This window comes from Blautia sp. 2227st1_G12_2227SCRN_220401 (assembly GCF_039062885.1).
Taxonomy (GTDB): Bacteria; Bacillota; Clostridia; order Lachnospirales; family Lachnospiraceae; genus Blautia_A; species Blautia_A fusiformis.
In genome coordinates this window covers 1-89,687 of the sequence record NZ_JBCLNI010000014.1, presented here as the reverse complement: position 1 = coordinate 89,687, position 89,687 = coordinate 1, and the positions used below count along the sequence as shown (strand labels likewise).

General features: G+C 42.6%; 74 protein-coding genes, 2 tRNA genes, 7 pseudogenes and 1 riboswitch. Of the genes and pseudogenes, 63 read left to right on the top strand and 20 right to left on the bottom strand.

Annotated elements, in window-relative coordinates:
• The 3 genes and pseudogenes from ABCM67_RS09105 to ABCM67_RS09095 all read left to right on the top strand — a co-directional run.
• Nucleotides 1-122: pseudogene (locus ABCM67_RS09105) on the top strand (N-acetylmuramoyl-L-alanine amidase); the annotation flags it as partial.
• A 97-nt stretch (nucleotides 123-219) separates the two neighbouring features.
• Nucleotides 220-301: riboswitch (ZMP/ZTP riboswitch) on the top strand.
• Nucleotides 302-387: 86 nt separating this feature from the next.
• A complete protein-coding gene (locus ABCM67_RS09100) occupies nucleotides 388-1,101 on the top strand; it encodes an IMP cyclohydrolase (protein WP_118609036.1) in 714 nt (237 codons plus the stop codon).
• A gap of 38 nt (nucleotides 1,102-1,139) precedes the next feature.
• On the top strand, nucleotides 1,140-2,324 hold the full coding sequence (locus tag ABCM67_RS09095; protein ID WP_147603474.1) for a phosphoribosylaminoimidazolecarboxamide formyltransferase: 1,185 nt from the start codon (nucleotides 1,140-1,142) through the stop codon (nucleotides 2,322-2,324).
• A gap of 165 nt (nucleotides 2,325-2,489) precedes the next feature.
• Here ABCM67_RS09095 and ABCM67_RS09090 read toward each other — a convergent pair.
• Both ABCM67_RS09090 and ABCM67_RS09085 read right to left on the bottom strand, forming a co-directional pair.
• Nucleotides 2,490-2,562, bottom strand: a tRNA-Gly gene (locus tag ABCM67_RS09090).
• A gap of 166 nt (nucleotides 2,563-2,728) precedes the next feature.
• Complete coding sequence (locus ABCM67_RS09085) at nucleotides 2,729-3,418, bottom strand: lysozyme family protein (RefSeq protein ID WP_147603473.1); 690 nt, start codon at nucleotides 3,416-3,418, stop codon at nucleotides 2,729-2,731.
• A gap of 161 nt (nucleotides 3,419-3,579) precedes the next feature.
• On the opposite strand from ABCM67_RS09085, the gene ABCM67_RS09080 reads away from it, so the two are divergent.
• Entirely contained in the window at nucleotides 3,580-4,659 is a 1,080-nt protein-coding gene (locus ABCM67_RS09080) for a 3D domain-containing protein (RefSeq protein ID WP_044961645.1), read from the top strand.
• A gap of 104 nt (nucleotides 4,660-4,763) precedes the next feature.
• On the opposite strand, the gene ABCM67_RS09075 is transcribed toward ABCM67_RS09080, so the two are convergent.
• Nucleotides 4,764-4,836, bottom strand: a tRNA-Phe gene (locus ABCM67_RS09075).
• Nucleotides 4,837-4,966: 130 nt separating this feature from the next.
• The gene (locus ABCM67_RS09070; protein ID WP_118752498.1) at nucleotides 4,967-6,151 is read right to left on the bottom strand and encodes an iron-containing alcohol dehydrogenase; all 1,185 of its coding nucleotides are present in this window, start codon (nucleotides 6,149-6,151) and stop codon (nucleotides 4,967-4,969) included.
• 311 nt (nucleotides 6,152-6,462) lie between these two features.
• Here ABCM67_RS09070 and ABCM67_RS09065 point away from each other — a divergent pair, with 311 nt between their 5' ends.
• The 3 genes from ABCM67_RS09065 (at nucleotide 6,463) to ABCM67_RS09055 (ending at nucleotide 9,640) form a co-directional block, all read left to right on the top strand.
• Nucleotides 6,463-7,365: an FAD-dependent oxidoreductase gene (locus ABCM67_RS09065; RefSeq protein ID WP_021651805.1), complete on the top strand. Its 903-nt coding sequence runs from the start codon at nucleotides 6,463-6,465 to the stop codon at nucleotides 7,363-7,365.
• A gap of 49 nt (nucleotides 7,366-7,414) precedes the next feature.
• Nucleotides 7,415-7,714 (top strand): thioredoxin, encoded by a 300-nt coding sequence (gene trxA / locus ABCM67_RS09060; RefSeq protein WP_021651804.1) that lies wholly within the window; start codon nucleotides 7,415-7,417, stop codon nucleotides 7,712-7,714.
• A gap of 102 nt (nucleotides 7,715-7,816) precedes the next feature.
• Entirely contained in the window at nucleotides 7,817-9,640 is a 1,824-nt protein-coding gene (locus ABCM67_RS09055) for a DUF6020 family protein (protein ID WP_118752499.1), read from the top strand.
• On the opposite strand, the gene ABCM67_RS09050 is transcribed toward ABCM67_RS09055, so the two are convergent.
• A complete protein-coding gene (locus tag ABCM67_RS09050) occupies nucleotides 9,637-10,317 on the bottom strand; it encodes a Crp/Fnr family transcriptional regulator (RefSeq protein WP_147603471.1) in 681 nt (226 codons plus the stop codon). The genes ABCM67_RS09055 and ABCM67_RS09050 overlap by 4 nt on opposite strands.
• 223 nt (nucleotides 10,318-10,540) lie before the next feature.
• Between ABCM67_RS09050 and ABCM67_RS09045 the strand changes: the two genes are divergently transcribed.
• From ABCM67_RS09045 to trmL, 3 genes are all read left to right on the top strand, one after another.
• A complete protein-coding gene (locus ABCM67_RS09045; RefSeq protein WP_147603470.1) occupies nucleotides 10,541-12,226 on the top strand; it encodes a B12-binding domain-containing radical SAM protein in 1,686 nt (561 codons plus the stop codon).
• Between the two features lie 104 nt (nucleotides 12,227-12,330).
• Entirely contained in the window at nucleotides 12,331-12,942 is a 612-nt protein-coding gene (locus ABCM67_RS09040; RefSeq protein WP_279031545.1) for an AIR synthase-related protein, read from the top strand.
• A gap of 72 nt (nucleotides 12,943-13,014) precedes the next feature.
• A complete protein-coding gene (gene trmL / locus ABCM67_RS09035; RefSeq protein ID WP_015524365.1) occupies nucleotides 13,015-13,515 on the top strand; it encodes a tRNA (uridine(34)/cytosine(34)/5-carboxymethylaminomethyluridine(34)-2'-O)-methyltransferase TrmL in 501 nt (166 codons plus the stop codon).
• Nucleotides 13,516-13,616: 101 nt separating this feature from the next.
• Here the strand turns inward: trmL and ABCM67_RS09030 are convergent, their stop codons facing one another.
• The 3 genes from ABCM67_RS09030 to ABCM67_RS09020 are packed head-to-tail and all read right to left on the bottom strand — an operon-like array spanning nucleotide 13,617 to nucleotide 18,121.
• Entirely contained in the window at nucleotides 13,617-15,026 is a 1,410-nt protein-coding gene (locus ABCM67_RS09030; RefSeq protein WP_173734035.1) for a HAMP domain-containing sensor histidine kinase, read from the bottom strand.
• Nucleotides 15,023-15,724 (bottom strand): response regulator transcription factor, encoded by a 702-nt coding sequence (locus ABCM67_RS09025; protein ID WP_114001719.1) that lies wholly within the window; start codon nucleotides 15,722-15,724, stop codon nucleotides 15,023-15,025. Before ABCM67_RS09025 ends, ABCM67_RS09030 begins: the two co-directional genes overlap by 4 nt.
• A 15-nt stretch (nucleotides 15,725-15,739) precedes the next feature.
• Nucleotides 15,740-18,121 (bottom strand): endonuclease MutS2, encoded by a 2,382-nt coding sequence (locus tag ABCM67_RS09020; protein WP_147603468.1) that lies wholly within the window; start codon nucleotides 18,119-18,121, stop codon nucleotides 15,740-15,742.
• Nucleotides 18,122-18,428: 307 nt separating this feature from the next.
• On the opposite strand from ABCM67_RS09020, the gene ABCM67_RS09015 reads away from it, so the two are divergent.
• The 3 genes from ABCM67_RS09015 (at nucleotide 18,429) to ABCM67_RS09005 (ending at nucleotide 22,647) form a co-directional block, all read left to right on the top strand.
• Nucleotides 18,429-19,376 (top strand): HD domain-containing protein, encoded by a 948-nt coding sequence (locus ABCM67_RS09015; protein ID WP_015524370.1) that lies wholly within the window; start codon nucleotides 18,429-18,431, stop codon nucleotides 19,374-19,376.
• Between the two features lie 3 nt (nucleotides 19,377-19,379).
• Nucleotides 19,380-20,741 carry a 23S rRNA (uracil(1939)-C(5))-methyltransferase RlmD gene (gene rlmD, locus ABCM67_RS09010; protein WP_118752502.1) on the top strand — a complete coding sequence of 454 codons (1,362 nt, stop codon included), beginning with the start codon at nucleotides 19,380-19,382 and terminating at the stop codon, nucleotides 20,739-20,741.
• Nucleotides 20,742-21,021: 280 nt separating this feature from the next.
• Nucleotides 21,022-22,647, top strand: a complete 1,626-nt coding sequence (locus ABCM67_RS09005; RefSeq protein ID WP_110103442.1) for a hypothetical protein — start codon at nucleotides 21,022-21,024, stop codon at nucleotides 22,645-22,647.
• Between the two features lie 64 nt (nucleotides 22,648-22,711).
• Here the strand turns inward: ABCM67_RS09005 and ABCM67_RS09000 are convergent, their stop codons facing one another.
• The 10 genes and pseudogenes from ABCM67_RS09000 to ABCM67_RS08955 all read right to left on the bottom strand — a co-directional run bounded on the left by ABCM67_RS09000 (nucleotide 22,712) and on the right by ABCM67_RS08955 (nucleotide 27,702).
• Entirely contained in the window at nucleotides 22,712-23,809 is a 1,098-nt protein-coding gene (locus tag ABCM67_RS09000) for a recombinase family protein (RefSeq protein WP_110103441.1), read from the bottom strand.
• Nucleotides 23,752-24,009, bottom strand: a pseudogene (locus tag ABCM67_RS08995) (ATP-dependent helicase); the annotation flags it as partial. The pseudogene ABCM67_RS08995 and the gene ABCM67_RS09000, both read right to left, overlap by 58 nt.
• A gap of 1 nt (nucleotide 24,010) precedes the next feature.
• Nucleotides 24,011-24,364: pseudogene (locus ABCM67_RS08990) on the bottom strand (hypothetical protein); the annotation flags it as partial.
• Nucleotides 24,365-24,418: 54 nt separating this feature from the next.
• Complete coding sequence (locus ABCM67_RS08985) at nucleotides 24,419-24,604, bottom strand: hypothetical protein (RefSeq protein WP_110103440.1); 186 nt, start codon at nucleotides 24,602-24,604, stop codon at nucleotides 24,419-24,421.
• 66 nt (nucleotides 24,605-24,670) lie between these two features.
• Nucleotides 24,671-24,859 carry a hypothetical protein gene (locus ABCM67_RS08980; RefSeq protein ID WP_015524375.1) on the bottom strand — a complete coding sequence of 63 codons (189 nt, stop codon included), beginning with the start codon at nucleotides 24,857-24,859 and terminating at the stop codon, nucleotides 24,671-24,673.
• Between the two features lie 15 nt (nucleotides 24,860-24,874).
• Nucleotides 24,875-25,447 carry a DUF2815 family protein gene (locus ABCM67_RS08975; protein WP_173740051.1) on the bottom strand — a complete coding sequence of 191 codons (573 nt, stop codon included), beginning with the start codon at nucleotides 25,445-25,447 and terminating at the stop codon, nucleotides 24,875-24,877.
• An 18-nt stretch (nucleotides 25,448-25,465) separates the two neighbouring features.
• A pseudogene (locus ABCM67_RS08970) lies at nucleotides 25,466-26,578 on the bottom strand (DUF2800 domain-containing protein); the annotation flags it as partial.
• A gap of 1 nt (nucleotide 26,579) precedes the next feature.
• Nucleotides 26,580-26,894, bottom strand: coding sequence for a DNA ligase (locus ABCM67_RS08965; RefSeq protein WP_110103439.1), 315 nt, complete (start codon nucleotides 26,892-26,894; stop codon nucleotides 26,580-26,582).
• Nucleotides 26,830-27,039, bottom strand: a complete 210-nt coding sequence (locus ABCM67_RS08960; RefSeq protein WP_146207156.1) for a hypothetical protein — start codon at nucleotides 27,037-27,039, stop codon at nucleotides 26,830-26,832. The genes ABCM67_RS08965 and ABCM67_RS08960 overlap by 65 nt, the downstream gene beginning before the upstream one ends.
• Before the next feature lie 144 nt (nucleotides 27,040-27,183).
• Nucleotides 27,184-27,702 (bottom strand): hypothetical protein, encoded by a 519-nt coding sequence (locus ABCM67_RS08955; protein WP_110103438.1) that lies wholly within the window; start codon nucleotides 27,700-27,702, stop codon nucleotides 27,184-27,186.
• A gap of 311 nt (nucleotides 27,703-28,013) precedes the next feature.
• Here ABCM67_RS08955 and ABCM67_RS08950 point away from each other — a divergent pair, with 311 nt between their 5' ends.
• From ABCM67_RS08950 to ABCM67_RS08875, 16 genes and pseudogenes are all read left to right on the top strand, one after another.
• Nucleotides 28,014-28,916: a hypothetical protein gene (locus ABCM67_RS08950; protein ID WP_110103437.1), complete on the top strand. Its 903-nt coding sequence runs from the start codon at nucleotides 28,014-28,016 to the stop codon at nucleotides 28,914-28,916.
• Nucleotides 28,906-29,553 carry a hypothetical protein gene (locus ABCM67_RS08945; RefSeq protein WP_118752505.1) on the top strand — a complete coding sequence of 216 codons (648 nt, stop codon included), beginning with the start codon at nucleotides 28,906-28,908 and terminating at the stop codon, nucleotides 29,551-29,553. The genes ABCM67_RS08950 and ABCM67_RS08945 overlap by 11 nt, the downstream gene beginning before the upstream one ends.
• A 41-nt stretch (nucleotides 29,554-29,594) precedes the next feature.
• Nucleotides 29,595-29,795: a helix-turn-helix domain-containing protein gene (locus ABCM67_RS08940; RefSeq protein WP_008976224.1), complete on the top strand. Its 201-nt coding sequence runs from the start codon at nucleotides 29,595-29,597 to the stop codon at nucleotides 29,793-29,795.
• A gap of 21 nt (nucleotides 29,796-29,816) precedes the next feature.
• Nucleotides 29,817-32,093, top strand: a complete 2,277-nt coding sequence (locus tag ABCM67_RS08935; protein ID WP_110103435.1) for an AAA family ATPase — start codon at nucleotides 29,817-29,819, stop codon at nucleotides 32,091-32,093.
• An 83-nt stretch (nucleotides 32,094-32,176) separates the two neighbouring features.
• On the top strand, nucleotides 32,177-34,279 hold the full coding sequence (locus tag ABCM67_RS08930; protein WP_110103434.1) for a class I SAM-dependent DNA methyltransferase: 2,103 nt from the start codon (nucleotides 32,177-32,179) through the stop codon (nucleotides 34,277-34,279).
• A 12-nt stretch (nucleotides 34,280-34,291) separates the two neighbouring features.
• Nucleotides 34,292-35,578, top strand: a complete 1,287-nt coding sequence (locus tag ABCM67_RS08925; RefSeq protein ID WP_110103433.1) for a restriction endonuclease subunit S — start codon at nucleotides 34,292-34,294, stop codon at nucleotides 35,576-35,578.
• A complete protein-coding gene (locus ABCM67_RS08920; RefSeq protein WP_110103432.1) occupies nucleotides 35,578-36,336 on the top strand; it encodes a toll/interleukin-1 receptor domain-containing protein in 759 nt (252 codons plus the stop codon). Before ABCM67_RS08925 ends, ABCM67_RS08920 begins: the two co-directional genes overlap by 1 nt.
• A 13-nt stretch (nucleotides 36,337-36,349) precedes the next feature.
• Nucleotides 36,350-39,421 (top strand): DEAD/DEAH box helicase family protein, encoded by a 3,072-nt coding sequence (locus ABCM67_RS08915; RefSeq protein ID WP_180215018.1) that lies wholly within the window; start codon nucleotides 36,350-36,352, stop codon nucleotides 39,419-39,421.
• A 15-nt stretch (nucleotides 39,422-39,436) separates the two neighbouring features.
• A complete protein-coding gene (locus ABCM67_RS08910; RefSeq protein ID WP_110103431.1) occupies nucleotides 39,437-41,833 on the top strand; it encodes an AAA family ATPase in 2,397 nt (798 codons plus the stop codon).
• The gene (gene mcrC, locus ABCM67_RS08905) at nucleotides 41,830-42,900 is read left to right on the top strand and encodes a 5-methylcytosine-specific restriction endonuclease system specificity protein McrC (RefSeq protein WP_118752506.1); all 1,071 of its coding nucleotides are present in this window, start codon (nucleotides 41,830-41,832) and stop codon (nucleotides 42,898-42,900) included. Before ABCM67_RS08910 ends, mcrC begins: the two co-directional genes overlap by 4 nt.
• A 65-nt stretch (nucleotides 42,901-42,965) precedes the next feature.
• Complete coding sequence (locus ABCM67_RS08900) at nucleotides 42,966-44,003, top strand: virulence RhuM family protein (RefSeq protein WP_110103429.1); 1,038 nt, start codon at nucleotides 42,966-42,968, stop codon at nucleotides 44,001-44,003.
• Between the two features lie 425 nt (nucleotides 44,004-44,428).
• Nucleotides 44,429-44,599: pseudogene (locus ABCM67_RS08895) on the top strand (tRNA (uracil-5-)-methyltransferase); the annotation flags it as partial.
• Between the two features lie 19 nt (nucleotides 44,600-44,618).
• Nucleotides 44,619-45,304: pseudogene (locus tag ABCM67_RS08890) on the top strand (response regulator transcription factor).
• Nucleotides 45,280-46,545: a HAMP domain-containing sensor histidine kinase gene (locus ABCM67_RS08885; RefSeq protein WP_173746131.1), complete on the top strand. Its 1,266-nt coding sequence runs from the start codon at nucleotides 45,280-45,282 to the stop codon at nucleotides 46,543-46,545. Before ABCM67_RS08890 ends, ABCM67_RS08885 begins: the two are co-directional and overlap by 25 nt.
• Nucleotides 46,546-46,722: 177 nt before the next feature.
• Nucleotides 46,723-47,397 carry an ABC transporter ATP-binding protein gene (locus ABCM67_RS08880; RefSeq protein WP_006426335.1) on the top strand — a complete coding sequence of 225 codons (675 nt, stop codon included), beginning with the start codon at nucleotides 46,723-46,725 and terminating at the stop codon, nucleotides 47,395-47,397.
• A complete protein-coding gene (locus ABCM67_RS08875; RefSeq protein WP_342992753.1) occupies nucleotides 47,394-49,838 on the top strand; it encodes an ABC transporter permease in 2,445 nt (814 codons plus the stop codon). The genes ABCM67_RS08880 and ABCM67_RS08875 overlap by 4 nt, the downstream gene beginning before the upstream one ends.
• Here ABCM67_RS08875 and ABCM67_RS08870 read toward each other — a convergent pair.
• The gene (locus ABCM67_RS08870; protein ID WP_243269365.1) at nucleotides 49,782-50,261 is read right to left on the bottom strand and encodes a transposase; all 480 of its coding nucleotides are present in this window, start codon (nucleotides 50,259-50,261) and stop codon (nucleotides 49,782-49,784) included. The two genes, ABCM67_RS08875 and ABCM67_RS08870, sit on opposite strands and share 57 nt — an antisense overlap.
• A 153-nt stretch (nucleotides 50,262-50,414) precedes the next feature.
• On the opposite strand from ABCM67_RS08870, the gene ABCM67_RS08865 reads away from it, so the two are divergent.
• The 21 genes and pseudogenes from ABCM67_RS08865 to ABCM67_RS08765 all read left to right on the top strand — a co-directional run bounded on the left by ABCM67_RS08865 (nucleotide 50,415) and on the right by ABCM67_RS08765 (nucleotide 71,979).
• The gene (locus ABCM67_RS08865; protein WP_256163680.1) at nucleotides 50,415-52,097 is read left to right on the top strand and encodes a recombinase family protein; all 1,683 of its coding nucleotides are present in this window, start codon (nucleotides 50,415-50,417) and stop codon (nucleotides 52,095-52,097) included.
• Between the two features lie 281 nt (nucleotides 52,098-52,378).
• Nucleotides 52,379-53,092, top strand: coding sequence for a pentapeptide repeat-containing protein (locus ABCM67_RS08860; RefSeq protein ID WP_243269331.1), 714 nt, complete (start codon nucleotides 52,379-52,381; stop codon nucleotides 53,090-53,092).
• A gap of 328 nt (nucleotides 53,093-53,420) precedes the next feature.
• Entirely contained in the window at nucleotides 53,421-54,266 is an 846-nt protein-coding gene (locus ABCM67_RS08855) for a MerR family transcriptional regulator (RefSeq protein WP_173740228.1), read from the top strand.
• A 17-nt stretch (nucleotides 54,267-54,283) separates the two neighbouring features.
• A complete protein-coding gene (locus tag ABCM67_RS08850) occupies nucleotides 54,284-54,493 on the top strand; it encodes a hypothetical protein (RefSeq protein ID WP_118752513.1) in 210 nt (69 codons plus the stop codon).
• 221 nt (nucleotides 54,494-54,714) lie between these two features.
• A complete protein-coding gene (locus ABCM67_RS08845) occupies nucleotides 54,715-54,849 on the top strand; it encodes a hypothetical protein (protein ID WP_256163681.1) in 135 nt (44 codons plus the stop codon).
• A gap of 20 nt (nucleotides 54,850-54,869) precedes the next feature.
• The gene (locus ABCM67_RS08840; protein ID WP_173740227.1) at nucleotides 54,870-55,046 is read left to right on the top strand and encodes a hypothetical protein; all 177 of its coding nucleotides are present in this window, start codon (nucleotides 54,870-54,872) and stop codon (nucleotides 55,044-55,046) included.
• Nucleotides 55,047-55,048: 2 nt separating this feature from the next.
• Nucleotides 55,049-55,339: pseudogene (rhuM, locus tag ABCM67_RS08835) on the top strand (RhuM family protein); the annotation flags it as partial.
• A gap of 360 nt (nucleotides 55,340-55,699) precedes the next feature.
• Nucleotides 55,700-56,800, top strand: a complete 1,101-nt coding sequence (locus ABCM67_RS08830; protein ID WP_044961632.1) for a glycerol dehydrogenase — start codon at nucleotides 55,700-55,702, stop codon at nucleotides 56,798-56,800.
• Between the two features lie 157 nt (nucleotides 56,801-56,957).
• Nucleotides 56,958-57,893: a helix-turn-helix domain-containing protein gene (locus ABCM67_RS08825; RefSeq protein ID WP_270483508.1), complete on the top strand. Its 936-nt coding sequence runs from the start codon at nucleotides 56,958-56,960 to the stop codon at nucleotides 57,891-57,893.
• Between the two features lie 87 nt (nucleotides 57,894-57,980).
• On the top strand, nucleotides 57,981-58,493 hold the full coding sequence (locus tag ABCM67_RS08820) for a hypothetical protein (protein ID WP_118608894.1): 513 nt from the start codon (nucleotides 57,981-57,983) through the stop codon (nucleotides 58,491-58,493).
• 319 nt (nucleotides 58,494-58,812) lie between these two features.
• The gene (locus ABCM67_RS08815; protein WP_118608895.1) at nucleotides 58,813-60,102 is read left to right on the top strand and encodes an extracellular solute-binding protein; all 1,290 of its coding nucleotides are present in this window, start codon (nucleotides 58,813-58,815) and stop codon (nucleotides 60,100-60,102) included.
• Nucleotides 60,103-60,192: 90 nt separating this feature from the next.
• A complete protein-coding gene (locus ABCM67_RS08810; RefSeq protein ID WP_022426329.1) occupies nucleotides 60,193-61,092 on the top strand; it encodes a sugar ABC transporter permease in 900 nt (299 codons plus the stop codon).
• Complete coding sequence (locus ABCM67_RS08805) at nucleotides 61,085-61,915, top strand: carbohydrate ABC transporter permease (RefSeq protein ID WP_173723223.1); 831 nt, start codon at nucleotides 61,085-61,087, stop codon at nucleotides 61,913-61,915. Before ABCM67_RS08810 ends, ABCM67_RS08805 begins: the two co-directional genes overlap by 8 nt.
• Before the next feature lie 172 nt (nucleotides 61,916-62,087).
• The gene (locus ABCM67_RS08800) at nucleotides 62,088-64,112 is read left to right on the top strand and encodes a beta-galactosidase (RefSeq protein ID WP_147603466.1); all 2,025 of its coding nucleotides are present in this window, start codon (nucleotides 62,088-62,090) and stop codon (nucleotides 64,110-64,112) included.
• Between the two features lie 90 nt (nucleotides 64,113-64,202).
• Nucleotides 64,203-65,318, top strand: a complete 1,116-nt coding sequence (locus tag ABCM67_RS08795; RefSeq protein ID WP_147603465.1) for an aminoglycoside phosphotransferase family protein — start codon at nucleotides 64,203-64,205, stop codon at nucleotides 65,316-65,318.
• A gap of 33 nt (nucleotides 65,319-65,351) precedes the next feature.
• Entirely contained in the window at nucleotides 65,352-67,514 is a 2,163-nt protein-coding gene (gene gnpA / locus ABCM67_RS08790) for a 1,3-beta-galactosyl-N-acetylhexosamine phosphorylase (protein ID WP_147603464.1), read from the top strand.
• A 193-nt stretch (nucleotides 67,515-67,707) separates the two neighbouring features.
• The gene (locus tag ABCM67_RS08785) at nucleotides 67,708-68,196 is read left to right on the top strand and encodes a YitT family protein (RefSeq protein WP_342992752.1); all 489 of its coding nucleotides are present in this window, start codon (nucleotides 67,708-67,710) and stop codon (nucleotides 68,194-68,196) included.
• Nucleotides 68,183-68,545: a YitT family protein gene (locus ABCM67_RS08780; protein WP_270389026.1), complete on the top strand. Its 363-nt coding sequence runs from the start codon at nucleotides 68,183-68,185 to the stop codon at nucleotides 68,543-68,545. Before ABCM67_RS08785 ends, ABCM67_RS08780 begins: the two co-directional genes overlap by 14 nt.
• Nucleotides 68,546-68,702: 157 nt before the next feature.
• Nucleotides 68,703-69,563 (top strand): alpha/beta hydrolase, encoded by an 861-nt coding sequence (locus ABCM67_RS08775; protein ID WP_147603463.1) that lies wholly within the window; start codon nucleotides 68,703-68,705, stop codon nucleotides 69,561-69,563.
• Nucleotides 69,564-69,646: 83 nt separating this feature from the next.
• Complete coding sequence (locus ABCM67_RS08770; RefSeq protein WP_059085460.1) at nucleotides 69,647-70,636, top strand: guanosine polyphosphate pyrophosphohydrolase; 990 nt, start codon at nucleotides 69,647-69,649, stop codon at nucleotides 70,634-70,636.
• Between the two features lie 11 nt (nucleotides 70,637-70,647).
• Nucleotides 70,648-71,979: an MATE family efflux transporter gene (locus tag ABCM67_RS08765; RefSeq protein WP_147603462.1), complete on the top strand. Its 1,332-nt coding sequence runs from the start codon at nucleotides 70,648-70,650 to the stop codon at nucleotides 71,977-71,979.
• A 125-nt stretch (nucleotides 71,980-72,104) separates the two neighbouring features.
• On the opposite strand, the gene ABCM67_RS08760 is transcribed toward ABCM67_RS08765, so the two are convergent.
• The gene (locus ABCM67_RS08760) at nucleotides 72,105-72,596 is read right to left on the bottom strand and encodes a DUF2798 domain-containing protein (RefSeq protein ID WP_147603461.1); all 492 of its coding nucleotides are present in this window, start codon (nucleotides 72,594-72,596) and stop codon (nucleotides 72,105-72,107) included.
• Between the two features lie 487 nt (nucleotides 72,597-73,083).
• Here ABCM67_RS08760 and eno point away from each other — a divergent pair, with 487 nt between their 5' ends.
• From eno to ABCM67_RS08695, 13 genes are all read left to right on the top strand, one after another.
• Nucleotides 73,084-74,379, top strand: coding sequence for a phosphopyruvate hydratase (gene eno, locus ABCM67_RS08755; RefSeq protein ID WP_044961624.1), 1,296 nt, complete (start codon nucleotides 73,084-73,086; stop codon nucleotides 74,377-74,379).
• Nucleotides 74,380-74,518: 139 nt separating this feature from the next.
• The gene (locus ABCM67_RS08750) at nucleotides 74,519-75,295 is read left to right on the top strand and encodes an ABC transporter permease (RefSeq protein ID WP_147603460.1); all 777 of its coding nucleotides are present in this window, start codon (nucleotides 74,519-74,521) and stop codon (nucleotides 75,293-75,295) included.
• A 12-nt stretch (nucleotides 75,296-75,307) separates the two neighbouring features.
• A complete protein-coding gene (locus ABCM67_RS08745; RefSeq protein WP_021651749.1) occupies nucleotides 75,308-76,045 on the top strand; it encodes an ABC transporter ATP-binding protein in 738 nt (245 codons plus the stop codon).
• Between the two features lie 149 nt (nucleotides 76,046-76,194).
• On the top strand, nucleotides 76,195-76,938 hold the full coding sequence (larB, locus tag ABCM67_RS08740) for a nickel pincer cofactor biosynthesis protein LarB (protein WP_022426321.1): 744 nt from the start codon (nucleotides 76,195-76,197) through the stop codon (nucleotides 76,936-76,938).
• Nucleotides 76,939-78,330: a nickel pincer cofactor biosynthesis protein LarC gene (gene larC / locus ABCM67_RS08735; RefSeq protein WP_147603459.1), complete on the top strand. Its 1,392-nt coding sequence runs from the start codon at nucleotides 76,939-76,941 to the stop codon at nucleotides 78,328-78,330.
• Nucleotides 78,331-78,468: 138 nt separating this feature from the next.
• Nucleotides 78,469-79,497, top strand: a complete 1,029-nt coding sequence (locus ABCM67_RS08730; protein WP_022426319.1) for a LacI family DNA-binding transcriptional regulator — start codon at nucleotides 78,469-78,471, stop codon at nucleotides 79,495-79,497.
• Between the two features lie 397 nt (nucleotides 79,498-79,894).
• On the top strand, nucleotides 79,895-80,929 hold the full coding sequence (iolC, locus tag ABCM67_RS08725) for a 5-dehydro-2-deoxygluconokinase (RefSeq protein WP_015524405.1): 1,035 nt from the start codon (nucleotides 79,895-79,897) through the stop codon (nucleotides 80,927-80,929).
• Nucleotides 80,930-80,947: 18 nt separating this feature from the next.
• The gene (gene iolD / locus ABCM67_RS08720) at nucleotides 80,948-82,879 is read left to right on the top strand and encodes a 3D-(3,5/4)-trihydroxycyclohexane-1,2-dione acylhydrolase (decyclizing) (RefSeq protein ID WP_118608902.1); all 1,932 of its coding nucleotides are present in this window, start codon (nucleotides 80,948-80,950) and stop codon (nucleotides 82,877-82,879) included.
• Nucleotides 82,880-82,895: 16 nt separating this feature from the next.
• Nucleotides 82,896-83,681, top strand: coding sequence for a 5-deoxy-glucuronate isomerase (locus ABCM67_RS08715; RefSeq protein WP_173733939.1), 786 nt, complete (start codon nucleotides 82,896-82,898; stop codon nucleotides 83,679-83,681).
• Between the two features lie 138 nt (nucleotides 83,682-83,819).
• Complete coding sequence (locus tag ABCM67_RS08710) at nucleotides 83,820-84,971, top strand: iron-containing alcohol dehydrogenase (protein WP_173733938.1); 1,152 nt, start codon at nucleotides 83,820-83,822, stop codon at nucleotides 84,969-84,971.
• Nucleotides 84,972-85,090: 119 nt separating this feature from the next.
• On the top strand, nucleotides 85,091-86,038 hold the full coding sequence (locus ABCM67_RS08705; RefSeq protein WP_342992750.1) for a substrate-binding domain-containing protein: 948 nt from the start codon (nucleotides 85,091-85,093) through the stop codon (nucleotides 86,036-86,038).
• Nucleotides 86,039-86,321: 283 nt separating this feature from the next.
• Nucleotides 86,322-87,710 carry a glycoside-pentoside-hexuronide (GPH):cation symporter gene (locus ABCM67_RS08700; protein ID WP_021651742.1) on the top strand — a complete coding sequence of 463 codons (1,389 nt, stop codon included), beginning with the start codon at nucleotides 86,322-86,324 and terminating at the stop codon, nucleotides 87,708-87,710.
• Nucleotides 87,711-87,844: 134 nt separating this feature from the next.
• Complete coding sequence (locus tag ABCM67_RS08695; RefSeq protein WP_342992749.1) at nucleotides 87,845-89,584, top strand: sensor histidine kinase; 1,740 nt, start codon at nucleotides 87,845-87,847, stop codon at nucleotides 89,582-89,584.
• Nucleotides 89,585-89,687: the final 103 nt, after the last annotated feature.

Sequence of the window (89,687 nt, the reverse complement as noted above, 5' to 3'; positions counted from 1 at the left end):
ATTATGATGTCACAGGTAAAGACTGTCCGAAGTATTACGTGGAAAATCCCGATGCATGGATCCAGATGAAATCAGACATTGCAGCACAGATCCAGACAGATTATGCATTACAGGGGAAATAAAGTGTTATTGTTTATTTTGTGAGCAACAAGAAGTCGGGAAAAATAATTTCTGAAAATAGGGGCTTGAAAATTAAGAAGAAGTATTGTAGTATAACAGCAGAAGCTGCATGACTGGCGGAAAGTAGGATTACCTACAGGGAGTGCAGTGAAGTGAGAAGCCGACCGCCTGGGCAGCCTGATAAGGGGTGTCCAGGCGGTTTTTTGTTACCGTTCATATCCTGGGATAAGCCCCGGGCCTTACATTAGACAAGGAGGACTGTGAAAAATGACGACATTTTCACTTGAAAAAGAACTGAAAGAAAATTCCTATCCGGGAAGAGGAATTGTGATCGGACGTTCCGCTGACGGGAAACATGCAGTTACTGCATATTTTATTATGGGAAGAAGCGAGAACAGCAGAAACCGTATTTTTGTTGAGGATGGGGAAGGAATCCGTACACAGGCTTTTGATCCATCCAAGCTTACAGACCCGAGCCTGATCATTTATGCACCGGTACGTGTCCTTGGAAATAAGACCATCGTAACAAACGGTGATCAGACAGATACGATCTATGAGGGAATGGACAGACAGCTCACCTTTGAACAGTCTCTCCGCAGCAGAGAGTTTGAGCCGGATGCGCCGAACTATACACCTCGTATTTCAGGTGTTCTTCATGTTGAAAACGGAAAATTCAATTATGCGATGTCTATTTTAAAGAGCAATAACGGAAATCCGGATTCCTGTCTTCGTTATACATTCGCCTATGAGAATGCGGCGGCAGGACAGGGACGTTTTATCCATACTTATAAATGCGATGGAAATCCACTTCCAAGTTTTGAGGGAGAGCCGAAGCTGGTAGAGATCCCAAACGATATTGATGAGTTTGCGGATCTCCTCTGGAAGAGCCTGAACCAGGATAATAAAGTTTCTCTCTTTGTTCGTTTTATTGACATTGAGACAGGAAATTATGAATCCAGGATCGTAAACAAGAATAAATAAGAAAATAGGGATATCACAGAGAACGGAGGAGCTTTTTCATGAAAGAATTACAGTTAAAATACGGATGTAACCCAAATCAGAAACCATCAAAGATCTATATGGCAGATGGAAGTGAGCTTCCGATCCAGGTACTCTCCGGAAGACCAGGATACATCAACTTCCTGGATGCCTTTAATGGCTGGCAGCTGGTACGTGATCTTAAGAAAGCAACCGGACTTCCGGCAGCAACTTCATTTAAGCATGTATCTCCGGCAGGTGCTTCCATCGGACTTCCGCTGAATGAGACACTGGCAAAGATCTACTGGGTAGATGATATGGACTGGAAGAATTTTTCCCCGCTTGCATGTGCGTATGCAAGAGCAAGAGGTGCAGATCGTATGTCATCATTTGGTGATTTTATTTCTCTTTCTGATGTCTGCGACAAAGATACCGCAATGCTGATCAAGAGAGAGGTTTCTGATGGTGTGATCGCACCTGGATATACAGAGGAGGCTCTTGAAATTCTGAAGCAGAAGAAAAAAGGCAATTACAATGTGATCCAGATCGATGAAAACTATGTACCGGAACCTTTGGAGCACAAACAGGTATTTGGAGTCACCTTTGAGCAGGGCCGCCAGGAGCTGGCAATTGATGATGCGCTGATCTCCAATATTGTAACAGAGAATAAAGAGCTTACGGAAGAAGCCAAGAGAGATATGAAGGTTTCTCTGATCATCCTGAAATATACACAGTCCAATTCTGTATGCTTTGTTAAGGATGGACAGGCTATCGGCGTTGGTGCAGGACAGCAGTCCCGTGTACATTGTACACGCCTTGCAGGCCAGAAAGCAGATAACTGGTACCTCCGTCAGTGCCCGAAGGTACTGGAGCTTCCGTTTAAAGACACGATCACACGTGCGGAGAGAGATAATGCCATTGATGTTTACATTGGTGAGGAATATATGGATGTCCTTGCAGATGGTGCATGGGAAAAGACATTCACAGAGAAGCCGGAAGTGTTCACAAAAGAAGAGAAGAGAGCATGGCTGAATGGTCTTACCGGCGTGACACTGGGATCCGATGCATTCTTCCCGTTCAGTGATAATATCGAGCGCGCATATAAGAGCGGTGTAAAATATATTGCAGAGCCGGGTGGATCTGTACGTGATGACGCAGTTATCGATACATGTAATAAGTATGGAATGGTGATGGCATTTACAGGAATCCGACTTTTCCACCACTAAAGGATGCATGTCTTGGCCATGATATGCAGCTGAAATAAAAGATAAAAAATATAAAGTCCCGAATCTGAATTTCTGGAAAAAAGAGATCAGACTCGGGACTTTTTGATCGAAAAAGGATATTTTTAAAAATAAAAAAAGAACTCTGAAAAACTCAGAGTTCTGAAGAGCGATAGACGGGGCTCGAACCCGCGGTCTCGACCTTGGCAAGGTCGCGCGTTACCAACTACGCCACTATCGCATATGCCTTATCGCTTCAAGAATTTCCCTCAGCGACAAGACATATATTAGCATAGATTTTATATTCTGTCAAATGTTTTTTGGAATTTTTTTGAAATTATACACAACATATAAAGTTTATTCCAGACGTCTGAAATAGAACTTGTATATGACAATATTTCGGTGGTTTATGAGTTATTGTCTAAGTGGTAATAGCGCAAAACATGATCCGGATAGTATTGGTCACCATAGTCCCATGGACCGGCAGGATCATGAAGGGGATCATCTTCATCACGTTGTGTGTTGCCGCTTGCCATCTGAGCAAAGGCCTGAGCACTTTGGGCCGTCCACACAGTCTGACCGTTTTCTTCCAGATAAGCAAAATAGGAATCGGCTCCGAAATTGTATGCCTGCAGAGCCAGACGGATTTTGGAAAGATCAGTCGGACCGGTACAGACGGCCTTTTCCAGAGCATATTTCAGTTCCTGGATGCCACAGGAAATAGAGTAAGAAGGATCTGTGATACCATTGGGCTGCTGAGGATATCTGGTGTTGTAGGCTCCTTCTGAGGACTGCATGGGATCGGTACCCTGTCCGGAGCTTTCCTGCATCATCACAGCCAGGATCAGGTCTACATAGTCGGACATATCATATTGTGCTGCTTCGCTGGAAACCTCATCGCGATAAGCTTCACAGGCTGCATTGATCTGATGGGTTTCCTTCTGCCTGCCGGAAAATTTGGAAAAACGCAGAAGGATACAGCCCACGATCAGCAGAAAAAGACATGTCAGAAAGATCTTCTGCCTTCGCACCTGCTGTACACGGAGTTTGTGGCGCTGTTTTTTAGTAAGGGTTGGTTTCTTGTGTTTTGTATTCATATAAGTATTGTATCCGTTACGGATAGATTTGACCAGTTAAAAATATGATCTTTTTGTTAAAAATTTCTGAAGACTGTCCTGTGAAATTGCAAAATATGATCTGATATGCTATGATAGTCGGGACAAACCGTAGAATGCCGGAAGAAAGGAGGCAAGATTTCATGCGAAAAAAGCTTCTGGCAATTATTTTATGTGCTTCTATGCTTTTCCCTGCATCCGTATCAGCAGAGGTACTGGGATATGAAGCAACACTGGATACATATACAAAGGAGAAAAAAACACCTCAGCAGTTTCAGATCGATGATGGGGCGGGAAATACAGTAAATGTTTTGGCGAAGAGTGATACGCTTTATGTTACAGCGAAAAATACGGAAATCCGGTCCAATCCGGGAGACAGTGGTACAGAGCTGCGTTCTGTGATCCTGGGAACGAAACTTGAAAGAATTGCAGTCTGTGACAATGGCTGGAGCAAGGTGACCTTCCAAAAGAAAGGTGAGGACAAGATCATCGGTTATGTTTCGGACAGCGTGCTCAGTGATACGGAGATCGTAAATAAATTTACAGATACAGTTACAGCGGCACAGGACAGTGATATCCTGGATTATCCCGGCAAGAAGGACGGAGAGGTTGTAGGAGAGGTCCTTCAGGATGATGAGCTGAAAAGAACAGGTACGGTAGATGCTATCTGGAGCAGGATCGTTTACACAGATGACAGTGGTTCAGATCACGTCGGCTATATTCCGACCAGCTGCCTGGAAGGTTATCAGGCTACGGAAGTGGCCAAGGCAGAGCAGGAAAAGAATACAAAAGCAGGATCCCTTACTAAGAGTTCCGGGGAGGGCGTTTTTGCGGATGCGGTAGATGGTGTAACTTCCACAGGTGGTTCCGGAAGTACCGCATCTGGCGTACAGATCGGAACGCCGGTATCAGTATCTTCTGACGCGACACTGAAACCACTGGGAACATTCCGGATCACGCATTATTGTCCGTGCAGCATCTGTTGCGGACCATGGGCGAATGGAATTACTTCCACAGGAGTAACGGCCACTACCAACCGTACGATCGCAGTGGATCCGAGTCAGATCCCATACGGTTCCAAAGTAGTGATCAATGGACAGGTTTATGTTGCAGAGGACTGCGGAGGAGCGATCCGGACCAATTGCATTGATGTATATGTGGCAACACACTCCGAAGCAGAGCAGAAGGGCGTGTTTTATACAGAAGTTTATTTGCTTCAGTGATCAGAAAAAGACTGCTGTAGATTCCACAAGGGATTTGCAGCAGTTTTTTGTATAAAAAAACTCTGACCAGCAGAGGCTATTCTGCGATCAGAGTAAAAAAATAATGCCCAGAGCCGGAATCGAACCAGCGACACGAGGATTTTCAGTCCTCTGCTCTACCAACTGAGCTATCTGGGCATGTCTCTTTCGAGTACTTTGTTACTTTAACACATTTATGTAGAGAATGCAAGGAAAAAATAAAAAAAGCAGATGTTTTTCTGAAAAATCTGATTTTCAAAAAAACATCTGCAATATTATGGCTACAGATTTATCTGGCAGCAAGATAGATTTTTTCCATATCTTTCATGTTCAGCTGTTTGAACACACCGATGGTACGGGTGTCTTCAAAGCTGCATTTAAACGCCAGATCATGAATCTCCTTTTCTGTAAGATCAAGACCAAGCTCATGAAGGCTGGTAGGCATCTGGATGGAACGGAAATAGTCTTCCATGGCTTCTATGCCGGCAAGAGCAGTTTTGTTGAAGTCGGTACTGCAGGGAATGTCAAAGATATTGACTGCAAACTGGGCAAAGCGTTCCGGATTTGCATCATAAACGTAACGTGCCCAGCTTCCCCACAAAGCGGCAAGACCGGCTCCGTGAGCCACATCGTAGGTGCCGCCCAGTTCATGCTCCAGCTGGTGACAGGCCCAGTCACCACCGCCGGTTCCGCAGCCGGTAAGTCCATTGTGGGAAAGACTGCCGGCCCACATGATCTCTGCCCGTGCAGTATAATTATCCGTCTCCTTCATCAGGATCCGGGAGTTATAGATCACGGTCTGCATCAGAGATTCGCTGATACTGTCGGTGATCTCCATGGTTTCGATATTTACAAAGTACCGTTCCATAGTATGCATCAGGATATCCACACAGCCGCTTTCGGTCTGATATTGCGGCAGGGTATAGGTGAGGCGGGGATTTAAAATAGCAAAACGTGGGCGGCACAGATCGTTGCGGGCACTACTTCGTTTCAGCCAGCCCTCTTCATTGGTGATCACACAGGATCCGCTCATTTCACTTCCGGAAGCTGCGATCGTCAGGATAACGCCTACAGGAAGACAGGCTTTTGGGGTTTCGGTGCGGAGAAAAAAGTTCCATACATCTGTATCCGGATTGGCAAGTCCATAGCCGATGGCCTTGCAGGAATCAATAACGCTGCCACCGCCAACAGCCAAAAGAAAATCAACCTGTTCTTTGCGGCAAAGCTCAATACCCTCACGTACCTTGGAGAGACGGGGATTGGGAACCACACCGCCAAGAGTGACATAGGAAATTCCAGCTTCATCCAGAGAAGATCGGATCTCATCGATCAGACCGGAGCTTACTGCACTGTGGCTGCCATAATGGATCAGTACTTTGTTGCAGTTCTGCTCTTTTAGAACAGTGCCGATCTTAAGGTGTGTATCTTTTCCGAAAATAACCCGGGTAGGGGTAAAATATTCAAAATTTCTCATAGAGATTAGGCTCCTTTTTATGATTCATGATCTATTGATAAATATAAGGAATCTGTTTCCTTACAGGTCAAGCAGATATTTATGATCCCGCAGGGGTATCATCTTGATTCATTTAATTGGTTTAAAGTCGTTATAATAATAGCATAGAAGAGAAACAGACGCAAATAAAAGCTATTGAAAAAAGGTGTAATTTTGGGGGAATGTGATATAATGACTTCTGTGAAGGAAAAGTGACCTGATCACAGAAACAGACCAATGCGAAGCGTATATTATAGAACAGATCCAAACGAAGAAGAAAGCAGGTGTCTGAAATGGAGAATATCATTATCATAGGAGCAGGTCCGGCCGGGATCTCGGCAGCACTTTATGCGGCAAGAGGAAATATGGATCCGCTGATCATAAATACAGGGATCGGTTCACTGGAAAAAGCGGAGAAGATCGAGAACTATTACGGACTGGAGCAGCCGCTGTCCGGCAGAGAGCTTTTCGAAAGAGGTCTTGCCCAGGCAAGAGCACTTGGAGTACGGATCCTGGATGCCCAGGTTGTGGGAATGGGTGGTTTTGATACTTTTGAGGTGAAAACTACCGCAGGAGATTTTGAGGCACGCAGCGTGATTCTGGCAACCGGAAGCAGGAGAGCTTCTGCCAGGATTCCGGGAGTAAAGGAATTTGAGGGAAAAGGTGTCAGCTACTGCGCAGTATGTGACGCATTTTTTTACAGAGGAAAAGAAGTGGCAGTGCTTGGAAACAGTGATTTTGCTCTTCATGAAGCAGAAGAACTTTCTCATACCGCTTCCCGTGTGACGATCTTTACAGATGGAAAGAAACCGGAATTTTCAAGAGAAAATCCGCTTCCGGTTAACACCATGAAGATCCAGGCGATCGAAGGAGATGAGCGTGTTTCCGGCATCCGCCTGAAAAGTGATGTGTCCATGCAGGAAGCAGGTACCGGAGCAGATTCTTTTGTGCCGGCAGAGGGAGTCTTTGTAGCACTTGGTACAGCCGGAAGCTCGGAGATGGCCCGCCAGATCGGAGCAGAACTGAATGAAAAGGGAAATATCCGGGTCAATGAAGAGATGGAGACTACAGTTCCGGGACTGTATGCAGCAGGTGATTGCACCGGTGGACTTCTCCAGGTGGCAAAAGCTGTTCATGACGGTGCCCAGGCAGGACTTTCCGCCTGTCAGTATGTGCGGAAGCTTCTGAAGGCGTAAGCATAAGCTGATACTAAAAATAAATACAGGATCAAGGAGGAATTTTATCATGGCAAAAGTTTTTACAACAGACAATTTTGAAACTGAGGTATTAAAGGCAGAAAAGCCGGTACTGGTAGATTTTTGGGCAACCTGGTGCGGACCATGCAGACGTCAGGCTCCGGTCGTGGAAGAGCTTGCAGAAGCCGGATATGAGGTTGGCAAGGTTGACGTAGACAAAGAGCCATCATTGGCACAGCAGTACAAGATCATGAGTATCCCCACACTGCTGGTATTCAAAGAAGGAAAAGAGACCGCACGTTTTGTGGGACTGACATCAAAGACAGAGCTTGAGGCAGCGCTTCAGTAACCAAAACAGAAAACAGAAAAAACAGATACAGCTCTGGGAACCGAAATGGTTTCCGGAGCATTGTTGGTTTACTGAAAATTTTAGACAAGGGTTAATAAAAATATGGATGAGAAAATAATAAAAAAGAATGCAGTGCCTGTGATCGCGGCAATGATCACAGCGCTGGCCTTTTCTTTTACGGGCCTTCCAATGGATGGAAATACTTCTGTAGAAAAAATGAGCGATGTTTATAATGGATTGGGATGCATGAGCTTGCTTGCATGGATCCTGCTTCTTATTTTATACGTGAAAGGATGGGAGGGCTACCGGAAATACAGAAACTGGCAGGCACATGTTTTGGCAGTGATCTTTTCGGCGGGAATGCTTCTTGGAACTTCTTATTTTACAAATGGAAGCTGGGATTTTCTGTTTGGCGCAAAGAAACAGATCCTGATCTCAGCCGGATGCTTTATAGGATTTTATATTATCTGTGATATGGGAATCACTTATTTCTGGAGGATTCCTGAGATGGAGTTTTTCCGAAAGGCCTGCGGGCGTATCCCGGCCAGAGAGGAAGAAGTAATGTGGTTCCGCCTGGCAAAGATATCTATGATCATTGGATGGACACCGTTTATCCTGGCATTTCTCCCAGGTTCGATCCCGGCAGATGGATTTCGGCAGCTGGATGTATTTTTGGGAGCTATGCCGCTGGACAATCATCATCCATGGGTCCTGTCGATGATCATGGGTGGACTGCTGACACTTGGAAAAACTATCTGGTGTTATAATTTTGGAGTATTTTTGATCGTCATTGTGTTTACTTCTGTGGAAATCTGGTGTTACAGTGCGGTAGTCCGCTATCTGTACAGATGGAAGGCTCCAAAATGGATACTTTTTGGTACTGTTCTGCTGTTTGCATTTGTTCCCATATTTGGAAGCTATGCCCAGGCAGTGATCAAAGACGGATTGTATACGGCAGTCATTACTTTGTATTTTGCAGTGTATATAGATATTTGTCATTCCTTTTCCAAGAGAAAGGCAGTATATTTATTTCTTCTGGGAATCAGTGTTTGTCTTACCCGAAATAATGGCATTCATCTGGTCCTGCCTTCTTTGATCCTTTTGTTTTTCTTCCTGGTAAAGGGTGCGAGGAAATATGCATTTATTGTGGCTGTCTGTGTTTTTGCCTGCTATCTGGGCGTAGAAAAGGGGGCAGCACCTGCCCTTGGCGTGGCACCTGGATCCCGATGTGAAATGCTTTCGGTACCGTTTCAGCAGACTGCCCGATATCTGAGAGAATATCCGGATGATGTAACCGCAAGTGAGAAGAAAGCGATCAACAGGATCCTGGATTATGATGTTCTTGCCGAGAAGTATAATCCGGAACTGTCGGATCCTGTGAAAATTACATTCAGGTTCAGAGATGATGATAATGATCCTAAATTGGATGGATACATGAAAGATTATTTTAAAGCCTGGTTTGCCATGTTCCGTCGTCATCCGGGAGTATATATCCAGGCGACATTGAATAATATCTACAGTTATAATGATCCGTTCCATATGGGAAGAGGACAGCAGGGCGTGTACCGGTTTTACATAGATAAACTGTATCAGAAAAAATCCGGGATCGATGTCAGCTATGTGGGCCCAAAAAAGATCCAGTATCTATTCAGGCTTTATGATGAATTATGGATGCGTGCACCTGGCCTGGGACTTATCTTAAGTGCAGGAACGTATACCTGGCTTACTCTGTTGCTGATGGGATATCTTCTGGTGAAGAAGCAATGGAAAAAACTCCTGATCTTTGCCATACCGGTGCTGAATATACTGATATGTCTTGTGTCTCCTGTAAATGGGATGATCCGTTATATGTGGCCGGTAATGACTATTATGCCGATGCTGTTCTGGTGGATCCTGCAGCCGGCACCTAAAACATCTTCAAATTAAAAAGTATTCATCATTTCATAAAGACGTCTTTTATCCAGAATGCGGATCGATCCCCGTGAGATCTGGATAGAGCCGTCTTTATTCATTTTTTTAAGGCTGCGGCTGACAGCTTCTCTGGCACTTCCGATGGAGCGGGCGATGGCTTCCTGTGTGAGAGCGAGCTCATCGGAACCGGTATCTGCAGCTTCATCCAGAAGAAAGGCTGCGATCCGCTGAGTCAGGGTCATAAAAAATGTCCGTTCGATTCCTGCGATCACATCTGAGAAATGTTCAGTTGTCCGTTTGTAGATGAAATTTTCCAGATAGATATTGTTTTTCATCAGCCGGGAAAAAGGAACTGCCGGAAGCAGAAGCAGATCACAGTCTGTTTCTGCATCGATCTGTACATCAAATGTAATGGCAGAAAGCATGCAGGAGGCGGAAAGAGTGCAGATGTCACTGTCCCTTAAACGGTAAAGGGTTGCTTCTTTTCCCTGAGCGGACAGTAGATAAACACGGAGAACTCCCTTCAGAAGAAAAAGAGTTCCCAGGCACTGGCGCTCTTCAGACTGTATGGCAGCACCTGCCGAGTAATGAAGCTCGCGAATGTTATCAAGAAGAAAATTCTGATCTTCTTCCGTCATATGTTCCCAGAAGGGAAACGCCTGAAAATAATTCAGACAGCTGTTTCGATCCATAAAAAGATTACTCCTTTATAAAAATATATAGTACTCATTTTAACGCTGTTTGGATGGAAATACAACAAAAACGGCATTTTTGCGGCAGGAGGGAAATCCCTGTTTTTCTATTTACATCCGGTGGCGGGAACGTTATAATCATAAAGCGAAAAGGCTCAACAGAGAAATAATGAAAACTGCCGGGGAAAGAAATTATCCGACAGAAGTTAGGAGAATATAAAATTTGAAAATCTTACTTGCAGCATGCAATGCAAAATATATCCATTCCAATCTGGCGGTATATAACCTGAAATCCTGTTCCGGAGAATACAGCTCCAGGGTTGTGGTCAAAGAGTATACGATCAATCAGATCAGGGATGACATTTTAAAAGATATTTATCTGGAGCAGCCGGATGTGGTCTGCTTTTCCTGCTATATCTGGAATATTTCCTTTGTCAGGGAGCTGGTGCCGGATCTTAAGAAAATCCTTCCACAGGTGGAGTTTTGGGCAGGAGGCCCGGAGGTATCCTACGATGCGGTGGAATTTCTGAAAAAGAATCCTGCGTTTTTTGGAGTGATGGTGGGAGAAGGAGAGGAAACCTTCCATGAACTGGCAGGTTATTATATAGAAAGAAAACCGGAAACTTTGAGCGGGATCCGTGGAGTGGCTTTTCGTGATGAAAACAAAGGCAGGGATATTGTACACACGGGCTGGCGGGAATTGATGGATTTAAGTAAAGTTCCGTTTGCATACAGCAATCTTACAGAGTTTAAAAACCGCATTATTTATTATGAGAGCAGCAGGGGATGCCCTTTTTCCTGCAGCTACTGCCTTTCTTCCATAGATAAAAAGCTTCGGTTCCGTGATATTGAGCTTGTAAAAAAGGAATTGCAGTTTTTTATTGATAATAAAGTTCCTCAGGTCAAATTTGTGGATCGTACCTTCAACTGCAAGCATGACCATGCCATGGAGATCTGGAGGTATATTACGGAGAATGATAACGGGATCACCAATTTTCATTTTGAGATTTCAGCAGATCTTCTCCGTGCGGAGGAGCTGGCGCTGATGAAAACCATGCGTCCGGGACTGATCCAGCTGGAGATTGGTGTACAGTCCACCAATCCTCAGACCATCAAAGCCATTCGGAGAACCATGGATTTTGAAAAGCTGAAAGGGATTGTAGAGCAGATCCACAGCTTTGGAAATATCCACCAGCATCTGGATCTGATCGCAGGACTTCCCTATGAGGGATACGACAGCTTCCACAAGTCCTTCTGCGATGTTTACGCACTGCGTCCGGAACAGTTTCAGCTTGGTTTTCTGAAGGTGCTGAAGGGCTCACACATGATGGAAATGACAGGGGAATATCAGATTCTTTACAAGGATCGGGAACCCTATGAGGTACTTTCCACAGCCTGGCTGACCTACGGGGAGATTTTAAGGCTGAAAATGGTGGAAAGTATGGTGGAAGTGTATTATAATAGTGGGCAGTTCAAAAATACCCTTGTATTTCTGGAGAAGTATTTTGACGATCCTTTCCGGATGTATGAGGCACTTGGCAGATTTTATGAGAAAAAAGGATACTCGGAGATCTCTCATTCCAGGATGAGGCGCTATGAGATCCTTATGGAGTTTGCCGGAGAACAGAAAGAGATCCCGTCGGAAGCACTTTCCGATGTAATGCTCCTGGATCTTTATCTTCGAGAGAATTTAAAGAGCAGGCCATCCTTTGCTTCAGACCAGAAGCCGTATGAGCGGCTGATCTGGGATTACCGGAAAGCGAAAAAAATCCCGAAAACCGCCCATATCGAGGTGTTCCGGGACGGAAAGAAGCTTCTTTTTGATTATACAGACAGGGATCCTTTGACCAACAATGCGCAATTAACGGATATTACAGATGAGGTGAATAATAATTATGGGAATGTTTGATCCGAAAAAAAGAAAAGTGATCACAGCGATCATCGCAGTTATTCTGGTACTGGCAATGGTAGTTCCGACTGTGCTTTCGCTTATCATTTATTAAGGCGGCAGTTATGAAACTTGGAAAAAAAGCACTGGAGGCGCTTCAGGCAGAGATAGACGGACGGCTTATGCCGGGAGACGAGCTGATCGTGGCAGGCCCTGTGGCAGCAGAAGGAACTGCATGGATCACAAAGAATTATCATGACAGGCTGCGGGAGTTTTTTGCAGAACGGTTTCTCGAGGATGCTGTAAAGCTTCCTGAGGTTTACGGAACAGGAACAGAGAATGATAAAATTTGGAAAATGGCGGAAGAATCCGGAGCCAGTGCCCGATATCGGATGGGAGAAGGCGGCTTTCTTGCTGCCATCTGGAAAATGGCGGAGGCATCCGGAGTAGGTCTTAGTGCAGATCTTCGAAGTGTGCCCATCCGACAGGAAACCATAGAGATCTGTGAGATCCTTGATGTGAATCCGTACAAGCTGCTTTCCGGCGGAAGTATTCTTATGGGAATCCATGGCGGTGATGCGTTTGTGCAGCAGTTGCGACGAGAGGGGATCATGGCAGCAGTGATCGGGCAGACCGATTCCGGAAATAACAGGCTTCTTTACAGCGGCGGAAATGCCAGATATCTGGAACGCCCGGCAGAAGATGAGATCAAAAAGCTTGGCTTTTTGATCTCATGAGCAAGCAGCGAAGCGGATTGCGAATGCATATTTTGTATATTTAATGCTATGTAGAAAAGAGGAAAAAAATAAATGGGAGTTTTGAATATTGTGCTCCATGAGCCGGAAATTCCGGCAAATACAGGAAATATCGGAAGAACCTGTGTGGCAACAGGAACCAGGCTGCATCTGATCGAACCGCTTGGTTTTCGCCTGAATGAAAAGGCCATCAAGCGTGCAGGTATGGATTATTGGGAACATCTGGATGTGACCAGATATTTGGACTATGAGGATTTTCTCAAAAAGAATCCGGGAGCAAAGATTTATTACGCAACCACCAAGGCACCTCAGACTTATACAGATGTGCAGTATGAGGATGACTGTTTCATTATGTTTGGCAAGGAGAGTGCGGGAATCCCGGAGGATATCCTGGTAAACAATCAGGAAACCTGCGTGCGGATCCCGATGATCGGAGATATCCGTTCCCTGAATTTAAGCAATTCAGTTGCCATTGTGCTTTATGAGGCGCTGCGACAGCATAATTTTACGCATATGAATCTGGAAGGCCATCTGAGAAATTACGACTGGAAATAAGCCTGCAAAGAGTAAATAAAAACCTCTGATCTGGAAATACTGTAGGAGATATTGAGAGATATTTCTTTTACAGCCTTCCGGATCAGAGTTTTTTTGATGTTTTATTTTGCTTTTTCCAGTGTAAAGATAAATTCTGTTCCAACACCTACGGTGCTGATCACATTGATATTCTGCTTATGAGCGTTGATGATCTCTTTTACAATGGCAAGGCCAAGCCCGGTACCCTTGCGGTCTTTTCCACGGGAGACATCGATCTTATAGAAACGATCCCAGATCCTGGAAAGACTTTCCTTTGGAATTCCGCTTCCATGGTCTTTGACTGAGACAAAAACCTTTCCATGATTGACTGTGGTTTCCAGTGTGATAGAAGAATTGTCGCTGCTGAATTTTACTGCATTGTCCAATAAATTGTATAGTACCTGCTGGATCTGTTCCATATCTGCACGGACAAAAAGCTCTTTTCCCGCAAGGAGGAGCTCCAGACGGATGTTTCGTTCCGAACAGGTTCCCTCAAAGGTGGCGGCTGTGGTACGGATCGTTTCATTGATATCAAAACGCCGCATATGCATCATACGCTTTTTGACATCCAGTTCGTTTAAGGTAAGGAGACTTCGGGTAAGCTTCTCCAGACGGGTGGATTCAAAAGCAATGACTTTCAGATAACGTTCCTGCATTTCCGGTGGGATGGTACCGTCCAGCATGGCTTCCACATAGCCTTTGATGGAGGTCAGAGGCGAGCGGAAATCATGGGACACATTGGAAATGAATTGTCGTTGATACTCTCCGTTTTTGTTCAGCTTGTCTGCCATGTAATTCAGGGAGTGGGAAAGATATCCCATCTCATCTTCAGAATCTACGGGGATCGTGTAGGTAAGATTTCCGTTGGCAAATTCCAGGGCACCCTTCAAGATTTCTTTCAGAGGTTTGTGGACTCTGTAAAAATAGATCAGAAGAAAACTGAAAAACAGTGCATAGATCACAATAAAGATCAGGATCATAACCTCTACGATATTGCTGCGGCTTTCGTAGAGGTTTTTCATAGGGTAGTGGATCACCAGATAACCAGTCACCAGATCCGTATCTTTTATGGGAACGACTGTGCTTAGCTGTGTGGTTTTTAATGTCCCGTAAAACGTACCGGAGGAATAGCAGGTATCTTCGTAATCTTCCGGTCGGAAGTTCCTGACGGTGATATCACCGGAATCAGAGGGCTGCTGGTTTGTGTTTATCAGAACGTTCCCATCTGTATCCATAACCCAGAAATCTGCATTTTGAAAGGCTGCTGCAGAGGAAAGAGCCAGGGTGAGGGATTCGTTTTTGGGGCTTTTTACAGCCTGACGAAGTTCATTTTTGGAAACCAGCTGGCTGGCAGTGCGGTAAAGGGACTCTCCGGTAGAGCGCTCCAGCCTTTTTTCTACCAGGTAGGAGCCACCGGAGGAAAGCAGCAGAAAGCAGATTCCGCCCAGCATAAAGTACAGAATCAGCAGTTTAGTATAAAGATGCTGTTTCATGAATCCTTTACCTCAAATTTGTAGCCGATCCCCCAAACTGTGGAAAGAGCCCAGTTTGGATTATCCTTGATCTTTTCACGGAGACGTTTGATGTGAACGTCTACGGTTCTGGTATCGCCAATGTATTCATAGCCCCAGATGTGATCCAGAAGCTGTTCTCTTGTGAAAACCTGATTGGGAGAAGCTGCCAGGAAATAGAGAAGCTCCAGCTCCTTTGGCGGCATATCGATCTGGTGTCCCATATAAGTTACAGAATAGTTGGTCAGATTGATCACCAGATCCGGATAGGAAACACATTTTTCCTTTGGCGCGGTAGACGGAGATTTTACATGAAATCTGCGCAGTACCGCACGGACACGTGCCACCAGCTCTTTGGAGTCAAAAGGCTTGATGATGTAATCATCCGCTCCAAGTTCCAGTCCCAGGACTTTGTCAAAGGTTTCTCCCTTGGCGGAAAGCATAATGATCGGTATATCGGAGGTGTGACGGATCTCACGGCATACCTGGTATCCGTCAATGCCCGGAAGCATGAGATCCAGAAGGATCAGATCCGGGTGAAAAATATGGAACTGCTTCAGGGCTTCCTCGCCGTCATTTACGATCTTAGTCTCAAAGCATTCTTTTGTGAGATAGAGAGCAACCAGCTCTGCAATGTTGTTGTCATCGTCAACAATGAGGATTTTCTGTTTTGTAGCCATGGCTTCAGCTCCTTTTTATTTCTTGAATTCTACAATGGTCACGCCGGCATCGCCTTCTCCGAATTCGCCGAGACGGAAAGAAGCTACGTGCTTTTGGCGCTTCAGGTAATTGTGGACACCTTTGCGGAGGGCACCGGTACCTTTTCCGTGAACGATACGGACGGATTTCATGTGTGCGATATAGGCGTCATCCAGATATTTATCCAGCTCTGCAACTGCCTCATCTACGGTTTTTCCCAGAAGATTGATCTCTGTGGAAATGCTGGCTGCCTTGGACATACGGATCTTTCCGGCGCCGGTACGCTGCATGGACGGAGTGGTGATCACCGGCTCGTCCACAAGCTCCAGATCGGAGATATGAACCTTGGAACGGATGATACCCATCTGCACAAAGAGATATCCTCTGGAATCCGGATGACTGGAAACTGTTCCTTTCAGATTCAGGCTGAGCACCTTTACGGTATCGCCAAGAGAAAGATCGGATGGCTTCAGCTGTTTCTTTGGCTTTTGCTTCTGCTGCCTGGAAGACATTCCATTTTCGGCTTTTGACATACGTTTTTTCAGGTTCTGGCGTTCTTTTTCCACGGAAGCGGTATCTACGTGATCCTTCTGGAATTTATGGAAAAGCTTCATGGTCTGATCTGCGTATTCCTTGGTATCGCGGAGGATCGCATGTGCCTGTTCATTGGCTTCTCGGAGAATCCGCTCTTTACGTTCATCCAGCTTTTCTTCTTTTTCCTGAAGAGATTTTTTCAGATCTTCTACCTGCTCTTTGTAACGGGCAATTTCAGCACGTTCGTTTTCGATGGTGACACGGCTCTGCTCCAGGGATGTCAGAACATCTTCAAAAGATTCATCCTGCTCGCTGATCTGTTCCTTTGCTTTATCGATGATGAAATCCGGAAGCCCCAGCTTGGAAGAAATGGCAAATGCGTTACTTTTTCCCGGAACACCGATCAGAAGGCGGTAGGTCGGACGTAAGGTTTCCACATCGAATTCACAGCAGGCATTTTCCACACCTGGAGTGGAGAGGGCATAGATCTTCAGTTCGCTGTAATGGGTGGTTGCCATGGTACGGATACCCTGCTCGTGAAGATGTGACAGGATCGCAATGGCAAGAGCGGCACCCTCGGTAGGGTCCGTACCTGCACCAAGCTCATCGAAGAGGACCAGGGAATCCTGATCTGCGGATTTCAGGAAGGAAACCACGTTTGTCATATGAGAGGAGAAGGTACTTAAGGACTGTTCAATGCTCTGCTCATCTCCGATATCAGCATAAACCTCGCGGAAAAGTGCAAGTTCGGAACGATCCAGCGCCGGGATATGGAGACCCGACTGTCCCATCATGGTAAGAAGACCTACGGTTTTCAGAGAAACAGTTTTACCACCGGTGTTTGGTCCGGTGACAACCAGGAGGTCAAAATCATCCCCGAGACGGATGTCAATAGGAACGGCTTTTTTCTTATCGATCAGTGGATGACGGGCCTGGCGAAGCCGGATCCGGCCTTCTGTGTTGAAAACAGGTTCACTGGCGTTCATGTCCATGGCAAGTGCGGCACGGGCAAAAATAAAGTCCAGCTGTACCATGATGGAAAGATCTGCGTGAATAGCCTCCAGCTCAGCAGCTACCTGCTGGCTTAAGGATGCAAGGATCACTTCGATCTCTTTCTGCTCTTTCAGCTCCAGCTCGCGGATGTCGTTGTTCAGCTTGACAACAGCCATAGGCTCAATGAAAAGAGTGGAACCTGTGGCAGACTGGTCGTGGATCATACCGGGAACCTGGCCTTTATATTCAGCTTTTACCGGGATACAGTAGCGGCCGTCGCGCATGGTGATAACGGAATCCTGAAGATAATTCCTGGCACTTCCTGCAACCAGAGAAGAAAGCTGGGTGTGTATCCGGTCATTGGTGGCCTTGATGCTGCGGCGGATCTGGCGGAGCGTGCTGCTGGCATCGTCACTGATCTCATCCTCGGAAAGGATACAGCGGCGGATCTCTGTGCTGAGTGGTGTCAGAGGTTCCAGTGCCGCAAACATTCCGTCAAGGGAATCGGTCATTCCGTCATCACGGTCACTTCTGGAATAGGCCTTTACACGACCGGTATTCTCAAGAAGACTGCAGACAGAAAGCAGCTCCGGTGCATTCAGGGCGCTGCCAACAGTAAGACGTTTTAATGTGCCGCGGATGTCCTTGACGCTGCCGAAGGAAATGCCGCCTTTTTTGAACAGGCGTGCAAGGGCATCGTGTGTCTGCAGCTGCATGGCCCGGATCTCTTCAATGTCTGTGGAAGGGGTAAGCTTCCGACAGAGATCCTTTCCCATGGGGGAGGATGCCTTGTCTGTGAGCAGATCTATGATTTTATAGTATTCAAGTGCTTTGTATGCTTTTTTGTTCATTGTTGCTATAGTTACTCCTTTTTGTTACTTCTGTTACTTCTGTGCTTTTCTGCGTAACACAGGATATGCAAAAAAACACTTCGTTTCCTATTTTACATGATTTCCATAGCAAAGGAAAGTAAAATGTGTTATGATACTGAATAAAGCCCGGAAGTAAGTGGAAACTGTGCAAAAATGCCAGAAAGCCCGGACCGGGATGCGGCCAAAGATCATAAAGAAAGTCTGGCTATGAATGCAAAGTGTGAAGCGGATGTGTTCGTGAGTATGTCTGCTTTGAAAGTAAAAAGAACAGAAAGGCAAGAATTTTATGCGTTTTTTAAATGAATTACATGAGGGAGACAGAGTAAACGGGATCTATCTCTGCAAACAGAAACAGGCAGCTACAACGAAGAATGGCAAGCCCTATGAGAATCTGATCCTTCAGGATAAAACAGGTGTGATCGATGGTAAGATCTGGGATCCCAATTCTCTGGGAATTGATGAGTTTGATACTCTTGATTACATTGAGATCATGGGAGATGTGACAAGCTTTGCAGGCGCCATGCAGCTGAATATCAAGAGAGCACGCAAGGCAGGAGAAGGGGAGTATGATCCGGCAGATTATCTTCCTACCAGTGAGAACAGTGTGGATGATATGCAGAGCCAGCTACGAGAGCTTATCAACAGTGTGAAGAATCCCTATCTTTCCCAGCTTCTGAAGAAGCTCTTTGTGGAAGATCAGGAATTTATGAAGATATTTGAGGGACATTCTGCAGCGAAGACCGTACATCATGGCTTTATCGGCGGGCTGATGGAGCACACTCTTGGAGTGACCCGTCTCTGCGATTATATGGCGAATGCATATCCACTATTGAACCGAGATCTTCTGATCACAACCGCACTTCTTCATGATGTGGGCAAAACGAAGGAGCTTTCTGCTTTTCCGATGAATGATTATACAGATGAGGGACAGCTTCTTGGACATATTGTGATCGGGGCACAGATGGTGCATGATCTTGCAAAAGAGATCCCGGATTTTCCGGAGAAGCTTGAAAATCAGGTGATCCACTGTATTCTTGCACATCATGGTGAGCTTGAGTACGGTTCTCCCAAGAAACCGGCACTTGCAGAGGCAGTTGCCCTGAATCTGGCAGACAATACAGATGCAAGGATGGAGACACTGACAGAAATTTTTCACGCAGACAAAGGCAAAAAAGAATGGCTTGGTTTCAACCGGCTTTTTGAGTCCAATTTAAGAAGAACAGGAGATATTTAATACATGGAATTCCGTAAAAACGATATACTCACTTTAGATATAGAGGATTGCGGAGTTGACGGTGAAGGTATCGGGAAAGCCGATGGCTTCACCGTTTTTGTGAAAGACGCCGTGATCGGAGACCGGATCAAAGCCAAGATCATCAAGGCAAAAAAGAACTATGGCTATGGCCGCCTGATGGAGGTGATCACACCGTCTCCATACCGTGTGAAACCTGTCTGCTCTATTGCCCGCCAGTGCGGAGGATGCCAGCTTCAGGCATTATCCTACGAGCAGCAGCTGAAATTTAAAGAGAAAAAGGTTCGTGGACATCTGGAAAGAATCGGAGGTTTTCAGAATCTTGATATGGAACCGATCATGGGGATGGAAGACCCCTATCATTATCGAAACAAGGCACAGTTTCCGGTAGGAAAAAATAAAGACGGAAAGATCATCACAGGCTTTTATGCAGGAAGAACCCACTCCATCATTGATAACCGAGAATGTATTCTGGGAGTGAAACAGAATAAAGAGGTTTTGGACCGTGTGATCGGACACATGGAAAAATATCATGTACAGCCCTACGATGAGGCCACGGGAAAAGGTCTTGTACGTCATATTATGATTCGTTATGGCTTCCATACAGATGAGATGATGGTCTGTCTGATCTTAAACGGAGATAAGATCCCTGCAGAAAAGGCTCTTGTGGAATCACTCTGTGAAATTCCGGAAATGACCAGCATTACCATCAATGTTAATAAAAAACGGAACAATGTGATCCTGGGTGATCAGCTTCGCCTCCTTTGGGGACAGTCCTATATAACGGACAGCATCGGAGATATTTCCTATCAGATCTCTCCCCTGTCCTTTTTCCAGGTCAATCCCATCCAGACTGAAAAACTGTATGGAAAGGCTCTGGAGTACGCCGGCCTTACGGGAAATGAAACTGTCTGGGATCTGTACTGCGGAATCGGAACTATCTCCCTGTTCCTGGCCCAGAAAGCAAAATTCGTCCGCGGCGTGGAGATCGTACCACAGGCCATTGACAATGCAAGAGAGAATGCGAAGCTCAATGGCATTGAGAATGTAGAGTTTTTTGTCGGAAAAGCAGAGGAAGTGCTGCCGAGAGAGTATGAGAAGAATGGCGTTTATGCAGACGTTATCGTGGTAGACCCGCCACGGAAGGGCTGTGATGAGGTACTTCTGAATACGATCCTTAAAATGAAGCCGGAGAGGGTTGTGTATGTGAGCTGTGACAGTGCGACACTGGCGAGGGATCTGAAGGTGCTGTGTGCGGAGGATTATGAACTGGTGCGGGTTTCTACTACTGATATGTTTCCGCAGGGAGTCCATGTTGAGACTGTGTGTTTGCTGTCAAGAAAATAAAATCAAGTGCTGAAAAGCGGCGTATTTCCGGGCTTTTTGTAAGGTTGGTATCATCAGAGAAGCCTTGCGGAAAGCTCGGTTTTATTATATGGAAACATATCTACTTTTCGGTCTGATTGGAGAGAAATTGAGTACCGGAGAATAGCGGTAGGGTTTAGGCTGTGGATTAGATGTCAGAGGTTGTGTCACTAGGATTGTTGTCAGAGCCGACCGCAGTTTAAGCCACTCGATACTAAGGGGCAGACTTGGCAGTGGAATAGATAACAGGAGGATTTGAAAGATGATGGATAAAGATTATTTGTATCAGATTGATATTCGAGAATGGATAGAGAGAGGATTAGATGCTGACATAATGGTTCCTGTATCAGGAAATAAAATTGATAAAAAGTATGATATATACCTTCAGAGTTTTCTTCTTCCTTTGAATGAAGTTGAAAATGATATGGAAAATGATACATATAATGCACATACATTGATGCCTGGAATTACAGTTTACGGTTCTTGGGAGGATGATGAAAAGGTTTATCATCGTTGGGGAAATGACAATGGTTATGAACCACTTGTTATAAAAAGAGAATATAATGGCGTAGCTACAGATTCAATAGAAATTGTTGAAGAGTTTCGATTATTATTCAATCTGTATTTCAATTCACAAAAAAATGAATATATTGATGTTTCTAACGGTGAAGGAATTACCGTAGTGAAAATGAATGATAATGGGTATGTAACTATACATAAAAGATACTTAAAAACGTATCTAGCAGTAAAAGAAAAAGTATTGATGATACATATTGATAGCAGGTGCGTTTCTATCGATAATTCGGAAAAAATCAAGGAAGATGGATTGGTTTATAGAAATAGCGAAAACACAATTTTTTATGCACTTAATATCGGAAATACATCAACTGGACTAAAAAGGAAAAATTATTCCATCATTTATGCAAAAAATGTTGTCTCAGGTTGCAGTTTATGTGATAGTAATATTTGGCCGTATAATGAAGAAAAGACTTATGTTGATTTTATTATTGGTATAGATGAGAACGGAAAAGAAATACGCCATACTTGTAATCCGAAAGAATTAAACAACTACTTCGGGGCAAATCCAACAGCGCCGCACTATTTAACACCTGTATATTTTGACAGTGCAGTACTGAATAAGTATTATTCGAAACCTGAAATTTATAAAGTCGAAGATGGAATTATTCGATGTGGTGTATTGTGGTCATTGTATATTGATAATAGTAATTCAGATTATGTATCAGCTTATTTAGGTGATTTAGGAAGAGATTTACCAAGTGAAGCCGAGCAGCATTATTGGAGGGGATTTAACAAGTCGATTGGAGGAAAATTGAGCAAAACAAAAATAAAGAGAGATTTTATGTGTATTGCATCAGACTCAGAGTCTCCAGATTTTGTTTTTAAGAAAGCTTATACACGATTAAATAGAGTTTTCACTGAAAAGTATGGATGGCCTTTATTTTTATCATTAACAGAGCAGGATGCTTATAATTTTGAAATATTACGAGTTCCAGTAAATAATTCAATTACTGAGATGGATATGCTGGTTCTTTCTTTAGTCAAAATACTGATTGATTCTTTAAATGAAAAGAGCATTTCAAAACGGTTAACTGGTAATTACGAAAAACTTGTAGGTAGCATTTCAAAAATAGAAGCTTGGCTATGTGAAAGTAATATCGAAAACTATAATGAGCATATTAAGTTCTTGAGAAATCTACAGGAGTTACGTTCAAGTGGAACGGGACATCGTAAAGGAAAGGGATATCAAAAAATTACGAAAAAGCTTGATGTGAAAAAAGAAAACTATGCAGAAACCTTTTCCTGTTTGTTAAAAGATGCTACTAACTTTTTAACGTTCATGGAATTAAATATTGAAAATTTGAAATAAAATGAAAAGGCTCCCCATCACCGGGAATTATCCAGTGGTGGGGAGCCATTGTATATCTATAGAGTTATGCATCCACATCAATGCTGACGCCAGATTTCAATTCAACTATTATGCGGTCATCCCAGATGGTGATCTGCTTAATCCAGCGTCGCACCAGTGATTCATCGAATTCAGTAAGGAGGGCGGTCTGCTGTGAGATGTAATCCTGCAAGTCGTTAATTCTCTTTATCTGTTCATCCCTTGCGGCGGTATCGACAGTGGTTTTCTGACGAAGTTCTCGGAATCTGAAGATCTCATCCGCTATTTCGTCGTAGTCCTCTTTACTGTTGGCTTTTTGAATCAGCTCCTGTTGCAGGGCCATTAGCTTCTTGTCAATGCTGTCTATGGCTGTTACCTGTGAAGCTCGGATGACTGCGGCAATGTTAAGCTGGAGCTGTGCCTGATAGTTATTTTTGTCGCCGAGTAATTGATTGATGGCATTGACAACGGCATCCTGAAGAACCAGCTCATTGATGGTTCGAGCGTGGCATTCAAGTCCGGTGGATTCCAGCCTGCTGATGCAGCGCCAGACAATTGATTTGACGCCTCGATTGTTCCAGTGGAGTCTTCGGAACATTTCACCGCATTCGCCGAAAATGACGATTTGGGAGAAGCAGTGATTGCAACTGTAGCTTCGTTTTTTGCCATTGTCACTGGTTTTTACCACTCGTCTGCGGACAAGTTCTTCCTGTATCTGCTGGTAAATGTTCTTCGGAATAATGGCTTCGTGATCGCCTTCTACATAGTATTGTGGAACAAGACCGTTATTTTTAACTCTGGTCTTGTTTAGAAAGTCTGTAGTGTAGGTCTTTTGAAGCAGGGCATCACCGATGTATTTCTCGTTTCGGAGAATTTTGTTGATGGTGCTTGTGTGCCACTTTTCCCCTCCGGCACCGGTAAGGATACCGTCACGCTCCAGGCCTGCAGCAATCTTGTCCATACTGAGACCTTCTAAATATTCTCGATAAATGCGCTTTACGATTTCTGCCTGTTCTGGATCGATGATGAGGTTGCCGTCCGCGTCTTTCGTGTATCCAAGAAAACGATTGTGGTTGATTTGTATTTTCCTTTTGTGATGATATGCTCTATCACCACGGTTCCGGCGGCTTGGCCCTGTCTCCAAAGTCGGGCGTTGGTCTGCTGATATAATTCCAGTGACCATGTCAGACCAAACCAGATAAGGGTGGAACCGCCAGCCTGTAGATTGAGTCCATGACCAGCAGATGCAGGATGAATGACTGCGACTGGTATCTTTCCAGCATTCCAGTCGGTGATGTCCTTGCTGGACTTTATTTCTCTCACATCAAAGCGCTTTTTGATTCGTGACACCTTCCAAGGAGAGTGGAAGCCCCATCGTGGCGGACCATATCATAGAGCAACGCCAGCTTTCCGGTTTCAGATATTCTCCGGTCGGATAACCTAAGAAACGAGAAAGACAGATGCGTTCAAAGGTAGCGTTGAAGGCCCACTTGATGACACATTCATCCTCTAGAGCAAGAAGGATTTCTTTTGGAATCTGTTCTCCGCAGGCAAGATCAATGACCTGAACGGGCTGGTTATCTACACTGTAGGCAAAGAGTAAGATTTCAAAATCAGGTGACTCTACATAGCGATATACTCCGGTTTTCTGAAGTGGCACATCGCTGTAGGTTTCAATATCGATACTAAGTGTTTTCATGAGATTGTCCTTTCTACAAAACAGGCAGCAGAGAAATCCCTGCCGCCTGCCTTGTTACTGTTTATCTTTATTGGATTTATATTTATTGATGTCACGACGAATGTGGTATACCGCATAACTAACAAGGTAAAAAATGATTTTTCCTACGTTGTAGATGATGAAGCCATATACCGCCGCAAAAAAGGTATAGGAGATGACATTAGCAATAAATAGATTTAAGATTTCTGCAAATTCATTCATAGGTTGTCTCCTTTTGTCAGAAAATGTGCTGGCGGCAGTGAGTTCCACCGCCAGCAGGTTGATAGATTACTTAAAGTCTTTCATGCGCTTTTCGTGGTATTCGAGGTCGCGCTTGTCTTTTTCCTGCTCACGCTTTTCACGTTTATGGTCGTTGATGATACTCTGAATCATAGAGATTGCAGTAGTGAGACCGACGCAAGCGAAGCAGCCGATACAGATGTTTACAAGAATTGTGCTAATCACGATTGTCTCCATAGTTTGCTACCTCCATTAGTCAAGAAAATCATCGTCGTTATCAGTTGCAAAGTCAGATTCAGCAGATGCCTTACCGCCAAGAGGCTCGCCATCATGAATCTTCTGCAAATTGTTAAGGCCACAGGCGATGCCTTTATTGCCAGAGCTGTTGAAAGCGTAAAAACTGATGCTGGCACGACCGTAGATTCCAGAGTAAACCTCAGAACGAGTGAGGATAGGATTGCGGTCTGCATCTACGATACCAGGTGCAGAGGTTGCATTTGCATTCACAAAGAAGCTGCCAGCGTATGCAGGATCGTCCGGTCTTTCAAGATCTCCGTCACGAAGAGGCGTCTTAAGTACAGAAAGAGCAGGTACGGATTTACCATTGCCCTTGAGCTTTGCTTCACCTTCACGGTATGCAGCCTCGATAGCAGCTTCAATCTTTGCAACAGTCTTTGTGTCGGATTTTGGGATAATCAGGCTGACACTATATTTCGGAGTGCCACCGTTGATGGATTTAGGTTCCCAGACGTTGGCATAGCTCCAACGTGTGTTAGGACCAGTGATAACCTTCATGGGATTTGTCATTTTTACATTTTTACTCATTGTCATATTCCTCCATAAATCATTTTTTGCTGTGTTCATTGCCGGGCGTTTATCGCTTTCCGGCACAAGAGTAGGTTTGCCTTGTGGCTTTTCAATATAGGCTGCAAGGAGTTCCTCGAAGCGAGATTTGCCGAGTAGCTTTTGCATAGCAGTGATACCAAGTAGCTTCTTTTCATAAGGGTCAAAACCAGCAGATTCGACAGCCTTTGATACAGCGGCTTCGTTGGTATATCTGCGATTAGAGCGACCTTCGACCAGCTTCCAACCGGTCCATTCTTTACCGCTGATTGCCTGCTGGAGTGCATACTCCTTGATGTCGTTGGCCCAGGAGACCAGCTCGTCGACACGGGAAAGAATGACTTCAATTTCTGAATCCGTAAGCAGTGGTGGCAGTTTGAAATCGTGCTGTGCGAGTAGAAGATTGGCTTCTGCTCTGGCCCGGCATTCATGCTTTGCCTTACAGAATCCGCACCATTCACCGCACAGGAAGTTTCCATCACTGGCAAAGGCGAGGTCTGCGGTAGGCTTCAGAACTTCATCGGCCCACTGATACAGGTCATCCTTACTGACTTCATAGGTAGAAACGTTCTGACGTCTGGGCTGGTAGATGGTCATGCTGACCGTATCGATGTCATAAATATCATCGAAAAGCTCCAGAGCGCCAAGAGCGTAGCATTTCATCTGTGGATTGTCTTCAGCGCAAACAAGTATTCCAAGACCGTGTTTGTAGTCAATCACATGCATAGTTCCATCGCTGATGAGAATAGCATCTGAGGTTCCGAAGCCTTGTTCCACCCAACGGGAAAAGTCCACTCGTTGTTCAATCAGAACAACTGGATCGGAGCAGGTCTGCTTGGCATCTTCCAAAAGCTCCATAATAAAGCTGGCGTACCCGGTGGCACAATCTTCCATTTCGGCGTTGTACCAGTCGAGACTTTTGGTTGGATCAGTAGCTTCCATGCCGAGAGCTTTAAGGAGCTTGTATTCACAAAGAGCGTGTGCGTCGGTACCTTCTGCAGCATAATCACTACCTTTATCCTCATAGGTTTCGCAGAGTCTTGCTGACGGTGGGCAGTGGAGCCAGCGGTCAGAAGATGATGCGGAGAGGATTGAATGTCCTTTAGGTGGCATATTAGAGCACCTCCACTTCCCTAAGCAGGGCTTCATAATGTTTCGGGTCTACGAGTGACAACTTGCTTGCACCGTACTTTTTAAGAAGCTCTCGAATTTCAGCTGTATGCCCGGCACGAGATTTATCAGCCAGAACAGCTCGAACTTCCTCAAGGGTCAATGCAGTTTTCGCAGGAGCAGCAGGGGCTTCTGCTTTTTCAGTAGCTTCGGATGCTCCTCCAAACTGCTGTGCGAGCCAGTTTGCTACATCGTTAATAGCAGCGGCGGCATTTCTCAGCTCTTCGATGGTCATAGCCATATCGCTCATTTTTGACATTTTCTGTTCCTCCTTCCTCGGATTGTCTGTGTGCGGCGATGATTCTGAGATTCTTCGCCATTCTTGCGGATACCTGACTGATTGCAGTGAGAGTAGCAATCACTTCTGCGTCAGTGCCGCTTCGGTTGTGAAAAGTCTGTTTCACGATGTTCACCTCGCTTTCTGTAGGTCGCTTTGTTTCGCCTTACACTACTCAATGGAGGTGAGATTGCCGTTTGGCCGAAAAAATATAAAAAAGTTTTTGAAAAGAAAAATCGTCCCCTAAAAAATCAGAGGACGACCATTCATATTAGATGTAGTCCTTAAGCTCGGAGCGGAGCTTCTGGAACAGCTTGTCCCTGCGATACACGAATGTATTACGAGAGAGGCCCATTTCCTTGCCGCAGTCACGTTCCGATTTTCCTTCCATAATAAGCTGGCAGATAAGACGGCCTTCCGGGTCCAGCTCGTTCAGCTTTGCGTAGAGGGCACGAAGAAGTTCTGCGTCCTCCATTAATTCAGCGATAGCTGCGGATTCATCCGGCATGTCATCAAGCCAGCTCTTTTCATTTCCTTCACCGTCGCTTACGGTGTTATCGAGAGAAAGCTGATCGCCAGCCTTGACATACGGACAGGTCATACAGTCCATGTCGCATAAATAGCGTTTGCTTGCAGGGCAGACACAACGGCCATGTTCCTGCTGGCGTTTACGGTAGGCGTTGATGTCACGGTAGTAGTTCGTGTAGAACTCCTTGTTTACGTCTACCCAGCTTTTGGATTCCTTGATGTAGATACGATACTGTTTGCTCTGATTGTCTTTGTTTGCCATAACATTTACCTCCTGTGATTGGCATAGATTTGTGACCAGTCACAGGTGGAAACAGAGATTTCAGGCATATTTCGCTGTAGAGTTTATTGTTCGTTCATACTCGCTACATTGAAAATAATGTCGAAAAGTGTTATGATGATTTAGTAGGGTTTGTTGGGGGTTGCTCTGGTTTATATTCATCAGATTCGACGGCCGACAAACATCAAAAAATCCCTGTGGCTTTTCACAGGGCTAGAAAATAGTAAGTTGAGTAGGCCTGCCATTCACAGTTGAGTAAGTTGAGTAGGTAAATTTGGTTAGAGGGACAATCAATGACAAAAAATGAAAATTTAAGACTGTGTGGCGGTACGTTTTTCACCTTGCTTTTAGAGGCTAGAAAGCAACTGCTGGGTGCAAATGAACACTACGCAGGAAAAAAAGATGGATTAACTGAATATGAAACTTTGATTGGTTTGGCCAGAGTGATACGTTCTGATTTAGCGACACCAATGCCGACTGAAATTAAAACAATTCAGGGTAACGCTTCAGAATATAAGAAATGTAAGAATGCAGGCGGAGGCTACTTCCCGTTCGGTGATAAAACGGCATTGAGAGTTTTTGACGAAAGAGTGAAGAACGAGTATGTGGATACATTGAGAAAAATGTGCCGCTTTGTGGATGACTTCATTGATGCTGGAGGAGATATAAAAAAAGACGAGCTACTCGTGAAAGCACTCGTCGAATTAATATCGTTGGATAATTGCATTGATGATAGCCAATCTTTCTATATCAAAGAAGATGGAACAACAGCGCAGAAAAAAGAACTCATAAATATGAAAGAAATTCCTTTGCAGTCATTTCTATTAGGTATATTTCATTATTCGGTATGTAGTGTTGATAATGTAGTTGGAGCTGAAACATTCGATTTCTGGTGTCCGTCTGCCGGTGGAGCAAAAAGGACTTACAAAGGAGATATTGGTGCCGATTGGCCAGTAGATATCAAACTCAGATACATTCAGCTTGAAGATTGTGACATAGCTGAGAATGATGCTAATGGCTCACCAGAAGATGTCATAGTTGAAGCGGACTGTGAAGATCCTCATCAGAACAAAGAAAAATCTAAACAGCAAATGGTTTTTAATTTCAACGTAACTGGAAATAACAATAGCTTCATTCAGCATGTCGATAGCATTACGAACAATTATTATGGAGGGCAGAAAAAAGATGGAGAATAAATTACAGCCATCACAACCGGGAGCTTTGCAAGCGCAAACACCGAATACGACATTTAATTTGCCCGGTAACAATAATACATTGGTAGCTCATACAGACGCTGTGAACAATACCTATAGCGTAATGATGGTGGGTGGGGCACCACCCATGCCGGGAAGCCCTAACGCAGTGCACACCATTACATTAAATACAGATTTCTATCACCTTCTGGTTGTTGGAGATGATGAATTAAATCCTCAGTACTGTCATTGCCTTGTTCGAAAGGACAGAGCAATAACGGAAAGTACCTCAAAAGAACTGAAAGCAGCTTATGCGGCTTTGCCAGAAGATGCAATATCGGTGCTGAAAACCTATCCGGCAATTATTGCGACTGAGAACCACACTTATGGGAAAACAGATGAAGACCACTATGCTGCGTATGGGTTGATTGTTGATGTAAAGATTCAGGACAATGGCATTAAAGTATATTATCAAATACTTAACTGGATACCACAGCAGAAAATAAATGAACTTCGGTTTGAACTCGGAATCGAAGGCTGCAGCGGAACGAATGAATTGAATCGTATGCACTGGGCAATAAAAAAGATAAATGCAGTAGAGGTATTAAGGGAAGCTGGGATACAAGTCTTTTCTTTATAAATACGCAACCACTCATCTGGAATCGAACATGGAGGAATAATATGAGTGCAGAATATGAAAACATGCAAGTTGAAAAATGGGTAAACCTTGAAGATGTAGCAGAACACCTAAGTTTGAGTCAGGATACAGTCCGTACTTGGATAAAAGAAGGAAAATTACCTGTATATAAAGCTGGAAAACGATATAAATTCAAAATCTCTGAAGTTGACGAATGGGTCAGAGAAGGAAAAATTAAAGAATAGAAGCAGGAGGTAGATTTGCATATGAACCCTAAAATGAAATCAGCAATAGAAAAAATAACGTTAAACGATGCCACATTTTCCAATGAGGTTATAGAACCGACGTATGTAAATTTCTTCTATGGGAAGAATGGTGCAGGCAAATCTACCATTGCACGAACGTTTAAGGCAAACGATGAGCGTTTACAGTGGCAAGCTGGGAAGGCATCAACTGACTATGATGTTCTTGTGTATGATACAGATTTTATAAATGCTAACTTGCGTAACTATGGAAATCTTGCTGGTGTATTCACCGTAAATGAAACTAATATTGCTATTCAAGAGCAGGTTGATACACTCAATGCAGAACGCAAGAAAATGGGTGAGGAATATAACGGACATAAGGCCGCTATAGACCAGAAAACAGCGGATAAGAATACCGCTTTATCGACATTTCAATCAGACTGCTGGAGCAAGAGTGCGGAAGCCAGAACACTATTCGATGAAGCTATTAAGGGTAAGAAAAAAGCTGCATTATTCGCTCAAGAAATTTTAGCAATTACGCCGGTTGCTCATGATGTTGAAGATTTAAAAACTCTATATGGGACCGTTTTTTCTGGCGATGCACAGCAGTACAACATGCTGTCTAAGGCAGGTAAAGTTACCTATGCATCCCTGCCGGGATATGAATTGATGGGAAAACCAATCTCCAGCAGCAGTGATACGGACTTTGCAAAATTTATTAAAGCCCTAAAAGCTACTGATTGGGTGCGAAGTGGTCATACTCATTTTGCTGGCCAGACAGACGGAAAATGCCCATATTGCCAGCAAAAACTCCCGTCTAACTTTGATAAAGAAATAGCTGCATGCTTTGATGCACAGTATCAAGATGACATCTCTGCGATTAATGCTTTTCAAAGAACATATGAATCAGAGATGGATTCCGTTGTAGCAACGCTGGAGGGCAATGTATCTGCTGCTATGCCGGAATTAGACTTGTCAGAATATGAAGTAAAAGTTCAGCTTCTTGTGGATGCGATAACCATTAATAAACAGAGAATTGCAGCAAAGATTAAAGAGCCGACATCCATTGCTTCCTTAGAAGATACTGATAGTTTGCTCATTGAGATTGGCACTCTGATTGATGGCTTTAATAAGAAAATCAAAGAAAATAACGAGATAGTCAGAGACCTCAAAACAAAGAAGGTTCTATGCAAAAAGCAGGTGTGGGAGTATCTTGCAGAGCTTTTGAAAGCTGATGTAGCTGCGTACAACAAAGCACTGTCTGATTTGGACACTGAAATAAAAGCATTGAAAGATAAAATGGAACAGTTAAAAAAGGATGCTACTGCCAAGAAGAAAGAGGCCAATGAACTAAACAAACAGATTGTGAATACTGAGGCCACTATCGATAGCATCAATGTTCTGCTTGATAATTCTGGTTTTGAAGGTTTCCATCTTCGTGCAAAGGACGGAGTAGCAAATACATATGAGGTTATTCGGCCGGATGGAACTGTTGCAGAAAAACTGAGCGAAGGTGAAAGAAACTTTATTGCATTCTTGTATTACTATCACCTTGTGAAAGGAAGCCTTAATAGTGAAGCTGTAAAAGATAAAATTGTTGTTATTGATGACCCGGTATCCAGTATGGATAGTGGAGCATTGTTCATCGTCAGTGCTCTGGTCAGAGAGATGATTGAGGTTTGTTACAACAATACGGACTATCGAAGCCATAAAGTCGACGGCGACTATATTAAGCAGATTTTCATTCTGACTCACAATGTTTATTTCCATAAGGAAATTACGCATCACCAAGCAAAGAGATATCACAGCGTTTCGTTCTATATGATTCGTAAGATAGAAAACATTTCTTCAGTTAAACTTTGTGTGCGTCAGAGTCAGAGAGTACCTACCGAGCAAGAGAACTATAATCCAATTCAAAACTCGTATGCTGCTCTGTGGGATGAATATAAGGAACTGAAAACAGCAAATACGGTGAAGAATGTAATCCGACATATTCTTGAATACTACTTTATTCAGATATGTGGCTACGAAGGAAACGACCTTCACAAGATTGTTCTGGAACAGAATAAGCTGTTGTTTGTGGATGAAGTGGAAGGACAGAAGCCTAATTATGACCGATACAACCTTGCTTCAAGCATGCTCACATATATGAACGACGGCCCAGCTGTTATAAGTGATGGCTTCAACTATATTGATGATGGCAGTGATGTGGAACAGTGCAAAAAAGTGTTTGAGTTGATTTTCACTGCCATGCATCAGGAACAGCACTATAAGATGATGATGGGAATCGAGGACTAAGTCCCGATTTTTGGACACTTAAACATATAAAATTAACAATGACTAGGGTTAGGAAGCTCTTAGTCTGATTGGAGGAAAATATAATGGCACAAAAGCAGACTATCGATGCAATGTGGGACGATAGCCCTATCGATGTATCAACAGAGGTGAATTTTATCTGGTCTATTGCAAATAAGCTGCGTGGTACATACCAGAGTGATAAATATAAAGATGTAATCATTCCGATGGTTATCATCAGACGTTTTGAGTGTGCGCTGGAACCTACCAAAGACAAGGTGGTTGCACAGTTTAAAGCAAACCCAAATTACCCGGCAAAAGCTATGTATCGTATTTCGGGGTTTCAGTTCTACAATACTAGTGAATTTACACTTGCAGAATTGATTAATGATGCCGACAATTTAGCAGCCAACTTTAAAGCGTATCTTCAGAGTTTTTCTCCTAATGTGCAGGAGATTATTGTGTCTGCTGAGAAAGGTTTGGACTTTTATAAGCAAATTGACAAGATGGATAAAAACGATCGCCTGTTAAGTGTCGTCAAAGCATTTTCAGAATTGGATTTGAATCCTCGCACGATTGATAACGTAAAGATGGGATACATTTTCGAGGATTTAATTCGTAGATTCTCTGAAAACGCTGAGGCTGGTGATCATTACACTGGACGAGATATCATTAAATTGATGGTAAATATTTTGTTAGCTGAAGGCTGTGACGATATCTTTGACGACGGAAAAGTAATTACAGTTTTGGATCAAGCATGTGGTACAGGTGGTATGCTCTCCACAAGCTATAACTTCATTAAGAGATATAATCCTACTGCAGATGTTCGTCTTTTTGGGCAGGAAATCAATCCGGAATCTTATGCTATCTGTCTTGCAGAAATGCTCATCAAAGGTCAGAATGCAGAGAATATCTGCTATCAGGACACTATGAAGAAAGATCGATTTGCTGAAACCAAGATGCGCTTTGTTATTGAAAATCCGCCATTTGGTACTCCGTGGGGAGGTAAAGATGCAGCTGAAGGTGTAGAAAAAGCAGTTAATGATGAATATGCAAAGGGATTTGAAGGCCGTTGGGGTGCTGGGCTCCCTGGTTCCGGCGATATGCAGATGCTGTTTTTGCAATCTGCTATTGACAAAATGGATGATAACTTTGGTCGTGCTGCTATTATTGAAAATGGCAGTCCATTATTTTCAGGTGGTACAGCTTCTGGCGAAAGCCAAATTCGTCGTTGGATGTTAGAAAACGATTTAATCGAAGCAATTATTGCATTGCCAACAGATCTGTTTTACAACACGGGCATAGCTACATATATCTGGGTGCTTTCAAAAAATAAACGTGCTGAGCGCAAGGGCAAGATTCAGTTGATAGATGCTTCGTCCTTCTTCCACAAACTGCGCAAGGCTCTGGGTGATAAGAAAAATGAAATATCTCCGGAAGACCGCAGCACCGTAACGAAGCTCTATGCAGAATTTGCAGAAAACGAGTACTGCAAGATTTACGACAACGAGGAGTTCATTTACCGTGAGTACACGGTTATGCAGCCTCTTCAGCGTAGCTATGCCATTACAGAGGAGCGTATCGAAGCTATGCTGTCTAAGGGTGCGCTTTCTTCTCTCTATGATCAGGCTAAGGTTAATGAATTGGAGAATGCTGAAGAACTAACTGGCAAAGAACAGAAAAAATTGGAATCATTCCAAAACAATCAGGCCTTATACGATGAGATTATTACTACATTGAAAGCTGTCACTTCAGAACAAGTATATAATTCACCGACTGAGTTTATGCCTGTACTGACTAAGGCACTTGCTTCGGCAACATCTGATAAAAAATTGCTCGACAAGATTGCTAATGGCCTCTCTATTATGGATAAGAATGCAGAAATTCAACGTGACCGCAAGGGAAGGATTATTTACGACAAAGAAACCAAGGACACCGAACTGGTGAAATGGGAGGAAAGCATCGAAGATTATATGGCACGTGAGGTTTTGCCTCATATCCCGGATGCCGCCGCTTTCTTTGAGGAAGATCTTGGAAAGAAAAAACCTGTCATCAAGACCGGTGCTGAAATCCCATTCACGCGGTATTTCTACAAATATCAGGCATCAACGCCAAGTGAAGAGCTGGAAACAAAGTTTATGGAACTGGAATTTTCGGTTTCAAAGCGTGTGGCAAAGCTGTTTGAGTAAGGTGGTGCTGATATGAGAGAAATGAAAGCGAGTGGAATCTCTTGGTTGGGAGAGCTTCCCTCCAATTGGGAACTAAGAAAAATAAAATACTGTTTGCAAGAACGAGTTGAGAAAAATAATCCTGTTAGGACAACAGAAATTCTTTCGTTGACTGCTAAACAAGGCGTCATTCCATACGATCAAAAAGAAGGTGGAGGAAACAAACCTAAAGAGGATGTGAGTGCATACAGACTGGCTTATCCTGGGGATATCGTAATGAATAGCATGAATATATTGTCTGGCTCTGTGGGGCTGTCGCAATATTTTGGTTGTGTTAGTCCTGTTTATTATATGCTTCGCCCTTGGAATGCAAAGGAAGATGTACGCTACTATAACTATATCTTTCAGACAACGATGTTTCAACGCAGTTTGTTTGGACTTGGAAATGGCATTCTTATTAAAGAATCTGGAAATGGAAAATTGAATACAATTCGAATGCGCATTCCGATGGATAAGTTTGGCGGCCTTTTTATACCGGTTGCTCCAACAGGTGAGCAGCACCGCATTGCCGATTTTCTCGATGCTAAATGCGCTGAAATTGATGTGCTGACCACCGACATTCAAACTCAGATCGACACGCTGGAGCAGTACAAGCGGTCTGTTATCACCGAAACTGTCACCAAAGGACTGAATCCCGATGCCGAGATGAAGGACAGCGGGATTCAATGGATTGGCAATATGCCTTCACATTGGGAGGTTATTCGTGGCAAGTACATTCTACGATATATGCAGAAGCCGGTGCGTGATGATGATGGTGTAATAACCTGTTTCCGCGATGGTGAGGTAACCCTGAGAAGCAATCGACGTGAAGATGGTTTTACGATGTCTGATAAAGAAATCGGTTATCAAGGCATTGATATCGGTGATCTGGTTGTACATGGTATGGACGGCTTTGCAGGCGCTATTGGCATTTCTGATTCAAGAGGCAAGGCGTCACCTGTGCTTAATGTTTTAGATACCAACCAAAACAAGCGATACATTATGTACTATCTTCGTAGCATGGCGTACAGTGATGTATTCCTTGCACTGGCAACCGGAATTCGAGTTCGTTCTTGTGATTTGCGTTGGAACAAGTTAGCGGATCTTTCATATCCTGTTCCACCGCTGGATGAACAAAAAGCGATTGTTGAACATGTCGATGCAGTGCTTGCAAAGGCGGATGATGTTATCTCTGATAAGAAAGAGCAGCTTGCAACACTTGACGAATATAAGAAATCACTCATCTTTGAGTATGTAACTGGGAAGAAGGAGGTTGTCTAATGGCTACTTTTGAAGAACAACTTAATAATCTGCTAGAAAGGACTCATTCTATTAAAAGCCCAATTAATGCAGCGGCAATCGGTACGGATATAAACGAATATAATCGTCCGAGTGAAGTATGGATCAATGATGTAGAGATTTTTTACAATAATTATCTTAAAGAACATCCATTAGGCGACCGCATGAAAACAATTCTGTTTCATAGAAATCTGGATGCTTACAAAAATCTCGTTGGATGTTTGGAGAGCATCAGTAAGGACCAAGATTTTATAAATAAAATGAACGGAATTTCAATGGTTAGTGTACCAAAGTATCAGGCAAAAACCTTGCCTGAATTTGATGTGTTTATTTCCCATGCTAACAAGGACAAAGAAGATTTGATTGAAGAATTATATCAGTCATTAAACAAACTGGGGATTAAGATTTTTTATGATAAAGAGTCTTTGGAGTGGGGAGATAATTGGAAGGATCGTATTCTGAACGGCACGAAAAAAGCAGAGTTTGCAATTATCGTTATTTCGGAAAACTTCTTTGATCGAGAGTGGACCGAGCGTGAATTGAATGAGTTTTTAAATCGACAGAATAGAAATGGACAGAAGCTGATTCTTCCGATTTTGCACAACATTACGGTTTCACAGTTACAAGAAAAGTATCCATCTATAGCGGATATACAAGCGATTGACTCATCCAAGTATAGTTGCGACCAGATTGCTTTGCTTTTTGCACGTCAACTAATCAAACGGCTGAAAAGTGAGTAAGGAGGGATAATCAATGGATGATAAAACGATAATTGATATTACGAACTTGGATGCGGAAAAACATGCAGAAAATGCTGCAAAACGAGTTGCTTCATACAGCGAGAAGCTTCTTCATCACGCATCAATTCTTTCCGAAAAAGAATATCAGAAATTTCTTCTTGAAAGACTGGAAAAGGATAATGGTTACGTTATTCGTAAGGCAAGTGACTTTGATCGTTATTTTGCAGTTGACCGTGAGATGCTCTTTAAGTTTCTAGAAGATACTCAGCACGAAACGATGGAATATCTGAGAAAAATATATAAGTCTGATTTGGAAGAGACGATTGTTAGTTTTATCAATGCTGAAACGACAAAAACTCGTGGCAGCCTTCTTGATGTGCTGAAGCATGGAATCGAAATTTCTAATCAGAAGCTGGAACTCATGTACACAAAACCGGCAACTACATTCAATCCAGATTTGACTAGAAAGTATGGACAGAATATTTTCTCTGCAATGGAGGAAGTGTGGGCCAGCGATAAAGAACGAATTGATGTTGTTATCTTTTTGAATGGACTAGCTATTATTGCATTTGAACTTAAGTGCAATGCAGCTGGGCAGTCTTATCAGGATGCAATTTATCAGTTCCGAACCGACCGTAGCCCCAAAACACGTCTTTTTATGTTCAAAGCAGGTACGTTGGTAAACTTTGCTATGGACTTAGAAGAAGTGTATATGACAACAAAACTCGCAGGTGACGCTACATTCTTCCTTCCTTTTAATATGGGAAACGGAGAAGGTGTAACTGCTGGTGCTGGAAATCCTGCGTTTGAAGATAAGTATAGCGTATCTTATATGTGGGAAGATATCCTTACAAAGGATACGATTTTGGACTTAATAAGTAAGTTTATTTTTGTCGAGACAAAAGAAAAAGTAGATGATAAGACCGGGAAAATCAAACGTTCTGAGAATTTGATATTCCCTCGTTATCACCAGCTGGATGTTATTCGAAAAGTGCTTGCCGATGTTAGAGAAAATCGCACTGCACAGAATTACTTGATTCAGCATAGCGCTGGATCTGGAAAAACAAATTCTATAGCATGGTTGGCACATCGTTTAACATCTCTTCATGACGAAGAAAACAAGATAATTTTTGACAACATCATTATTGTCACTGACCGAGTTGTTGTTGACCGTCAGCTTCAAAAAGCAATCATGGGAATGGAGCATAAGGCCGGATTGATTCGTGTTATGGACGATAAGTGCAATTCAGCTGACCTTGCGATTGCATTGAATGGTAATACAAAGATTATTGCAACCACAATTCAAAAGTTCCCGTATATTGTTGATAGTGTAAAGGACCTTAAGAATAAAAGTTTTGCAGTAATTATTGATGAGGCACATTCTTCTACTGCAGGTAAAGATATGGCTGCGGTAACAATGTCGCTTGGTTCTGGTGATCAAACTGAATCAGATGTTGAAGATATGATTTCAAGTGAAATCAAAAGAAACGGTAAGCAAGCAAATGTATCAATTTTTGCATTTACAGCTACACCTAAGCCGACAACAATTCAGTTGTTTGGTCGTTTGAATACGCATGGCCAGAGAGAAGCATTTCACGTTTATTCGATGAAGCAGGCTATAGAAGAGGGCTTTATTCTTGATGTTCTGCAGAACTATACAGAGTATTCAACTTTTTACCAGCTTAACAAGGAAATCGAAGACGATCCTCGTTGTAAAACGAATGCGGCAAAGAGGCAGATTGCACGCTTTATAGAATTGCATGATACTAATATTGCACAGCGTGTAGAAGTAATTGTTGAGCATTTCCGAACAACGGTAATGCAGGAACTGGGTGGCCAGGCTAAGGCAATGGTTATTACCGCGTCCAGACAAGGTGCTGTTAAATATAGACAGGCTTTTGAGGAGTACATTACCAAGAAAGGTTACGACGGAATTCATGCTCTGGTTGCATTTTCTGGAAAAGTAAAACTACCGGATGATGATAAAGAATATACAGAGGCATCTATCAATGGTTTTCCGGAGGATAGACTCACCAAAGAATTTGATACAGATAATTATCAAGTGCTTTTGGTTGCTAATAAATATCAGACAGGTTTTGATCAGCCAAAACTGTGCGCAATGTATGTTCTGAAAAAACTAAGAGGTGTTAATGCTGTCCAGACACTTTCGAGACTGAATCGTATTTGTGCTCCATATGATAAAAAGACATTTGTGTTGGATTTTGTAAATACATACGAGGATATCAAAGCTGCATTTGCTCCATACTACACCACAACATTACTGGCAAATTCAGTAACGCCTAATGCAATTTACGACTTGGAAGCTACTATTGATGCCTATGCATTATTTGATCCGGCTGACATTGAAGCTGCAAATGATATATTGTATTCACAGAAAGTAACAGGAAAACAGAAGCAAAGATTGACATTCTTCCTGCAGAAAAGCAAGAAGCTACTGGAACATTATGAATATGAAACACAGCGTCAAGCTGTGGCAGATATGCGTGGATTTGTTCGTTATTATGAGTTTTTGCTTCAAGTTTCTAGTTTTGAAGATACTGATTTGCACAAGAAATATAACTTTATTTCATACCTGTTAGCTTATATCAATATTAAGCATCCGGGTGGTGGTTTTAATTTAGATGGAAAGATCAAAGCCTCTCAATTTGTTCAGAAAAAGGGTGAAGAACATGTTTCATCTGATCTGGTTGCAAAGCCGGTAATGAAATTGCCAACGGCGGAACACTTTGGTTTGAGTGAGGATAAAGAAAAGAGACTGTCTGAAATAATCGATGAGATTAACAGCAAGACTGGCAAGAACTATGATAACGATGTTGTTGTAAAGGCTATGCTGCAGATTAGAGATATCCTTATGAAATCAGATAAACTTAAAACAAGTGCTAAGAATAATACACAGCAAGACTTTGAGTTCTCTTATTTTGATGATATTGATGATGCACTTATTGAAGGATTGTCACAGAATCAAGATTTCTTTTCAATGTTGTTGTCAAATGATGAAATGAAACATCAGGTGATGGGAATTTTTTCTGATGAGATTTATAAAAGTCTTAGAGAATCAGTATAAAGGCGGTGAAAGACAGTGTTCGATAAATTTCGACTAAAAGAAGTGCTGGTAGAGTACAAAAAACGCTTTGTGCAACAACAGTGGCCTAATGAAAAATATAAATGGGAGGCTGTGCAATGCTTTCAGTTAAATTGGGATGTCAATTCAGATGATTTTGCACAGATGCTAACAAAGTCACTTGCTCAGACGGCTAATTTGTTGACATCGGTAAATAACTTCCCAGCAAGAATGATTACCAAGTTTGCAGAGATTGCGCCAGAAGAAGTACGCTCAATGTATATTGAACTGTATGATGAGAGCAAGGATTTATACGAGAGAGTAGCCAGCTTCAAAAATAAATCTAATACGTTATTAGAGAGGTATGGCAATGGAGCGGCTCAGCATTACCAGTATGAAAATGCGATAATGACATATTTATGGCTTCGATATCCGGATAAATATTACATCTACAAATTGAGTGAAGTAAAAGCTGTCTCGTCGGAGCTGGAAAGTGATTATCGATTCAAAAAGGGTGCTTATGCTGATAACATCAGGAATTTTGTGGCATTTTATGATGAGATTTGTGCTGAACTTCAGCAGGATGATGAACTTAAAAATCTGCTTAATTCTCAGCTGACATCTACATGTTACGCTGATCCTGAATTACGAACTCTTACAATAGATGTGGGCTTCTTTATTTCTCGCTATTGGAACAAGGAGGAACCAGGTCCTAAAGCGGATGAGTGGTGGCCGACTGATTATACTCCGGCATTAACGGTAGAGGATTGGTTAGAGCTTCTGACAGATAAAGACGTATTTAATGAGAGCAGTCTCGAAATCATGAAACGAATGAAGGATTATGGTGGAAAGGCTACTTGCACTCAGCTTGCTGTGAAATATGGAGAAACCAAGAACTTTTATAATAGTGGATCTGTTGCATTGGCAAGACGTATTGTTCAAAAAACTGGATGTCCAGTAATTGCAAGAGATGAAGAAAACTCTCGATTTTGGCCTGTATTATATGTTGGTAAGAATGCTGCAAAAGATGAAGAAGGATCTTATGTTTGGAAACTTCGTGATGAATTAGCAGAAGCTCTAGATCAAGTCGATTTATCAGAAGTCCTTTTGTATGCGCAAGATGAAGAAGGAGAAGAAGATCATAGATACTGGTTTTTGAATGCAAATCCCAAAATATGGAGTATGGCTAGCATGCCAGTTGGAGAAGTACAGGATTATACATTATATAATGATAATGGCAATAAACGGCGTATTTTTCAGAATTTCTTAGATGCAAAGGCTGGAGATATGATAATCGGCTATGAGTCCACACCGGTAAAGCAGGTAGTTGCAATTCTCAAAATTAGTGCGGAACAAGATGGAAAATCAATTTATTTTGAAAAAGTAGAAGGGCTGTCTTCTCCAATTGATTATGCAACTCTGAAAGCTTGTCCAGAACTTGAAAAGATGGAGTACTTTGGTAATCCGCAGGGTAGTCTGTTCAAACTGACAAAGGGTGAATATGATTTCATTTATGACATGATTCGTGATGAAAATCCAGCACCACCTGCAGCAGATAGTATTGAAAAATATGACAAAGAAAAGTTCTTAAATGATGTATATATGACTGAAGCAAAGTATGAGCGCTTAGTTGCAGTTTTGAAAAAGAAGAAAAATATTATTCTTCAAGGTGCTCCAGGTGTTGGAAAGACATTTGCGGCAAAGAGACTTGCATATTCGATTATGGGTGAGAAGGATGATGATCGCATAGAGTTTGTGCAATTCCATCAAAATTATTCCTATGAAGATTTCATGATGGGGTATAAGCCGGTTGAAGATGGATTTGAATTGAAGTATGGTATTTTCTATAGATTTTGTCAAAAGGCTGCAAACCATCCTGATAAAGATTATTTCTTTATCATTGATGAGATCAACCGTGGAAATATGAGTAAGATCTTTGGTGAGTTACTCATGTTAATTGAGGCAGATTATAGAGATACGAAAGCAACATTAGCCTACAATGGCCTAAGTTTCTCTGTCCCAAAGCGTCTACATATCATTGGTATGATGAATACTGCTGATAGAAGTCTGGCGATGATTGATTACGCACTTCGTCGTCGTTTTAGCTTCTTTGATATGGAACCGGGATTTGATTCAGAAGGTTTTATTAAATATCAGGAAGGATTCGCAAACGACACATTCAATACTCTGATTGACCGTATTAAGGAATTGAACCAAGAAATTGCTAAAGATAAATCACTTGGTAAAGGTTTCTGTATTGGGCATAGCTATTTCTGTAACACAGATGAGTGTACAGAAGAATGGATGCAAGATGTGGTTGATTTTGATGTGTTGCCTATGTTAGCAGAATACTGGTTTGATGATACAGACAAACTGCAACGTTGGGAGAATATTTTGCACGGTGTATTTCAATGACAAAGGATAAGAGCATTTTAATCAATAATATTTATCATATGCTTTCTTATGCTTTTCAGGCACTGAACCAAGAAACCTATGAAGATGTTGCAGTAGAGTCTTTTGACGAGATGTATAATCTGCTGGCAGCGATTCTGTCTAAGGGAATTGGATTGCAGTTAAAGCAAGGGCTATATAGAGAATACATAAGTCGTCAGGAAGAACTTTCAGTTATGCGCGGCAAAATAAATATGCCGGGTACAATTAAAAATAGGTTGGCACATAAAAGGGTACTTACTTGCGACTTTGATGAGTTGTCAGAAAACAATTTACTGAATCAAATACTGAAAACAACTGTTACGCTTCTTTTACGCAATGGAAAAGTGCAAGCAAAATACAAAGATGATCTAAAAAAGAAAATGTTGTATTTTTCAAATGTAGAGATAATAGAACCAACAGGAATTAAATGGTCGTCCATTCGTTTTCAGCGTAACAATCAAACATATAGAATGCTTGTAAGTATTTGCCAGTTGATTATTGAGGGGATGCTTATTACAACAGATTCAGGTGACTATAGGTTAGCCTCTTTCGTAGATGAGCAACGTATGTGTAGGTTGTATGAGAAATTTATTCTGGAATATTACAGCAGACATTATCCTGAATTATCTGTCAGTGCATCACAGATTCCGTGGTCACTGGATGATGGTATTGGAACCATGCTTCCGGTCATGCAAAGTGATATTCATCTGCAACGTGGCAATACTGTACTTATTATTGACGCAAAATACTATAGTCACACAACACAGTCCCAGTTTGATAAACATACGATTCATTCCAATAATTTGTATCAGATTTTTACATACGTAAAAAATCGGAGTTATCAATTTGGAGAGGAGAAAAATACAGTTTCTGGAATGCTTCTCTATGCAAAGACAGAAGAAGAAATACAACCGGACAATGTGTATCAAATGCATGGAAGTCAGATAAGTGTTAAAACTCTAGACTTGAACCAGCCTTTTGCGGAGATTGCTAATCAGATGGATAGAATTGTGGAGTCACATTTTTCTGGACTTGCAAAGAAATATTAAAGCCATCAATTTTGTTGTGATTTTCAATTGGTGAAATGAGAAGAAACCAGAAGGAGGTCTCTTATTTGAAAAAGAAAAAAGATGAAATAACCATCCGTTCCAGCGCTGCAGAATATTTGACTTATGTTGCTTCTGTCGGTGATCAGCAGGACAGCATTGAGATGCGCTATGAGGATGAGAATATATGGCTGACACAGAAGATGATGGCCACGTTGTACGATGTGGATGTTCGCACCATAAATTATCATGTAAAAAAAATCTTCAGTGATAGCGAATTACAAGAGGATTCAGTTATCCGAAAATTTCGGATAACTGCCGCTGACGGAAAAAGCTACAGCACAAATCACTATTCCTTGGAGATGATTATTGCAGTAGGCTTTAAAGTAAATTCAGAGCGTGCGGTTCAGTTCCGTAAATGGGTCAATCAAATTGCCAAGGACTACACCATCAAAGGCTGGGTTATGGATGACGAACGTCTAAAAAATGGTGGATCAGTGCTTACAACAGAATATTTTGATCGTTTGCTTGAGCAGATTCGTGAGATCCGTTTATCTGAGCGTAGATTCTATCAGAAGATAACGGACATCTATGCTACAGCTCTTGATTACGACCGCACATCCAAAACAACAAAGCAGTTTTTTGCCAAGGTGCAGAACAAGATGCATTATGCAGTTCACGGACATACGGCAGCAGAGTTGATTTATGAGCGAGCAGATGCTGATAAGCCACATATGGGGCTGACCACGTGGGCAGCAGCACCGGAAGGAAAGATTGTAAAAAGTGATGTGAGTGTTGCGAAGAATTATCTTTCAGAGCAGGAAATGCGTTCATTAGAGCGTATCGTTTCTGCTTATCTGGATCTGGCCGAGGATCGTGCAGAACGTTACATTCCGATGACAATGGAGGACTGGGCAAAGCGTCTGGATCTATTCCTGATGGCTGATGACAGAGAGGTCCTTCAGGATGCAGGAAAGATCACGGCAGAGATTGCCAAGGCTAAAGCCGAGACTGAATTTGAAAAGTATCGTGTTATTCAGGACAGATTGTTCATGTCTGACTTTGATAAATACATGTTGGAACTGGAAGAGAATGCGAAGAAGTAATAGGATCGGTCCTCTCTTTCAATGCTGGATTTTCAGGTATGATAAGGTCGAGTGCATGGAAACCTGGCTATCAGTTAGGACGAAAAATAGCTGTTGACCTGTTTTTGTAGGAAGAACGGACAAGGTTGAGGCGATGGAGGTTCCTTGCAAAATTTGACTTTTATGTTTGAATCACTATAATAGTAGAAACGAATAAAAAAGTTGAACTTTTTCCGTGAACAGGCGAGGTTTAGGCTGTGATATGGATAGCGGAATGTATCAAGAATTTTCTGCTACAGAATTTGTAGATATGTTTCCGCAAACAAACGGAGATATTTTGGTACATACCATATTAGTCTGGATAGGTTCCCGATGACCGACATCAATCCGGACCTATCGAGCCATGTGGAGACTGTGGTTCTTTTGTCCCAACTGAAACAAAAGCCGGCATGAAGGTTTCCAATCTGTATATCTCACAGGTAAAGAGAAAATGCGGAATTGAGGTTGGAAAGAATTATAATTTACCTAAAAATGAAGATAGCAGGCAACCGCAGTGTCCAGAAGATAAAGAGAGTGCAATTGTGGAGGCATTGAAGCATTTTAAGATGAATAGTTAATAAAGAGAGGTCAGATGCTATGCCAGGTATACTCGTGGTTGAAGATGATGAAAATTTAAATCGTGGAATTACATTTTCACTGAAAAAATCCGGATATGAGGTTTTTTCAGCAGAATCAAAAAAGCGAAAAGAATTGCAAATGATAATAATGTGGATGTTACCATTTGTGATGTGAATCTTCCGGATGGGAATGGACTGGAATTTGTAAGGTGGATAAGATGCAATTATAATACATACATTATTTGCCTTACAGCACTAGATCAGGAGATGGATCAGGTTATGGGATATGAAGCAGGGGCGGATGATTATATTACCAAGCCGTTTAGTCTTTCGGTACTTCTTTTGAAAATAGAAGCATATTTCCGTCGCAGACAGGAGAAAACGGAAGCTGGAAAGATGATTTCGGGAGATATCGTATTTATCGCAGGAGAAATGAAAGTCCTGATAAAGAGTCGTGAAATCAGTCTGACAAAAACGGAGTTGAAAATGCTGACTTTTTTTCTTCAGAATCCGAAAAAGATTCTTTCAAAAACACAAATATTGGAAAATGTGTTTGATCTGGAAGGGGATTTTGTGGATGAAAATACAATCGCTGTCAATATCAGAAGACTCCGTGAGAAAATCGAAGACAATCCGGCTGCACCGGTCTATATAAAGAATATCAGAGGTCTTGGGTATATATGGAATCAGGAGGTAAGGCAGTGACAAAGAGATATCACAGGAAACTCACATCAGCCTTGTCTTTGGTATTGCCGGTCATATTAGTGTTTGCAATATTAAATTGCTTTACCACGTATGTGTTTTATGAAGATTATAAATATAAAATGAATCTTATGACAGAGATTGCTGCAAAGGAAGAATTTTCCGGGCTGGATGCTGTTTCGGAATTGCTTAAGGATAAGGATATTGAAACTAACGAACAGGGAAGGCGATTATTGGAGCAATATGGATACTGGGGGAATAAAGGGAATGCATTTTATTCGCAATTCCGGCATCAGGTTATGGTGACCGGTGCTGTAAGCACTGTGATATGCGTGCTTCTTTTGACTTTTTTACTTTATTGGAAGAAAAAAGAAGATGCGTGTCATCAGAAAATTTTAGACCAGTTGGAAGAAATTCTGATCAGATTCCGTGAAAATAAATTTGATGATTTACTGAAAACGGAAAATCATGCAGAACTGGAAAAATTGAATGACCAGCTTGAAGCAATCGGACATCATATTCAGTTGATAAAGGAAGAAGCAAGGGCAGAAAAGGAGAACACGAAAGAAATGGTTTCTGATATTTCTCACCAGTTAAAGACACCGGTTGCAGCTTTGGATACATGTTTTAGTGTGCTGATGCAGAATGACTTAAGTGCCACAGAACAGGAGGAGTTTCGTATCCGTTGTCGGAGTGCTCTGGATGGACTGGAGACATTATTGCAGTCGCTTCTTGAAATATCCAAGATGGAAACTGGACTGATTCAGATTAATAAGAAAAAACTTCCGCTTATGGATACTGTCATATCTGCTGTGAACCGCACTTATCCTAAAGCGGATGAGAAAGAAATTGAATTCGTTTTTGACTATGAAAAAGAGCTGGAAACATGCACGATTATGCAGGATAAAAGGTGGCTTGGTGAAGCTGTGATCAACGTTCTGGATAATGCGGTCAAGTACAGTCCGTGTGGTTCAAAAATATTTATCCGGTTACAAAAAAGAAACGATCTTGTAAGAATGGAAATTGAGGATCAGGGAATTGGTATTCCGCAGAATGAGTATCACAAAATTTTTCAACGATTTTACAGAGGAAGTTCCAAGGAGGTCATGGAAAAGAGTGGTACAGGAATCGGACTTTTTCTATCGAGAGAAATTATCGAAAAACACGCAGGTACGATTACGGTAACCTCCGGCAAAAAGAAAAAAGGAAGCATGTTTGTGATTCAATTACCATATGTTGGTTAAATTTTAAGTGAGCAGAAATCTTACAATTCTGTAAGATTTCTGCTCGTTTTTTGAAAGTGAAATGAAAGATTGTCCTGATACAATTTGGATGTAGGTTGAAAAATGACCAAATATATAAACAGGCAAAGAAAGCGTGCTGAAAAGGTACGCTTTACAGAATTGAAAAGGAGGCAACACATGAGTGTGATATTAGAAACCAAGCAGCTTTGTAAGTTTTATGGCGCAGGTGAGAATCAGGTCAAAGCGGTCAATCAGGTGGACATTCAGATTGAGCAGGGAGAATTTGTCGCAATTGTTGGAAAGTCAGGTTCCGGTAAAAGTACATTACTTCATATGCTTGGAGGGCTTGATACCCCGACAAAAGGCAGTGTTACTTTAGCAGGGAAAGATTTATACAGGATGAAGGAAGATGCCCTTGCTGTTTTCCGCAGAAGAAAAATCGGATTTGTTTTTCAGGCATTTAATCTGGTTTCATCTGTTAATGTCTGGGAAAATATTGTACTGCCACTGGGGCTGGATGGAAGAAAAGTGGATGAAGCGTATGTAAATGATATTATTGCAACTCTGGGGATTGAAAACCGGATTTATAATCTGCCAAATCAGTTATCCGGAGGACAGCAGCAGAGAGTAGCAATTGCAAGAGCACTGGTGAATCGTCCGGAAATTATATTTGCAGATGAGCCGACAGGAAATCTTGATTCTAAGACCAGTGATGAGGTAATCGCTCTGCTTAAGATGACAGCAAAAAAATATGGACAGACAATTGTAATGATTACCCATGATGACGAAATTGCACAGGTCGCTGACCGTATTCTGGTGATTGAGGACGGACAGGTGGTGGATTTCAGATGAAGACAATAAGCAGGATTGCATATAGCAATGACAAAAGGAACAGGACAAGAAGTATACTGATCATGATGGCAATCTGTCTGACCACGATGCTGCTTGTTATCATCAGTACTGTGGGAAATGGGGTAATTCATTTACAGAAAAGTCAGGCGGCAGGATCATATGGAAGCAATTATGGTCTGTTTGTTTCCGCAGACGGATCGCAGTTAAAAGAAGTAAACCGCCGTGCGGAAATAGATGCTACAGGCACTATGTGCACCGAAGGTATCATAAAAGGCAATGAAAAAGGCGGGTTTGTCTGCATGGATGAGACTGCAAGAAAAATGCTTCCTTATAATAAAGAATATGAGTTGAAGGAAGGAAAGTATCCGGAAAAAATGCAGGAAATTGCCGCAGGAAGAGCATTTTTTCGTGCAATGGGGTATGGTGATGTAAAGATCGGAGATACGGTTACACTGGATTACCGCGCAGGGATGCAGTCAGAATATAAGCCGGAAGAATTTGTTGTCAGCGGAATCCTATATGATCGGGATGAGTATACCATCGAGGCATCTTATGTTGCTTTCGGGTCACAGGAGTTTTATGATGAGCACGTCGCAGAGAATGACAGACAGTATAATATTTATTTTACTTTAAATGATTCTGCAAATGTATCTATGAATAATATTGATTCGGTTATAAAGCAGATTGCAGCAGCTTGTGGGATCGAAGAAAAAAACGTTATAGTCAATGATCTCTATTTGCAATGGGTCTTGCAGCCGAGTTATGAAACGATTGCGGTATGCGGGGTTTTGATTCTTGCAATTGTACTTTTCTCTGTTGTGGTCATTTATAATATTTTTCAGGTCGGTATTGCCAACAAGATACAGGAGTATGGAAAAATCAAGGCTCTGGGAGCGACAAAAAAGCAGATGAAACAACTGATCTTCAGAGAGGGTATGTTTTTGACAATTTCTTCAATACCAGTTGGATTGCTTCTTGGTTTTCTGATTGCAAAATGCGGTTTTAACTGGCTGTTAGAACAGGGAAAACTTGTATCAACCGGAACTGGCTCTATGGGAGTCCAAAATCAGCAGATGCCACTGTTTTCCCTGCCTGTTATGCTTCTATGTATTTTCGTGTCATTTTTTACCGTTGCTTTGGCGCTGCGTAAACCAATGAAAATTGTTTCACGGATTTCACCTATCGAAGCAACACGGTATTTAGAAAATGCAGAAACACACAAAAAAGGAAAACGAAATGGCAGAAAAAATGTCACCGTGTTTTCTATGGCAATGGCAAATATAACGGGTAATCCAAAAAGAACCATTGGTACCATCCTCACACTGGGGCTTTCCTGCGCATTGTTTGTGATTATCTCTAATTATGTAGGAAATATTGATACGGAGCATGAAGCACGTCTTTCCGTTAATCATGGACAATTTGAACTGCAGCTTGACTATTCTGCTGAGTACGATGAAAGATATCCGGAGAATAATCTGGATACGATTCTGACGGATAATCCATTGAATGATTCAATGATTGAAGAAATCAAAAGCATTCCAGGAGTGACAGATGTCATGACGAGAGAGATTGTCTCTGTAAATCTGAACGGAACAAGATTTCCGGCTGATATTGTGAGTAAAAATGATTTTGATTTTATGCGCCAAGACGGGGATATTGGCTCTATGGACTATGATCAGGCGGTAAAGAATGGTGAAATTTTCTTTGGTTGGTTGATGTGGATGGAACAAGATGGATATGCTCCGGGTGAATCCATTGCATTTGACTTTGAGAATGGAAGTGAAACCTATACCTATCAGGGAAAGATTGCAGGATCCTTTGTAAGCGCGGACACTTATCTTGTCATTCCGGAAGGTGTATACCGTTCCATGAATCCGAGGGGAACAGCCTATGGCTATCTGTGGGTGGACTGTGATAAAAAAGATGTTGCATCTGTGGAACAGAGTCTGAATACTTTGATTTCTAATACTTCGCATATAAAAATGGATACCTATCATGCACAGTTACAATCTGCAGAATTCACAGCTCGCATGATGAAGCTTGGCTGTTATCTGTTTATGGCGGTTGTAGGACTCATCGGTTTTATGAATATGGCAAACACCATAATCATGAATATTACGACAAAAAAGCAGGAATATGGTGTATTACAGGCTGTGGGTATGACAAATAAACAATTAAATTTATGTCTGCAGTTACAGGGAATGATGTTTACGGTTGGTACCATATGCGTAGCTTTGATCATTGGTCTGCCGCTCGGCTATGCACTTTTTTCCTATGCAAAACATAATGGAATATTTGGAATGAATATCTATCATGTTCCAATCGTACCAATTTTTATTATGATTTTTTTGGTCGGTCTGTTGCAGATTGTACTTTCCTGCGTTTTAAGCAGTAATCTGAAAAAGGAAACGCTGGTAGAAAGAATAAGGTATCAGGGATAGCAAATCCTCCAGTTCTTTCTGGGAGATTTCAAAGGGAAGATTTGTCATAAGTGCCAATTCTTTTCCGGAAGGAAGTATGGAGGTCATAATTCGCGTATGTGTACTTACTTTTTCTTTCATATGTTCGAAACGATCAGGATGTCTTTTCCTTATTTTCTCTAATTGCTGATGGGTATGCCGCAAAATAACGGCTTCGTCAGTGGATACCATATTGTTGCGCTCAAATTTATAATCATTGGAGGATAGACGGAATAAGTAATTGATCTTTTCCGTTTCCAGAAAGTCAACAAATTCTATGGATGGATACCCCCTGTCAAAAATGACTAATACCGGCTGTTTGATATTCATGCGCTTTAAATGATTCAGGTTTTTCTTGGCAAGCTCTGTCTCATTGGTAGAAATATGTGAAATCTCGATATCCAAGTAAAATTGATTCAAAATGTCGTACATGGCATGGCGGGATGAATCTACTTGGAAAAGCTGATGTCTGGGATAACTTAATGCGTATCAGAAATTCACAAGTTGCAACGGAATTGTTGGAAATTGCTTTGGGATGTTCTGAGGAGAGGAGGAAAAGTGAATAAAAAGATAAAATGTGATATCTATACCAGAGTATCCACAACCATGCAGGTAGATGGCTACAGTCTGGATGCTCAGAAAGAAAAACTCAAGAGATATGCGGAATTTCAGAACATGGAAATCGTAAATGAGTATTCCGATGAAGGTAAGTCTGGAAAAAGCGTAGAGGGCAGACCGGAATTTCAGAGAATGTTGGATAATATTGAGAATGGAACAGATGAGGTGCAGTTTGTACTGGTGTTCAAGCTTTCCAGATTTGGTCGTAATGCGGCAGATGTTTTAAATTCTTTGCAGAGGATGCAGGATTTTGGAGTGAATCTGATCTGTGTAGAAGATGGAATTGACAGCTCAAAAGATAGTGGAAAGCTGATGATTTCTGTTCTGTCTGCGGTGGCAGAGATCGAACGAGAGAATATCCTTGTTCAGACAATGGAAGGACGTAAGCAGAAAGCCAGGGAAGGAAAATGGAATGGTGGATTTGCTCCGTATGGTTATGAATTAGTAAATGGAGAATTGCAGATTGCAGAGGACGAAGCAGAGATTATTCGTCTGATCTATGACAAATTTATTCATACCAATATGGGAATCTCTGCGATTGCTGCATGGCTGAACCAGCATGGATACAAAAAGAAAAAACGACAGAATAATACACTGGACGCATTTGCCGCTTCATTTATAAAGGGCGTTCTGGATAATCCGGTATACTGTGGAAAGCTGGCTTATGGACGAAGGAAAAACGAGAAAGTTTCTGGTACAAGAAATGAATACCGCATTGTAAAGCAGGAAAATTATATGCTGCACGATGGTATCCATGAAGGGATTGTTTCAGAAACAGACTGGGAGCTGGCACATCAAAAACGGGAAAAAACAGGTGTGAAATATGAAAAGACACATAGTCTCGATCATGAGCATATTTTATCCGGAATATTGAGATGCCCATTATGTGGAAGTGGTATGTATGGAAACGTGAACCGAAAGAAAAAGAAAGACGGAACTTTATATAAGGATTATTTCTATTATGCCTGCAAACATCGTCGCCTGGTAGATGGTCATAAATGTGGATATCGTAAACAATGGAGTGAGGAGAAGATTAACAATGCAGTGGAAGAAGTTATTCGGAAGCTGGTGAAGAATCCTAAATTTGAAGAAGCAATTCTGAATAAAATCGGTTCAAGAATAGATACAGAAGAAATAGAAAAAGAGATTGAAAGACTGGAAAAACAGCACAGGCAGCTGACCGGAGCAAAAGCAAGACTTGGACAGCAGATGGACAGTCTGGATATTATGGATAAATTTTATGAAAAGAAATATCAGGATATGGAGACACGCTTATATCGTCTATATGATGAAATTGAAGGCGTGGAGAACAGTATAGAAGAAGTCAAGAATCGCCTGCTGAATATCCGGCAACAGAAAATATCAGAAGAAAACGTCTATCAATTTCTTTTATATTTTGATAAACTATATGATAAGTTCACCGACCTGGAGAAGAAAGAATTTCTTAACAGCTTTGTGGAACAGGTGGACATTTATGAGCAGGAGCAGCCAGATGGCAGATTCCTGAAGCACATAAAGTTCCGTTTTCCGGTGTATTTTGGAGACAGGGAAACACAGGAACTTTGTTGGGACAACAAAAGTACCGTTGAGACGGTCTGTTTGCTGTCAAGAAAAGATAAATAAAGGCTAAAAAGTGGCGTATTTCCGGGCTTTTTGTAAGGTTAGTATCATCGTAAGAAGCCTTGCGGAAAGCTCGGTTTTCTTGTATGGAAACATATCTACTTTTCGGTCTGACTGGAGAGAAATTGAGTAACCGGAGAATAGCGGTAGGGTTTAGGCTGTGGATTAGATGTCAGAGGTTGTGGCACCGGGATTGTTGCCAGAGCCGACCGCAGTTTAAGCCACTCGATACTAAGAGGCAGACTTGGCAGTGGAATAGATGATATGGAAGGAGGAAGATACCGTTGGGGAGAGCAAAGAAAAAAAGAGTAGCAAAAAGAAGAAAGCGTATGTTTAACAGAAACTCTATAAGAGCAAAAATGGGGAAACCTGTATTTTTCACTTTGACTCACTGCAATAAAAAGATGAGTGGTATCTCGAATAAATACAATTATAAAGCGAATATGCATAAGCTTTGCTTTGTAAGTGCACGTTTTTATAATGTAAAGTATCAGGCCTCTATTATGACTGATTGTAATTATCGAGATGCAAATATCATTGGAGTGGATTATTTCAATTGCAACATGCGTGAAACATCATTTAAAAATGCACGATTAAAGAATGTAGTATTTTTTAATTGTAATCTCAAAGGCGTGGATTTTGCAGGAACTCAATTTGATGATGTTACATTTATTAGTACAAATCTGCAGGAGCCAAAAAACCTTAATCTTGATAATCCGGGAATCAGAATTTTACGTACTTATAGGACGATTAATATTGATAGATTAGTTGAGGACAGATTATTAGTATTGGCGAAGAATAAGTCGATATTTAATGCTAAGGTACTTCATGTGAATAAGAATAAATTAAATCAATGGACGATTGGCTTAATTTATGACAAGTATGGTATCGATGGAATAGACACACTTAGTCGGATTCTATGCAAGAAAGAAAAGTGGAATAATATGTACACTGTCTTTTCGTATATGTTGCTAATTGAAAATTGGAATAAAAAATGATATAATAATTAAGTCCTGCTCCGGAACCAGTGATGGTGTATGCTAACTTGTATAAATGAGGACACATAACATTAGCAAGTATTCGAGGAGGGATGTCTATGATTAGTAATATCTTAACGGTTTTATCTTTTGTTGTATTATTGTTGAGCTCTATAATTGATTGTAACTTCCTATCCCGATTACTCGGGGTTTCGAGCAAATAATAAGTATTTTCACCCTCTTAGGCAGTTTTGTCTCGGAGGGATTTTTTTTACAAATAATTCACAAAAAAGTATTGCTTTGCCATCAGGGCAATGTTTTATAATGGATTGTGTCAGGAGGTGGTGTAGTGGGATACAAAGTTAAATGGGTAGAAGACCATCTTGGAATTTCGCGTAAGGCATTACGTAACTATGAAAGACTTGGTTTAATGCCACCAAATAAAGGTGGAAAATATCGAGATTATTCGGATGAAGATATTGACCGTATATGGAGTATAAAACTTCTTCAAGGTGTAGGGTACTCGTTAGCAGAAATTCGCGAGCTCATGGATAATCCAGAAGCAGATTTTTATAAATCAATCTCAGAGAAAGTTGTTGAGCTTGAAAGAAAACGAGATGACATTACAAATTTCATAGAATTTGCGAAAACCATCAAGCTTACAGGTCGAGTTCCAACCACTAAAGAAGTGGGTAGCATTAGGTATTCCGAGTTCATGGAGTATTCAAGGGAAAATTGGAACTTTTATATTGAACCAAAAGCGGCTTCCTATTTAGATGCAATGGAATTAACACAGAATGCTAATGAACAGGAACTTTCTGAAATTGATATTGACAGATTAGAGTCTCTTGCAAATTTGATGAGGGATTATAAGGAAATGCAATACACATATACGATAAATGCCTACTATCAAATATTATCAAGAATGAAGTCACTTGACTTTAACAGTGAAGCAGTACAGACTGTGGTTGAACAGTTGTTCTGTTTTCTTTCAGAGTGTGATACAGCTAAGGAAATTGGAGAAAAATACATACCTGTTTTCTTTTCAAAATTTACAGCACCATTTTTCTTAGAGGGAAGTGATATTGGAGAAATAAACATTGCTACATATGGAAGAGAAGGGGCTGAATTTATTGCAAGGGCTATAGCTTTCTTTGGAGGCTTTGATTCTCTAGATGATTTATACGAACTGTAAGGAATGGAGGAAAAGAAATGCTTGTTTTAGGAATTAACAAAATTTTGAATTGGTGTCAAATTATTTCCGGAGGCAGAACATATACTTGTCCGACGAAGCTGATTGACGGAAAGTTGGTTTTTCATTTCAAGAAAGAATGGCATAGTGTGGCAGAGTTTGTTTCTGACCATGCGGAGGAACTTGTTTCAGAAGGCGGTAAGATTTTCTCTCGCCCATTCAAAAAGTAGGAGGTAATTGTTATGAGATGTGCAAATTGTGGAAATGAAGATGAGAATACTCTATGGGACGAGGGAGGTACAATTTATTGTTCTCGCTGTACTCATAGAACGAGAACCTCTGATGGAGAAGAGGACTTGGTTGAATGCCCTCATTGTCATGAGATGAGAGATAGCAAGGCATATTATTGCAGACATTGTAATATGCCGTTCTAACAGAGGAAGGTGAAAAAATGACCAGAGATGAACTTAAAGAACAGATTGATGAGTTGATGAGAGAGTATGCTGATGAAGAAATTGATGGTGCTACATACTCACAAAGAATGAAGGAGTTAACCACAACAGCTCAGAATGAAAACGATGATTGATAGAAGGGAGAAAGTGTATTATGACAAAAAGTGAAGCAGAAATTTTTATTGATGAAATGGAATCAATAGGTGATGTTTGGACAGTGGAGCAGGTTATGGATGTGTATGGGAATGTCACATTAGAAATGGCTTTAAAAGATCGTAAGGCATCAGTGGGAACATTTATGAATATTATAAGTGCTGTAATTCAGAAATAACTCTTGATGTTATTATTTCTGTTGGCTATCGTGTAAAATCAAAACGAGGAATACAGTTCAGAATCTGGGTAACCGGGATTCTAAAAGAATACATGAGAAAAGGTTTTGTCTTAGATGACGATCGTTTGAAAAATCTGGGTGGTGGTGGATATTTCAAGGAATTATTGGAGAGAATCCGTGATATTCGTGATATTCGTGCATCCGAGAAAGTGTTTTATCGTCAGGTACTGGAAAGTTATGCAACGAGCATAGATTATGATCCGAAAGCGGAAATATCCATTGTATTTTTCAAAATGTAGTTGCCAAGAATTATGGAGCGATCTGCTTGATCAGTATGCCAAATATCATAAAACACTGCACTTTGATCAAATCAATTAAGTCCCCTGAAACATACCATGTTCCTTATACAGAAGTCGTAAGCTGTAAATTCCAAAACGATGCAAATTTGGGTGGGCACTGCAATGTTTTCTGACATATGCAGGATAGTAGATTGACTGGGAGAAAAAGAAAATTGCTTAACAGCTTTTCAGATCAGGTGATGCTGCATAAATCCTCAAATACTCCTTGCAATAAAAAAATACAGCAATTATAATATAAATATAAAAGCTGGATGCGGAGGCTGACTTCTGAAAACAAAGAAAGGAAGTATAAAAATGGCGAAAATTTTAATCAGTCCGTCCAAATATTTACAGGGTGCGGGAGAAATGAAGAATCTTGGAACTTATGCTGCAAAGAGCGGAAAAAAAGCGTTGGTTCTGATCAGTAAAGGCGGATATAAAAGAATCGGTAAAACGATCGAAGAGAGCTTTGCTGAGAGTACCTGTGAGGTGGTTTTTGATTATTTTAACGGAGAATGCTGTAACAGTGAGATTGATCGTCTGGTAAAGATCGTAAAAGATGAGCAGTGTGATCTTACCATTGGTATTGGTGGAGGAAAGATCTTTGATACAGCGAAGGCAGTTGCATACTATGCGGGAACACCGGTATTTATCTGTCCGACGATCGCATCTACAGATGCCCCTTGCAGTGCTTTGTCTGTTATTTATACAGAAGAAGGAGTTTTTGAAAAATATCTGTTTCTTCCGGCGAATCCGAATCTTGTTCTGATGGATACAGATATCATCACCAAATCGCCGGTTCGTCTTACTGTGGCTGGTATGGGAGATGCACTGGCAACATATTTTGAGGCAAGGGCATGCAAGAGAAGCGGAGCAACTTCCTGTGCAGGAGGTAAGACAACAGAGGCTGCCATGGCACTGGCTGAACTTTGCTTTAATACCTTGATGGATGAGGGCGTAAAAGCTAAGATAGCTCTGGAAGCAGGCGTATGCACACCGGCAGTTGAGAAAGTGATTGAGGCTAATACACTTCTTTCTGGAATTGGTTTTGAAAGTGCAGGACTTGCAGGTGCACATGCGATCCATAACGGATTTACTGTACTGGAAGAATGCCATCATATGTATCATGGAGAAAAAGTTGCATTCGGAACCATCACACAGCTGGTACTGGAGAATATTCCCCAGGAAGATCTGGAAGAGATCATCTTATGGTGCATTGAAGTAGGACTTCCTGTTACTCTGGCAGAGCTTGGAGCTGGGAAGGTAACGGATGAGCAGCTTATGGAAGTTGCCACAACTGCATGTGCGGAGAATGATACACTTCACAACATGCCATTTGAAGTTACACCGGAAACTGTATTTGCAGCAATCAAAGCGGCAGATGCATATGGAAGATATTACCTGGATGAGGAATAAACAGATAAAAAGTAAATAGCTGATATAAAAATTGCAATCTGCAGAAACAAGAGTTATCAAGTATTGTTATCCTGCAGGTTGCTTTTTTTTATGTATGGCTGTAATATAACAGAAAGATCAGTAAATATTGGAACAGAAAACATACGGAGGAATATCTGTGGCAAAAAAACGAAAACCCAAAATGGAGCTTCGATATTATAAGATGCCGGAGGGGAGCCCCATCCTTGCATTGCTTGGACAGAAGTGGGTTCAGAATTATGGGAACGATATCGATTATCTCCATTTTCATAATTATCTGGAAATCGGATTCTGCTATGAAGGACAGGGATTTATGATACTTGGAGAGGATAAGGTACAGTTTCATGACCGGGATTTTACGGTGATCCCATTCAATTATCCACATACCACAAACAGTGATATTGGAACTATCAGCCGCTGGGAGTATCTTTTTATTGATGTAGAAGGATTCCTGGATAAATTTATTAATAATTCAGTAAAAAAAGAAAAAATCGTTCAGCGGATCAACTCCAGATCACTTTTTCTGAATGAAAAAGAAAACCGATCCATGGCAGGTAAGATCCTTAAGATCCTGGATATCATGCGGGATGGAGAGGAATTTTATCTGGAAGAAGCTAAGGGAGTTTTGGCATCGCTTCTTGTGGAAATCGCAAGGATAAACCGGGATTCAGGCGAAGAACGTTACAGCGAAGGCAGAGGAAAAGTCATGGATATGATATCCAGGTTCCAGGATTATATTTCTGATCATTACATGGAGGATCTTCGTATTGACGAACTGGCAGAATACTGTCATATCAGTGAAACTCATTTGCGCCGGATATTTACGACTTACATGAAGATGAGTCCGCTGGAATATATCAATACGATCCGTATCCAGGCGGCCTGTGATTATCTGAAAAAAACAGATCAGCCAATTGCAGATATAGCACATAAGTGTGGTTTTACCACCAATTCCACATTTAACCGGAATTTTCGTCAGGTTACGGGAATGACACCTCTGGAGTGGAGAAAACGTCCGGAGAACTATGAACAGCAGCTTCTTAAGTTTGACATCCATTCAGAGGAAGGCTGGTAAAACAACAAAACCAGATCTGTGGATCTGTCACGACAGAATAGAAATATCAGACTGTATGTGGATCAGGCGGATAGAAAGAGGTAAGAAATGTACGATTACAGGATTGTGGAGCAGGTCTCCAGAAAAAAGAAACATATGTCAGGAACTCTCAGAAAAGTAATGGTGATCTTTGCGGTGATTTTTGTACTGATGGGTATCACGATCTCTCAGGCATTTATGCTTCCGGGATTTCTTCTGGCGCTGCTATATTTTGTTTATGACATATTCAGCCAGAGAGACTATGAATATACCATGGAAAACGGACAACTGACCATAGATGTGATCTATGGAAAAAAATATCGTAAAACAGCTCACGTGCTGAATCTTGAGGAGATGGAAGTGACAGCACCTCACTATCATGAAAAAGTGGCAAAATATAAAAAGAATACCGGAACGGAGAAACTGAAAAAATACGATTATACCTCTTATGAAGATGATGTGCCTTACTATACCATGATCATTCAGGAAGATGGACGTAAAATAAAACTTCTTCTGGATCTGACAGAGGAAATGCTGCATACGATGAAAACACAGTTCCCTGAAAGGGTTTATTTTGCATAATATACAGAAATGTTTGTGAAATATATATAAAAAACAATATGAAATTTTATGAAATAGAAACAAAAGTCTTCTTTTTTGACGAAAAATGTTTGCATAATGTCGAAAAAGGAGGCTTTTTTTGAAATTTTGACGAACGTAAAAAGAGAAAATCCTCAAAGTGCATATTTTTTGTAAAAATATAGCTGGATAATAGTGCACAATCAATAAAATGGTTGAAATTGCACATTATATGAACAATTCTGCAAACTATAGAGGAAATACGGATGCTATAATCTATTCATAAGCAAACGGGAAATGCTTAATAAAGGAGGAAAAGTAAATGAAGAAAAAATTACTCGCAGTATTAATGACAGGTATCATGGCAATGTCTTTTGCTGCAACTACTACAGCAGTATATGCAAAAGGTGATGACGATAACACCCTGACTGTATGGGCATGGGATCAGAACTTCAACATCAAGGCTATGAATATTGCAGGTGAGCAGTATGCAAAGGATCACGAAGGATTCAAGGTTGATGTAGTTGAGACATCTTCTGATGACTGCCAGACCAAACTTACAACAGCAGCAAACGCCGGAGATTACAGCACACTTCCGGACATCGTTCTGATGCAGGACAACAGCTATCAGAAATATCTGAAGAGTTATCCGGATGCTTTTACAGATCTGAAGGATATGGATATCAACTGGGATGATTTCGGAAAACTGAAACAGTCCTACTCCATGGTAGATGACACACATTACGGAGTTCCGTTTGATAACGGTGCAACAATTGCCTGCTATCGTACAGATATCCTGGAAGAAGCAGGATATACCATTGATGATCTTACAGATATCACATGGAGCAAATTCATGGAGATCGGAAAAGACGTTCACGAAAAAACAGGTAAATATCTCCTTACAAGTGAAGCAACAGGTGGCGATACTCTGATGATGATGATCCAGTCCTGTGGAGCAAACTTCGTAAATGATGACGGAGAGGCTTATATCGTTGGCAACGATGTAGCAGAGAAATGCGTAGATCTTTATGTGGATCTTGTAAAGAACAATGTTGTTAAATTAGTAAATAACTGGGATGAGTACATCTCCACAATCACAGGCGGAGAGGCTGCCGGTATCGTTAACGGTAACTGGATCACAGCTACACTGATGGGAACAGAGGATCAGAAGGGTCTGTGGCAGATCACAACAATGCCGAAGGTTGACGGCGTTGATACAGCTACAAACTATGCAAACAATGGCGGATCTTCCTGGTACATTACATCCAACTGCAAGAATGTAGAGCTTGCTGAGGACTTCCTTGCAAGCACATTTGGTTCCAGCACAGACTTCTATGATGCAATCCTTCCGGAAACAGGTGCAATTTCCTGCTACCTGCCGGCTGGTGAGTCTGAGGTTTACAATGAGCCAAGCGAGTTCTTCAATAACCAGCCGATCTTCTCAACAATTGTAGAGTACTCTTCACACATTCCGGAATTTACAAAAACTCCGTACCACTATGAGGCAAGAGAGTGCATCAACACAGCTGTTGTTAATATCGTAAATGGCACAGACAAAGAATCTGCACTTCAGGAAGCACAGGATACACTGGCATTCAAGATGACAGAGTAAAGCTGAAATATTAAAGAAATACAAAGCAGGGGACTGCATGCAGTCCCTTGTCTTATGTAAAGGTTTAGATGTTTGAAAGGAGGAGTTCCTGTGAATTCCAAAAAAAGTGGCATGTCTCTGGTAGCGAAACAGAGAGCGGCAGGCTGGATCTTTCTGGCACCGGCAACGATCATGATCGCTGTCATGAGTTTTTATCCGATGATCCGTGCATTTATCATTTCTTTACAGACAGGTGCCGGAGCAAACATGAGGTTTGCGGATCCGATCTTCAGTAACTATAAACGTATCATGATGGATAAGGTATTCCAGCAGTCCATCGTCAATACTTTCCTGTATCTTATTATTCAGGTACCGATCATGCTGGTCCTTGCGATCCTGCTTGCACAGCTTCTGAATAACAAGGATCTGAAATTTAAAGGCTTTTTCCGTACATGTGTATTTCTTCCATGTGCAACATCTCTTGTATCTTATTCTCTGATCTTCCGTTCTATGTTTGCAACAGACGGTCTGATCAACAGCATCCTGATCAAACTTGGAATTTTAACAACTGGCTATAACTTCCTGGGTAACTCCACAAGTGCAAAGATCGTGATCATCATCGCACTGATCTGGAGATGGACAGGATATAACATGGTGTTCTATCTGGCAGGTCTTCAGAATATTGAATATTCTGTATACGAGGCAGCAAAGATCGATGGTGCCAATGGCTGGAAGACCTTCTGGAAAATTACCGTACCACTTCTGAAACCGACAATTATCATGACATTTATTATGTCGATCAATGGTACACTGCAGTTGTTTGATGAGTCTGTCAACCTGACAAAAGGTGGCCCGGCGAACTCAACCATCACAATGTCCCATTATGTTTATAATACATGTTTCATCAACGTGCCAAACTTCGGATATGCGGCAGCAATGTCATTTATCATATTTATCATGGTAGCGATCCTGGCCTTTATCAATTTGAAAGTAGGTGATACACGTGACTGAGAAAAAGAATAAATCCGCAATTCAGAGAAGATTGATCCCTACATATATTTTTCTGATCATCGTATCATTTATCTCTGTATTTCCACTGTACTGGATGATCTCTGCGGCAACCAATACATCCACAGATGTATCCAGAGGCCGTATCCTTCCGGGTACATATTTTATGCAGAACTTTAAAAACCTGACTGCACAGCAGCCGCTGTGGAGAGCTCTTGGAAACTCTCTGTTTTATGCAGTTCTTACTACAGTGATCTGCCTTCTGATCTGTTCTATCGCAGGTTATGGCTTTGAGGTATATCATGACAGATGGAAAGACAGACTGTTTTCCATCCTGCTTCTTGCAATGATGGTTCCGCAGGTTGCAACGATGGTTCCTTTATTTAAGATGTTTTCAAAAGCCGGACTCTTAAATACAGCGGTAGGTTTTATCCTTCCGATCATTTCCACACCATTTATGATCATGATGTTCCGTCAGAATGCCAGAGCATTTCCTATCGATATCATTGAGGCAGCACGGATTGACGGATTAAGTGAGGTAAGGATCTTTTTCCAGATGTTTATCCCGACTATGAAATCTACTTATGCGGCGGCAGCAGTTATCACATTTATGAATGCATGGAATTCCTATCTGTGGCCGAAGGTAATCATGACAGATAATAAGGCGATGACCATGCCGATGTTGATCGCCAATCTGATCACAGGATATGTAACGGATTACGGCATGCTGATGTGCGGCGTATTATTCTGTTCCATTCCGACTATGATCGTATTCTTCGTATTACAGAAACAGTTCGCAGAGGGTATTACTGGAGCTGTAAAATAATTTTAAAACAAAAAGGATGCTGCTGAAATCTTTAGGTATATTGTATAATATGCTTTAACTGAATTATGCAGTATCCTTTTCTTGACCAGAGCAGGTGTCTGGTATAAAGCTTCGTAGCGAAGCGGGTGCTTTTGTCCGCTTGATGCGAATCAAATCATAAGGAGATAAAAAAATGGCAGAGCAGATCAGATATGACCATTATCTGCACGGCGGCGATTACAACCCTGAGCAGTGGCTGGACAGACCGGATATTCTGAAAAAAGATATCGAATATTTCAAAAAAGCCCATATCAATACCGTTTCCATGGGAATGTTTTCCTGGGCGGTGCTGGAACCGGAAGAGGGGAAATATAACTTTGACTGGCTGGAAGAGGTGATCGATAATCTGTATAAAGAAGGGATTTATACGATCCTGTCCACACCTTCCGGAGCAAGACCGAAATGGATGGCAGATAAATATGAAGAAGTTCTTCGCATGGATCCGGATCGCACGAGAAGATTTTTCGGTGGAAGACATAATCACTGTTATACTTCTCCAGTATACAGGGAAAAAGTCTACAATATTAATAAGAAGCTTTCTGAACGTTTCGGAAAACATCCCGCAGTGCTTTTGTGGCATATTTCCAATGAATATGGCGGAGAATGCCACTGTCCTCTGTGCCGGGAAAAATTCCGGGAATGGCTGAAAGAAAAATACGGGACCATCGAAAATTTAAATTCCAGCTGGTGCACAACGTTCTGGAGCCATACCTATAACAGCTTTGATCAGATCGAAAGTCCTTCGCCAAAGGGGGAAAATGCTCTTCATGCACTTACCTTGGACTGGAAACGTTTTGTTACAGACAGGACTGTGGATTTTATGAAGCATGAGATTTCTGCGATCCGTGCAGGTGGTTCCGAGCTTCCGGCAACCGCCAATCTGATGTATGACTACAACGGACTGGACTATAAAAAATTTAAGGATGTTATGGATATTGCATCCTGGGATAATTATCCAAGCTGGCATAAAAAAGACAATTATACCACAGCGTTGGACGGAGCCATGCAGCATGATCTTATGCGAAGCATCAAGAAAGCACCGTTTCTTCTGATGGAATCCTGTCCCTCTGCGACCAACTGGAAGCCTATCAACAAGCTGAAAAAACCAGGAATACATCTGGCTGCCTCTCTGCAGGCAGTTGCTCATGGTTCAGACAGTGTTCTGTATTTCCAGCTTCGTCAGAGCCAGGGAGCCTCTGAGAAATTCCATGGTGCGGTGATCGATCACTACGGTGGGGATGATACCCGTATTTTCCGCGAAGTGACAGAGGTAGGAGAAGCGTTGGAGCAGATCCGGGAAACTGCTGGAAGCGTGACGAAGTCTCCGGTGGCTGTTCTCTATGACCGGGAAAATGACTGGGCGCTGAAGGATGCGCAGGGACCTCGAAACGAGGATATGCATTATCAGGAAACTGTACTGAAACAGTATCGTGCTCTCCGAAGAAAAGGCTATAATACAGATGTCATCAATATGGAACATGATCTGTCCCGGTACCGTTTGGTAACGGCACCGATGGCCTACATGTTTTATCATGGATATGCCGAAAAGCTTCGCGCTTTTGCAAAAAACGGTGGTACTTTGGTAATTTCCTACTGGTCCGGACTTGTAGATGAAACAGATAAATGTTATCTGGAGGGAACCCCTCACGGACTGATGGAAGCAGCTGGTATCCGTACGGAAGAGATCGATGCACTTTATGACTGGGAAGAAAACGTAGGTATCCCGGAAACAGGAAATCATCTCAGACTTACAGAAAGCTATACCTGTAAAAATCTCTGCGAGCTTGCAGAGGTTTCCGATGCGGAAGTACTGCTGCGTTATGGAAGGGATTTCTATCAGGGGTATCCGGTACTGACTCACAAGAAATATGGAAAAGGCCATGTTTACTATGTAGCGGCAGATATGGAAGCAGCCTTTTATGAGGATTTTCTGGGAAGGGCAGCAGAGGAAGCAGGCGTGAAGATGCCGCTTACATTTATACCGGAAGGTATTTCTGTGACAACCAGAGAAAATGAGGATACGGAATATCTGTTTATCCAGAACTTCGGAGAAAAGACAGAAACAGTTTCTGTCCCGGGGGATTACGAAGTTCTCTACGGATCAACGGATGAAAATATGGCTCCGCTTGCCACCAGGATCTTAAAGCGGAAAAAATAATCATAGTAAAAAAATCACAGCAAAAAGTATAAAGCATATTTGGTTTCGGACGGTATGCTTTTTACTGCTGTCTGGGAAAGAGAAGGTAAAATGGCAGGTACACCAAAAGAAAAGATAAAAAGAATAGCGGATCAGTTTGCATTTACCGGAGAACTGGTTTCCTGCGGCCCCTGCGGAAGCGGGCATATCAACGAAACCTATATGCTTAGATATCGGATCGGAGAGATGGGGTCCATTAAGGTGATCCTTCAGAAGATCAATCGGGAGATCTTTCAGAAACCGGAAGAACTGATGGAGAACATTGCCGGAGTCACCGGGCATCTGAAAAAGAAAGTTCTTCAGAAGGGGGGAGATCCGGAACGGGAGGTTCTGAACCTGATTCCGACAAAGGACGGGAAGGCATTCCTGACAGATGAAAACGGAGAATGCTGGAGAGCTTATATTTTTATTACCGATGCAGTAAGCTATGATCTGGCAGAAAAACCGGAGGATTTTTATGAAAGTGCAGTTGCATTTGGAAAATTCCAGGAAATGCTGGCAGATTATCCGGCAGAGACTCTGCATGAAACGATAAAGGATTTCCATGATACAAAGAAACGTTTTCAGACTTTGAAAAATGCCATAGAGAAGGACAGCTACCATCGTGCCGCATCCGTAAAAGAAGAGATCGCATTTGCGCTTCAGCATGAGTATCTGGCAAATGTATTTGGTGAGCTTCTGGCAAAAGGTGAGGTGCCTCTTCGGGTAACGCACAACGATACGAAGCTGAATAACGTTATGATCGACTTGGAAACAGGAAGGGGAATCTGTGTAGTGGACCTGGACACGGTTATGCCGGGACTTGCCATGAATGATTTTGGGGATTCCATTCGTTTCGGGGCCAGCACTGCATTGGAGGATGAGAAAGATTTAAGCAAAGTTTCCTGTGATATGGAGCTCTATGAAATCTATGTAAAGGGCTTTCTGGAAAGCTGTGGAGATAAGCTCAGTGCAAAAGAGATCGAAATGCTTTCTATGGGAGCTAAGGTGATGACTTATGAATGCGGCATTCGCTTTCTTACCGATTATCTGGAAGGAGATCATTATTTTAAGATCGACCGGGAAGAACACAATCTGGACCGTTGCCGCACACAGTTTAAGCTGGTGGCTGATATGGAACAGAAATGGGATACTATGCAGACAATCGTGAAAAAATATCAGAAATAAAAAAACAGGGGTTTTTACAATGGAGGTAAAGTGATGAGCGAAACAAAAGGAAGAGTGACCATTCCGACAGATCTGGATGTGATCCCGGAGACACTGAAAATGCTGGATGAGTGGGGTGCAGATGCCATCCGTGACTGTGACGGAACGGAATTTCCAGCAGAACTGAAGAAAACCGGCGCAAAGATTTATGCAACCTATTATACCACCAGAAAGGACAATGCCTGGGCAAAGGCCCATCCGGAAGAAATCCAGCAGATGTATATCATGACATCTTTTCACACGGCAGTGTCGGATACTCTGGAGATCCATCTGATGGATCATCTGTATCCGGATATGCTGACGGTGAATACAAGAGATGATATCAGAAGATGGTGGGAAGTCATTGACCGGACTACAGGGGAAGCTGTCAGTACAGAGGAATGGTCATACGATGAAAAAAACGGAAATGTTGTGATCAGGCCGGCGAAAGAGTTTCATGAGTATACGGTAAGTTTTCTTGCATATATCATGTGGGATCCGGTACATATGTACAATGCAGTTGTCAATGACTGGAAGGATGTAGAGCCTCAGATCACTTTTGATGTGCGTCAGCCCGCAACACGTGCACATTCCATGGATCGCCTCCGCAGATTTCTGGATTCCCATGATTATGTGAATGTAGTACGATTTACTACCTTTTTTCACCAGTTCACACTGATCTTTGATGAGATGGCACGGGAAAAATATGTAGACTGGTTCGGATATTCTGCTTCGGTGAGTCCCTATATCCTGGAACAGTTTGAGCAGGAAGTGGGATATAAGTTCCGCCCGGAGTTTATCATTGATCAGGGATATATGAACAACACTTATCGGATCCCGTCGAAAGAATTTAAAGATTTCCAGGCTTTCCAGAGACGGGAAGTGGCGAAGCTTGCAAAGGAAATGGTAGACATTGTCCATGAATACGGAAAAGAGGCCATGATGTTCATGGGCGATCACTGGATCGGTATGGAGCCCTTTATGGATGAGTTTGCTTCCATCGGGCTGGATGCGGTAGTGGGAAGCGTCGGAAACGGAGCGACCTTACGTTTGTTCAGTGATATTAAACATGTAAAATATACAGAGGGAAGATTTCTGCCGTACTTTTTCCCGGACACCTTCCATGAGGGCGGGGATCCTGTAAAAGAGGCAAAAGTAAACTGGGTGACTGCAAGAAGAGCTATCCTTCGAAGCCCGATCCAGAGAATTGGATACGGCGGTTATCTGAAGCTGGCTCTGGAATTTCCGGATTTTGTACAGTATATCAAGGAAGTCTGCCAGGAATTCCGTGTGCTCTACGACAATATCCAGGGAACCACACCATACTGCGTAAAACGTGTGGCTGTTTTAAATTGCTGGGGAAAAATGCGCTCCTGGGGCAACCATATGGTACATCATGCCATCTATTACAAGCAGAATTATTCCTATTTCGGAATTATCGAGGCATTAAGTGGTGCGCCTTTTGATGTGTCCTTTATCAGCTTTGATGATATCCGTCAGGATAAAGATCTGCTGAATGATTTTGATGTGATCATCAATGTAGGTGATGCGGACACTGCACAGTCCGGTGGTGAGAACTGGGCAGATCCGGAAATCCTTACAGCAGTGCGGAAATTTGTCTATAATGGCGGCGGATTTATTGGCGTCGGTGAACCGGCAGCTCATCAGTGGCAGGGAAAATTCTTCCAGCTGGATGACATCCTTGGTGTAGAGGAAGAAAGAGGATTTAATCTTAATACCGATAAATACAACTGGGAAGAGCATAAAGAGCATTTTATCCTGAAGGATACAGACGGAACCGTAGATTTCGGTGAGGGGAAAAAGAATATCTTTGCACTTCCGGATACGAAGATCCTTATCCAGAAAGATCAGGAAGTCCAGATGGCAGTAAAAACCTTCGGAAAAGGCCGGGGCGTTTATATCAGCGGACTTCCGTACAGCTTTTGCAACAGCCGTATTCTTTACAGAGCCGTACTCTGGTCAGCGGCAGCGGAAGGTGAGCTTCACCGTTGGTTTTCTTCCAATTATAATGTGGAAGTACATGCTTATGTGAAAAATAAAAAGTATTGTGTGGTAAACAACACCTATGAGCCACAGGACACTACGGTTTACACAGGGGATGGAAAGAGCTTTGACCTTCATCTGGAAGCTAATGAGATCCGCTGGTATCAGATCTGAGAAAGCAGGATACAGGTTTACTGATAAAGAAAAGCTGTGAAATTGTCTGAGGGCGTTGACAGAGAAAAAAACTTATAATATAATAAATCCATTCCAAAAGTAGGAAAACAAAGCTGTTGTAATAGAGAAAATCTATTATAACAGCTTTTTGTTATTGTTGACAAACAATTTTGCTTACAAAGAGGAGGACTTTATGAACAAAAAGATCAAAACCCTGTTTTCGTATCTGATGATCATTGTGGGAGCAATCCTGGCCAGTTTTTCTGTTGCCTGTATTTTGCTTCCCAATGATGCCATCGATTACGGAACTGCCGGAATCGCCATTATCATAAGCAAGCTGACAGGGTATAACATGTCGTTATGTGTGCTACTTGTGTTTCTGCCGTTTCTCATAGCTGGGGTCATTCTTATCGGTAAGTATTTCTTTGCAAAAACGTTCGTGGGCTTTGTTGTCTACACAATAGGTCTTTCCTACTTTGAAAAAATCCCTTTTGAGCTGAATACAGAGCATTTTATTGCAGTAGCCTTTGGAGGTGCGATCCTTGGTGTGGGACTGTCTCTGATCCTTCGAAACGGTGGCTGTATTGACGGTTCTGAGATCTTTGCCAATACCATTGTAAAAAAAGATCTACAATCATTCCGGAAAGGACTACAGTATTTCCTACATATTGATCGCATTTAATGCCTGTGTATATGGAGCTGTGTTTGTACTTCTTGACAGAGATTCCGCACTTTTAAGTCTTCTGGTATACATTGTGGCGACTTCCATCATCGATCATTTCACAGATCATTTTGAGGCACTGAAACAGGTGACCATCATCACAAAGGATCCTGATGCGATCATCTGTGATATTAAGGAGGAACTGAATAAAACCTGTACCATCATCAACTCTTCCGGCGTGATCGCAGGAGAGAACAAGACCCTGATCTGCTATGTAAATTATTTTGAACTGCAGAAAGTAAAAGAGATCATTTCAAGGAATAAAGGATCTTTCAGTACCGTTTCCACCATTGACGAGATCCTGCGGTAAGGCATGTCTGTAAATGAGAATGCAGATATTTCTTTTGCAGAAAAATAGTGCTTTTTCTCCGAAAAATAAAAGCAGAAAAAGCAGTATTGTGATAAAATAGAAGAAAAATATTTCAAAGACAAACTAAAATGATCAGAAGAAAAGAGGTAGATAGATTATGATAAAAGCAGAAAAAAAGACACTGAAGCTTTCGGTAGAGAAGCCCCAGTATATTACAGTAAATGATATTACTTACGCACAGGTGGATTCCTGGTTCGGACATTGCAGGCGGGATCTGAAACTGGATATAATCTACCCGGAAACAAAAGATGGAAAAATCTATCCCTGCATCCTCTGGATCTGCGGAGGCGCATGGCTGATGATGGATAAATCCGCACATAATCTTTATCTGAGCAGACTGGCATCCAGTGGCTTTGTAGTGGCAAGTGTGGAGTATCGTACTTCCAATCAGGGCCCGTATCCCATGCCGCTGCAGGATGTAAAGGCAGCTATCCGTTATCTGAAAGCCCATGCAGACCGGTTCCGCATCAACAAAGAGCAGATAGGAGTTATGGGAGAGTCTGCCGGAGGATATCTTACCTGTATGGCTGCGCTGGACAATGATCCGGCTCTGGATGTGGGAGAGTATCTGGAAGAATCCAGTAAGGTACAGGCTGCCTGCCCATGGTATTCGCCTACGGATCTTTCCGCATTTCCGTGTGAATCTGCAGAAAAATGTGCTTCTTCCGCAGAATCCCTTCTGCTTGGATTTAATTCCATGTTAAATAAAGAAAAGGCATACCAGAGCAGTCCGGTTTCCAAGGTTACGAAGGATGCACCGCCATTTCTGATCATCCATGGCAACTGCGATCAGGTCGTTCCTTATGTTCAGTCGGAAACTTTATACGGACTTCTGGAGAAAAAAGACTGTGATGTTACTTTGCTGACACTGGATGGTGCAGACCATGCAGATATCCAGTTTTTCCAGGATGAGGTATGGAACCGGATCGCAGAGTTTTTCCATGAAAAACTGAAATAAATAAAAGACAGGAGCACAGATCGTCCAGCAGTTGTTGTAAATATGTGATCCTGAAAAGACTAAAATAGAAAAGAGAAACACAAATGATAACATTAAACGATTATCTGTATTCCGGAGATACTCTTCTCCGGATACTGAAGAAATACATTCGGGATCTTAGGACAGAGGCGAAGGAAAAACATAATGAGATCGATCTGGTACACTGTAATTTTCTGATCCAGATTCAGGAGCTTCTGGAGCATAATGATTTTCTCACTGCCCAGTCTCAGAAGATCCGGGAATTTTATAAATATATGGCAGGGGAATATCCGTTTCTGGCGTTTACCTTCAAGGGAAGAATCAAATCCCTGATCCGTGCGGAGGAAAAATTTAACGGATATGTAGTAGAATTTATTTATGACTACTATAAAGAATATGGGGAATATCCTTCCGTATCCCAGATCAAGGAACGGTTAAGCTGTTTCCGCGATTTTATTGCCTACAGGATCGTTATCGCCATGCCCAGATGTCATCTGAAAAATGGTGAGAATGTCAGAGAAGAAGAGCTTCGTTATCTTTATGAGATCGCCAATATACTTCCGGGATTTCTGGAAGAAAGAGGATTTACCGCAGAGCCGGCCAGAGGAGTGCAGGAAAGTACATCGCCACTGCTCAGCAGGGAAGCAAAGCCTTACTATAGGGATTACATCTGTAATAACAGTGAGGATGATTATCAGTCCCTGCATATCACGTTTTATGATAACAGTTCCCGAAGCTATATGGAAGTACAGCTGCGGACCAAAGACATGGATGATGTTGCGGAGATTGGTTCCGCCAACCATTTAAGCTATGAGAAAAAACAGGAAAGTGAACGCAGGAGAAGGGACGCGATTCCCCAGGGGGAATGTATCTATTTTGATGAGGCTTATGAGCGGGGTATGCGACTTCTTGGACTGGATCTTGCTGCGCTGGATGTTAATATGTTTGGTGCGGTAAACAACAGCCTGATCAATGATGGCTGCGGACTGTTCCGCGGAAGGATGATCCTTCCTTATGAGCATCTTTCTCGTTTTCAGAATGATATCGTTGACTGAGGGAGGATGACATGAAAGACTTGACAAAAGGGAAGCCTTCCACATTGATCCTGTCCTTTGCGCTTCCTGTATTTCTGGGAAATCTCTTGCAGCTGACGTACAGCCTGGCAGATACCCGGATCGTGGGAAGCTTTCTTAAAGAAGATGCGCTGGCGGCAGTAGGGGCCACCAGTCCTTTAAGCGGGCTGATCATCGGTTTTCTGATGGGCCTTGCAAATGGATTTTCCATTGTCACCGCACAGAAATTCGGTGCCGGAAACCGGGAAGAAGTACGAAAATCTTTTGCGCTGTCTCTTGTAATGGGCAGCGTGATTTCTTTGATCCTGACTGTTTTGGGACTTTTGTTTCTGCATCCGATCCTGAGGTTCCTGAATGTTCCGGATCATTTGACGGGAACTGCCAGGCAGTATATCTTTATTATTATCGCAGGTATGCTGGCAACGTTTCTTTATGATACCTGCGCGGCATCTCTGCGCGCACTTGGGGATACGGTGACGCCTCTTGTGATCCTGGCGGTGTCTGTAACTTTAAATATCGCAGGAGATCTGTTTTTTATTCTGGTAGTAAAAGCAGGAGTTCAGGGAGCTGCCGTTGCCACGGTACTTTCACAGACGCTGGCATTTCTGATATGCTGGTTTTACATGATCCGCAGGTATGAGATCCTACGGCTGAAAAAAGAGGATTTTTTCGGTCTCGAAAGAAATATGATGAAAAATATGCTGAGTGCCGGATTTTCTATGGGACTTGTAAGCTCTCTTGTAAATCTTGGTACACTGGCACTGCAGACTTCCATCAACCGGCTTGGAAGAGATATCATCGTGGCACATACAGCAGCCCGTAAGATCACGGAAATGTTTATGATCATGTTTGGCGTGTTCGGGCAGACTATGGCAATCTTCTGCGGACAGAACGCAGGTGCAGGGCGTATGGACCGGGTGCGCCAGGGAATCGGTCTTGCAGTTCTGTATACCTGTATCTGGTCCGTGATGACTGTGATCTTCAGTTTTACCATTGGAAAACAGCTGATCTATCTGGTCACAGGAAGCCATAATGAAACGGTAATCCGCAATGCCGCCAATTATCTTAAATTTGATACGATCTTTTATTTCGTAACGGCTGTGATCAGTGTCCTCAGAAATGCTATGCAGGGCCTTGGAGAAACGGTGATCCCTCTGGTTTCCAGTGCGCTGGAGATGATCGGAAAAGTAGTGATCGCGGTGACTCTGGTGCCACTTCTCGGATATACCGGCGTGATCGTAGCAGAACCGATAGTCTGGGTCATTATGGTGATCCCGCTGATCGTGAAGATACTTAAGATGCCGGAATTAAAGAAAACAGTCTGAGAGATTCGAAGATCCGATGAGAAAGATTCGCGTGAAAAATAAAAAGCACATTGTATGGAATGAGCCGCCACCGGAAAGTATGACTTTTGGGGTGGTTCAACCATAGCAATGTGCTTTCTTTAATTTTACATAGTTGCTGTCGCTTCTTTTACGTTTTCCTTTTCAGGAAAGATATGTCTGAAAATAAAACGTACGATCGGACCTGCATAGATCAGCTGCCAGAAGAATGCCATCGGGAAGTTGAATGCGGTTGTCTGAAGCCATACAGCTACAAACTGATTTCCGGCATCCTTAAAGAGAATGGTTGCCGCGAGGCTCATTAACGGGCACATGAAAGCAACGGAAGGAACGGAGATCGCAAGGATCCTGCTGAACGGATGGCAGCTTTTGAAATCTACCATGCGCATTGCACAACCAAAAGCAAGCTTGGATACAAGGAAGAAGTCAAGGATAAATGCGATCGGTCCCATGATCACCAGTTCATGAAAAGCGTCAAGGAACACACGGTTTGTCATACTCCCTGTGTTCAGGGAAATGTTGTAGCAGATCATGGCGTAAACCATAAAAAATACCATGATAAGGGTAAAGATAACTTCCTGAAATTTGTTTTTTGGCATAAAAATCCTCCTTTAAAATGATTAAGTGATAATGTAAAACCTCAGAGCATGTGTTGTTCGTTAATCATTCAGGAGAATGTGCGTTTCCAATATATGACAGGATTTTGTCATAAACCATATTCGGTTTTTTGACCAAATCAAACTGCGAAGCAGTTATTTGGCTGTAAGCAGGCAGCAGAGCGGTTTACGAATATCCGCTTGATACCGGCGGTTATGATATCATAAGTAGTAAAGCCTTGTCAATAAGTAAAATTCGCAACATCCTGCGGAATGTTCTGAAAAAACATGGAAATATCAGAAGAGTAATTGAGAAAAAAATGGCAATAACTCCTCTTGACCGTTAAAGTTAGATATAGTAAACTTGTAAACGGTTAGCAGATTCTAACTAATGCGTAAAATTTGTGGCGGGCCGTATCCCCTGACAAAATGCGGCCTGAACAGGAGTTACGGACAGGGCGAAAAGACCAGACAGGAGGATAAATATCAAATGGATTATTTAGAGATTGAGAAGGTCATTGGAAGAGAGATCATTGATTCAAGAGGAAATCCGACCGTAGAGGCAGAGGTTTATCTGGCAGATGGAACGGTCGGAAGAGGAGCAGCACCAAGCGGAGCGTCCACAGGAGAATTCGAAGCACTTGAGCTGAGAGATCAGGATAAAAGCCGTTTTGGAGGAAAAGGTGTTTCGAAGGCCATTGAAAATATCAATACAGTAATTAATGATGCGCTGGCAGGAATGGATGCATCTGATATTTATGCAGTGGATGCTGCCATGCTCAAAGCAGATGGAACAAAGGACAAATCAAAACTGGGCGCAAATGCCATTCTTGCGGTTTCTATTGCGTGCGCACGTGCGGCTGCGATTTCTCTTGACATCCCCCTTTACAGATTTCTTGGTGGGGTGAACGGAAACAGACTTCCGGTTCCGATGATGAATATCCTAAACGGTGGTGCACATGCTGCGAATACCGTTGATGTTCAGGAATTCATGATCATGCCGGCAGGAGCACCAAGCTTTAAAGAGGGACTTCGCTGGTGTACGGAGGTATTCCACGCTCTTGCTGCACTTCTGAAAGAAAAAGGCCTTGCAACAAGCGTTGGAGATGAAGGTGGTTTTGCACCAGACCTTGGAAGCGATGAGGAAGCCATTGAGTACATCCTTGAAGCAGTGAAAAAAGCGGGATATGAGCCTGGAAAGGATTTTGTACTTGCCATGGATGCTGCATCCAGTGAGTGGAAAGGAAACAAAAAGGGGGAGTATGTTCTTCCGAAATGCGGAAAGAAATTTACATCTGCGGAGCTTGTTGATCACTGGAAAAATCTGATCGAAAAATATCCAATCTACTCTATTGAGGATGGCCTTGATGAGGAAGACTGGGAAGGCTGGCAGATCATGACAAAAGAACTTGGAGGAAAAGTACAGCTTGTAGGTGATGACCTGTTTGTTACAAATACAGAGCGTCTTGAGAAAGGTATCAGCCTTGGCTGCGGAAATTCTATTCTGATCAAACTGAATCAGATCGGTTCTGTATCTGAGACTCTGGAAGCCATCAAAATGGCACATAAAGCTGGCTATACAGCGATTTCTTCCCATCGTTCCGGAGAGACAGAGGATACAACCATTGCAGATCTTGCAGTGGCACTGAATACCTGCCAGATCAAGACAGGAGCTCCTTCCAGAAGCGAACGTGTGGCAAAATATAATCAGCTTCTCCGTATTGAGGAAGAGCTTGGTGATGCAGCAGTATATCCGGGATTCCGGGCATTCAATATCAAGAGATAAGATCATAACTAACACATTTCTCAAAAAGGTACGCTTTGGCGTGCCTTTTTTTGGCGAAAATAAGGTTGCCAGATTTCTCAAAATAGTATATTATGATTTACAGCCGTGTGAAAAAATAAAATTGAATATTGGAGATGCTATGAAAGAATACGTAAATACTTTTATGCGTTACAGGTTTCTTCTGGGAGAGCTTGTAAAAAAAGGAATCAAACTGAAGTACAGACGTTCCTATCTTGGTATCATCTGGTCTCTTCTTGAGCCGTTGCTTACCATGATCGTACTGACGATCGTATTCGGTACCCTGTTCGGAAACAAGGATCGGACATTTCCTGTATATATCCTGACAGGACGTCTTCTGTACACATTCTATTCCAGTGCCACAAAAGCGGCATTGAAATCAGTAAGAACGAATTCGGCAATGATCAAGAAAGTTTATGTGCCAAAATATCTCTATCCGCTGTCAAGTGTACTTTTTAACTATGTGATCTTCCTGATCTCGCTGATCGTGCTGGTTCCGGTAGGAGCAGTACTTGGTGTGGAGCCGACACTTTATATGCTCCAGATCCCGATCGCGTTGATCCTGGTATTTCTGCTGTCTTATGGGTGTGGAATGATCCTTGCTACGATCGGCGTTTTTTTCAGAGATATGGAATATCTGTGGTCAGTAGCGCTGATGCTGATCATGTATACCTGTGCGATCTTTTATTATCCGTCCAGACTGCTGAAAAGTGGTTTTTCATGGATCCTGAAATATAATCCGCTGTACTGTACCATCGATGTTTTTCGTTCGGGAATGTTCGGAGAGCCGATGAATCTTCATTATGCGGCATACGCACTGGTATTCAGCCTTGTGACGATTGCCATCGGAATGTTCTGTTTCAAGAAGAAACAGGATGAATTTATCCTTTATATTTAACAGGAGAAAAATATGGAAAAACCTGCAGTAGTTGTAGATAACGTAAGTATGAAGTTTAATCTCAGTAAAGAAAAGGTAGACAGCCTGAAGGATTACGTGATTAAATTCTTAAAAAAAGAAATTAAATATAATGAATTCTGGGCTCTTCAGAATGTTGATTTTGAGGTGAAAAAAGGTGACCGTGTAGGAATCCTGGGACTTAACGGAGCAGGAAAAAGTACTCTGCTCAAAGTAATTGCCGGTGTATTCAAGCCTACCGAAGGCAAGGTGGTCCGAAACGGCCGTCTGGTCCCTCTTCTGGAACTGGGAGCCGGTTTTGATTCGCAGTATACAGGACGTGAGAATATTTTTCTGTATGGTGCGATGCTCGGATATTCCAAGAAGTTTCTGGAATCGAAATTTGATGAGATCGTTGAGTTTTCTGAACTGAAGGAATTTATCGATGTCCCTATTAAGAATTATTCTTCCGGTATGAAGGCAAGACTTGGATTCTCCATTGCCACACTGGTATCACCGGATATCCTGATCCTGGATGAAGTCCTTTCTGTAGGAGATGCCAAATTCCGGAAAAAGAGTGAAAAGAAAGTCTTAAGTATGTTTGATAAGGGCGTTACGGTACTGTTTGTATCCCATTCTCTGGAACAGGTACAGCGCTTGTGCAATAAAGCAATGATACTTGAAAAAGGAAAACTGATCGCATATGGAGATATTGATGAGATCTCGGCCAAATATACGGAGATGATCAGATAAAGAACAGAAGGCGACCTAGGCAGTCGCATAAATAAAAAGAACCGGACAGTGAACGGTTTGAATAGCAGATAGCCAGACGATTTGCGGAAATGATGCAAATGTCTGGCTATTGTGTTATTATATTACGAAGAAAACAGGGAGGCAAAAAGATGACTTTACAGCAGATCCTTGAAAAGGTAAAAAAAGGCCAGCTCTCTGTGGAGCATGCAGAGGACCTTCTGAAAAAAGAGGGATATGAAGAAATGGATTATGCGAAGCTGGATACTACCCGAAAAGCGAGGACCGGTTTTGCGGAGGTAGTTTACTGTGCGAGAAAAGCAGACGAACATCTTTTGAATATCTATCAGAAGCTTTATGAGGAAGATGGAGAAGTCTTTGGAACAAGGGCGTCAGAACATCAGTATGAACTGGTAAAAAAGGTTCTTCCTGATGTGGTTTATGATCCTGTTTCCGGAATTTTGAAGATTGAAAAAGAGAAGGAGCATATCGGAAAGGTGGCAGTGTGTACAGCCGGAACAGCAGATATTTCTGTTGCGGAGGAAGCTGCCCAGACAGCAGAGTATTTCGGCACACATGTGGAGAGGATCTATGATGTGGGAGTCAGTGGTATGCACAGACTCTTTTCCAGGCTGGATACCATCCAGGAGGCTAACTGTGTGGTTGCGGTAGCAGGAATGGAAGGTGCGCTGGCAAGTGTTATGGGTGGTCTTGTGAAACGTCCGGTGATCGCGGTACCTACTTCTGTGGGATATGGCGCCAGCTTTCATGGATTGTCAGCGCTTCTGACAATGATCAATTCCTGTGCCAACGGAATTGCAGTAGTAAATATTGACAACGGATTTGGGGCAGGATATCTGGCAACCCAGATCAATCGGCTTGCGGAGGGAAAATAAATGAGAAACAAATTATATCTGGAGTGTACCTCCGGGATCAGCGGGGATATGACAGTTGCGGCTCTTCTGGATCTGGGTGCAGATCAGAAAAAACTGGTGAGAACTCTTAAAAGTCTGCCGGTAAAAGGTTTCGACATAAAGATCAGCCGTGTGATGAAATCAGGGATCGATGCCTGTGATTTTGATGTACTACTGGATCATGATCATGAGAATCATGATCATGATATGAAATATCTGTATGGGCATGATGGAGATTCTTACAGCCAGGATCATGGGGAACATCATTATCAACATAGTCATGAAGCCCTGGAAGCCCATGAGCATCCCCATTCTCATGAACATCATGTACAGGAAACCCATGGAAACAGTCATACATATACAGAAACGATGCATTCCCACCACGGACACCATCACCATGAACACCGTGGCCTTAACGAGATCATGGAGATTATCGACCATGCAGATATGACAGATCGTGCAAAATCCTATGGAAAAAGGATTTTTAAGATTCTTGCCGAGGCAGAAGCAAAAGCCCATAATGTACCGGTGGATCAGGTCCATTTCCATGAAGTGGGTGCAGTGGATTCCATTGTGGATATTCTTTCTGTTGCAATCTGTATGGATGATCTGGATGTGGAGGAAGTGATCGTTCCAAGACTTTGTGAGGGTAGCGGAACGATTCGCTGTCAGCACGGAATCCTTCCGGTGCCGGTACCGGCGGTAAGTAATATTGTAAGTGCTCATCAGCTGAAGCTGCATATCACATCGGTGCAGGGTGAACTGATAACGCCTACAGGAGCAGCCATTGTGGCGGCATTCCTTACATCAGAAAAACTGCCTGAAGATTTTACGGTGGAGAAGATCGGTATCGGAGCAGGCAAGCGCCAGTATGAGTGCCCGGGAATTCTCCGTGCCATGCTGATCCGGGAATCCGGGGAGGAGGCTTCAGGCAATGATGCTTGTACGGAAATAGACACCATTATAAAGCTGGAATCCAACATTGATGACTGTACAGGAGAAACGCTTGGCTATGTTATGGAGCTTCTGTATGAGGCAGGAGCCAGAGAGACCAATTACATGCCTGTGTTTATGAAGAAAAACCGTCCGGCATGGCTGCTTACCGTTCTATGTAAAAAAGAACAGGTTTCAGCGATGGAGCAGATCATTTTCAGAGAAACGACAACCATTGGGATCCGTCGCCAGGAGATGGGGAGAACCATTTTGAAAAGAGAGAAAAGAACGGTTACAACCCCGCTGGGAAATGTAGAAGTGAAGGTCTGCACTTTTGGCGGACAGGAATATTATTATCCGGAATACGAAAGCGTAAAAAAACTCTGTGAAAAAACAGGAATTTCCTATAAAGAAGCATATCATATGGCTGTTCGGGGATAAGATCGAGGTGGTTGCCTTGTATAATGCACTTACATATTGACACCTTTTCGAAAAAACTATATAAATGTATATAGAAAGATTATTGCCGAACAGAACAGCTGGCAATGATACAGTAAGGCAGAGGCAGGAGAAGGATTTATGGCGGTAACAATACAGCAGATTGCAGAACAGGCAGGGGTTTCCAGGGGAACCGTGGACAGAGCGTTGAACCACAGAGGACGGATCAATCCGGAGGTGGCAGAGAGGATCTGCCGTCTGGCGGACGAGATGGGATATGTACAGAAAGAACGGAAGCATTCCAGAACAGCTAAAGATGAAAGACTGAAGATCGGAGTGGTGACACAGCTTGCCAGATCTTCTTTTATGCAGGAAGTAAACCGTGGTATTGAGAAGGCAGCCGTGGAACTGAAAGAAAAAGGAATCCAGCTGATTCTGAAAGAGGGTCTTTCCGTTGATGAAGAGGAACAGCTGCAGGCCATTGAGGAACTGGAACAGGAAGGAATCCGGGGACTTGCGATCATGCCGGTAGACAGTGAGACTGTCCGGGAGAAACTGAATGCTTTGATCGAAGAGAAGAATATCCCAGTAGTAACCTTTAACTCTGATATTGTAGGAACGAGAAGAACCTGTTTTGTGGGAATGGATAACCGTAAAAGTGGACGTACCGCAGCCGGACTTCTTGGAATGCTGACAAGAGGAAATGGAAAGATCCTGATCATCACCGGATATTTTAGCAATCATGTTGACAATCAGCGAGTGGATGGCTTTGTGGAGGAAGCCAAGCGGGCTTTTCCACATCTGGAGATCGCCGGTGTTCACGGAAGCTTTGATGAAGCAGCTGAGGTGGAGCACATTATAGAAAATGCCATGATGAGTACTTCAGGGATCAGCGGGATCCTGGTTGTATCCGGAGGCCAGGCAGGAGTGGGGAAGGCATTTGAAAAGCTGAGACTTGACCGCAGGCCCTACGTTGTGATCTACGATCAGACTCCGAAGAATGAACGGGCACTGAAGAATGATCATGTGGATTTTCTGATCGACCAGAATGGATATGTCCAGGGGTATGAACCGCCAAGGATCCTGGCGGATATCCTGACAAAAGGACAGGAGCCGGAGAGAGAATATCTCTTTACAGATATCAAGATCAAAACAAAATATAACCTTTGAACATGTATTGGGCAAAGTATCATATAAAATAGTCTGCAGGATGAAAACTGCAGGCTTTTTTATATTACAGGAAATCTGTAAGATACTACGATATGAAATATAGATTCCAAGAAAACAACTGTCTGGATACATTTGATTGCGTGCTAAAAATATCAACACGCAAATGCACATGTAGATAATAGCTACTTTGAACAAAACAAAACTACAAAAATTGTATAGAATAACTGAAAAAAAGAAAAATGAAAAGAAGTACTTGCCCAAATTGTAAAACAGTGCTATATTAACATCATAAGAAACACGCAAGAAAGCACGCTAAATAAAAGGAAAAGCACGCAAAGTAAAAAAGCACACAAAAAAGAAGTAAAAAATAAACCATCAAACAAACGGAGGTAAGATCATGAAGTATATCGAATTTGATGAATCCAGACCAATGGACCTGGTGCTCCTTGGAAGAGTTGCCATTGATTTTAATCCTGCTTACAACGATCAGGTAAAGGAGGAGTTCAAACCCCTGAAGAAGGTACATATGTTTGAGAAATTTGTAGGAGGATCTCCTGCAAACATTGCTGTAGGTGTTACCAAGCATGGCCTGAAAGCAGGATTTATCGGAAAGGTTTCGGATGATCAGTTCGGTGAGTATGTTGTAGATTATTTTGATGAGAGAGGAATCGATACCTCACAGATCACAAAATGTACAAACGGAGAGAAGCTGGGACTTACCTTTACCGAGATGCTTTCTCCAAAGGAAAGCAGCATCCTCATGTATCGTAACCGTATCGCAGATCTGCAGCTTCATGTAGACGACATCCACGAGGATTATATCAAAAATGCAAAAGCGATCCTCATTTCCGGAACTGCTCTCGCAGAGAGCCCTTCCAGAGAAGCAGCGATCAAAGCGGTTATGCTTGCTAAGAAAGTAAACACAAAGATCATTTTTGATATTGATTACAGAGAGTACAACTGGAAGAATGCAGATGAGATTTCCATCTACTATTCCATCGTAGCTAAGGAAGCTGACATCATCATGGGCTCCAGAGAAGAGTTTGACCTTACAGAGAAACTGATTAAAGAAGGCATGACTGATGAGGAGAGTGCAGCTTACTGGCAGGCAAAAAATGCAAAGATCGTTGTCATCAAACACGGTATGAAGGGTTCCACAGCCTACACAGTTGATGGACAGAAGTTCAGCATCAAGCCATTCCCGGTTGAGGCAAGAAAAGGCTTCGGCGGCGGCGACGGATACGGCTCCGGATTCCTGTATGGACTGTATCAGGGTTGGGAGATCATTGACTGCTTGGAGTTTGGTTCTGCTGAGGCATCCATGATGGTTAAGAGCAACAACTGCTCCGATTCCCTTCCGGGACCGGATGAAGTTCACGCATTCATTAAAGATGAAAAAGAAAAATTCGGCGAAATGATCGCAAGAGTATAAAGAAAAGGAGTGGAAAAAATGGCAAAGACAGTAAGAATGACAACTGCACAGGCAATTGTAAAATTTCTGGATAATCAGTATGTTTCCATGGACGGAGTGGAGACAAAATTCGTAGAAGGATTTTTCACGATCTTCGGACACGGTATTGCTGTAGGACTTGGTGAGGCACTGGATACAAATCCGGGACAGCTGAAGGTTCTTCAGGGAAGAAATGAGCAGGGTATGTGTCACGTTGCTACCGCTTTTGCAAAACAGAGCAACCGCAAAAAAATCATTGCATGCGCTTCCTCCATCGGACCTGGAGCTGCAAACATGGTAACAGCATGTGCAACAGCAACTGTAAATAATATTCCGCTTCTTGTATTCCCGGCAGATACTTTTGCATCTCGCCAGCCTGACCCGGTTCTCCAGCAGCTGGAGCAGAGCAGCAGCCTTGCCGTCAGTACGAACGATGCATTCAAGCCAGTCTGCAAATACTGGGATAGGATCACAAGACCGGAGATGGTCATGACCGCTCTGATCAATGCAATGAGAGTTCTTACAGATCCGGCTGAAACAGGTGCATGCTGCATCGCACTTTGCCAGGATGTTGAGGGTGAGTCCTTTGACTTCCCGGAGTACTTCTTCAAGAAGAGAGTGCACAGGATCACAAGACCGGTTGCAGTAGAGGAAGAGCTTGAGGATGTGGCAGAGGTCATCGCAGGAGCTAAGAAACCGCTTATCGTTGTTGGTGGTGGTGTCCGTTACTCAGAGGCTGGAGAAGCTGTTGAGAAATTCTGTGAAGAGTTCAAGATCCCGTTCGGCGAGACACAGGCCGGAAAGAGCGCCTGCCAGTCTGGCAATCCATACTGCCTTGGCGGTATCGGTGTAACAGGAACCTACGCTTCCAACATCATCGGTAAAGACGCAGACGTGGTAATTTCTATCGGTTCCAGAATGTCTGACTTTACAACAAGCTCCAAGCATCTGTTCCAGAATGAGGATGTTCAGTTTGTAAGCATCAACAACTGCAGATTCCACGCATACAAGATGGATGCAGTAAAAGCAGTGGGTGATGCAAAAGCTACCGTAGAAGCACTTGCAGAAAAGCTTCGTGCAAGAGGATATAAATCTGCATACACAGATGAGATCGAGAAAGCAAAAGCTGCATGGGATAAAGAGATGGAGCGCCTTGGAAGCATTGAGTACACAGGAGATGATTTTGAGCCGCTGATCAAGGCAAGAGATCCTCGTACGATTCCGGAATATGTAAAGCTTACAAACGGAAAGATCACACAGACAGCAGCACTTGCAGCAATCAACAGAACTATCGACAAAGATGCAACCATCATCACAGCAGGCGGTTCCCTTCCAAGCTGTATGCAGCGTATGTGGAGAACAGACAAACGTGGCGGATATCATGCAGAGTACGGATATTCCTGTATGGGATATGAGGTTGCCGCTACCCTCGGTGTGAAATTTGCTGAGCCGGATAATGAAGTATACTGCGTAGTTGGAGATTCCAGCTTCCAGATGCTCCACAGTGAGATCATGACTATCATGCAGGAGAGACAGAAAGTCAATATCATGGTATTCGATAACTGCGGATTTGGCTGCATCAACAACCTTGAGATGAACCACGGAATCGGAAGCCTTGCAACAGAGTTCCGTTATACAGACGGCAAGAAACCGACCGGAGATCTGATCCCTGTAGATTATGCAAAGATCGGCGAAGGCTATGGTCTGAAGACCTATACCTGCCGCACCATCCAGGAATTGGTAGACGCTCTGGAAGATGCCAAAAAGCAGGAGATCGCATGCCTCTTTGATCTCAAAGTTATCCCGAAGACCATGACAGACGGATATGAGTCCTGGTGGGATGTAGGAATCGCAACAACATCTGAGAAAGAAAGCGTAAGAAAGGCCTGCGAAGGAGTTATGAAAGGCCGTGAAGAGGCAAGACTGTACTAATCTGGGAGGTAAGAAAATGAGTAAAGTATTTGGTTATCCGGAATATGACGAAAAAGGCGAAAAGATTCTTACAACATACGATAATGAGTACAAGGCCATGATGATGGACATCCGTGTTTACCGTATGAAGGCAGGGGAGACAAGAACATTTTTAAGAGAGGGTGAGGAGACAGCAGTTCTCCTCCTCTCCGGAAATATCACCTATAAATGGAACGGAAACGAAGCAGCAGCAACTAGAAAAGATGTGTTCACAGAGGGACCTTGGTGTGTTCATGGATGTACAGGAACTGAGATCGCAGTTGTGGCAAATGCGGAGTCACAGATCCTTGTCCAGTGCACAAAGAATGAGAAAGATTTCGGTGCAAAACTCTACAAACCGGAAGATGCTCCGTGGGGATATTCCTGCGTAGGCAAGTTCGGAAATGTTGCGAAGAGAAGAGTAAACACCATCTTCGATCATGACATTTCACCGGAGTCCAATATGGTACTTGGTGAGGTTCTCAATGACAGAGGAAACTGGTCCGGATACCTGCCGCACAGACATCCGCAGCCTGAGACATACTTTTTCAAATTTGATCATCCGGAAGGATTTGGAGCAAGCTTTGTCGGTGATCAGGTATTTAAGAGTACAGACGAGAGCTTTTCCGCAATTCCAGGAGGAGAGCTTCATCCGCAGGCAGTTGCACCTGGATATCAGATGTATACATGCTGGATGATCCGCCACATTGACGGAAATCCGTGGCTGCAGACAGACCGCTGCGAGGATGAGAGATATACCTGGCTTCATGACGCCGAGTTTTAAGGATTCGGAGATACTGATACTGGATCGTAAATAACAGGCAGCAGGAAGAGGAAAATGCTGTTGTTCGTGAGGAGCGGACAGCAGTAGACCTGCTGCTATTATGAAAAAAATTGTACTGACTGAAGGGAGATTTTGACAATGGCAAGAGAATTTATTGTACCTGGAGAAATTATTTCCGGTTCCGGAGCACTGGACATGGCAGAAGGAGCACTGAAACTCCTTGGTAAAAAAGCTCTGATCGTAACCGATAAAGTAATGATCGACCTGGGAAACTGTGCAAAAGTTGAGAAGGCGCTGACAAATCAGGGCATTGAATACAGCATTTATTCTGACATCTGTGGTGAGCCAACAGATACCATGATCGAAAAAGGCTTACAGATCTATAAAGATGCGAACTGTGACTTCCTGGTAGCTCTGGGAGGCGGAAGCCCCATTGACTCCATGAAAGCCATCGGCTCACTGGTAGTAAACGGTGGAAGCATTTCCGACTACATGGGAAAAGTGATCGATGTAAAGATGCCGCCAATGGCGGCGATCCCTACCACAGCAGGAACGGGATCTGAGGCAACACAGTTCACGATTATCACGGATACCAAAAAAGACATCAAGATGCTTCTTAAAGGCAAAGTTCTCATGCCGGATCTTGCCATTATCGACCCACAGTTTACTATGACTGCACCTCCAAAGATCACAGCAGCAACAGGTCTTGATGCACTTTGCCACTGTGTGGAAGCTTATACATCCAGAAAAGCACAGACACTTTCCGATACTTTTGCAGTATCTGCAGTAAAGAGGATCTTTAAATATCTTCCGGTTGCATATAAAGACGGAAAGAATGAAGAAGCTCGTGTACAGATGTCTGTCGCTGCTCTTGAGGCAGGAATCGCATTTAACAATGCATCTGTTACCATTATTCATGGAATGAGCCGTCCGATCGGAGCACTGTTCCATGTAGCACACGGACTTTCCAATGCCATGCTTCTGAAGGAGTGCCTTACCTTTGCGCTTCCCGGAGCATACGACAGATTCGGAGCGTTGGGACGTGATATTGGTGTGGCGGATGCAACTGATTCTGATCAGGAAGCGGCTGAGAAATTCCTGAAAGCAGTAGAGTCACTTGTAAATGAACTGGATACTCCGACTCTGGAGCAGTTCGGTATCAATAAAGAAGAGTTCTTCAACGTCATCGACAAAATGGCACATGATGCCATGGACAGTGGAAGTCCTCAGAATACCATGCGTGATGTAACAGAAGAGGAAGTAAAAGAAATCTACAGAAAACTCTGGTAAAATGTAAATGTAAACCCTGCATTGCCAGATAGGAAAAGACTCCGGACCGGAGAAAAAGGCTCCGGAGTCTTTTTTCCCGTGGCAAATATAGCTGCAAAAGAAAAGGAGGCATATCCTTCATGAGAAAAAAGTATATCTGTATTCTGGTGGCAGTCATAGGAGTTTGCAGCCTTTCCGGATGCGGGTCTTCTGCAAGGAAAACAGAAGAAGAGCAGGTAACGATCGGTGTTGTTACAAAATCTAAAAGCAGTGAATATTGGTTGTCTGTCTGCGACGGAATGAAAGATGCGGCAGAAAAATATCATGCAGATGTGGTGATTCTGTCCCCGGATTCCGAAACAGAAGAAGAGGTTCAGAAAAATATGATCCGGGATCTTCTGAAAACCGATATCCAGGCGATGGCAGTTTCTCCTATAGATTCCTATGAATGCGAAGATTATTTAAATTTCGCAAGAGAAAAGGGGATTTCTGTATATGCCTGTGATACTCCCATAGAGGATTCAGAAATTCCTTATATTGGAATTGACAATGAAAAACTAGGCTATGAGCTGGGCGAGCAGCTTGCAAAGGCTCTGGATCATAAAGGAAAGATTGGCGTGATCGCCGGTGATTTTAAGCAGGCTGGACACCGGATGCGTGTTGCCGGATTTGAAAAATATATGGAAAAAGAGCCTGGGATCACCATTGAAATGGTTCGGAACGGATACAGCAATATGCGGGTTTCCCAGAAGGATGTGGATGAGATCCTGGTGAAGTATCCGGATCTTAACGGAATCATGGCCACAAGTGCAGTGACGGCCCTGGGGCTTTCAGAGGCAACTGAAGGACGGGAGATTTCTATTGTTTCCGTAGATGCTCAGGAAGATGCCTTGAAAGCGGTTCAGGATGGGCGTATTGTGGCGCTTGGCGCGCAGTCCGGTTATCAGATCGGTTATGAAACTATCCGGTATATTGTGAAGGATCTGGAGGGAGAGGGAACAGGAGAAGATGAGATTCTGGATTCCCAGGTGCTTACCGAAGAAAATATTGATACATATATGAAGGATGACGGACATGCTCATCCCTGATACAAGCAGGTTTCCATCCGCTGCTTATTATTTTTTACAATCCGGCAGAGGCATTGACTGATTCGGTAAAAAGTCAGGCTGGTATCCAAAAATAAAACACAAAACATAAAAATAGGACAAAAGAAGGATGTAGAGATATCAGAACCAGAAAAACTTTGGTACAGATTTAACAGTCAGGTAAAAATAATACCGAAAAAACTAAAATTTCTCATACTATGATAATCCCGTATTTTCGATAAAATAGAATCATCAAAAGGAAAGCGAAAATAAAAAACGAAAAGAAATGAAAGGGCGGGATAATAAGATGGAGAAGAAAAAACTTTCGGTATCAACAGGGCTGTGTTATGCTGGAGGAGATGTAGGATGTAATATCGTGTTCGGAATGATCGGAACACTGCTGACGCTGTTTTACACAGATTATGTAGGGATAAGCGCAGCAACAGTAGGACTGGTAATGTTACTTTCCAGATGCTTTGATGGATTTTCCGATCTGGTCATGGGTGTCATTGTAGAGAGGACCAATTCCAAATGGGGAAAATCAAGACCCTGGCTTCTGTGGATGAGCATTCCGTTTGCGCTGTCAGCAGTACTGCTTTTCACAGTGCCGCGTACAACAGGGATGCTTCAGTTTCTGTATCTCTTTGTAACCTATAACTTCTGTACGACCATATGCTATACAGCGATCAATCTTCCATATGGAAGCCTTTCTTCAATGATGATACGCGAATCATCAGAGAGAGATAAACTCAGTGTATTGAGAATGGGACTGTCACCTATCGGAAAGATCGTTGCAGCAACCTGTACACTGCCGCTTGTAAAGCTTCTTGGAAATGATCAGGCTGCATGGATCAAGGTTATGAGTGTATGGGCAGTGCTTGCACTTGCACTTCTGCTTCTCTGCTTCTTCAGATGTGAGGAAAAGGTTCAGATCGAAGCAAGAAAGAAAGATGAGAAGCTTCCGATTCCGACAATGCTGAAGGCACTTTTTGCAAATCAGTATTTCTGGGCAGTAATGCTTCTGTGGACAGTACAGAGTGTATCCTTTACGATCACAGGAACCATTCTTCCGTACTACTGTAAATATATTTTCAACAATGATACATGGATGTACAGCGCACTGTTCCTTACAGAAACCCTGGTTCTGGTAGTGGGAATCTTCATCTGCTCACCGTTGATCAAGAAATTTGGAAAAAGAAATATCGCATTTGTCGGCGGATTTGTTGCACTTGGCGGCCAGATTCTGTTTTTCCTGAATCCATACAGCTTCGGCTTCATGGTTATGAGCTGTGTCACACGTGCCATCGGACTTGCTCCACTGAACGCAGTTGTATTCAGTATGGTTGGTGATGTAGTAGAGTTCGGACAGTGGAAAAACCATATCCGTCAGGAAAGTCTGATCTTTGCAGGCGGTTCCATCGGAACAAAAGTTGGCGCAGGTCTTGCCTCCGCAGTGATCACAGGTCTTTTAAGCAGTTCCGGATATGTAAGCTCATCTGCAGGAATAACTGCACAGCCGGAAACAGCACTGGAGATGATCGTTTCTCTTTATAAATTTGGACCGATCCTCATTGCAGCAGTGATCATTGTAACGCTTTTCGGATATAAGCTTGACAAAATGTATCCGGCGATCATGCAGGAGCTTACCGAGCGCGAGGCACACGGACAGTTATAAACATTTTATTGTAAAACATATATTCAACCGCAAACAGGAAATCAGGCAGGGGTAGGATACTCCTGCTGTTTCCTGCGTTTATGGGCATATAGCATAGAGAGGCGTATATCCGCTTTACGGAAGGGAGGAGTTCTATGTTAAAAAGTATCCGGGCAAAGATATTACTGGCGATCCTGACAGTAACCATGTTTACTGCCTGTTCTCTTACGGTGGTATTTTATTTTCGGGCAGCAGGGATGATCGAAGAAAATTATTCAGGTATCCTGTATGGACGGATGCAGCAGACTATAAAAGATCTGGACGAATCCCTGAAAGAGATTTATTATGTGAATACGAGAACTGCCTGGGATACAGATATACGGAATAATGCGAAGGAATACAGCTATACAGGAAATGAAAACAGCCTGGAAAATATGGCTGGGCTTCTCCGGGAACACAGTCGGGAATATAAAGATATCAACTCCCTTTACTTTGTCTTTCCAGACAAAAAAATGGCTGTGACTTCTGAGGAATTTCCGGTAAACAAGCAGGGGATTTCAGGAGAACATATCGAGGAATTGGAAAAAATACAGGAACTGGATTCCTTTCCGGTTCTTGTGGAATCTCCGATCCATGAAGGAGGCAGCTTTCTTTCTGTGATCCAGAAGGTAGAGGATGATAACGGAGAGATTCTGGGGTATGTTGTCGCAGACATCAGGGAACGGGCAATTTATTACGAATATCTGGAAGCTGTCAATGATGAAAAGATCACCAGAATAGTTCTGGTAGACAGAAATGATGAAATCGTGACATCCGGAGACTACAGTGACATTGGAAAAACATTTCCGGAGATTACAGACCAGAATGTTCCTAAAATGGAAGGCTATGCAGAAAAAAACGGTGTGATCTCTTTTTTTAGCAGAGGTAGCTTTTCAGACTGCGGCTTATATCTGGAGGTACCGAAAAAAGAAGTTTTAAGCGGACTTTCCCGGATGCGGCTCTTTCTGATCGGAATATTTGGTGCAGTTTTTGTGGCAGCTGTGCTGCTGGCACTGTGGCTCTCCAGAGTAGTCTGCGGACCGCTCAGATCCATGACTGGCACGGTTGAGAAGGTTGGTGAGGGAGATCTGAGCCTCCGTACAGAAGTGACTACTGCTGATGAGATCGGAACCCTCGGAAAAGAATTCAACCACATGCTGGATTATATCGAAGCTCTGATCGCCCAGGTGATCGAAGAGGAACAGCAGAAAAAAGATGCAGAGCTGGAAGCACTGCAGTATCAGATCACACCGCATTTTATGTATAATACATTGAACTCCATCAAATTTGCGGCATTTCTGAAAGGGGAAAAAGAGCTGGCAGGGCTTATTGGAGATTTCGTGGAGCTTCTGCAGGCCAGTATCAACAAAAAGGGAAGCTTCCTTTCTGTTGCCGATGAGATCCATATACTGAAAAATTATATCCATCTGCAGGATTTTCGCTATCAGGGAAGCTTTCAGGTGAAATATGAGATCTCTGAGGAAGCATACCGGTGCTATATTCCAAGACTGATCCTTCAGCCGCTTGTGGAGAATGCTCTTCTTCACGGGATCGACATCAAACGGCAAACAGGAAAAATCTGGATCAGCGGAAACGTAAGTGAAGGAAAGCTGATCCTCATAGTAAAGGATAACGGCAGAGGAATGACAAAAGAGCAGATCCGAGATCTTTTTAACAGTCATGCAAAAAAAACAAACGGACTTTCCGCAGTGGGGATTCCAAATGTAAAAGAACGCCTGGAGCTTTATTACGGGACACAGGGAGGAATGGAATACGTAAGCAGTGGAAACGGTACAGAGGTCACGGTATTTCTGCCTGCGATCTATGATATGCCTGAAGAAGGGAGAAAAAATTAATGTACAGAACACTGGTGGCAGATGATGATTTTCTTGTAAGGAGCTATCTCAAAACCCTGGATTCCTGGGAAAAAGCAGGATATGAGATCGTGGATGATGCAGA

Excerpts from the sequence above, each read along its gene's own strand:
- ABCM67_RS09100 (WP_118609036.1), top strand. The coding sequence starts at position 388 with ATGACGACATTTTCACTTGAAAAAGAACTGAAAGAAAATTCCTATCCG.
- ABCM67_RS09095 (WP_147603474.1), top strand. The coding sequence starts at position 1,140 with ATGAAAGAATTACAGTTAAAATACGGATGTAACCCAAATCAGAAACCA.
- ABCM67_RS09085 (WP_147603473.1), bottom strand. The coding sequence starts at position 3,418 with ATGAATACAAAACACAAGAAACCAACCCTTACTAAAAAACAGCGCCAC.
- ABCM67_RS09080 (WP_044961645.1), top strand. The coding sequence starts at position 3,580 with ATGCGAAAAAAGCTTCTGGCAATTATTTTATGTGCTTCTATGCTTTTC.
- ABCM67_RS09070 (WP_118752498.1), bottom strand. The coding sequence starts at position 6,151 with ATGAGAAATTTTGAATATTTTACCCCTACCCGGGTTATTTTCGGAAAA.
- ABCM67_RS09065 (WP_021651805.1), top strand. The coding sequence starts at position 6,463 with ATGGAGAATATCATTATCATAGGAGCAGGTCCGGCCGGGATCTCGGCA.
- trxA (WP_021651804.1), top strand. The coding sequence starts at position 7,415 with ATGGCAAAAGTTTTTACAACAGACAATTTTGAAACTGAGGTATTAAAG.
- ABCM67_RS09055 (WP_118752499.1), top strand. The coding sequence starts at position 7,817 with ATGGATGAGAAAATAATAAAAAAGAATGCAGTGCCTGTGATCGCGGCA.
- ABCM67_RS09050 (WP_147603471.1), bottom strand. The coding sequence starts at position 10,317 with ATGGATCGAAACAGCTGTCTGAATTATTTTCAGGCGTTTCCCTTCTGG.
- ABCM67_RS09040 (WP_279031545.1), top strand. The coding sequence starts at position 12,331 with ATGAAACTTGGAAAAAAAGCACTGGAGGCGCTTCAGGCAGAGATAGAC.
- trmL (WP_015524365.1), top strand. The coding sequence starts at position 13,015 with ATGGGAGTTTTGAATATTGTGCTCCATGAGCCGGAAATTCCGGCAAAT.
- ABCM67_RS09030 (WP_173734035.1), bottom strand. The coding sequence starts at position 15,026 with ATGAAACAGCATCTTTATACTAAACTGCTGATTCTGTACTTTATGCTG.
- ABCM67_RS09025 (WP_114001719.1), bottom strand. The coding sequence starts at position 15,724 with ATGGCTACAAAACAGAAAATCCTCATTGTTGACGATGACAACAACATT.
- ABCM67_RS09020 (WP_147603468.1), bottom strand. The coding sequence starts at position 18,121 with ATGAACAAAAAAGCATACAAAGCACTTGAATACTATAAAATCATAGAT.
- ABCM67_RS09015 (WP_015524370.1), top strand. The coding sequence starts at position 18,429 with ATGCGTTTTTTAAATGAATTACATGAGGGAGACAGAGTAAACGGGATC.
- rlmD (WP_118752502.1), top strand. The coding sequence starts at position 19,380 with ATGGAATTCCGTAAAAACGATATACTCACTTTAGATATAGAGGATTGC.
- ABCM67_RS09005 (WP_110103442.1), top strand. The coding sequence starts at position 21,022 with ATGATGGATAAAGATTATTTGTATCAGATTGATATTCGAGAATGGATA.
- ABCM67_RS08985 (WP_110103440.1), bottom strand. The coding sequence starts at position 24,604 with ATGAATGAATTTGCAGAAATCTTAAATCTATTTATTGCTAATGTCATC.
- ABCM67_RS08980 (WP_015524375.1), bottom strand. The coding sequence starts at position 24,859 with ATGGAGACAATCGTGATTAGCACAATTCTTGTAAACATCTGTATCGGC.
- ABCM67_RS08975 (WP_173740051.1), bottom strand. The coding sequence starts at position 25,447 with ATGAGTAAAAATGTAAAAATGACAAATCCCATGAAGGTTATCACTGGT.
- ABCM67_RS08965 (WP_110103439.1), bottom strand. The coding sequence starts at position 26,894 with ATGTCAAAAATGAGCGATATGGCTATGACCATCGAAGAGCTGAGAAAT.
- ABCM67_RS08955 (WP_110103438.1), bottom strand. The coding sequence starts at position 27,702 with ATGGCAAACAAAGACAATCAGAGCAAACAGTATCGTATCTACATCAAG.
- ABCM67_RS08950 (WP_110103437.1), top strand. The coding sequence starts at position 28,014 with ATGACAAAAAATGAAAATTTAAGACTGTGTGGCGGTACGTTTTTCACC.
- ABCM67_RS08945 (WP_118752505.1), top strand. The coding sequence starts at position 28,906 with ATGGAGAATAAATTACAGCCATCACAACCGGGAGCTTTGCAAGCGCAA.
- ABCM67_RS08940 (WP_008976224.1), top strand. The coding sequence starts at position 29,595 with ATGAGTGCAGAATATGAAAACATGCAAGTTGAAAAATGGGTAAACCTT.
- ABCM67_RS08935 (WP_110103435.1), top strand. The coding sequence starts at position 29,817 with ATGAACCCTAAAATGAAATCAGCAATAGAAAAAATAACGTTAAACGAT.
- ABCM67_RS08930 (WP_110103434.1), top strand. The coding sequence starts at position 32,177 with ATGGCACAAAAGCAGACTATCGATGCAATGTGGGACGATAGCCCTATC.
- ABCM67_RS08925 (WP_110103433.1), top strand. The coding sequence starts at position 34,292 with ATGAGAGAAATGAAAGCGAGTGGAATCTCTTGGTTGGGAGAGCTTCCC.
- ABCM67_RS08920 (WP_110103432.1), top strand. The coding sequence starts at position 35,578 with ATGGCTACTTTTGAAGAACAACTTAATAATCTGCTAGAAAGGACTCAT.
- ABCM67_RS08915 (WP_180215018.1), top strand. The coding sequence starts at position 36,350 with ATGGATGATAAAACGATAATTGATATTACGAACTTGGATGCGGAAAAA.
- mcrC (WP_118752506.1), top strand. The coding sequence starts at position 41,830 with ATGACAAAGGATAAGAGCATTTTAATCAATAATATTTATCATATGCTT.
- ABCM67_RS08885 (WP_173746131.1), top strand. The coding sequence starts at position 45,280 with ATGGAATCAGGAGGTAAGGCAGTGACAAAGAGATATCACAGGAAACTC.
- ABCM67_RS08880 (WP_006426335.1), top strand. The coding sequence starts at position 46,723 with ATGAGTGTGATATTAGAAACCAAGCAGCTTTGTAAGTTTTATGGCGCA.
- ABCM67_RS08875 (WP_342992753.1), top strand. The coding sequence starts at position 47,394 with ATGAAGACAATAAGCAGGATTGCATATAGCAATGACAAAAGGAACAGG.
- ABCM67_RS08850 (WP_118752513.1), top strand. The coding sequence starts at position 54,284 with ATGCTTGTTTTAGGAATTAACAAAATTTTGAATTGGTGTCAAATTATT.
- ABCM67_RS08845 (WP_256163681.1), top strand. The coding sequence starts at position 54,715 with ATGACCAGAGATGAACTTAAAGAACAGATTGATGAGTTGATGAGAGAG.
- ABCM67_RS08840 (WP_173740227.1), top strand. The coding sequence starts at position 54,870 with ATGACAAAAAGTGAAGCAGAAATTTTTATTGATGAAATGGAATCAATA.
- ABCM67_RS08830 (WP_044961632.1), top strand. The coding sequence starts at position 55,700 with ATGGCGAAAATTTTAATCAGTCCGTCCAAATATTTACAGGGTGCGGGA.
- ABCM67_RS08820 (WP_118608894.1), top strand. The coding sequence starts at position 57,981 with ATGTACGATTACAGGATTGTGGAGCAGGTCTCCAGAAAAAAGAAACAT.
- ABCM67_RS08815 (WP_118608895.1), top strand. The coding sequence starts at position 58,813 with ATGAAGAAAAAATTACTCGCAGTATTAATGACAGGTATCATGGCAATG.
- ABCM67_RS08800 (WP_147603466.1), top strand. The coding sequence starts at position 62,088 with ATGGCAGAGCAGATCAGATATGACCATTATCTGCACGGCGGCGATTAC.
- ABCM67_RS08795 (WP_147603465.1), top strand. The coding sequence starts at position 64,203 with ATGGCAGGTACACCAAAAGAAAAGATAAAAAGAATAGCGGATCAGTTT.
- gnpA (WP_147603464.1), top strand. The coding sequence starts at position 65,352 with ATGAGCGAAACAAAAGGAAGAGTGACCATTCCGACAGATCTGGATGTG.
- ABCM67_RS08785 (WP_342992752.1), top strand. The coding sequence starts at position 67,708 with ATGAACAAAAAGATCAAAACCCTGTTTTCGTATCTGATGATCATTGTG.
- ABCM67_RS08775 (WP_147603463.1), top strand. The coding sequence starts at position 68,703 with ATGATAAAAGCAGAAAAAAAGACACTGAAGCTTTCGGTAGAGAAGCCC.
- ABCM67_RS08770 (WP_059085460.1), top strand. The coding sequence starts at position 69,647 with ATGATAACATTAAACGATTATCTGTATTCCGGAGATACTCTTCTCCGG.
- ABCM67_RS08765 (WP_147603462.1), top strand. The coding sequence starts at position 70,648 with ATGAAAGACTTGACAAAAGGGAAGCCTTCCACATTGATCCTGTCCTTT.
- ABCM67_RS08760 (WP_147603461.1), bottom strand. The coding sequence starts at position 72,596 with ATGCCAAAAAACAAATTTCAGGAAGTTATCTTTACCCTTATCATGGTA.
- eno (WP_044961624.1), top strand. The coding sequence starts at position 73,084 with ATGGATTATTTAGAGATTGAGAAGGTCATTGGAAGAGAGATCATTGAT.
- ABCM67_RS08750 (WP_147603460.1), top strand. The coding sequence starts at position 74,519 with ATGAAAGAATACGTAAATACTTTTATGCGTTACAGGTTTCTTCTGGGA.
- ABCM67_RS08745 (WP_021651749.1), top strand. The coding sequence starts at position 75,308 with ATGGAAAAACCTGCAGTAGTTGTAGATAACGTAAGTATGAAGTTTAAT.
- larB (WP_022426321.1), top strand. The coding sequence starts at position 76,195 with ATGACTTTACAGCAGATCCTTGAAAAGGTAAAAAAAGGCCAGCTCTCT.
- larC (WP_147603459.1), top strand. The coding sequence starts at position 76,939 with ATGAGAAACAAATTATATCTGGAGTGTACCTCCGGGATCAGCGGGGAT.
- ABCM67_RS08730 (WP_022426319.1), top strand. The coding sequence starts at position 78,469 with ATGGCGGTAACAATACAGCAGATTGCAGAACAGGCAGGGGTTTCCAGG.
- iolC (WP_015524405.1), top strand. The coding sequence starts at position 79,895 with ATGAAGTATATCGAATTTGATGAATCCAGACCAATGGACCTGGTGCTC.
- iolD (WP_118608902.1), top strand. The coding sequence starts at position 80,948 with ATGGCAAAGACAGTAAGAATGACAACTGCACAGGCAATTGTAAAATTT.
- ABCM67_RS08715 (WP_173733939.1), top strand. The coding sequence starts at position 82,896 with ATGAGTAAAGTATTTGGTTATCCGGAATATGACGAAAAAGGCGAAAAG.
- ABCM67_RS08710 (WP_173733938.1), top strand. The coding sequence starts at position 83,820 with ATGGCAAGAGAATTTATTGTACCTGGAGAAATTATTTCCGGTTCCGGA.
- ABCM67_RS08705 (WP_342992750.1), top strand. The coding sequence starts at position 85,091 with ATGAGAAAAAAGTATATCTGTATTCTGGTGGCAGTCATAGGAGTTTGC.
- ABCM67_RS08700 (WP_021651742.1), top strand. The coding sequence starts at position 86,322 with ATGAAAGGGCGGGATAATAAGATGGAGAAGAAAAAACTTTCGGTATCA.
- ABCM67_RS08695 (WP_342992749.1), top strand. The coding sequence starts at position 87,845 with ATGTTAAAAAGTATCCGGGCAAAGATATTACTGGCGATCCTGACAGTA.